Annotated in this window: 105 protein-coding genes, 1 tRNA gene and 6 pseudogenes (1 of these 112 only partly in view); 38 read left to right on the top strand and 74 right to left on the bottom strand. The window is 68.7% G+C overall.

Annotated elements, in window-relative coordinates; translation table 11 throughout:
* The 4 genes from AB0D27_RS02645 to AB0D27_RS02630 form a co-directional block, all read right to left on the bottom strand.
* Positions 1-749: the 5' portion of an ATP-dependent DNA helicase gene (locus AB0D27_RS02645; protein WP_362501222.1), read on the bottom strand. The gene continues 1,480 nt to the left of window position 1, outside the view; the window shows 749 of its 2,229 coding nt (coding positions 1-749); its start codon is at positions 747-749; the stop codon falls past the left edge of the window.
* A gap of 181 nt (positions 750-930) precedes the next feature.
* Positions 931-1,263, bottom strand: coding sequence for a thioredoxin (trxA, locus tag AB0D27_RS02640; protein WP_362501220.1), 333 nt, complete (start codon positions 1,261-1,263; stop codon positions 931-933).
* Positions 1,260-1,688 carry a MerR family transcriptional regulator gene (locus AB0D27_RS02635; RefSeq protein WP_362501218.1) on the bottom strand — a complete coding sequence of 143 codons (429 nt, stop codon included), beginning with the start codon at positions 1,686-1,688 and terminating at the stop codon, positions 1,260-1,262. Before AB0D27_RS02635 ends, trxA begins: the two co-directional genes overlap by 4 nt.
* Positions 1,689-1,749: 61 nt before the next feature.
* On the bottom strand, positions 1,750-2,265 hold the full coding sequence (locus AB0D27_RS02630) for an Lrp/AsnC family transcriptional regulator (RefSeq protein ID WP_362501216.1): 516 nt from the start codon (positions 2,263-2,265) through the stop codon (positions 1,750-1,752).
* 87 nt (positions 2,266-2,352) lie between these two features.
* Between AB0D27_RS02630 and AB0D27_RS02625 the strand changes: the two genes are divergently transcribed.
* Positions 2,353-3,255 carry an NAD-dependent epimerase/dehydratase family protein gene (locus AB0D27_RS02625; RefSeq protein WP_362501214.1) on the top strand — a complete coding sequence of 301 codons (903 nt, stop codon included), beginning with the start codon at positions 2,353-2,355 and terminating at the stop codon, positions 3,253-3,255.
* Between the two features lies 1 nt (position 3,256).
* Positions 3,257-3,436 (top strand): annotated as a pseudogene (locus AB0D27_RS02620) (aldo/keto reductase); the annotation flags it as partial.
* Between the two features lie 68 nt (positions 3,437-3,504).
* Here AB0D27_RS02620 and AB0D27_RS02615 read toward each other — a convergent pair.
* Both AB0D27_RS02615 and AB0D27_RS02610 read right to left on the bottom strand, forming a co-directional pair.
* Positions 3,505-4,278, bottom strand: coding sequence for a DUF2127 domain-containing protein (locus AB0D27_RS02615; protein ID WP_362501212.1), 774 nt, complete (start codon positions 4,276-4,278; stop codon positions 3,505-3,507).
* Between the two features lie 487 nt (positions 4,279-4,765).
* Positions 4,766-6,190 carry a cation:dicarboxylase symporter family transporter gene (locus tag AB0D27_RS02610; RefSeq protein WP_362501210.1) on the bottom strand — a complete coding sequence of 475 codons (1,425 nt, stop codon included), beginning with the start codon at positions 6,188-6,190 and terminating at the stop codon, positions 4,766-4,768.
* A 165-nt stretch (positions 6,191-6,355) separates the two neighbouring features.
* On the opposite strand from AB0D27_RS02610, the pseudogene AB0D27_RS02605 reads away from it, so the two are divergent.
* The 6 genes and pseudogenes from AB0D27_RS02605 to AB0D27_RS02580 form a co-directional block, all read left to right on the top strand.
* Positions 6,356-7,945, top strand: a pseudogene (locus AB0D27_RS02605) (sensor histidine kinase); the annotation flags it as partial.
* Between the two features lie 428 nt (positions 7,946-8,373).
* Positions 8,374-9,057 (top strand): response regulator, encoded by a 684-nt coding sequence (locus tag AB0D27_RS02600; protein WP_362501208.1) that lies wholly within the window; start codon positions 8,374-8,376, stop codon positions 9,055-9,057.
* Positions 9,058-9,418: 361 nt separating this feature from the next.
* A complete protein-coding gene (locus AB0D27_RS02595; protein ID WP_362501206.1) occupies positions 9,419-10,789 on the top strand; it encodes an extracellular solute-binding protein in 1,371 nt (456 codons plus the stop codon).
* 80 nt (positions 10,790-10,869) lie between these two features.
* Positions 10,870-11,715: a sugar ABC transporter permease gene (locus AB0D27_RS02590; protein WP_362501423.1), complete on the top strand. Its 846-nt coding sequence runs from the start codon at positions 10,870-10,872 to the stop codon at positions 11,713-11,715.
* 1 nt (position 11,716) lies between these two features.
* On the top strand, positions 11,717-12,571 hold the full coding sequence (locus AB0D27_RS02585; RefSeq protein ID WP_362501204.1) for a carbohydrate ABC transporter permease: 855 nt from the start codon (positions 11,717-11,719) through the stop codon (positions 12,569-12,571).
* 183 nt (positions 12,572-12,754) lie between these two features.
* Positions 12,755-13,384 (top strand): helix-turn-helix transcriptional regulator, encoded by a 630-nt coding sequence (locus AB0D27_RS02580; protein ID WP_362501421.1) that lies wholly within the window; start codon positions 12,755-12,757, stop codon positions 13,382-13,384.
* Between the two features lie 23 nt (positions 13,385-13,407).
* On the opposite strand, the gene AB0D27_RS02575 is transcribed toward AB0D27_RS02580, so the two are convergent.
* Positions 13,408-14,433, bottom strand: coding sequence for an ATP-dependent 6-phosphofructokinase (locus tag AB0D27_RS02575; protein WP_362501202.1), 1,026 nt, complete (start codon positions 14,431-14,433; stop codon positions 13,408-13,410).
* Between the two features lie 228 nt (positions 14,434-14,661).
* Between AB0D27_RS02575 and pta the strand changes: the two genes are divergently transcribed.
* From pta to pyk, 3 genes are read left to right on the top strand one after another with little or no spacing between them, the layout of a single operon-like run.
* Positions 14,662-16,752 (top strand): phosphate acetyltransferase, encoded by a 2,091-nt coding sequence (gene pta / locus AB0D27_RS02570; protein WP_362501200.1) that lies wholly within the window; start codon positions 14,662-14,664, stop codon positions 16,750-16,752.
* A 26-nt stretch (positions 16,753-16,778) separates the two neighbouring features.
* A complete protein-coding gene (locus AB0D27_RS02565) occupies positions 16,779-18,134 on the top strand; it encodes an acetate kinase (RefSeq protein ID WP_362501419.1) in 1,356 nt (451 codons plus the stop codon).
* 9 nt (positions 18,135-18,143) lie between these two features.
* Entirely contained in the window at positions 18,144-19,574 is a 1,431-nt protein-coding gene (pyk, locus tag AB0D27_RS02560; RefSeq protein WP_362501198.1) for a pyruvate kinase, read from the top strand.
* Between the two features lie 89 nt (positions 19,575-19,663).
* Here the strand turns inward: pyk and AB0D27_RS02555 are convergent, their stop codons facing one another.
* From AB0D27_RS02555 to AB0D27_RS02540, 4 genes are all read right to left on the bottom strand, one after another.
* Positions 19,664-20,971, bottom strand: coding sequence for a hypothetical protein (locus AB0D27_RS02555; protein WP_362501196.1), 1,308 nt, complete (start codon positions 20,969-20,971; stop codon positions 19,664-19,666).
* Positions 20,961-21,506: a DUF6114 domain-containing protein gene (locus AB0D27_RS02550; RefSeq protein WP_362501194.1), complete on the bottom strand. Its 546-nt coding sequence runs from the start codon at positions 21,504-21,506 to the stop codon at positions 20,961-20,963. The genes AB0D27_RS02555 and AB0D27_RS02550 overlap by 11 nt, the downstream gene beginning before the upstream one ends.
* A 117-nt stretch (positions 21,507-21,623) precedes the next feature.
* Positions 21,624-22,256 (bottom strand): DUF6230 family protein, encoded by a 633-nt coding sequence (locus AB0D27_RS02545; protein WP_362501192.1) that lies wholly within the window; start codon positions 22,254-22,256, stop codon positions 21,624-21,626.
* A 620-nt stretch (positions 22,257-22,876) separates the two neighbouring features.
* The gene (locus tag AB0D27_RS02540) at positions 22,877-23,854 is read right to left on the bottom strand and encodes a tetratricopeptide repeat protein (RefSeq protein WP_362501191.1); all 978 of its coding nucleotides are present in this window, start codon (positions 23,852-23,854) and stop codon (positions 22,877-22,879) included.
* A gap of 269 nt (positions 23,855-24,123) precedes the next feature.
* On the opposite strand from AB0D27_RS02540, the gene AB0D27_RS02535 reads away from it, so the two are divergent.
* The gene (locus tag AB0D27_RS02535; RefSeq protein ID WP_362501189.1) at positions 24,124-24,738 is read left to right on the top strand and encodes a TetR/AcrR family transcriptional regulator; all 615 of its coding nucleotides are present in this window, start codon (positions 24,124-24,126) and stop codon (positions 24,736-24,738) included.
* A 176-nt stretch (positions 24,739-24,914) separates the two neighbouring features.
* Here the strand turns inward: AB0D27_RS02535 and AB0D27_RS02530 are convergent, their stop codons facing one another.
* From AB0D27_RS02530 to AB0D27_RS02495, 8 genes are all read right to left on the bottom strand, one after another.
* Positions 24,915-26,615, bottom strand: a complete 1,701-nt coding sequence (locus AB0D27_RS02530; RefSeq protein ID WP_362501187.1) for a methylmalonyl-CoA mutase family protein — start codon at positions 26,613-26,615, stop codon at positions 24,915-24,917.
* Between the two features lie 73 nt (positions 26,616-26,688).
* Positions 26,689-27,027 (bottom strand): DUF3817 domain-containing protein, encoded by a 339-nt coding sequence (locus AB0D27_RS02525; protein ID WP_362501185.1) that lies wholly within the window; start codon positions 27,025-27,027, stop codon positions 26,689-26,691.
* Between the two features lie 62 nt (positions 27,028-27,089).
* Positions 27,090-27,599 (bottom strand): MarR family transcriptional regulator, encoded by a 510-nt coding sequence (locus AB0D27_RS02520; RefSeq protein ID WP_362501184.1) that lies wholly within the window; start codon positions 27,597-27,599, stop codon positions 27,090-27,092.
* Positions 27,600-28,153: 554 nt separating this feature from the next.
* On the bottom strand, positions 28,154-28,792 hold the full coding sequence (locus AB0D27_RS02515) for a helix-turn-helix domain-containing protein (protein ID WP_362501182.1): 639 nt from the start codon (positions 28,790-28,792) through the stop codon (positions 28,154-28,156).
* Positions 28,789-29,469, bottom strand: a complete 681-nt coding sequence (locus AB0D27_RS02510; protein WP_362501180.1) for a DUF4166 domain-containing protein — start codon at positions 29,467-29,469, stop codon at positions 28,789-28,791. Before AB0D27_RS02510 ends, AB0D27_RS02515 begins: the two co-directional genes overlap by 4 nt.
* Positions 29,466-30,227 (bottom strand): hypothetical protein, encoded by a 762-nt coding sequence (locus AB0D27_RS02505; RefSeq protein WP_362501178.1) that lies wholly within the window; start codon positions 30,225-30,227, stop codon positions 29,466-29,468. Before AB0D27_RS02505 ends, AB0D27_RS02510 begins: the two co-directional genes overlap by 4 nt.
* A 140-nt stretch (positions 30,228-30,367) precedes the next feature.
* Positions 30,368-30,661: an MTH1187 family thiamine-binding protein gene (locus AB0D27_RS02500; RefSeq protein ID WP_362501176.1), complete on the bottom strand. Its 294-nt coding sequence runs from the start codon at positions 30,659-30,661 to the stop codon at positions 30,368-30,370.
* A complete protein-coding gene (locus tag AB0D27_RS02495; protein WP_362501174.1) occupies positions 30,658-31,005 on the bottom strand; it encodes a DUF3817 domain-containing protein in 348 nt (115 codons plus the stop codon). Before AB0D27_RS02495 ends, AB0D27_RS02500 begins: the two co-directional genes overlap by 4 nt.
* A 195-nt stretch (positions 31,006-31,200) precedes the next feature.
* Here AB0D27_RS02495 and AB0D27_RS02490 point away from each other — a divergent pair, with 195 nt between their 5' ends.
* The 4 genes from AB0D27_RS02490 (at position 31,201) to AB0D27_RS02475 (ending at position 33,851) form a co-directional block, all read left to right on the top strand.
* Positions 31,201-31,833 (top strand): AIM24 family protein, encoded by a 633-nt coding sequence (locus AB0D27_RS02490; RefSeq protein ID WP_362501417.1) that lies wholly within the window; start codon positions 31,201-31,203, stop codon positions 31,831-31,833.
* Between the two features lies 1 nt (position 31,834).
* Positions 31,835-32,485 (top strand): AIM24 family protein, encoded by a 651-nt coding sequence (locus AB0D27_RS02485; protein WP_362501172.1) that lies wholly within the window; start codon positions 31,835-31,837, stop codon positions 32,483-32,485.
* Between the two features lie 41 nt (positions 32,486-32,526).
* Positions 32,527-33,282, top strand: a complete 756-nt coding sequence (locus AB0D27_RS02480) for an AIM24 family protein (RefSeq protein WP_362501415.1) — start codon at positions 32,527-32,529, stop codon at positions 33,280-33,282.
* A gap of 92 nt (positions 33,283-33,374) precedes the next feature.
* Positions 33,375-33,851 carry a MarR family transcriptional regulator gene (locus tag AB0D27_RS02475; protein ID WP_362501170.1) on the top strand — a complete coding sequence of 159 codons (477 nt, stop codon included), beginning with the start codon at positions 33,375-33,377 and terminating at the stop codon, positions 33,849-33,851.
* Positions 33,852-33,904: 53 nt separating this feature from the next.
* On the opposite strand, the pseudogene AB0D27_RS02470 reads toward AB0D27_RS02475, so the two are convergent.
* From AB0D27_RS02470 to AB0D27_RS02460, 3 genes and pseudogenes are all read right to left on the bottom strand, one after another.
* Positions 33,905-35,152, bottom strand: a pseudogene (locus AB0D27_RS02470) (MFS transporter); the annotation flags it as partial.
* A 296-nt stretch (positions 35,153-35,448) separates the two neighbouring features.
* The gene (meaB, locus tag AB0D27_RS02465) at positions 35,449-36,405 is read right to left on the bottom strand and encodes a methylmalonyl Co-A mutase-associated GTPase MeaB (protein WP_362501413.1); all 957 of its coding nucleotides are present in this window, start codon (positions 36,403-36,405) and stop codon (positions 35,449-35,451) included.
* Positions 36,406-36,444: 39 nt separating this feature from the next.
* The gene (locus tag AB0D27_RS02460) at positions 36,445-37,647 is read right to left on the bottom strand and encodes an acetyl-CoA C-acetyltransferase (protein WP_362501168.1); all 1,203 of its coding nucleotides are present in this window, start codon (positions 37,645-37,647) and stop codon (positions 36,445-36,447) included.
* A gap of 147 nt (positions 37,648-37,794) precedes the next feature.
* On the opposite strand from AB0D27_RS02460, the gene mce reads away from it, so the two are divergent.
* The 5 genes from mce (at position 37,795) to AB0D27_RS02435 (ending at position 45,410) form a co-directional block, all read left to right on the top strand.
* A complete protein-coding gene (gene mce, locus AB0D27_RS02455; protein ID WP_362501166.1) occupies positions 37,795-38,235 on the top strand; it encodes a methylmalonyl-CoA epimerase in 441 nt (146 codons plus the stop codon).
* A 243-nt stretch (positions 38,236-38,478) separates the two neighbouring features.
* On the top strand, positions 38,479-42,327 hold the full coding sequence (scy, locus tag AB0D27_RS02450) for a polarized growth protein Scy (RefSeq protein WP_362501164.1): 3,849 nt from the start codon (positions 38,479-38,481) through the stop codon (positions 42,325-42,327).
* A gap of 183 nt (positions 42,328-42,510) precedes the next feature.
* The gene (locus AB0D27_RS02445; RefSeq protein WP_362501162.1) at positions 42,511-43,446 is read left to right on the top strand and encodes a cellulose-binding protein; all 936 of its coding nucleotides are present in this window, start codon (positions 42,511-42,513) and stop codon (positions 43,444-43,446) included.
* Between the two features lie 240 nt (positions 43,447-43,686).
* Entirely contained in the window at positions 43,687-44,637 is a 951-nt protein-coding gene (locus AB0D27_RS02440) for an ABC transporter ATP-binding protein (protein WP_362501160.1), read from the top strand.
* A gap of 2 nt (positions 44,638-44,639) precedes the next feature.
* Positions 44,640-45,410 (top strand): ABC transporter permease, encoded by a 771-nt coding sequence (locus AB0D27_RS02435; protein ID WP_362501158.1) that lies wholly within the window; start codon positions 44,640-44,642, stop codon positions 45,408-45,410.
* Here the strand turns inward: AB0D27_RS02435 and AB0D27_RS02430 are convergent.
* On the bottom strand, positions 45,391-46,305 hold the full coding sequence (locus AB0D27_RS02430; RefSeq protein ID WP_362501156.1) for a hypothetical protein: 915 nt from the start codon (positions 46,303-46,305) through the stop codon (positions 45,391-45,393). The two genes, AB0D27_RS02435 and AB0D27_RS02430, sit on opposite strands and share 20 nt — an antisense overlap.
* 376 nt (positions 46,306-46,681) lie before the next feature.
* Here AB0D27_RS02430 and AB0D27_RS02425 point away from each other — a divergent pair, with 376 nt between their 5' ends.
* Together AB0D27_RS02425 and AB0D27_RS02420 are read left to right on the top strand one after the other, a co-directional pair.
* Complete coding sequence (locus AB0D27_RS02425; protein ID WP_362501154.1) at positions 46,682-47,932, top strand: ABC transporter ATP-binding protein; 1,251 nt, start codon at positions 46,682-46,684, stop codon at positions 47,930-47,932.
* On the top strand, positions 47,929-48,774 hold the full coding sequence (locus AB0D27_RS02420) for an ABC transporter permease (protein WP_362501153.1): 846 nt from the start codon (positions 47,929-47,931) through the stop codon (positions 48,772-48,774). Before AB0D27_RS02425 ends, AB0D27_RS02420 begins: the two co-directional genes overlap by 4 nt.
* A gap of 15 nt (positions 48,775-48,789) precedes the next feature.
* Here the strand turns inward: AB0D27_RS02420 and AB0D27_RS02415 are convergent, their stop codons facing one another.
* Positions 48,790-49,122, bottom strand: coding sequence for an ATP/GTP-binding protein (locus AB0D27_RS02415; RefSeq protein ID WP_362501151.1), 333 nt, complete (start codon positions 49,120-49,122; stop codon positions 48,790-48,792).
* Positions 49,123-49,344: 222 nt separating this feature from the next.
* On the opposite strand from AB0D27_RS02415, the gene AB0D27_RS02410 reads away from it, so the two are divergent.
* Positions 49,345-50,373, top strand: coding sequence for an LLM class flavin-dependent oxidoreductase (locus AB0D27_RS02410; RefSeq protein ID WP_362501149.1), 1,029 nt, complete (start codon positions 49,345-49,347; stop codon positions 50,371-50,373).
* A gap of 102 nt (positions 50,374-50,475) precedes the next feature.
* Here the strand turns inward: AB0D27_RS02410 and AB0D27_RS02405 are convergent, their stop codons facing one another.
* Positions 50,476-50,868: an SCO5389 family protein gene (locus AB0D27_RS02405; RefSeq protein WP_362501147.1), complete on the bottom strand. Its 393-nt coding sequence runs from the start codon at positions 50,866-50,868 to the stop codon at positions 50,476-50,478.
* A gap of 300 nt (positions 50,869-51,168) precedes the next feature.
* Between AB0D27_RS02405 and nucS the strand changes: the two genes are divergently transcribed.
* Entirely contained in the window at positions 51,169-51,840 is a 672-nt protein-coding gene (nucS, locus tag AB0D27_RS02400; protein WP_362501145.1) for an endonuclease NucS, read from the top strand.
* Between the two features lie 64 nt (positions 51,841-51,904).
* Here the strand turns inward: nucS and AB0D27_RS02395 are convergent, their stop codons facing one another.
* From AB0D27_RS02395 to AB0D27_RS02380, 4 genes and pseudogenes are all read right to left on the bottom strand, one after another.
* The gene (locus AB0D27_RS02395; protein WP_362501143.1) at positions 51,905-54,442 is read right to left on the bottom strand and encodes an ATP-binding protein; all 2,538 of its coding nucleotides are present in this window, start codon (positions 54,440-54,442) and stop codon (positions 51,905-51,907) included.
* Positions 54,443-54,874: 432 nt separating this feature from the next.
* Complete coding sequence (locus AB0D27_RS02390) at positions 54,875-55,198, bottom strand: STAS domain-containing protein (RefSeq protein WP_362501142.1); 324 nt, start codon at positions 55,196-55,198, stop codon at positions 54,875-54,877.
* Between the two features lie 196 nt (positions 55,199-55,394).
* A complete protein-coding gene (locus AB0D27_RS02385; RefSeq protein WP_362501140.1) occupies positions 55,395-56,243 on the bottom strand; it encodes a 3-hydroxyacyl-CoA dehydrogenase family protein in 849 nt (282 codons plus the stop codon).
* 127 nt (positions 56,244-56,370) lie between these two features.
* Positions 56,371-56,928, bottom strand: a pseudogene (locus tag AB0D27_RS02380) (helix-turn-helix domain-containing protein); the annotation flags it as partial.
* Between AB0D27_RS02380 and AB0D27_RS02375 the strand changes: the two are divergent.
* Positions 56,928-57,020: pseudogene (locus AB0D27_RS02375) on the top strand (ABC transporter permease); the annotation flags it as partial. The pseudogenes AB0D27_RS02380 and AB0D27_RS02375 sit on opposite strands and share 1 nt — an antisense overlap.
* 13 nt (positions 57,021-57,033) lie before the next feature.
* The gene (locus tag AB0D27_RS02370; RefSeq protein WP_362501138.1) at positions 57,034-57,606 is read left to right on the top strand and encodes a cob(I)yrinic acid a,c-diamide adenosyltransferase; all 573 of its coding nucleotides are present in this window, start codon (positions 57,034-57,036) and stop codon (positions 57,604-57,606) included.
* Here the strand turns inward: AB0D27_RS02370 and AB0D27_RS02365 are convergent.
* On the bottom strand, positions 57,523-58,137 hold the full coding sequence (locus AB0D27_RS02365) for a hypothetical protein (protein ID WP_362501136.1): 615 nt from the start codon (positions 58,135-58,137) through the stop codon (positions 57,523-57,525). The genes AB0D27_RS02370 and AB0D27_RS02365 overlap by 84 nt on opposite strands.
* A gap of 153 nt (positions 58,138-58,290) precedes the next feature.
* On the opposite strand from AB0D27_RS02365, the gene AB0D27_RS02360 reads away from it, so the two are divergent.
* The 3 genes from AB0D27_RS02360 to AB0D27_RS02350 all read left to right on the top strand — a co-directional run bounded on the left by AB0D27_RS02360 (position 58,291) and on the right by AB0D27_RS02350 (position 62,172).
* Entirely contained in the window at positions 58,291-59,475 is a 1,185-nt protein-coding gene (locus AB0D27_RS02360; RefSeq protein ID WP_362501134.1) for a histidine kinase, read from the top strand.
* Complete coding sequence (locus tag AB0D27_RS02355; protein WP_362501132.1) at positions 59,472-60,113, top strand: response regulator transcription factor; 642 nt, start codon at positions 59,472-59,474, stop codon at positions 60,111-60,113. Before AB0D27_RS02360 ends, AB0D27_RS02355 begins: the two co-directional genes overlap by 4 nt.
* Positions 60,114-60,333: 220 nt before the next feature.
* Positions 60,334-62,172 carry a glycoside hydrolase family 18 chitinase gene (locus tag AB0D27_RS02350; RefSeq protein ID WP_362501130.1) on the top strand — a complete coding sequence of 613 codons (1,839 nt, stop codon included), beginning with the start codon at positions 60,334-60,336 and terminating at the stop codon, positions 62,170-62,172.
* Positions 62,173-62,241: 69 nt separating this feature from the next.
* Here the strand turns inward: AB0D27_RS02350 and AB0D27_RS02345 are convergent, their stop codons facing one another.
* From AB0D27_RS02345 to AB0D27_RS02220, 26 genes are all read right to left on the bottom strand, one after another.
* Positions 62,242-62,688: a DUF2550 domain-containing protein gene (locus AB0D27_RS02345; protein ID WP_362501128.1), complete on the bottom strand. Its 447-nt coding sequence runs from the start codon at positions 62,686-62,688 to the stop codon at positions 62,242-62,244.
* Between the two features lie 129 nt (positions 62,689-62,817).
* Positions 62,818-63,192 carry a F0F1 ATP synthase subunit epsilon gene (locus AB0D27_RS02340; protein WP_168530269.1) on the bottom strand — a complete coding sequence of 125 codons (375 nt, stop codon included), beginning with the start codon at positions 63,190-63,192 and terminating at the stop codon, positions 62,818-62,820.
* Positions 63,193-63,320: 128 nt separating this feature from the next.
* Positions 63,321-64,757 carry a F0F1 ATP synthase subunit beta gene (gene atpD / locus AB0D27_RS02335; RefSeq protein ID WP_362501126.1) on the bottom strand — a complete coding sequence of 479 codons (1,437 nt, stop codon included), beginning with the start codon at positions 64,755-64,757 and terminating at the stop codon, positions 63,321-63,323.
* Positions 64,757-65,671: a F0F1 ATP synthase subunit gamma gene (locus AB0D27_RS02330; RefSeq protein WP_362501124.1), complete on the bottom strand. Its 915-nt coding sequence runs from the start codon at positions 65,669-65,671 to the stop codon at positions 64,757-64,759. Before AB0D27_RS02330 ends, atpD begins: the two co-directional genes overlap by 1 nt.
* Before the next feature lie 21 nt (positions 65,672-65,692).
* The gene (atpA, locus tag AB0D27_RS02325; RefSeq protein ID WP_362501122.1) at positions 65,693-67,282 is read right to left on the bottom strand and encodes a F0F1 ATP synthase subunit alpha; all 1,590 of its coding nucleotides are present in this window, start codon (positions 67,280-67,282) and stop codon (positions 65,693-65,695) included.
* Positions 67,283-67,421: 139 nt separating this feature from the next.
* Positions 67,422-68,237, bottom strand: coding sequence for a F0F1 ATP synthase subunit delta (locus AB0D27_RS02320; protein ID WP_362501120.1), 816 nt, complete (start codon positions 68,235-68,237; stop codon positions 67,422-67,424).
* Positions 68,234-68,776, bottom strand: coding sequence for a F0F1 ATP synthase subunit B (locus AB0D27_RS02315; protein WP_362501118.1), 543 nt, complete (start codon positions 68,774-68,776; stop codon positions 68,234-68,236). The genes AB0D27_RS02320 and AB0D27_RS02315 overlap by 4 nt, the downstream gene beginning before the upstream one ends.
* A gap of 40 nt (positions 68,777-68,816) precedes the next feature.
* Positions 68,817-69,047, bottom strand: coding sequence for an ATP synthase F0 subunit C (atpE, locus tag AB0D27_RS02310; protein ID WP_031039373.1), 231 nt, complete (start codon positions 69,045-69,047; stop codon positions 68,817-68,819).
* A gap of 73 nt (positions 69,048-69,120) precedes the next feature.
* Complete coding sequence (atpB, locus tag AB0D27_RS02305; protein WP_362501116.1) at positions 69,121-69,942, bottom strand: F0F1 ATP synthase subunit A; 822 nt, start codon at positions 69,940-69,942, stop codon at positions 69,121-69,123.
* 225 nt (positions 69,943-70,167) lie between these two features.
* Entirely contained in the window at positions 70,168-70,605 is a 438-nt protein-coding gene (locus AB0D27_RS02300) for a hypothetical protein (protein WP_362501114.1), read from the bottom strand.
* A gap of 296 nt (positions 70,606-70,901) precedes the next feature.
* Positions 70,902-72,251: an MraY family glycosyltransferase gene (locus AB0D27_RS02295; RefSeq protein WP_362501112.1), complete on the bottom strand. Its 1,350-nt coding sequence runs from the start codon at positions 72,249-72,251 to the stop codon at positions 70,902-70,904.
* A gap of 129 nt (positions 72,252-72,380) precedes the next feature.
* Entirely contained in the window at positions 72,381-73,619 is a 1,239-nt protein-coding gene (glyA, locus tag AB0D27_RS02290; protein WP_362501110.1) for a serine hydroxymethyltransferase, read from the bottom strand.
* 71 nt (positions 73,620-73,690) lie between these two features.
* Entirely contained in the window at positions 73,691-74,356 is a 666-nt protein-coding gene (locus AB0D27_RS02285; RefSeq protein ID WP_362501108.1) for a protein-tyrosine-phosphatase, read from the bottom strand.
* Positions 74,353-75,000 (bottom strand): L-threonylcarbamoyladenylate synthase, encoded by a 648-nt coding sequence (locus AB0D27_RS02280; protein WP_362501106.1) that lies wholly within the window; start codon positions 74,998-75,000, stop codon positions 74,353-74,355. Before AB0D27_RS02280 ends, AB0D27_RS02285 begins: the two co-directional genes overlap by 4 nt.
* Positions 75,001-75,053: 53 nt before the next feature.
* A complete protein-coding gene (gene prmC, locus AB0D27_RS02275) occupies positions 75,054-75,899 on the bottom strand; it encodes a peptide chain release factor N(5)-glutamine methyltransferase (RefSeq protein ID WP_362501104.1) in 846 nt (281 codons plus the stop codon).
* A gap of 37 nt (positions 75,900-75,936) precedes the next feature.
* Entirely contained in the window at positions 75,937-77,013 is a 1,077-nt protein-coding gene (gene prfA, locus AB0D27_RS02270) for a peptide chain release factor 1 (RefSeq protein WP_362501102.1), read from the bottom strand.
* Between the two features lie 204 nt (positions 77,014-77,217).
* Positions 77,218-77,439 (bottom strand): 50S ribosomal protein L31, encoded by a 222-nt coding sequence (rpmE, locus tag AB0D27_RS02265; protein WP_010984345.1) that lies wholly within the window; start codon positions 77,437-77,439, stop codon positions 77,218-77,220.
* 181 nt (positions 77,440-77,620) lie between these two features.
* Positions 77,621-78,760, bottom strand: a complete 1,140-nt coding sequence (locus tag AB0D27_RS02260) for an LCP family protein (RefSeq protein ID WP_362501099.1) — start codon at positions 78,758-78,760, stop codon at positions 77,621-77,623.
* Positions 78,761-78,967: 207 nt separating this feature from the next.
* Positions 78,968-80,779, bottom strand: a complete 1,812-nt coding sequence (locus AB0D27_RS02255; RefSeq protein WP_362501097.1) for a trypsin-like serine protease — start codon at positions 80,777-80,779, stop codon at positions 78,968-78,970.
* Between the two features lie 120 nt (positions 80,780-80,899).
* Positions 80,900-82,969: a transcription termination factor Rho gene (rho, locus tag AB0D27_RS02250; RefSeq protein WP_362501095.1), complete on the bottom strand. Its 2,070-nt coding sequence runs from the start codon at positions 82,967-82,969 to the stop codon at positions 80,900-80,902.
* 394 nt (positions 82,970-83,363) lie between these two features.
* On the bottom strand, positions 83,364-84,293 hold the full coding sequence (thrB, locus tag AB0D27_RS02245) for a homoserine kinase (protein ID WP_362501093.1): 930 nt from the start codon (positions 84,291-84,293) through the stop codon (positions 83,364-83,366).
* A 415-nt stretch (positions 84,294-84,708) separates the two neighbouring features.
* Positions 84,709-85,767, bottom strand: coding sequence for a threonine synthase (gene thrC, locus AB0D27_RS02240; RefSeq protein WP_362501091.1), 1,059 nt, complete (start codon positions 85,765-85,767; stop codon positions 84,709-84,711).
* Between the two features lie 6 nt (positions 85,768-85,773).
* Positions 85,774-87,066, bottom strand: coding sequence for a homoserine dehydrogenase (locus AB0D27_RS02235; protein WP_362501089.1), 1,293 nt, complete (start codon positions 87,064-87,066; stop codon positions 85,774-85,776).
* A 151-nt stretch (positions 87,067-87,217) separates the two neighbouring features.
* Positions 87,218-88,609: a diaminopimelate decarboxylase gene (gene lysA / locus AB0D27_RS02230; RefSeq protein ID WP_362501087.1), complete on the bottom strand. Its 1,392-nt coding sequence runs from the start codon at positions 88,607-88,609 to the stop codon at positions 87,218-87,220.
* 7 nt (positions 88,610-88,616) lie between these two features.
* Positions 88,617-89,957 carry an ArgS-related anticodon-binding protein NrtL gene (nrtL, locus tag AB0D27_RS02225; RefSeq protein ID WP_362501085.1) on the bottom strand — a complete coding sequence of 447 codons (1,341 nt, stop codon included), beginning with the start codon at positions 89,955-89,957 and terminating at the stop codon, positions 88,617-88,619.
* Positions 89,958-90,203: 246 nt separating this feature from the next.
* On the bottom strand, positions 90,204-90,707 hold the full coding sequence (locus AB0D27_RS02220) for a response regulator (RefSeq protein WP_362501411.1): 504 nt from the start codon (positions 90,705-90,707) through the stop codon (positions 90,204-90,206).
* A 185-nt stretch (positions 90,708-90,892) separates the two neighbouring features.
* Between AB0D27_RS02220 and AB0D27_RS02215 the strand changes: the two genes are divergently transcribed.
* Positions 90,893-90,964: transfer RNA gene (locus AB0D27_RS02215), tRNA-Arg, on the top strand.
* Between the two features lie 143 nt (positions 90,965-91,107).
* Here the strand turns inward: AB0D27_RS02215 and AB0D27_RS02210 are convergent.
* Complete coding sequence (locus AB0D27_RS02210; protein ID WP_362501083.1) at positions 91,108-91,860, bottom strand: hypothetical protein; 753 nt, start codon at positions 91,858-91,860, stop codon at positions 91,108-91,110.
* Between the two features lie 298 nt (positions 91,861-92,158).
* On the opposite strand from AB0D27_RS02210, the gene AB0D27_RS02205 reads away from it, so the two are divergent.
* Positions 92,159-92,356, top strand: coding sequence for a hypothetical protein (locus AB0D27_RS02205; protein WP_362501081.1), 198 nt, complete (start codon positions 92,159-92,161; stop codon positions 92,354-92,356).
* Between the two features lie 86 nt (positions 92,357-92,442).
* Here the strand turns inward: AB0D27_RS02205 and AB0D27_RS02200 are convergent, their stop codons facing one another.
* The 11 genes from AB0D27_RS02200 to AB0D27_RS02150 all read right to left on the bottom strand — a co-directional run bounded on the left by AB0D27_RS02200 (position 92,443) and on the right by AB0D27_RS02150 (position 102,678).
* Complete coding sequence (locus tag AB0D27_RS02200; RefSeq protein ID WP_362501079.1) at positions 92,443-93,903, bottom strand: tyrosine-type recombinase/integrase; 1,461 nt, start codon at positions 93,901-93,903, stop codon at positions 92,443-92,445.
* Entirely contained in the window at positions 93,900-94,091 is a 192-nt protein-coding gene (locus tag AB0D27_RS02195) for a helix-turn-helix domain-containing protein (RefSeq protein WP_101400676.1), read from the bottom strand. Before AB0D27_RS02195 ends, AB0D27_RS02200 begins: the two co-directional genes overlap by 4 nt.
* Positions 94,092-94,406: 315 nt before the next feature.
* A complete protein-coding gene (locus AB0D27_RS02190; protein ID WP_362501076.1) occupies positions 94,407-95,951 on the bottom strand; it encodes a YfjI family protein in 1,545 nt (514 codons plus the stop codon).
* Positions 95,952-96,108: 157 nt separating this feature from the next.
* Positions 96,109-97,026 carry a bifunctional DNA primase/polymerase gene (locus tag AB0D27_RS02185; protein ID WP_362501074.1) on the bottom strand — a complete coding sequence of 306 codons (918 nt, stop codon included), beginning with the start codon at positions 97,024-97,026 and terminating at the stop codon, positions 96,109-96,111.
* An 84-nt stretch (positions 97,027-97,110) separates the two neighbouring features.
* Positions 97,111-97,590, bottom strand: coding sequence for a hypothetical protein (locus tag AB0D27_RS02180; RefSeq protein ID WP_362501072.1), 480 nt, complete (start codon positions 97,588-97,590; stop codon positions 97,111-97,113).
* 19 nt (positions 97,591-97,609) lie between these two features.
* Positions 97,610-98,077, bottom strand: a complete 468-nt coding sequence (locus AB0D27_RS02175; protein ID WP_362501070.1) for a hypothetical protein — start codon at positions 98,075-98,077, stop codon at positions 97,610-97,612.
* An 11-nt stretch (positions 98,078-98,088) separates the two neighbouring features.
* The gene (locus AB0D27_RS02170; RefSeq protein ID WP_037717778.1) at positions 98,089-98,283 is read right to left on the bottom strand and encodes a hypothetical protein; all 195 of its coding nucleotides are present in this window, start codon (positions 98,281-98,283) and stop codon (positions 98,089-98,091) included.
* Between the two features lie 152 nt (positions 98,284-98,435).
* Positions 98,436-98,687 (bottom strand): hypothetical protein, encoded by a 252-nt coding sequence (locus AB0D27_RS02165; protein WP_280911340.1) that lies wholly within the window; start codon positions 98,685-98,687, stop codon positions 98,436-98,438.
* Positions 98,688-98,827: 140 nt separating this feature from the next.
* Positions 98,828-101,053: a cell division protein FtsK gene (locus tag AB0D27_RS02160; RefSeq protein ID WP_362501067.1), complete on the bottom strand. Its 2,226-nt coding sequence runs from the start codon at positions 101,051-101,053 to the stop codon at positions 98,828-98,830.
* A 255-nt stretch (positions 101,054-101,308) separates the two neighbouring features.
* Complete coding sequence (locus AB0D27_RS02155) at positions 101,309-101,689, bottom strand: RRQRL motif-containing zinc-binding protein (RefSeq protein ID WP_362501065.1); 381 nt, start codon at positions 101,687-101,689, stop codon at positions 101,309-101,311.
* Positions 101,689-102,678 (bottom strand): DUF2637 domain-containing protein, encoded by a 990-nt coding sequence (locus AB0D27_RS02150; protein ID WP_362501063.1) that lies wholly within the window; start codon positions 102,676-102,678, stop codon positions 101,689-101,691. Before AB0D27_RS02150 ends, AB0D27_RS02155 begins: the two co-directional genes overlap by 1 nt.
* A 284-nt stretch (positions 102,679-102,962) precedes the next feature.
* Between AB0D27_RS02150 and AB0D27_RS02145 the strand changes: the two genes are divergently transcribed.
* A complete protein-coding gene (locus AB0D27_RS02145) occupies positions 102,963-103,730 on the top strand; it encodes a helix-turn-helix transcriptional regulator (protein ID WP_362501061.1) in 768 nt (255 codons plus the stop codon).
* On the top strand, positions 103,730-104,203 hold the full coding sequence (locus AB0D27_RS02140; RefSeq protein WP_362501059.1) for an NUDIX domain-containing protein: 474 nt from the start codon (positions 103,730-103,732) through the stop codon (positions 104,201-104,203). Before AB0D27_RS02145 ends, AB0D27_RS02140 begins: the two co-directional genes overlap by 1 nt.
* On the opposite strand, the gene AB0D27_RS02135 is transcribed toward AB0D27_RS02140, so the two are convergent.
* The 4 genes from AB0D27_RS02135 to AB0D27_RS02120 form a co-directional block, all read right to left on the bottom strand.
* Entirely contained in the window at positions 104,191-104,760 is a 570-nt protein-coding gene (locus AB0D27_RS02135; protein ID WP_362501057.1) for an HD domain-containing protein, read from the bottom strand. The two genes, AB0D27_RS02140 and AB0D27_RS02135, sit on opposite strands and share 13 nt — an antisense overlap.
* Before the next feature lie 11 nt (positions 104,761-104,771).
* Positions 104,772-105,218, bottom strand: a complete 447-nt coding sequence (locus tag AB0D27_RS02130) for a GntR family transcriptional regulator (protein ID WP_362501055.1) — start codon at positions 105,216-105,218, stop codon at positions 104,772-104,774.
* Between the two features lie 130 nt (positions 105,219-105,348).
* On the bottom strand, positions 105,349-107,718 hold the full coding sequence (locus tag AB0D27_RS02125; protein ID WP_362501053.1) for a hypothetical protein: 2,370 nt from the start codon (positions 107,716-107,718) through the stop codon (positions 105,349-105,351).
* Complete coding sequence (locus AB0D27_RS02120; RefSeq protein ID WP_362501409.1) at positions 107,715-109,022, bottom strand: alpha/beta fold hydrolase; 1,308 nt, start codon at positions 109,020-109,022, stop codon at positions 107,715-107,717. Before AB0D27_RS02120 ends, AB0D27_RS02125 begins: the two co-directional genes overlap by 4 nt.
* 878 nt (positions 109,023-109,900) lie before the next feature.
* On the opposite strand from AB0D27_RS02120, the gene AB0D27_RS02115 reads away from it, so the two are divergent.
* Both AB0D27_RS02115 and AB0D27_RS02110 read left to right on the top strand, forming a co-directional pair.
* On the top strand, positions 109,901-110,428 hold the full coding sequence (locus AB0D27_RS02115; RefSeq protein ID WP_362501051.1) for a hypothetical protein: 528 nt from the start codon (positions 109,901-109,903) through the stop codon (positions 110,426-110,428).
* A 135-nt stretch (positions 110,429-110,563) separates the two neighbouring features.
* Positions 110,564-111,037, top strand: coding sequence for a hypothetical protein (locus AB0D27_RS02110; RefSeq protein WP_362501049.1), 474 nt, complete (start codon positions 110,564-110,566; stop codon positions 111,035-111,037).
* A 766-nt stretch (positions 111,038-111,803) separates the two neighbouring features.
* Here AB0D27_RS02110 and AB0D27_RS02105 read toward each other — a convergent pair.
* Together AB0D27_RS02105 and AB0D27_RS02100 are read right to left on the bottom strand one after the other, a co-directional pair.
* Positions 111,804-112,013, bottom strand: a complete 210-nt coding sequence (locus AB0D27_RS02105; RefSeq protein WP_362501407.1) for a hypothetical protein — start codon at positions 112,011-112,013, stop codon at positions 111,804-111,806.
* 360 nt (positions 112,014-112,373) lie between these two features.
* A pseudogene (locus AB0D27_RS02100) lies at positions 112,374-112,550 on the bottom strand (DUF2000 family protein); the annotation flags it as partial.
* 454 nt (positions 112,551-113,004) lie between these two features.
* Here AB0D27_RS02100 and AB0D27_RS02095 point away from each other — a divergent pair.
* Together AB0D27_RS02095 and AB0D27_RS02090 are read left to right on the top strand one after the other, a co-directional pair.
* Positions 113,005-113,817 carry an alpha/beta fold hydrolase gene (locus AB0D27_RS02095; RefSeq protein WP_362501047.1) on the top strand — a complete coding sequence of 271 codons (813 nt, stop codon included), beginning with the start codon at positions 113,005-113,007 and terminating at the stop codon, positions 113,815-113,817.
* Positions 113,818-113,901: 84 nt separating this feature from the next.
* On the top strand, positions 113,902-114,255 hold the full coding sequence (locus AB0D27_RS02090) for a transposase (protein ID WP_362501045.1): 354 nt from the start codon (positions 113,902-113,904) through the stop codon (positions 114,253-114,255).
* The last annotated feature ends 385 nt before the right edge of the window (positions 114,256-114,640 follow it).

Raw genomic sequence — 114,640 nt, 5'->3', positions numbered from 1 at the left:
CCCGTCTCGCCGAGCGAGGGCAGCACCTCGCCGATATAGCCGAGGAAAGCCGGGTTGGGGCCGACGATGAGGACGGCGCGCTTGGCGAGCAACTCCCGGTACTCGTAGAGGAGATAGGCGGCCCGGTGCAGGGCGACGGCCGTCTTTCCGGTGCCGGGGCCGCCCTCCACGACCAGCACGCCGCGGTGAGGTGCGCGGATGATCCGGTCCTGCTCGGCCTGGATGGTCTGCACGATGTCGCTCATGCGGCCGGTGCGGGCCGAGTTGATCGCGGCGAGCAGTACGGCGTCGCCGGTCGGGTCCTCGTGCCCGGTGCGCTCGCGGTCGCCGAGGTCGAGGATCTCGTCGTGCAGGTCGGTGACATGCCGGCCGTCGGTGGTGATGTGCCGGCGGCGGCGCAGGCCCATGGGGGTGTGTCCGGTGGCCAGATAGAAGGGACGGGCGACCGGGGCCCGCCAGTCGATGAGGATGGGGGTGTGTTCGGTGTCGTCGGCGCGGACGCCGATGCGGCCGATGTGGTGGCTGACACCGGTGGTGAGGTCGATCCGGCCGAAGCAGAGCGAACCGTCCACGGCGTTCAGCGCGGCGAGCAGGCCGGAGCGCTCGGCGACCAGGACGTCCCGTTCGAGCCGGGCCTGCATGGGCGTGTTGCCCTGCGCGAGCGCGTCCCCGACTGATGCCTCGGTGACACCGCGCAGGGCGTCCACGCGCGCGTACAGCCCGTCGATGAATTCCTGCTCATGCCGCAATTCATCGTCGGGAAATTCTGTGTGTGAGCCCCTGTTTGACAATTCCGCTCCCGCCCGGATATACTCTGCCAAGTGAACTTCTCCGCGACCAATCTCCGTGAAGTCGCGAATCATTGAATATACGCAGAGAAATCCCCCGAGCGCAAGCCGCTCGGGGGATTTCTTGTCTATATCAATGAGGTCAGAGCACGTCGGACAGCTCCTCCAGCAGGCGCCGCTTGGGCCGGGCCCCCACCATCGAGTTCACGGGCTCACCGCCCCGGAACACCATGAGCGTGGGCGTCGAGAGCACCCCGTACGCGATGGTGGTCCGCGGGTTGCGGTCCACGTCCAGCTGGACGATCTTGAGCCGGTCGCCCTCCTCGAACGCGATGTCCCTCAGTACGGGCGCGAGCTGCCGGCACGGCCCGCACCAGTCCGCCGTGAACTGCACGAGCACGGGCAGGTCCGCCCCGATCACCTCCGCCTCGAAGTCCTCGTCCGTCACCTCGGCCACGCCTGCCGCCTTGATCACCGTGTCTGCCCTCCCAGCTCACATACCGGCTCCGGACCCCCCGGAACCCGTGCGTCGGCCGCCAGCTCGTCCCGCGCCCGTTCCGCCCGCGCCAGCTGCTCGCCGACCTCCGCACGTACCGACACCAACTCGTCGATCAGCGCGTCGAGTTCGCCGAGCTTGCGGCGGTAGACCATGAGCGAGGCCGGGCACGAGTCGCCCTCCGGGTGCCCGGCGCGCAGACACTCCACGAAGGGCCGCGTCTCCTCCAGGTCGAACCCGAAGTCCTGCAGTGTCCTGATCTGCCGCAGCAGCCGCAGGTCGTGTTCGTCGTACGTGCGGTACCCGTTCTCGCCCCGCCGCGCGGGCAGCAGCCCCCGCGACTCGTAGTAGCGCAGGGTCCGCGTGGTGGTTCCGGCCCGTGCCGCCAGCTCGCCGATTCGCATGCGTCGACGGTAATCCTTGACGCCGACGTCAAAGCAAGCCGGTCCGCGAGCCGATCCGACGTCACGCCGGCGGCAGCAGCGGCTTCCGTTCCACCGGGGACGACAGCACGATCGAGGTCGTCGTACGCCCCAGCGCGGAGGTCTGCTCGAGGATCTCCTCCAGGTGGATCGTGTCCTGGACGGCGACCTTGAGGATCCAGCAGTCCTCGCCGACGACATGGTGGACCTCGATGACCTCGGGGCGGGACAGCAGCTCCAGGGTCCTGGGGTGCTTCAGGGTGTAGCCGCCGTGCGGGTTGACGCGGATGAAGGCCTGGATGCCGTAGCCGAGGCGGGGCGGCGAGACGTGTGCGCCATAGCCGGTGATGGCGCCCGCCGACTCCAGACGCCGCACGCGCTCCGCGACGGCTGCCGGGCTCAGCCGGACCCGTCGGCCCAGCTCGCTGAGTTTGATCCGGCCGTCGCTCTGCAGCAGGTCCAGGATCTGCCGGTCGAGCGCGTCGAAGGCCACCGACGTTTCGTTGGCGGGGGCGCGCGGATGCCGTGGTTCCTTCGGTGCCGCGGCCGGATCTCCCATGACTCCCCCTTCAGACCTCATCCGTATCTCGGGAGAATTATGAACACAAGGCCGCAGGACATTGAACGGGACGAGGGAGAGGGCGCCATGCGTGAGATATGCGTCATCGGCGGAAACCGGTATTTTGGAAAGCGTCTGACAGCCCGGCTGATGGCCGCGGGAGACCGCGTCACCGTCATCAATCGCGGCTCGTCGAAACCGCCCCCGGGGGCAATTCACCTCATCGCCGACCGCAATGACGAGAAGTCCCTTGAGAAAGCGCTGGATTCGCGGACATTCGACGTCGTCATCGACCAGGTCTGCTATACGCCGAGACAGGCGGAGATCGCGCGACGGGTCTTCGCGGGGCGCACGCGACGGTACGTCATGACATCCACCGTCGAGGTGTACGAGTACGAGGACTCGGCGGCCCTGGTGCGCGAGGACGCCGTGGACCCCCGTACGGTCGCCGTCGATTTCGAGCTCCCTTGGGATGACCCCGAGTTCCTCGACGCCCACTACGGCGAGGGCAAGCGTCAGGCCGAGGCGGTGTTCGCGGCCGCCGCCGCGTTCCCGTACGTGTCCGTGCGCGTCGCCCATGTGCTGGGCGGCGAGGACGACTTCACCGGCCGTCTGGAGCACTACGCCGACCGTATCCGCACGGGCGCACCGATCGCCGTACCCGCCGTGAACCACGCGGCGACGTACATCCACGTGGAGGAAATCGCGGACTTCCTCGCCTGGACGGCGGGCGCGCAATTCACCGGACCCGTGAACGCCGCCTCCCACGGGGTTCTCAGCACCGAGGAGCTGTGCGAGGCGGCGGCCGCGCATGTGCCGGAGGGCAGGACGGTCTTCGAGAGCGTCGAGGTCGGGGAGGTCTCGCCGTTCTCCTTCGCCCGTTCCTACGGGATGGACAACTCCCGGGGCACGCGGCTCGGTTTCCCCTTCGGTGAGGCAAGGAAGTGGCTGCCGCGCGCGGTGGCCGAGACGCTCGGAAAGGACGACTGACATGCGCCACCGCACCCTGGGAGACCTGAGCGTCGGCGCGATCGGTCTCAGCACGATGCCGCTGTCCATCGACACTGTCCATCGAGGGCGCCCGCACGAAGCACAGGCCCTGGCCACGGTGCACGCCGCCCTCGACGCGAGCGTGACCCTCCTGGACACGGCGGACTCGTACCATCCGCCCGGCGCCGAAGAGGGCGAGAGGCGGCTGGGTCTGTCCGGCGGATCAAGGCACCGGGCCGCTGATCGCCTCTACGCGTGCGACGGAAGTACCCCCGCCGACTCCTCGACCTCCAGCAGTGACGCGCTCTGCCGCTCCGCCTCGAACGCCTTGTGGCCGCCGCGCAGTCCGAACAGCCGCTTGGCGAGGGCGATGTAGAGCACGGCGAGGATGTTGAGGACGAGGGTGGCGATCTTCAGCCAGCTCACGTGCTCGGTGAGTTCGTAGATCTCCAGGGGCAGGAACGCGGCGGTGGCGACGACCGTGAGGTACTCCGCCCAGCGCTTGGCGTACCAGAGGCCGCCCGCCTCGACGAGTTCGATCAGCGCGTAGGCGAGGAGCAGCGCGGCCACCAGAAGCAGCGTGGAGTGCTTGTAGCCGAAGGTCTTCTGGATGGAGCCGACCACCGGCGAGTGGTCGAGGTCGTAGTGGAAGTGTCGGAAGACCGGGCGGAGGACGTCGAGGTACTCGTCGAAGAGCCGGCGCACCGAGTCCTGGCTGTTGCTGAACTTCCACACGGCTGCCGCGACCAGCACGATGAACACGCCACGCACGGCCCGCTCGATGGCCAGGAAGCGCAGGATGAACAGGTCGCGCAGCACCTTGCCGCGTGGGACGAGCGGTGCCTCGTCGGCGGGCCCGGAACCGTGTGGGTCGCCGAGCGCGAAGTCGCCGCAGCGCAGACAGCGCCAGGCCTCGCCGAGACCCGTCTCGGCGCGCAGCCGCTCCCGCAGCGCCCGCTCGTCGGGCGCGTACGTCACATGCCCGCGCCGCGCGCAGGTGCGCCGGTCCCAGTCGATCTTCATGCTCCGTGTCCTCCGCAGAACGTGCTGTGCCGTGCCGGTGGGCCCGGCACGGCACGGTAGTGCATGTTCTACGAGACGACGGCCAGAGGGTCACGGTTCCGGGGGCCGCTCAGCGCGTCCCCGCACCGGCGAGTTCGAGTTCCTGGGCCGGAGTCCCGGACGCGTCCGGGGCCTTACGCCGTGGGCGAGTTGGCCGGCCTGCGCCTCGCCGAGACCCGTCTCGGCGCGCAGCCGCTCCCGCAGCGCCCGCTCATCGGGCGCGTACGGAAGAGGCGGGCCGGCCGCCAACCTGAGCGACTCAAGCCGCGCGAGCGGCTGAACCGAGCGGCCGGGCCTACGGGGGATGACCCTGGCCGCTCGGCGTTCTTGGGGGCTTGTGAACCTCGTGAGGAGGGCGCCCCGTCAGGGGCGCGGGGCCGTGACACCATGCGGCTCCGCCGCGTGGGCGCGACCCGCCACGACGGACCCGCAGGTTCGAACGGCGCGCCTAGGCTTTGGCCAGCTCCTTCTCGCCGCCCTGCTCGGGCACCTCCGCCTCCGCCGGGACGGCCGCGTCACCATCGTCGAGAAGCGTCTTCTCGTCGAAGGGCAGCTCGCCGGCGAGAACCCGGTTCACCCGTTCCTTGTCGACCTCACCCGTCCACGTACCGATGAGCAGCGTGGCGACGGCGTTGCCCGCGAAGTTGGTCACGGCACGCGCCTCGCTCATGAAGCGGTCGATGCCGATGATCAGGCCGACACCGTCCACCAGGGCGGGCTTGTGCGACTGCAGACCACTGGCCAGTACGGCGATACCGGAGCCGGAGACCCCCGCCGCGCCCTTCGAGGCGACCATCATGAACAGCAGCAGCCCGATCTGCTGGCCGATGCTCATCGGCTGGTCCATCGCGTCGGCGATGAACAGCGAGGCCATGGTCAGGTAGATCATCGTGCCGTCGAGGTTGAAGGAATAGCCGGTCGGCACCGTGATGCCGACGACCGGGCGGCTGACGCCCAGGTGCTCCATCTTCGCGATGAGCCGCGGCAGCGCGGACTCGGACGACGAGGTGGAGACGATCAGCAGGAACTCCCGGCCGAGGTACTTCAGCAGCTGGAAGACGCTGACCTTGGCGACCAGCTTCGTCAGCGTGCCCAGCACGATCACGATGAACAGGAAACACGTGATGTAGAAGCCGAACATGATCGTGGCCAGCGCCTTCAGCGCGTCCATGCCGGTCTCGCCGATGACGGCGGCCATCGCGCCGAAGGCACCGACGGGCGCGGCCCACATGATCATGCCGAGGATGCGGAAGACCAGCTTCTGAATGTGCTCGACGCCGCGCAGCACCGGCTCACCGGTGCGCCCCATGGCCTGCAGCGCGAAGCCCACGAGCAGCGCGACGAGCAGCGTCTGGAGCACCTGGCCCTCGGTGAAGGCCGACACGAACGTGGTCGGGATGATCCCGAGGAGGAAGTCGACGGGACCCTCGGCGGCGGCCTGGGCCTGGGTGTGTCCGACGCCCTTCACGGCCTCGGTCAGGTGCATCCCGCTGCCGGGGTGGACGATGTTGCCCACGACCAGGCCGATGGCCAGCGCCACGAAGGACATGGCGATGAAGTAGCCGAGCGCGAGCCCGCCGACCTTGCCGACCTTGGCGGCCTTCCGTACGGAGCCGACACCGAGCACGATCGTGCAGAAGATGATCGGCGAGATCATCATCTTGATCAGGCTCACGAAGCCGGTACCGATCGGCTTGAGCTGCACGGCGAAGTCCGGCGCGGCGAACCCGACGGCGATGCCGAGAGCGACGGCGATGATCACCGCTATGTACAGGTAGTGGGTGCGGTCCCGCTTCGCGGCGGGTGCGGCAGGTGCCGTTCGGGGTGTGCTGGCGGCCACGGCTGCCCTCCTTGACGACGTCGTCGGCATCATCCGGCGTGCGGCTCACGTCCGGCGGAACCCGGCGTGCGGCTCACTCCGGGGGATGAGGGGACTATCTCCCGGCCTGTGAGGGCGGTCACCCTTCCGTTCATTTAGTTCACACTTATAAGGATGCTGATCAGAACGAGCCTGGTCAGGAGAGGCACACTGGCAGACATGCGTTTCCCCCGCGTCCCGCGACCCCGCAGCCTGGCCGGCCAGCTGTTCGGCATGCAGGCCGTGCTGATCGCGGTCCTCGTCGCCGGGTACGCGCTCTTCACCTACGTCAGCGACCGCAGCCAGGCCGAGGACGCGGCGGGCCGCCAGGCCACGGCGGTCGCTCGTTCGGTCGCGGACGCCCCGTCGGTGCACGAGGCGATCGGCACCGCGAACCCCTCGAAGGCCCTCCAGCCGTACGCCCTCCAGGTGCAGCGGGACACCGGCGTCGACTTCGTCACGATCATGAACCCGCAGGGCATCCGCTGGACCCACCCGGACAAGGCGCTGATAGGCAAGCATTTCCTCGGTCACATCGGCCCCGCCCTGCAGGGCAAGTCCTTCACGGAGACGTACACGGGCTCCCTCGGCGCGTCCGTACGCGCCGTCACGCCCATCCGGGACAACGGGCGCATCATCGGCCTGGTCAGCGCGGGCATCAAGGTCGAGGCGATCACCAAGCGCGTGCAGGACCAGGTCACGGCCCTCGTGGGCGTGGCAGGGGGCGCCCTGGCCCTCGGCGGCCTCGGCACGTACGTCATCAACGCGCGGCTGCGCCGGTCCACCCACGGCCTGAACGCGACCGAGCTGAGCCGCATGCACGACTACCACCAGGCCGCGCTGCACGCCGTACGTGAGGGCCTGTTGATGCTGGACGGGCAGTTCCGGGTGGCGCTGATGAACGACGGCGGGCGGGAGCTGCTCGGTGTGACCGACAAGGTGGTCGGCCACTCGGTGGCCGAACTCGGGCTGCCCGCGCCGCTGACCGGCGCGCTGCTGTCGGCGGAGCCGCGGGTGGACGAGGTCCATCTGACGGCGTCGCGCGTGCTGGTCGTGAACACCTCCCCGGTCTCCGGCGGTGAACGGCGGGGCACGGTGGTCACCCTGCGCGACGTGACGGAACTCCAGGCGCTGATGGGCGAGTTGGACTCGGAGCGCGGCTTCACTCAGGCGCTGCGCTCACAGGCGCACGAGGCCGCGAACCGCCTCCACACCGTGGTCTCGCTCATCGAGCTGGGCCGCGCGGAGGAGGCCGTCGACTTCGCCACGGCGGAACTGGAGCTGGCGCAGACGCTCACCGACCAGGTCGTCGCGGCGGTCAGCGAACCGGTGCTCGCCGCGCTGCTGCTGGGCAAGGCGGCGCAGGCGAACGAGCGGGGCGTGGAGCTGGTGGTCTCCGACGACAGCGCCATCGACGACGGGCTGCTCCCGGCCTCCCTCTCCGCCCGCGACCTGGTCACCGTGCTGGGCAACCTGATCGACAACGCGGTGGACGCGGCGCAGGGCACGGTGGGCGCGCGGGTCACGGTGACGGCGTTCACGGACGACTCCGTGCTGGTACTGCGGGTCGCCGACACCGGCGCCGGGGTGGACCCGGCCCACGCCGAACAGGTCTTCCAGCGCGGCTGGTCCACCAAACCGGCGGGGCCCGGCGGCCGGGGCCTCGGCCTCGCTCTCGTACGGCAGGCCGTGAGCCGCCATGAAGGCACGCTCACCGTGCGGGAGGCCGCCGAGGGCGGCGCGGAGTTCGAGGTACGGCTGCCCCTGCCTACGGCGTTTTCGGCTCCGGCAGCCGGGGAGGAGACCGTCACCGAGCCCGGGCCTGAGCCCGTCGAGCCCGGGGGCCGAGGAGAGTCCGGGCCGGGTGGCCGACAAGACGCCGAGCCCGAGCCCGTCAGGCCCGGGGGCCGAGGAAACTTCGAGCCAGACGGCCGGCGAGACCTCGAGCCGGGGGGCCGACAAGACGTCGAGCCCAGCGGTCCGCGAAACCCCGACCCCGGCGGACGCCGAAACCCCGAACCCAGCGGTCCACGCAGCCCCGACCCCAGCGGACGCCGAAACCCCGCGCCCGGTAGCTCCCGAAACCCGGCGCCCGGTAGCTCGCGAAACCCCAGGTCCCCTGGCCCACGCGGCTCCGAGCCCGAGCCCGAGTCCGCCCCGTCCGAGCCTGCCCAGCCCGCCTTGCCTGGAGGCGACGTATGACCGATCCCATCCGTGTGCTCGTCGTCGAGGACGACCCGGTCGCGGCCGACGCGCATGTCATGTACGTCGGCCGGGTGCCCGGCTTCACGGCGGTCGGCAAGGCGCACACGGGGGCGGAGGCGCGCCGCGCCCTGGACCGTACGCCGGTGGACCTGCTGCTGCTCGACCTGCACCTGCCGGACGTGCACGGGCTGCAGCTGGCCCGCTCGCTGCGAGCCGCCGGCTATCACGCGGACGTGATCGCGGTGACGTCCGCACGGGATCTCGCGGTCGTACGCGAGGGGGTCTCCCTGGGTGTCGTCCAGTACGTCCTGAAACCCTTCACCTTCGCCACGCTGCGCGACCGTCTCGTCCGCTATGCCGAATTCCACGCGGCGGTGGGCGAGGCGAGCGGCCAGGACGAGGTGGACCGCGCCCTGGCCACGCTGCGCGCCCCCGGCCCGGCCGCGCTCCCCAAGGGCCTGAGCGCCCCGACCCTCGAACGCGTCACCGTCACCCTCCGCGACCGCGCCGAGGGCCTCACTGCGGCGGGCGTCGCGGAGGCGGTCGGCATCTCCCGGATCACGGCCCGGCGCTACCTGGAACACCTGGTCGACGCGGGCCGCGCGGCCCGCGCTCCGCAGTACGGGCAGGTGGGACGGCCGGAGCTGCAGTACCGGTGGGTGAAGGGCCAGCCCTGAGAGACGGACGCCCGACGGCCCGGCAGCCGGGTGAGCGCCACAAACGCCACGAAGGCGACCAGGCCCCCGAGGGCGAGAGCGGGACAGTCGGCCCAGTCCGGGGTCGGAGGGAGCGGAGGTCCCGGCCCGTACGAGCCTGTCGGCGACCCACCCGCCGGCAGCCCGACAGTGAGGGCCGGCCACCGATGTCGCACGCCCGCGCGGACAAGGCAAACAGCGAGCGCGGCAACACCGGCGAATAACAACGTTGTCACGTTGGTGACTTGGGACGTCGCACGGCCATTGACCCTGATCCCGCGCCCCCCTTACGTTCACCGGGCAAACACACTCGGCCACCGACGACGTCGGCCAGTAGGAGGTCGTGCCCGTGCGCCCCACCGCCGCCCCACTTCTCCTCGTCACACTCCTCACCGCCACCACGCTCACCGCCTGCGGATCGGGATCCGGGAGTGATCCGGACACCGTGAAGGTCTCGTTCAAGCAGTCCACGGACAACTCGATCCGGGTGATGGACACGTACCTGGGCGAGATGAAGAAGCAGTTCGAGAAGGCGAATCCGGGGAAGAAAGTCGAGCTGGTGCCGATCAAGGCTCCGGACTCCGAGTACTACACGAAGCTCCAGCAGATGCTGAGGTCGTCCAAGACCGCGCCCGATCTGGTCTACGAGGACACGTTCCTCATCAACTCGGACATCACGAGCGGGTACTTGAAGCCCCTCGACCCGTACCTCGACAAGTGGTCGGACTGGGGCCGGTTCATCGACACCGCCAAGGCGGCGGCCAAGGCGCAGGACGGGAAGACGTACGGCGTCCCGGACGGGACGGACACCCGGGGACTCTGGTTCGACAAGGAGATCTTCAAGAGGGCGGGGCTGCCCGGCGACTGGCAGCCCAAGACGTGGGACGACGTCCTCGCCGCCGCCCGCACCATCAAGAAGAAGGTCCCCGGCGTCACCCCGCTCAACATCTACACCGGCAAACCCGCCGGTGAGGCCGCCACCATGCAGGGCTTCGAGATGCTGTTGTACGGGACGGGCGACGGGAAGACGGATCCCCTGTACGACACCGCCACGAAGAAGTGGATCGCCGGGAGCCAGGGCTTCAAGGACGCCCTCGCTTTCGTGGAGAGGGTCTACAAGGAGAAGCTCGGCCTCGATGTCGCCGACGCCCTCGACCCGAACATCCAGACCAGGATCCGCGGCGAGCTGCTGCCCAAGGGCAAGCTCGGCATCAACCTCGACGGCAGCTGGCTCCCGCAGGACTGGCTGCAGGGCTCAGGGCACGAATGGCCGGAGTGGTCGCGCCGGCTCGGCCTCGCCTACATGCCCACGCAGCACGGGCAGGCCCCCGGCAAGGTGAGCATGTCGGGCGGCTGGACCTGGTCGATCCCCTCCAAGGCGGCCAACCCCGACCTGGCGTTCAAGTTCATCGAGACGCTGCAGACCAAGGCGAACGCGAAGAAGTGGTACATCGCCAACTCGGGGATCGCGGTGCGGGAGGACGTGGCGTCCGATCCCGGGTACGTGAAGGCGCAGCCCGGCATCAAGTTCTTCACGGACCTGGTCGCCAGCACGCACTACCGGCCCGCGTACCCGGCGTACCCGAAGGTCTCGACCGCCATCCAGGAGGCCATGGAGGGCGTGACGACGGGCGACAGCTCGGTCGACAAGGCGGCGAGCGGCTATGACGAGGAGCTGAAGTCGGCCACCGACAACCAAGTGATCAAGAAGTGAGCGTCGGCACGAGGGCGGCGTCCAAGGCCTCTTCCGATACGAGGGCCGCCGCCCCGCGCCGCAGGGGCCTCCTCCGCTCCCTGACCCGCACCGTTCCGCTCGCACCGGCCGTCGTCCTGCTGCTCCTCTTCCTCGCGGGCCCGATCGCCTACTGCGCCTACATCGCCTTCACCGACCTCCAGCTCACCGGCCAGGCCCACTCGTCCTTCGTCGGCCTCGACAACTTCCGTACGGCGTTCCACGACGACGCGTTCCTCAACGCCGTCTGGCTGACGCTGGTGTTCACCGTGCTGTCGTCCCTCGTCGGCCAGAACACCCTGGGCCTGGCCCTCGCCTCGCTCATGCGGCGCGCGTCGAAACCCGTACGCACCCTGGTCGGCGGGATCGTGATCACGGCGTGGGTACTGCCGGAGGTCGTCGCAGGATTTCTCCTGTACGCCTTCTTCCGCCGCGAGGGAACGTTGAACGCACTCCTCGACTGGCTCCATCTCCCCTCCCAGAACTGGATGTTCACGCTGCCGATCCTCGCGGTGTCGTTCGCGAACGTCTGGCGCGGAACGGCCTTCTCCATGCTGGTCTATTCGGCGGCGCTGAATGAGATCCCGCAGGAGGTCGCCGAGGCGGCGGAGGTCGACGGGGCGGGCGGCTGGCGGCGCCTTTGGCACATCACGCTGCCGATGATCCGCCGGTCGATCGGCACCAATCTCATGCTCAACACGCTGCAGACGCTGTCCGTCTTCGGGCTGATCTGGGTGATGACGCGCGGCGGCCCGGGAAATCGCAGCCAGACCCTTCCCCTGTTCATGTACGAACAGGCCTTCCAGAAAAGCATGATCGGATACGGGACGGCGGTGGCGCTGTTGCTTCTGGTGGTCGGCTCGCTGTTCTCGGTGGTCTATATGCGACTGCTGCGAACGGAGGTGTGAGATGGCCGTATTGACCAGAGGTACGACGTTCAGGTCCCGCCGCACGGGGCGACGTCTGGCGGCGGACGTCGGACTGCTCGTCGTGGCCGCCGCGTTCGCGCTGCCGCTCGCCTGGGTGGTCCTGTCGTCGCTGGACGCGCACGCGGACCTGACGGTGAAGGTGCCTGACGGTGTCACCCTCGACAACTTCGACGCCGTTCTGAAACCGGACATCACCTTCACCCCTCTCCTCAACAGCCTGATCCTCTGCGGCGGCGGCACGCTGCTGACGGTGGTGTGCGCGGCCCTTGCGGCGTATCCCCTCTCCCGGTTCCGCTCGCGCCTGAACCGCCCGTTCCTCCTGTCGATCCTCTTCGCCACCAGCCTGCCGATCACGGCGATCATGGTGCCGGTCTACGCCCTGTTCGTGCAGGTGAACCTGATCGACACCCTGCAGGGCACGATCCTGTTCTTCGCGGCCTCTCAACTCCCCTTCGCCATCTGGCTGATGAAGAACTTCATGGACGGCGTACCGAAGGAGCTGGAGGAGGCGGCCTGGACCGACGGAGCGTCCGCCTTTCAGTCACTGATACGGATCGTGCTCCCGCTGATGGGACCAGGGGTGGCCGTGGTGACGGTCTTCTCCTTCGTCATGATGTGGGGCAACTTCTTCGTCCCGTTCATGCTGCTGCTGACCCCGGACCAGATGCCGGCTTCCGTGAGCATCAACGAGTTCTTCGGAAATCGGGGCATGGTGGTGTACGGGCAGCTGGCGGCGTTCTCGGTGATCTATTCGACGCCGGTGTTGGTGCTGTATGTGCTGGTGGCCCGGCGCTTGGGTGGCGGGTTCGCGCTGGGCGGAGCTGTCAAGGGGTAACGGGCGGTAACCCACCACAACGTCCGAAACCGTATGTTCCTACAATCCGTAATTGTGGCCGAACAGACTGTAGTCACCGCTGTCCCGGACCCATACTTTGTCCGCGTGCACCGACCGCAGGCCCAACAGCCCACCCCGCCCTTCAACGCCCAGGCCGCCCGCAAACTGCGGGCGGCGCTCGGAATGGGGCCCGAGCACGTCGCGTACGGGATGCGAGCCTCGTACGGGCTGCCCTATGTCACGCCCGACCTCGTCACCGCCTGGGAGCGCGGGATCACCACCCCGAGCTCACCCGAGCTCACCGCGCTCGCCGGCGTGCTGTGGTGCTCGCCCGGCGAGCTCATCGGCGCACCGCGCACCTTGCGCGAACACCGTGTCGCCCGCGGCCTAGCCGCGGAGGACGTGGCACGCGCCGTCGGCCTCGAGCTCCTCGCCTACCAGCGGATGGAGGAGTCCGGCGCGTGGCGCGGAAACGAGCGGCAGTCGTCCGCCCTCGCCGACGTCCTCGAGCTCTCGCTGCCCGACTTCATCACGGTGACGGGACGCGACGGCAAGCTCGCGGAGCTGCTGCGCAGCGCCGTGACGACGCGCTGGCAGGCGTATGTGCGTCCGCTCGGCAAGATGGTGCCCCTCGACCGGCATCTCCTGGAGGACGTCCTGGAGGAGATGCACACGGACTACCAGGGACAGATGGTCGCCACGCTGAGCTGGGGCGGCGGATCGGCCGCCACCGATTCCAGCGAGTCGGGCCGGGACTTCCTCGACCGGATCGTCGACCACTTCTGGTCGATGGTCGAGGGGGCCACGTACTGAGTCCCGCCCCGGGGAGCATGCCCCTAGAACACCGACTCCGCCTCGTCCATCCGGTCCTTCGGCACGGTCTTCAGCTCGGTGACCGCCTCCGCGAGCGGCACCATCACGACGTCCGTGCCGCGCAGCGCCGTCATCCTGCCGAACTCGGCGCGGTGCGCGGCCTCGACGGCGTGCCAGCCGAAGCGGGTCGCGAGGACGCGGTCGTACGCGGTCGGCGTGCCGCCGCGCTGGATGTGGCCGAGAATGACCGGCTTGGCCTCCTTGCCGAGGCGGCGCTCCAGCTCGTGCGCGAGGGCCGTACCGATGCCCTGGAAGCGCTCGTGGCCGAACTGGTCGATCGCGCCGTGTCCGTAGTCCATGGAGCCCTCGGCGGGGTGGGCGCCCTCGGCGACGCAGACGACCGCGAACCTCTTGCCGCGGGCGAAGCGCTCCTCGACCATCGCCACCAGGTCGGCCGGGTCGAAGGGGCGCTCGGGCAGGCAGATACCGTGCGCGCCGGCCGCCATGCCGGACTCCAGGGCGATCCAGCCGGCGTGCCGGCCCATGACCTCGACGACCATCACGCGCTGGTGGGATTCGGCCGTCGTCTTCAGCCGGTCCATGGCCTCGGTGGCCACGCCCACCGCCGTGTCGAAACCGAACGTACGGTCCGTCGAGGAGATGTCGTTGTCGATCGTCTTCGGGACGCCGACGACCGGCAGACCCGCGTCCGACAGCATGCGGGCGGCGGTCAGGGTGCCCTCGCCGCCGATCGGGATCAGGACGTCGATGCCGAACTCGCGGGCCATGTCCTGTGCGTTGTCGCAGGCCTCGCGGAGCCGGTCGCGCTGCAGCCGGGAGGAGCCGAGGATGGTGCCGCCACGGGCGAGGATGCCACTGACCGCGTCGAGGTCGAGGGTGCGGTAGCGGCCTTCGAGCAGGCCTGCGTAGCCGTCCTCGAAGCCGATGACCTCGTCCCCGAAGTTGGTGACCGCTCGGTGCACGACCGACCGGATCACTGCGTTCAGGCCCGGGCAGTCGCCGCCTGCGGTGAGAACTCCGATGCGCATCGTGCTGTGTCTCCTGCTCGCTGTTGATGCCGGTGAGCCAATCCGATTGTTTCACGGCACGGATGGCACCGCCGCTTCCGCCCACCCCACCAGGACGTTTGTCCTGGCGGGCGCCTTAGCTACCCGCAGAGGTATTGTCAAGAGGGTTCCGCTCACCTCAGTGGGCCATTTTTCCGAGCCCCGAATCAGCCCCGAATCACCCAGCGACGCAACGGATGGAGAGCACGCGTGACGCGCAGCGTGTACGTGACCGGGATCGACCGCGGCGACGGCCGCCAGGTCGTCGAGCTGGGGGTCATGGAGCTCCTGACCCGCCAGGTCGACCGGGTGGGGGTGTTCCGTCCGCTCGTGCACGACGGTCCCGACCGGCTCTTCGAGCTGCTGCGCGCCCGTTACCGGCTGGCCCAGGACCCGGCGACGGTGTACGGCATGGACTACCACGAGGCGTCCGCGCTCCAGGCCGAGCAGGGCACGGACGAGCTGGTCTCCACCCTCGTCGACCGCTTCCACCTGGTCGCGCGCGACTACGACGTCGTCCTCGTCCTCGGCACCGACTTCGCCGACACCCAGCTCCCCGACGAGCTGGCGCTCAACGCCCGTCTGGCCAACGAGTTCGCCGCGTCCGTGATCCCGGTCGTCGGAGGCCGGGGACAGACCGCCGAGTCCGTCCGCGCCGAAGTGCGCAACGCCTACCGGGCATATGACGGGCTGGGCTGCGACGTACTCGCCATGGTCGTGAACCGGGTGGCCCGCGAGGACCGCGCCGCGCTCCACGAGCGGCTCGAATCCCGGCTCCCGGTGCCCTGTTATGTGCTGCCCGACGAGCCGGCGCTCTCCGCGCCCACCGTCGCGCAGATCACCCACGCTCTCGGCGGCAAGGTGCTCCTCGGCGACGACGCGGGGCTCGCCCGTGACGCGCTCGACTTCGTCTTCGGCGGCGCGATGCTGCCGAACTTCCTCAACGCCCTGACCCCGGGCTGTCTCGTGGTGACCCCGGGCGACCGCGCCGATCTGGTCGTCGGCTCGCTCGCCGCGCACAGCGCCGGCACTCCCCCGATAGCCGGCGTGCTGCTCACCCTGAACGAGCGGCCCAGCGACGAGATCCTCACCCTCGCGGCCCGTCTCGCGCCCGGCACGCCGGTCGTCTCGGTGGCCGGGAACTCGTTCCCCACCGCGGCCGAGCTCTTCGCCCTGGAGGGCAAACTGAACGCGGCCACGCCCCGCAAGGCGGAGACCGCGCTCGGTCTGTTCGAGCGGTACGTGCACACCAGCGACCTCCTCAAGCGGGTCTCCGCACCGAGCAGCGACCGGCTCACGCCGATGATGTTCGAGCACAAGCTGCTGGAGCAGGCCCGCTCCGACAAGCGGCGCGTCGTGCTGCCCGAGGGCACCGAGGTGCGCGTCCTGCACGCCGCCGAGGTGCTGCTGCGCCGGAGGGTCTGCGACCTGACACTGCTCGGCCCAGTCGACCAGATCCGCAAGAAGGCCGCCGACCTCGGCATCGACCTGGGCGGCGCGCAGCTCATCGACCCGCAGGCCTCCGAGCTGCGCGACTCCTTCGCCGAGAAGTACGCGAAGCTGCGCGCCCACAAGGGCGTGACCGTGGAGCTGGCGTACGACGTCGTCGCGGACGTGAACTACTTCGGCACGCTGATGGTCCAGGAGGGCCTCGCCGACGGCATGGTGTCGGGGTCGGTCCACTCGACGGCCGCGACCATCCGGCCCGCCTTCGAGATCATCAAGACGCAGCCGGACTCGAAGATCGTCTCGTCCGTCTTCTTCATGTGCCTGGCCGACAAGGTCCTGGTCTACGGCGACTGCGCCGTCAACCCCGACCCGGACGCCGAGCAGCTCTGCGACATCGCCATCCAGTCGGCCGCCACCGCCGAGCAGTTCGGCGTCGAGCCGCGGATCGCGATGCTGTCGTACTCGACGGGCACGTCCGGTTCCGGCGCCGATGTGGACAAGGTGCGCGAGGCCACCGACCTGGTGCGGCTGCGCCGCGGGGATCTCAGGATCGAGGGGCCGATCCAGTACGACGCCGCTGTCGAGCCGACGGTCGCGGCGACCAAGCTGCCGGAGTCGGAGGTCGCCGGGCAGGCGTCCGTGCTGATCTTCCCGGACCTCAACACCGGCAACAACACCTACAAGGCCGTGCAGCGCTCGGCCGGCGCGATCGCCGTCGGCCCGGTTCTGCAGGGCCTGCGCAAGCCCGTCAACGACCTGTCCCGCGGCGCGCTCGTCCAGGACATCGTCAACACCGTCGCCATCACGGCGATCCAGGCCCAGATCCCCGACCAGAAGGCTTCCCAGCAGTGAGCTCCCACCCGTCGTCCATCACGGCCCTGTCCGACGAGCGGCGCTCGGCCCCCCTTGCTTCTCGCGTGCTCGTCCTCAACTCCGGCTCCTCGTCACTGAAGTACCAGCTGCTCGACATGCGTGACAGCAGCCGGCTGGCAGCGGGCCTTGTCGAGCGCATCGGCGAGCAGACGTCCCGGCTCAAGCACACCCCGCTGGCCGGCGGGGAGTCCCGCGACACGACGGGGCCGATCCCCGACCACGACGCCGCTCTGAAGGCCGTCGCCGAGGAGCTGGCCAAGGACGGGCTCGGTCTGGACTCCCCCCAGCTGGCCGCGATCGGTCACCGGGTCGTGCACGGCGGGAAGTTCTTCACCGACCCGACCGTCATCGACGGCGCCGTCCTCGCGGAGATCGAGCGGCTCATCCCGGTCGCCCCGCTGCACAACCCGGCCAACCTCACCGGCATCCGTACCGCCATGGCGCTGCGCCCTGACCTCCCCCAGGTCGCCGTCTTCGACACCGCGTTCCACACCACGATGCCCGAGTCGGCGGCGCGCTACGCGATCGACGTGAAGACCGCCGACGAGCACCGCATCCGGCGCTACGGCTTCCACGGCACCTCGCACGCGTATGTGTCCCGCGCGACCGCGAAGCTCCTGGGCAAGGCACCCGAGGAGGTGAACGTCATCGTGCTGCACCTGGGCAACGGGGCGTCCGCCTCGGCCGTGCGCGGCGGCCGGTGCGTGGACACCTCCATGGGACTCACGCCCTTGGAGGGACTCGTGATGGGTACGCGCTCCGGTGACATGGATCCGGCCGTCATCTTCCATTTGATGCGCGTTGGCGGAATGTCCACGGACGAGATCGACACTCTCCTCAACAAGAAGAGCGGCCTGATCGGTCTGTGCGGGGACAATGACATGCGGGAGATACGCCGCCGCGTCGACGAGGGCGACGAGCAGGCCCGACTCGCCTTCGACATCTACATCCACCGCCTGAAGAAGTACATCGGCGCCTACTACGCGGTCCTCGGCCGGGTGGACGCCATCGCCTTCACCGCCGGAGTCGGCGAGAACGCCGCGCCGGTGCGTGAGGCGGCCGTCGCCGGCCTCGAGGAACTGGGGCTCGCGGTCGACGGTGACCTCAACGCCGTACGCAGTGGGGAGCCACGGCTCATCTCGCCGCGGCAGGCGCGGGTCGCGGTCGCGGTGGTGCCGACGGACGAGGAACTGGAGATCGCCACACAGACGTATGCGCTGGTCGGAGAGAAAGGGACGGGGCTTTCGAAAACGGCGGTATCCGGGCTCGTAAAGCGCTCGGAGAAAGCCACGCCTGAGCACCCGTCCGCCCATTTGTATCTTCCACCAGACGGAATATTCCGTAGCGAAACAAACCGATAGGATCGCCCCATGCGCCGTTCGAAAATCGTCTGTACTCTCGGCCCCGCGGTCGACTCCCACGAAAAGCTGGTCGCGCTGATCGAAGCCGGCATGAATGTGGCCCGCTTCAACTTCAGCCACGGCACGCACCCCGAGCACCAGGCGCGGTACGACCGCGTCCGGGCCGCCTCGGCCGAGACCGGCAAGGCCATCGGTGTCCTCGCCGACTTGCAGGGCCCGAAGATCCGTCTGGAGACCTTCGCCGAGGGTCCCGTCGAGCTGGTGCGCGGTGACGAGTTCACCATCACCACCGAGGACGTCCCCGGCGACAAGCACATCTGCGGCACGACCTACAAGGGCCTGCCCGGTGACGTCTCCAAGGGCGACCAGATCCTCATCAACGACGGCAACGTGGAGCTGCGCGTCGTCGAGGTCGACGGCCAGCGGGTCAAGACGGTCGTCATCGAGGGCGGTGTGATCTCCGACCACAAGGGCATCAACCTGCCCGGCACGGCCGTGAACGTGCCGGCGCTGTCCGAGAAGGACGTCGAGGACCTGCGCTTCGCCCTCAGGATGGGCTGCGACATGGTCGCCCTCTCCTTCGTGCGCGACGCCAACGACGTGACCGACGTCCACAAGGTGATGGACGAGGAGGGCCGCCGGGTCCCTGTCATCGCCAAGGTGGAGAAGCCGCAGGCGGTCGACAACATGGAGGGCGTCGTCGCGGCGTTCGACGCGGTCATGGTGGCCCGTGGTGACCTCGCCGTCGAGTACCCGCTGGAGAAGGTCCCGATGGTGCAGAAGCGCCTCGTGGAGCTGTGCCGCCGCAACGCCAAGCCGGTGATCGTCGCGACCCAGATGATGGAGTCGATGATCACCAACTCCCGCCCGACGCGCGCCGAGGCGTCCGACGTCGCCAACGCGATCCTGGACGGCGCGGACGCGGTCATGCTGTCGGCCGAGTCGAGTGTGGGCGCGTATCCGATCGAGACGGTGAAGACGATGTCGAAGATCGTCATCGCCGCCGAGGAAGAGCTGCTCTCCAAGGGCCTGCAGCCGCTCGTCCCGGGCAAGAAGCCGCGTACGCAGGGTGGTTCGGTGGCCCGCGCGGCCGCCGAGATCGCCGACTTCCTCGGCGGCAAGGGGCTGGTGGCCTTCACCAAGTCCGGTGACACCGCCCGCCGGCTGTCCCGCTACCGCGCCACTCAGCCGATCCTGGCCTTCACCACGGACGAGGGCACCCGCAACCAGCTGACGCTGAGCTGGGGCGTCGAGTCGCATGTCGTGCCGTTCGTGAACAGCACCGACGAGATGGTGGACCTGGTCGACCAGGAGCTGCAGAAGCTCAAGCGGTTCAACGAGGGCGACGTCGTCGTGATGACCGCCGGTTCGCCTCCCGGCGTCCCCGGCACCACCAACATGGTCCGGGTGCACCACCTGGGCGAGGGCGACCGCGCCTGACCCCGGTCCCCGTACGCCGCTGAGGGCGCCCCCTGTGATCAGGGGGCGCCCTCAGTGTGTGCGGCTCCCGGATGGGCTCTGAGGCGCGCTCAGTCGGTCTGGTACGAGTGCAGCCCGGGAACGGTCAGCGTCCCGCCGAACTGTCCCGCCTGAACGACCTTCACGTTGGTGAAGTAGATCAGCGGGATGTTCAGCGGCGGAGGGTTGTCCGGGCTGAACGTGATCGGGATCAGGCCGAGCAGATTGCCGGAGATGCTCTCCGTGTACATGACCGTCTTGCCGTCGCGGATGGTGGACGTCGAGCCGCTGGCCGCCTGCACGTGGTAGGTCTTGCCGGACTGCTTGTCCTTCACCGTCTGGTGCAGATCTCCGATGTCGGTGCCGTCGGAGATGACGTACTTCAGGACCTTCTTGGTCTTGCCGCTGGCCGTCCTCACCTTCACGATGCCCTGGTAGTCGGCGCCCTTGAGCAGCAGTGAGCTGGCGTTCAGGTACCAGGGGTCGTCGGGCAGGGCCACCGGGTTGTCGACGCCGCCCTCGTCGTCGGTCGCGACCGGGCAGTCCGACGCGTCCGTGCTGGAGCTCGCGGAGGGGCTGGGGGACGCGGTGGCCGCGTCGGCCGCCTCCTTGACCTTCGCGGTGGTGTCCGAGGCCGCCTTGGACGCCGTGTCGGTGGTGTCCTTCACGGTGTCCTTGACCGTCTCGGTGACCTTGTCGGTCGTGTCCTTGACGGTGTCGGAGGCGCTGCCGGAGCTGTCCTTGGCCGAGCTCGACGACGAGGGGGAGGCGGACGGCGTGGGGCTGGAGCTCTCGCTCGCGGAGGAGCCGCTCCCGCCCGTGAGGACGCCGGTGATCGCGTCGCCGATGGTGTCGAGAACGTTGCCGCTGCTCGCGGACGCCGAGGGGGTCGGCGTGGAGGCGGCGTGGTCCGAGGACTTCTGCGACGTGCTCGCGGAGGGCGAGGAGGCGGACGGCGTGGGTTCGGCCTTGTCGTCGGAACCTGAATCCGACGAAGAGGACGTGCCCGAGGACGTCGAGGGTGTCGACGTGGCCTTGCCGGAGGACTCGCTCGCGCTCGGTGAGGGGGAGGCTGAAGCGGAAGCGGAGGGCGACGCCGTGTCCGACGCCTTCTCGGAGCCGGTGACGGCCTCGACGCACTTCTGGTACTCGTCGGCCGTGAGGCTCTTCGAGGTCGAGTGGTCGTCGGCCTGGGCGAGCGTGGGGGTGAGCCCCATCCCCATGAGGACCGCCGTCGGCATGGCCGCCAGGGCGATCGCCTTGCCGGCCGGCATGTGGAACCTGGTGAACAGCGGCTTCCTGGGGGCCGCGTGGCGCGGCCCGGTTCTCACACGGGACTCGTCCACATCAGTCCCGTGGATCACCTCGTCAGCCGGCACTGTGCCTCCCGTTCGCCCCGTTGCTCGGGCTCGTTCCTGACAGATCGTTCGGCTCACCCACACCGTTCGCGGCCGCCGCGGGCTCGGGGGCGGCGCTGTCACCCTTGCCGACGGGCTCCTCCTCGGCGGAGTCGGCCGGGGCCCAGGAGACCGCCATGGCGCCGCCGATCATCGCGAACAGGAAGCCAATGAGGAAGCCGCCCAGGTTGGACACCGGGATGGACACCAGCGCGAGGAGGATGGCCGCCACACCCGCGAAGGTCCGTACGTGCTTCTGGAACCAGAGGCTGATGCCCAGGACGACGAGCAGGACACCGATGATCAGGGAGCCCGCGCCCGCGGTGGTGGCCATCGCCAGCGTCAGATGGCCGATCTGGAGGTTCGCGTACGGGAAGTAGGCGATGGGGAAACCGCCGAGCACGACGAACAGTCCGGCCCAGAACGGGCGATCGCCCCTCCAGGTACGGAAGTTCCGCCGGATGACCCGGAGGTAGTGCTCGTTCTGGCCGGGCGCGGCAGGAGTCTCGGCGCTCATGGAAAACAGCTCCCTGGAACGGCTTTGCTGTGAAAAGTACGCGTGACTGCTACGCGTACGGCGAGAAGGGACGGGTGGGCGGGACAGCCGCAGGCTCCCCCGCCCACCCCGGAGTGCCTAGTAGCACTCCTTGACGCCCTTGGACAGCGACATCTTCAGGCCGCTGAGCTTGAACGTGCCGGCGGTGGTCGCCCACGCCGTCTGCTTGACGTCGGTCAGCGTGGCCGAGTCGGCCTGCTGGGCGAACCCGTAGGGGTTGGCCGCGTCACCCTTGCCGATGCCCGGACCCTTGTTGGCGTCCTTGGCCGCAACACCGATGTCGATGTTGTGGAACGTCGCATCGGCGTTGAGGTCCTCGACGTCGATGTACAGGTTCTCGGCCTCGACCGGGGTGTCGCCACCACCGGCCTTCAGGATGAGGCTGACGGAACCGAGCAGCGGGATGTCCGGGGTGACCACGGACTGGCACATGTTCTTGATCGACGCCGACTTGAACGCCGAGACGGCGACGGGGTGAGCCGTCTTCTTGCCGTCCAGGGTGTAGCCCGAGTCAATGGCCCCGTACTGCTCGAAGCCCGTACCGTCGAGTCGGTCCGCCGTCACCTTGAACGACTGACCGGAAACGCTGAACGACGCGGCGAGAGCGCCCTGCGCGAGGGCGACACCTATCGCTGCCGTGGCGGCCACGCTGGGCACCATCACGACCGCGAACCGCTTCCATCTGGTCCCGCCACGCACCTGGGACTCCATATTTCCTCCTTCTCGGACGTACATCTCCTGGCCCTGACTGCCCCATGTCGGCGGCTCAGCCGGGCAGGGATGGGAGAAGTGCTACGTCCTCGGGAAGGAGAGCGCCTGTACTCGGAGGCGCGAAGAGCACCCGAATCACCGGCGATCACCCCCGAGCGACAACCACTGGTCGCGCCTGACACACATCACGCACAACCTGCTGGACAGGCTCTGCCGAACGGCAAAGACCCCCCTGCCCAAGAGCCGGCGAGACTCCGTCGGCTCTACTCGGTGGGGACCCAGAAAACCCCTTGACCCGATTGGTTGTCGGGGTAGGGGTAATGGACCGAGCGTCGCCGATCGTGGTGCATTCTCGCCGCCCGCACAAGGGGGTTCGTTACTGGCTAGTAACGGCCGGATAACCGAACAACGACCCGCCGGTATCGGGCGGCAACGGAGGGTGGCACAGAGGGGGATGACACAACGGTTGATTACTGGACGGAATCCGACAGATCAACGGCCGCGACTTACTCCAAGTAACAGCGGCCGCGTTTACCAAGTTTTGGTAAAGCGCGGCCACGTGTCACTCTGTCAGCCAATCTTTCACCTGGGCATCACAAGCCCCGGCGTTTAGGGACTGGTCAGAACAGGGCCCTGGCCAGCGCCCGGCGCGCCGCGATCACTCGCGGATCGTCGGCCCCAACCACCTCGAAGAGCTCCAGCAGCCGCAGCCGTACGGCGTCGCGGTCGTCGCCCGCCGTGCGCCGCACCGTGTCGATGAGCCGCCCGAACGCGTCTTCGACATGCCCACCGACGAGATCCAGGTCGGCGGCCGCGATCTGTGCCGCAGCGTCACCTGGCCTGTCCGCGGCGTCCTTGCGCACCTGCTGCGGATCGGCGTTCTGCACGCGCTGGAGCAACTCGGCCTGGGCAAGGCCCAGTTTGGCCTCCGTGTTACCCGGGTCGTCGCTCAGTACGTTCTTGTACGCCTGGACGGCACCGCCCAGATCGCCCGCGTCCAGGGCCTGTACGGCGGCCTCGAGGAGCGCGTCGTAGGGGCCGGCCGGCATCTCGGGCGCCGCGGGGGCGCTGCCGGGCTCGGCGTCCGGGTCGACGGTCAGGCCGGTGAGGCCGAAGCGCTGCTCGGCGACCTGGACGAGCTGGTCGAGGGTCTCCCGGATCTGCGCCTCTGCCGCCGCCCCCTGGAAGAGTGGCAGCGCCTGCCCGGCGACCACGGCGAACACAGCCGGAATCCCCTGGATCCCGAACTGCTGCATCAGCATCTGATTGGCGTCGACGTCGATCTTGGCGAGCACGAACCGGCCGTTGTACTCGACGGCCAGCCGCTCGAGCACCGGGCTCAGCTGCTTGCAGGGCTCGCACCACTCGGCCCAGAAGTCGATGACGACGGGCACCTCGGTGGACCGCTGCAGGACGTCGCGCTCAAAACCCGCCTCGTCGACGTCGATGACAAGGCTCGCCGGGGACACCGCCCCGCCTCCGCCGCCCTCGCCGGCCGCTTCGGCGCGCGCCTGCTCCGCCTTCGCCTTGGCCTCCTGGGCCGCCTTCACCGCGGCGAGGTCGACGACTCCGCTCATGGACATGTTCCGTGGCTGCATGAGTACATCCTCCCCCTTCCTCGCGCGTGGATGAAAAGCGTTGTGAAAGCCAGGCTTGTCACGTCGTGCTCGGTGTCGCTGGGCGCCGGGTCCCCACCTGGCGCCAGTGGTTGTCGCGTTCGCTACAGACTTTCGCGATGAGCTTTCGCTACGAGCCGTAGCGTAACTGCCCGGGGACGCCGCTGTGCACCCTCCCCCGGTGATCTCCCTCACGGCTTCACGAAAACGCCTGATACGGCTCCACAGAACGGCCGGATATGGTCACTGACATGCAGAGTCGCACTTCCGCCCCTCGTACGGGGCGCCCGCGCAGCGCCGCCGCGGACGCCGCGATCCTGGACGCGACGCGTGCGGCGCTGGTCGAACTCGGCTGGTCCAAGCTGACGTTGGGAGACGTGGCGACGCGCGCCGGGGTCGCCAAAACGACCCTCTACCGCCGCTGGGCGGGCAAGAACGAGCTCGTCGTCGACGCGGTGGCCGTCCTCTTCGACGAACTCGAGCTCCCCGACCGGGGAAGCCTCGCCGCCGACATCGAGGGCGTGGTGCTGCAGTTCGCGGCGATTCTGGGGCGGCCGGAGGCGAAGACCGCGCTGATGGCGGTGGTGGCCGAATCGACCCGGGACGAGCCCCTGCGCGAGCGGATCCGCACGTCCATCGTCGACCGCCAGAAGCGGCTGGTCCTCCAGGGCCGCGCCCGCGCGCAGGCCCGCGGCGAGCTGCCGCCCGAGGAGGACCCCGAGTCGGCCGCCCGCACCGCGGGCCTGATCTTCGACGTGGTCGCCGGTGCGGTGGTCCATCGCACCCTCGTCAGCGCGGAGCCCGCGGACGAGGAGTGGGTCCGCTCTTTCACCCGGTTGCTGCTCCTGGGGCTGACGGATTTTTAGCCCGTCCGGCATTTGAGGGGCGCGGGTCCGGGGTGGAGCCCTCAGATGCGGTGGGGTCCCCCCTCCCCCCGCTCGAGCGAAGCCGAGAGCGGGGGGAGGGTAGGGGCGCAGGAGGCACAGGGGGCGCAGAAGGCGCAGGGGGCGGGGCGGAGGGGGCGCAGGGGGCGAGAACAGCCTTAGAAGCCCGCCGGCTCCGTGTACACCCCCCACTCCTCCCGGAGGACATCACAGATCTCGCCCAGCGTGGCCTCGGCCCGGACCGCGTCCAGCATGGGGACGATCATGTTCGTCCCGTCCCGCGCGGCGGCGAGCATCGCGTCCAGAGCCGCCCGCACCGCGGCGTCGTCCCGCCCCGCCTTACGACGCGACAGCACCCGCACCTGCTCCCGCTCCACCTCGTGACTGACCCGAAGGATCTCCAGATCCCCCGTCACCGAGCCATGGTGGACATTCACGCCCACCACCCGCTTGTCGCCCTTCTCCAGCGCCCTCTGGTACTGGAACGCCGACTCGGCGATCTCCCCGGTGAACCACCCGTCCTCGATCCCCCGCAGAATCCCGGAGGTGACCGGCCCGATCGGGTGCTGCCCGTCGGGGTGCGCCCGCAGCCCCCGCTCCTTGATCTGCTCGAAGATCTTCTCCGCGTCGGCCTCGATCCTGTCGGTGAGCTGCTCGACGTACCAGGAACCGCCCAGCGGATCGGCCACGTTGGCGACGCCGGTTTCCTCCATCAGCACCTGCTGCGTGCGCAGGGCGATCTCCGCGGCCTGCGCGGACGGCAGCGCGAGGGTCTCGTCCAGCGCGTTGGTGTGCAGCGAGTTCGTGCCGCCGAGGACGGCCGCGAGCGCCTCCACCGCCGTACGGACGACGTTGTTGTACGGCTGCTGGGCGGTCAGCGAGACACCCGCCGTCTGGGTGTGGAAGCGGAGCCACTGCGCCTTGTCGGACGTGGCGCCGTACACGTCCCGCATCCAGCGGGCCCAGATCCGCCGCGCCGCACGGAACTTGGCGATCTCCTCGAAGAAGTCGAGGTGCGCGTCGAAGAAGAAGCTCAAGCCCGGCGCGAAGACGTCCACGTCCATCCCGCGCGAGATTCCGAGCTCCACGTATCCGAAGCCGTCCGCGAGCGTGTACGCGAGCTCCTGCGCGGCCGTCGATCCGGCTTCGCGGATGTGGTAGCCGGAGACGGACAGGGGCTTGTACGCGGGGATCTTCGCGGCGCAGTGCTCCATCAGGTCGCCGATGAGGCGGAGGTGCGGCTCGGGCTGGAAGAGCCACTCCTTCTGCGCGATGTACTCCTTGAAGATGTCGGTCTGGAGCGTGCCGTTGAGGACGGCCGGGTCGACGCCCTGCCGCTCCGCCGCGACCAGGTACATGCAGAAGACCGGTACCGCCGGACCGCTGATCGTCATCGACGTGGTGACGTCACCCAGCGGGATGTCCTTGAACAGGACCTCCATGTCGGCCGCCGAGTCGATGGCGACCCCGCAGTGCCCGACCTCGCCGAGCGAGCGCGGGTCGTCGGAGTCACGGCCCATGAGGGTCGGCATGTCGAAGGCGACGGACAGTCCCCCGCCGCCGTTGGCGAGGATCATCTTGTAGCGCTCGTTGGTCTGCTCGGCGTTGCCGAACCCGGCGAACTGCCGGATGGTCCACGTACGCCCTCGGTAGCCGGTCGGATAGAGCCCTCGGGTGAAGGGGTACTCACCGGGCCAGCCGATCCGCTCGAAGCCCTCATATGTGTCCCCCGGTCGGGGACCGTACACCGGCTCTACGGGGTCTCCGGAGAGCGTGGTGAAGTCGGCCTCGCGCTTGCGGGAGGCGTCGTAGCGGGCCTGCCAGCGTTGGCGGCCCTCCTCGATGGCGTCAGCGTCCATACCCCCGAATTTACTAGGACGTCCAAGTAAATGTCGATGGGGGGCCGCCGCACGTTGTGGTGCGGCGGCGGGATTACGCCTCGGCGACCGCGGGAGCGGGGTCCGTGACCTGGGACTCCAGCTCGCGGGAGATCTTGCGCTCCACGAAGAAGGCGGCCGTGGGGATCGTGCCGGCCAGCAGCACCCACAGCTGCTTGCCGACCGGCCACTTCGCCTTGGAGCCCAGGTCGAAGGCGAAGATCAGGTACACGACGTACAGCCAGCCGTGCGCGATGGCGACGACGCGCGTGAAGTCCACGGCACCGTTGATGTCGAGCACATACTTGGCGATCACGCCGAGGGTCAGCAGGACCAGCAGCACACCGGTGACGTAGGCCATCACGCGGTACCTGGTCAGCACGCTCTTCTTCATGGGTACGAGCGTAACGGCCCCTTTTGCGCGATCTTCGCCGCCCCCCGCCCCCCGCCCCCCGCCTACTCGTCGTCGAAGTCGTGGGCGGCGACCCGCAGCGGGCGCAGCATCGCGAAGATCTCCGCGCACTCCTCGGCGTCATAGGCCCCGAGGCCGAAGTTCATCGCCATCAGGTCATGGGTGGCCGCATCGCAGACCTCGCGGCCCTTGTCGGTGATGGAGGCGAGCGTGCCGCGTCCGTCGTTGGGATTGGGGCGCTTGTCGACGAGGCCGGAGCGGACCAGCCGGTCGACGGTGTTCGTGACGGACGTGGGGTGCACCATCAGCCGCTCGCCGATCTTGGACATCGGCAGCTCGCCCGCCTTGGAGAAGGTGAGCAGCACCAGCGCCTCGTACCGCGCGAAGGTCAGTCCGTACGGCCTGACGATCGCGTCCACCTCGGCGAGCAGGATCTGGTGCGCGCGCATGATCGAGGTGATCGCGGCCATGGACGGCACGGAGCCCCAGCGCTGCTTCCAGTGTTCGTCGGCGCGGGCGATGGGATCGAAGGCAAGGCTGAGCGGCTTCGGCACGCCAAAGACCTTACCGGCCGGTCACATCGTGGTCAGCCCCGTCTCGCCTTTCGGTCTCGGGGCCCTTGCCGCGGGCGGCTGGGACGCCGCGTTCCACCGGGTGGGTGGGTCGGGGCCGCGCCGGTACATCCGCCCGCATCCGAACGGATCAGCCGTGGGCCGGGAAGTGCTGTCTTCCTTGGATCCGTCCGGATGCGGGCATTCGATGTACCGACACGGCCCCTCCCGTGCGTCGGCGACTGCGGCCCGGTGGGGGCGCGCGGCATGACCTCCCCAGCCCCGGCCGACACCATCCAGCCCGCTCGTCATTCAGGGACAAGGCCGCACGGCAGTCTTCAGCCGGGGCCGACAGCACCCAGCCCGTCCGGCCTCCTCCGAGGACAGGACCACAGCATCCCGGGCCCACAGCATCCAGCCCGTCCGGCGTTGAGGACGAGGCCGTTCAGGCCGAAGGGGGGTCTGGGGGCGCAGCCCCCAGGGACGGGAAGGGTAGGGGCGGCGGGGGCGAGAGGCGTCCTTGTTCGGCGGGGGTGCCGGGGGACGATCGGCCGGGGTCAGGCGTGGCGGTTCGTGGTGCGCCGCACGTGGTGGCGGATGGCGCGGTGGGCGAGGGGGCCCAGGGATTCCAGGGCGGCGACGAGGACGGTGAGTTGTTCGAGGGCGGCGAGGGCCGAGAAGGCTCCGGCGGGGTCGACACCCTCGTACAGCTCGATGCCCACGAAGGACGCGGCGACCGCACGGGCGAGCCCCACGGGATCGGTGAATTCGCCCAGTGGGGTGGTGGAGAGGACGCGCGTGAGGACCTTCTCGATCTCCGTGATCCAGAGGTCGAGCCCGGCGGCGGTGGCGGGGCCGAGGCGAGGGTGCGTCTGCGCGCCGGCGAGAAGTTGACCGAGGACGGCGACATGCCCCTCGGCCCGCTCGATCTCGTGCATCTCCCGCCCGAAGGCGAGAAGTTCGGACAGGGACGAGATCCCGGCGAGGCGGTCGCGATAGCGCCCGACCCGCTGCTCCGCCCCGTACCGGCACGCGGCGGCGAGCAACTCGTCGACCGAGCCGAAGTGGTAGAAGACGAGCGCCTGATTGACCCCGGCGGTCGCCGCGATGGTGCGGGCCGAGGTCTTCGCGATCCCCTGCTCGGTGAGCGTCCGCAACGCCCCGTCGAGGAGTTTCGTCTTCGTGTCCTCGCTCACGCCCGCGCCTCCTCGCGCACGGGACGCAGACCGGGTCGTACGCCGCAGGTGGCGATGTCGGTGTACGTCGCCCGGAAGGAGCCCTCGTAGCCGAAGAACGGGCCGAAGTAACGGTTGACCACGCGTACTTGGATGCGGAAGCGGCCGGCCGCGTCGTCGAAGGACTCCCTCACCTCCGCCTCACCGCCGATGAGTTCGGGGACACGGACGTCCACCGGGCCCTCACGGAACCGGTGTTCGCCGGAGCGGATCAGCAGGGAGCCGTCGGGCTCGGCGTGGAAGTACAGGTCGCTGGCGAGGTGCTGATGGGTACCGAGGTAGTCGAGGACGCGGTCGCCCTTGGGGCTGAGCACCATCTGGGCGTCGAAGCGACGGGAGCGGCCGGGCAGGTCGAAGGTGCGCACGAACGTCACCGTCTCACGGCCGAAGCTGTCGGCGTACGGCACGTTCTCGATACGGAAGGGGACCTCCCGGCCCGCGCGCGGGACCAGGATGTTGCGGGTGCCGCCAAGGGCGAGGAAGGGTTTGACGAAGCCCCGGCCGTGCCATACGCGGTCCATCACGCCGTGGCCGGTGCACGCCTCCCCGGTGATCAGGCCCACGGAGAAGCGGCGCTGGAGCTGCGGGTGGAGGCGGTCGAAGTCGGCGCCCATCACCGTGCGGAACATCGAGGTCATGACTGCTGCTCCAGGGTGGTCAGGAGGTGCGGGGCGCGTATCGGGGCGGGCGGCGTGCGCAGGCAGCGGCGGGCCGCCGGGGTGCCCGGCAGCGGAGGCGTGCAGAGGGCCGCCAGAACGGCCAGTACGGCGAGTACCGGCGTCGCGAAGAGGACGAGCGGTGCCAGCGGGCCCGCGGCGTCCATGAGCGCCCCGCACACCAGGCCCGAGCCGGCGGCCAGCAGGGCGAGGGCGCGTACCGCCAGCTCGGCGAGCCAGTTGCGCAGCGCCCGCTCCGGTGTGATGCCCCGTTCCAGCCAGAGCCGGAGGCGATCGAAGGACCAGGCCGTCGCCCAGCCCATGAGCGGGCGGAAGAGCAGCCGGTCGGCCACGACTCCGAGACGGCCCCAGCGCGGGCGGTAGTCGTATCCGGTGAGGAAACGGACTCCGTCGGCGTCGGGGACGTAGCGCCAATAGCCGCTGCCCTCGGCGAGCAGGGAGAGCGGGTGCGGCGAGGCGAAGCGGAGTGCGGAGGTGCGGGTGCCGTCGGGGCGTTCCTTCTCGCCGGCCGAGACGCCGGTGCCGGCGACGGTCAGGAAGGGCAGCACGCGTGTGGCGTACCGGAAGCGCTGCGGCTCGCCCTGCGCGCGCGGGAGGTAGTCGATCTCGGAGAAGCGGAGGTCCCAGCGCTGATGGTGCGAGGGGTCCTGCGTGCGCGCCCACAGTTCGTCGAGATCGCCTCGTATATGCGCCTCTACGTAGAGCCCCGTCAGCCCCATTTCCAAACCCCCGCCTCAATGGCCCTTTTGAGCAACTGCTCAATCAGCTGTCGCGGACACTACAACGGTTTGAGCGATCGCTCAAACCATTGGGCATGAAAAAGCCCCGGTCCTGGGGACCGGGGCTTCTCCCTGGGCGCTCAGGCGGACAGGTGCCGCTCCACCGTCTCCACCTTGGAGGTCAGACCGTCCGTCACATTGGGACGGATGTCCGCCTTCAGAACGACGGAGACACGCGGCGCCCGCTCCTCGACGACGGCGACGGCCCGCTTGACGACGGCCATCACCTCGTCCCACTCCCCCTCGATCGAGGTGAACATCGCGTCGGTGCGGTTCGGCAGACCCGACTCACGGACGACCCGGACGGCGTCGGCGACGTATTCCCCCACGTCCTCGCCGACGCCCAGCGGCGTCACGGAGAAGGCGACGATCATGATGTCTCCACGACTCCCTCGCGGCGGGCGCGGGAGGCGATGACCGCGTCCTCGGCCTCACGTCGCAGCTTGCGCTCCGCGAAGAAGCCGCCGGTAGGCAGAACGGACAGAACGAAGTAGAGCAGTCCGGTCCCGGCGCTCCACTTCGTGCGGTTCCACGCGTCCGCCCAGAAGACCACGTACAGGATGAAGAGAACACCGTGGATGGAGCCCATCACGGGCACCGCGTTGAAGTCCGTGGTCCGCTTCAGCACCGAGCAGATGAGCAGCAGCAGGAAGGACACGGCCTCGGGGGCCGAGACCAGGCGGAGACGTCGGAGGGCGGTGGCGGTCTTTATGTCCACGGGTCACCTTCGGAGGGGGAGAGTCGCTATCGGTGGGATCGCCGCTTTGTGAACGCGAGCACAAGCGCCCACCCATTGTGGCATCCGGGCCGTACGAGGGCCGCCCCCGGGCCCCCTAAGGGTCCGCTCAGGGGTGAGATCCACCCGTGGGCCCTGTCCGCGCCCCCACCCGGCGGCTACCTTCACCACGTGGCGATGTTCCGACTTCAAGGCAGCAAGGTGCTGGCCGTCGACATGACCGGGGACGCCGTGAAGGCGAAGAACGGCTCGATGGTCGCGTACGACGGCCAGATGGCGTTCAAGAAGCTGAGCGGGGGTGGTGAGGGGATAAGGGGGATGGTGACCCGGCGCCTCACAGGTGAGCAGATGACGGTGATGGAGGTGAAGGGGCACGGGACCTGCTGGTTCGCGGACCGGGCCTCCGAAATCAACCTCGTCGGCCTCCAGGGGGACAAGCTGTACGTGGAGTCGAGCAACCTGCTCGCGACGGACGCGGGACTGCGGACGGGCACGACCTTCACCGGTCTGCGCGGCGCCTCCCAGGGCAACGGGCTGTTCACGACCACCGTCGAGGGCCATGGGCAGGCGGCGATCATGTCGGACGGGCCCGCTGTGGTGCTCCGCGTCAGCTCCCAGTACCCGCTGACGGTCGACCCGGGCGCCTATATCGCGCACCAGGGCAATGTGCGCCAGTCCCTCCAGTCCGGTGTGACGTTCCGCACGTTCCTCGGGGAGGGCGGCGGTGAGGCGTTCCAGATCCGCTTCGAGGGCGACGGTCTGGTCTATGTGCAGCCCAGTGAGCGCAACACGATCGCGGGGGACGTGTGACATGCCCTTTCGCGAAGTGAACTCGAAGGTGATCGAGGCCACGGTGATGCCGGGCCAGCGGATGTTCAGCCAGCGCGGCGCGATGCTCGCCTACAAGGGTGAGGTCTCCTTCACGCCCAACATCCAGAGCGGTCAGGGCGGTGTGATGTCGATGATCGGCCGCCGCCTGGCGAACGAGGCCACGCCCCTGATGACCGTCGAGGGCTCCGGCACGGTGCTCTTCGGGCACGGCGGCCACCACATCCAGGTGATCAATCTCACCGGCGACACCTTGTACGTCGAGGCGGACCGCCTGCTCGCCTTCGACGGCACGCTCCAGCAGGGGACGATGTTCCTGGGCTCGCAGGGCGGCGTCATGGGTATGGTCCGCGGCCAGGTAAGCGGGCAGGGCCTGTTCACCACCACCCTCAAAGGCCACGGCGCGGTCGCCGTCATGGCGCACGGCGGCGTCTTCCAGATCCCGATCACCCCGCAGCGCCCGGTCCACGTCGACCCGCAGGCGTACGTGGCGCACCACGGCGACGTCCGCAACAAGCTGTCCACGGCGCTGGGCTGGCGCGACATGGTGGGCCGCGGTTCGGGCGAGGCCTTCCAGCTGGAGCTGAGCGGCAATGGCGCGGTCTACGTCCAGGCCTCGGAGGAGAAGCTGTGAGCGCGTACGGGACTCCGGACGGCCCGACGGTCTACGACCCGATGACGCTTCCGGTCGACGACAACGTCAACAAGTACACCTTCTGCGTGGAGCTCAAGGGCAGCCAGTGGTTCCTGCAGAAGGGCAAGATGATCGCCTACTACGGCTCGATGCAATTCAACGGCATCGGCCACGGCCGGCTCGATCGCCTCATCCGTACGTCATTCCATTCGCCATTGCACGCGAGCGACTGGGTCGTGGCGGAGGGCTCGGGCAAGATGCTGCTCGCCGACCGGGCCTTCGACGTCAATTCGTACGACCTTGACGACGGCAACCTGACCATTCGCTCGGGCAACCTGCTCGCTTTTCAGCCAAGTCTTGCCCTCAAGCAGTCGATCGTGCCGGGCTTTCTGACCCTGATCGGAACCGGCAAGTTCGTGGCCGCATCAAACGGTCCGGTGGTGTTCATGGAACCCCCGATCCGGGTGGACCCGCAGGCCCTGGTCGGCTGGGCCGACTGCCCGTCCCCCTGCCATCACTACGACCACGGGTACATGACAGGCGTAATGGGCGGTCTACGTGCGATGACGGGCCTCGGCGGGGCCTCCGGAGAGGAGCACCAGTTCGAGTTCGTAGGGGCCGGCACGGTGCTGCTCCAGTCCTCGGAAACCCTCATGGCCGAGCAGGCCACGGGAGCCGTCCCGCCCGAGCCCGGCGTACCGGGCGCGGGCGGGGTACACGGCCACCAGGGACAGCAAGCCGGCGCACCGCGCCTTCCCGGACAGCTGGGGGACCTCCAGCGTCGCTTCGGGCTGTGAGCGGTAGTCTGCGGAGTGTGACATCGAACGCGTGCGCGCAGTCACACCACCCTCACTAGTTCGCCTTTCAACATTTTAGGTAGACTTCATTCATGGAGACCGAGACGGCCACGCGCTGGCTGACCGATGCGGAGCAGTGCGCCTGGCGCACCCACCTGGAGGTCAACAGGCTGTTGACGTACCAGCTCGAAAGGGATCTGCAGCCGTTCGGGCTGACGATGAACGACTACGAGATCCTGGTGAACCTCTCCGAGTCGGAGGGCGTACGGATGCGGATGAGTGACCTCGCGTCCGCCACCCTCCAGTCCAAGAGCCGCCTCTCGCACCAGATCACCCGCATGGAGAACGCGGATCTGGTCCGCCGCGAGAACTGCGAGTCCGACCGCCGGGGACTGTACGCCGTCCTCACCGAGCACGGCATGGAGACGATGAAGAAGGTCGCGCCGCATCATGTGGCGTCTGTGCGGAGGCACTTCATCGATCTGCTGTCGCCCGAGGCGCTGGAGGACCTGCACAAGTCATTGCGGCCGATCGCCGAGCATTTGCGGGGGCAGCGGGGTAAACCGTAGCGGTCCCGAAGTCGCCGGCTGTCCCTAGGCCGCGGGCTGTCCTTAGGCCGCGGGCTGTTCCTGGCTGGTCGCACCGTTTCCCGCGCCCCTGAGGGGGCGCGGGGTGGTGCGAACTCCCATACCGAGATCAGCCCCGCCGCGACCGCCACCGCTCCCGAGAGCGCGAAGCACAGGCCCAGGGACAGGTGGCCCACCAGCAGGCCCACCCCCGCCGCGCCGCCCGAATTCCCGGCGTTCACCGCGGTGTTGACCCAGGCACCCGCCTGGGTGCGGTAGCCGGGCGGGGCCGCCTCGTCGGCGATCAGGTAGGACGTGGTCAGGGCCGGGGCGACGAAGAAGCCGGCGCAGGTCACGGCGAGGGTCAGCGTGCCGAGGCCGGGGGCCGGCCCCGCGGCGAGCAGGGCGAGGCCCAGGCCACCGACCTGCAACGGCAGACGCACCCGCGCGGACCTACGCCAGTTGACGGCGCCGTTCAGCAGACCGCCCAGCGCGCTGCCCACCGACAGCGCGGCGAGTACCCAGGCCACCATGTCGTCTCCGTGATGGCGCTGCCGGGCGAAGGCCATTACCAGGAGGTCGATGGCCCCCAGGGACAGTCCTACGCCCGCCGCGACGACCACGGGCTGCACGAGCACGCGTCCGCCACGCGACCGGCTCCCGAAGCGTGCGGACTTCTTCCCCGCGGCCGCTCGTACGCCCGCCACGACCGGCGACAGCACGAACGCGAGCGTTCCGGCCCACACCAGCAGGGCGCTGAGCGCGACCCCGGCGGCCGGGGGCGCGACCTGCACGACCGCACCCACCAGCAACGGCCCCGAGACGAAGAGGATCTCCTCCGCGACCCCGTCCAGGCTGTACGCCCGCTGCAACAGCAGCTTGTCCTCGACGACTTCACCCCATACGGCACGCATCGTGGGACCAAGTGGGGGCGTGCAGGTGCCCGCGGCGACGGCCAGTGCGCCCAGTACCACCGCCGGTGCTCCCGGCCGCCAGGCTGCCGCCGCGAAGGCGGCGAGCAGGGTCGCGTAGAGGGAGGCCATCGGGGTGAGGGCACGGCGGGGGCCGTACCGGTCGATCAGGGCCGCCCTCGCGGGCGACAGGAACACGCTCATCGCGCCGAACAGCGCCATGACCGTGCCGGCCACGGCGTACGACCCGGTCGCGCGGGTCACCGTGAGCATCATGGCCAGGGAGACGAGGCCGTACGACAGCCTGCCGACCACGGAGGCGGTGAAGGTGCGGCGGGTGTGGGGGATGTGGAAGAGGGCGGCGTAGGAGGGCCGCGGGAGGGTCGCAGACATGCGGAAGGTTCCTCGACAGCGAGGCGGACCGGGGGACGCCGGGGTGCCGCGACGACGCAGCACCGAGTGCTGCCGGTCCGTCGCGGGCCTGGGCGGCCCCTATGCCAAGAGGAGGAACATGCGGCCCCAATTATTAGCGGGCGCTCGGAGTTGACCCCTGGTTTTCGACCCTGGGCGCTGCGCCCCTGGACAGGGACGCGGGGAACTGCGCGAACGGGGTCTGCGGCGGAGCCCCAGATCGGGAAGGGTAGGGACGGCGGGGGCGAAAAATACCAACGCCCCGCGTCCACCCCCCATCAGCCCTCCGTCAAGCCCTCCACCAGGGAGTCGGCGGCCCGGTACGGGTCGAGTTGTCCGGCCACGATCCGCTCGGAGAGCGCGCTGAGGCGCCGGTCGCCGTGGAGATCACCGATGCGCTGACGCAGGGCGGTGACGGCGATCGTCTCTACCTCCTGGGACGCACGGGCGAGCCGCCGCTCGGCGAGCACCCCGTGCTCCTCCATCCACGCCCGGTGCTTCTCCAGTGCCTCGACGACCTCGTCGATACCCTCACCGCGGGCGGCGACCGTCTTGACGATGGGGGGCCGCCAGTCACCGGGGCCCCGGGATTCTCCCAGGCCCAGCATGTGGTTGAGCTCGCGGGCGGTCGCGTCCGCGCCGTCCCGGTCGGCCTTGTTGACGACGTACACGTCGCCGATCTCCAGGATTCCGGCCTTGGCCGCCTGGATGCCGTCGCCCATTCCGGGGGCCAGCAGCACCACCGACGTGTCGGCCTGGGACGCGATCTCGACCTCCGACTGGCCGACGCCCACCGTCTCCACCAGGACCACGTCGCAGCCCGCCGCGTCCAGGACGCGGATGGCCTGCGGCGCGGCCCAGGCGAGCCCGCCCAGGTGGCCCCGGGTCGCCATCGAGCGGATGTACACGCCGGGGTCGGAGGCGTGCTCGGACATGCGGACGCGGTCGCCGAGCAGCGCGCCTCCGGAGAAGGGCGACGACGGGTCGACGGCCAGCACTCCGACCCGCTTGCCCTGCCGCCGGTACGCCGTCACCAGCGCCGAGGTCGAGGTGGACTTGCCGACGCCCGGCGACCCCGTGAGCCCGACGACGTACGCGTTGCCGGCCAGCGGGGCCAGCGCCGCCATGACCTCCCGGAGCTGCGGTGCCGCCCCCTCCACCAGGGAGATCAGCCGGGCCACGGCCCGCGGCCGTCCTTCCCTGGCCTGGGCCACCAGCGAGGAGACGTCCTGCATCACAGCTCCGTTCACGAGAGGTCGGTAGGAAAACGCGTGTCAGGCCTTGGATACCCGCACGATCAGCGCGTCACCCTGACCGCCGCCACCGCACAGCGCCGCCGCGCCCACGCCGCCGCCGCGCCGCTTCAGCTCGAGGGCGAGATGCAGGACGAGCCGGGCACCGGACATCCCGATCGGGTGACCGAGGGCAATGGCGCCGCCGTTGACGTTCACCTTTTCCGGGGACACCCCGAGGTCCTTCATTGACTGGACCGCGACGGCCGCGAAGGCCTCGTTGATCTCGATCAGGTCGAGGTCCGAGACGTCCAGGCCCTCCTTCTTCAGGGCATGCAGGATGGCGTTGGAGGGCTGCGACTGGAGGGAGTTGTCCGGCCCGGCCACGTTGCCGTGCGCGCCGATCTCCGCGATCCACTCGAGGCCCAGCTCCAGCGCCTTGGCCTTGCTCATCACGACGACGGCGGCGGCGCCGTCCGAGATCTGCGACGACGTACCGGCGGTGATCGTGCCGTCCCTGGTAAAGGCGGGGCGCAGCTTGCCGAGCGACTCGGCCGTGGTCTCGGCGCGGATGCCCTCGTCCTTGCTGAAGACGACGGGCTCGCCCTTGCGCTGCGGGATCTCGATCGGCGTGATCTCCGCCTCGAAGATGCCGTTCTTCTGGGCGGCGGCGGCGCGCTGGTGGGACTGGGCGGCGATCTCGTCCTGCTCGGGCCGCAGGATGCCCAGTCGCGTGTTGTGCTTCTCCGTCGACTCGCCCATGGCGATGTTCTCGAAGGCGTCGGTCAGACCGTCGTACGCCATGGCGTCGAGCATCTCGATCGCGCCGTACTTGAAGCCCTCGCGGGACTTCGGGAGCAGGTGGGGCGCGTTGGTCATCGACTCCTGGCCGCCCGCGACCACGACGTCGAACTCACCGGCGCGGATCAGCTGGTCGGCGAGCGCGATGGCGTCCAGACCCGACAGACACACCTTGTTGATGGTGAGCGCCGGGACGCTCATCGGGATGCCGGCCTTGACCGCCGCCTGGCGTGCCGGGATCTGCCCTGCCCCGGCCTGGAGCACCTGGCCCATGATCACGTACTGCACCTGGTCGCCGCCGATCCCCGCACGGTCGAGGGCGGCCTTGATCGCGAAGCCTCCGAGGTCGGCTCCGGAGAAGGACTTCAGCGAGCCCAGCAACCGTCCCATGGGCGTACGGGCGCCCGCGACGATCACCGATGTACTGCTGTTCGTTCCAGACATGAGGTGCGATCCCCTTACCGGCTTGCACAGCCGAGGAGTGAACGAGGGTTTACTTGAATGTACTGAGCGGTAGGCCACCCGTCATCCGGGCCGGAGTGTGATCGCGCGCACGTTGCGTAACCACCTCGGGAGCGCTGCACTGACTCCATGCTGACGCGAATCGACCACATCGGGATCGCCTGTTTCGACCTCGACAAGACCGTCGAGTTCTACCGTGCGACGTACGGCTTCGAAGTCTTCCACTCCGAGGTCAATGAGGAGCAGGGCGTACGAGAGGCCATGCTCAAGATCAATGAGACGTCCGACGGCGGCGCCTCCTACCTCCAGCTGCTCGAACCCACCCGCGAGGACTCCGCGGTCGGGAAGTGGCTGGCCAAGAACGGTGAGGGGGTGCACCACATCGCCTTCGGCACCGCGGATGTCGACGCGGACGCCGCCGACATCCGGGGCAAGGGCGTACGGGTGCTCTACGACGAGCCCCGGATCGGGTCCATGGGGTCCCGGATCACCTTCCTCCACCCAAAGGATTGCCATGGTGTCCTGACAGAACTGGTCACTTCGGCGGCTGTTGAGTCACCTGAGCACTGACCTCCGTATATCTGGGCCGGTAGGGTTGGGGGCGGCCGTCGCCTTTGAGGGGGGACGGCCGAGGTCCTGCCGCATTCCAACGAGCAGGATCGAGGGCCGGGGTCCAGGTTTCGGGGGACGAGCGTCGGGGCAGCAGCCCATGCTCCGCCGTTGATCTGACACCATTCCCCGGGGGCCCCGTTCGGCGGATGGACGGAGCTCGTTCGGAAAGACTTGCGACCAGGGGACGGATGGGACCGCGCAGTGCGGGGCTACGAACGCCAGGAGCGAGAGCCGGCGGCTGACGTCGACCACCTCTCTCGGTTCGAGGCCGAGATGGAGCGGCTGAAGACCGAGCGGGAGAAGGCCGTCCAGCACGCCGAGGACCTCGGCTATCAGGTCGAGGTGCTGCGCGCCAAGCTGCACGAGGCGCGGCGCAGTCTGGCGACCCGTCCTGCCTACGACGGCGCCGACATCGGCTATCAGGCCGAGCAGCTGCTTCGTAACGCCCAGATCCAGGCCGACCAGCTGCGTTCGGACGCCGAGCGCGAGCTCAGCCAGGCCCGCGCGCAGACGCAGCGGATCCTCCAGGAGCACGCCGAACAGGCCGCCCGCCTCCAGGCGGAGCTGCACCAGGAGGCGGTCTCCCGTCGCCAGCAGCTCGACCAGGAGCTGGCCGAGCGCCGCCAGACCGTCGAGTCCCACGTCAACGAGAACGTGGCATGGGCCGAGCAGTTGCGCGCCCGCACCGAGTCGCAGGCCCGCCGTCTCCTCGAGGAGTCGCGCGCCGAGGCCGACCAGGCCCTTGCCGCCGCCCGTGCCGAAGCCGAGCGGATCGCCGCCGAGGCCCGCCAGCGGCTCACCGCCGACGCCGAGTCGGCCCGTGCCGAGGCCGAGGCGCTGCTGCGCCGGGCCCGCACGGACGCCGAGCGGCTGCTGAACGCCGCCTCCACGCAGGCCCAGGAGGCCACCGACCACGCCGAGCAGCTGCGCAGCTCCACGGCGACCGAATCGGACACCGCCCGCCGCCAGGCCACCGAGCTGAGCCGGGCCGCCGAGCAGCGCATGTCGGAGGCCGAGACGGCGCTGCGCGAGGCGCGGACCGAGGCGGAAAAGGTTCTCACCGAGGCGAAGGATGCCGCGGCCAAGGCCCTGGCCGGCGCGGAGTCGGCCAACGAGCAGCGCACGCGTACGGCGAAGGAGCAGGTCGCCCGGCTGGTCAGCGAGGCCACCAAGGAGGCCGAGACCACCAAGTCCGACGCCGAGCAGATCGTCGCGGACGCCCGCGCCGAGGCCGAGAACATCATCGCGACGGCCAGCGAGAAGGCCCGCAGCCTCACCGCCGAGGAGACCGCCTCCCAGCTCGCCAAGGCGGCCCGTACCGCCGAGGACGTGCTCAACAAGGCGTCCGAGGACGCCAAGAAGACCACCAAGGCCGCCGCCGACGAGGCCGAGCGGATCCGCTCCGAGGCCGAGGCCGAGGCGGACCGGCTGCGCTCCCAGGCGCACGACATCGCCGAGGAGCTCAAGGGCGCGGCGAAGGACGACACCAAGGAGTACCGCGCCAAGACGGTCGAGTTGCAGGAGGAGGCGCGCCGGCTGCGCGGCGAGGCCGAGACGCTGCGCGCCGACGCGGTCGCCGAGGGCGAGCGCATCCGCTCCGAGGCCCGGCGCGAGGCCGTCCAGCAGATCGAGGAGGCGGCCAAGACCGCCGAGGAGCTGCTGGCCAAGGCGAAGGCGGACGCGGACGAGCTGCGTACGACGGCCACGGCGGACAGCGAGAAGGTCCGCACCGAGGCCATCGAGCGCGCCACCACCTTGCGCCGGCAGGCCGAGGAGACCCTGGAGCGCACCCGCACGGAGGCCGAGCGGCATCGCGCGGAGGCCGTCGAGCAGGCCGAGGCGATCCAGACGGAGGCCGAGCGGGCCGCCGGGCAGCTGCGCGAGGAGACCGAGCGGGCCATAGCCGCTCGCCAGGCCGAGGCGGCCGAGGGCCTGACCCGGCTGCACACGGAGGCCGAGGAGCGCCTCGCCTCTGCCGAGCAGGCGTTGACGGACGCGCGCGCGGAGGCCGAGCGGATCCGCCGGGAGGCCGCCGAGGAGACGGACCGGCTGCGTTCCGAGGCCGCCGAGCGGATTCGTACGCTCCAGGCGCAGGCCGAGGCCGAGGCGGACCGGCTGCGCAACGAGGCCGCGGCGGACGCGTCCACGTCACGCGCCGAGGGCGAGGCCATCGCCGTACGGCTGCGTTCGGAGGCCGCGGCGGAGGCCGAGCGGCTGAAGTCGGAAGCCCAGGACAGCGCCGACCGGGTACGGGCGGAGGCGCAGGCCGCGGCCGAGCGTCTGGCGGCCGAGGGCGCCGAGACGCTGGCCGCCGCGCAGGAGGAGGCCGCCCGGCGCCGCCGCGAGGCCGAGGAACTCCTCGGCTCCGCGCGCCAGGAGGCCGACCAGGAGCGCGAGCGGGCCCGGGAGCAGAGCGAGGAGCTCCTCGCGTCCGCGCGCAAGCGCGTGGACGAGGCCCAGACCGAGGCCGTACGGCTGGTCGAGGAGGCCGACCGGCGCGCGAACGAGATGGTCACCAGCGCCGAGCAGACCGCGCAGCAGGTGCGCGACGCCGTGGCGGGACTGCACGAGCAGGCGCAGGAGGAGATCACCGGTCTGCGCAGCGCCGCCGAGCACGTGGCGGAGCGTACGCGGACCGAGGCGCAGCAGGAGGCGGACCGGGTCCGCTCCGACGCGTACGCCGAGCGGGAGCGGGCGTCCGAGGACGCGAGCCGTATCCGGCGGGAGGCGGCCGAGGAGACGGAGGCCGCCAAGTCCCTCGCGGAGCGCACGGTTTCGGAGGCGATCGCCGAGTCGGACCGGCTGCGTTCGGACGCCGCCGAGCACGCCCAGCGGGTCCGCACCGAAGCGTCGGACGCCATCGCGAACGCCGAACAGGAAGCCGCGCGCGCCCGTGCGGACGCCCGGGAGGACGCCAACCGGATCCGTTCGGACGCGGCCACGCAGGCGGACACCCTCATCACCGAGGCGGCGGCGGAGGCCGAGCGGCTCGCGGCGGAGACGAACGCCGAGGCCGAGCGCGTACGGACGGAATCCGTCGCCAAGGCCGAGAAGCTCATCTCGGACGCGACCGGTGACGCGGAGCGGCTGCGGGCCGAGGCCGCCGAGACGGTCGGCTCCGCACAGCAGCACGCCGAGCGGATCCGCACCGAGGCCGAGCGCGTCAGGACGGAGGCGGCGGCGGAGGCCGAGCGGCTCACCTCGTCGGCGCGCGAGGAGGCCGAGCGCACGCTGGACGAGGCGCGCCAGGAGGCCAACAAGCGGCGTTCCGAGGCGGCCGAGCAGGTCGACACGCTCATCTCGGAGACGGCGGCCGAGGCGGACAAGCTGCTCTCGGAGGCTCAGCAGAGCGCGCAGAAGACCACGGCGGACGCCGAATCGCAGGCCGACACGATGGTCGGCGTGGCGCGGGGCGAGGCCGAGCGCCTGGTCTCCGAGGCGACCGTGGAGGGCAACTCCCTTGTGGAGCGGGCCCGTACGGACGCGGACGAGCTGCTGGTCGGCGCGCGCCGGGACGCGACGGCGATCAGGGAGCGCGCGGAGGAGCTGCGCGACCGGATCACCAGCGAGATCGAGGAACTGCACGAGCGGGCCCGCCGTGAGTCGGCCGAGACGATGAAGACGGCGGGCGAGCGCTGCGACGCGCTGGTGAAGGCCGCCGAGGACCAGCTCGCCGAGGCCGAGGCGAAGGCGAAGGACCTGCTCTCGGAGGCCAACTCCGAGGCGAGCAAGGTGCGTATCGCCGCCGTCAAGAAGGCGGAGGGTCTCCTCAAGGAGGCCGAGCAGAAGAAGACCTCGGTCATCGCCGAGGCCGAGAAGATCAGGTCCGAGGCGATCCGCGAGGCGAAGGCGGCGGTCGAGGAGGGCAAGCGGGACCTGGAGATCCTGGTGCGCCGGCGTGAGGACATCAATGCGGAGATCTCCCGTGTCCAGGACGTGCTGGAGGCGTTGGAGTCCTTTGAGGCCCCGTCCGGAAACAAGGACGGTGGGGTAAAGGCGGGTGCCGCGGCGGGCGCGACTCGTTCGGGTGGCAAGACGTCAGAGGGCTAGCCAGAAGCACAGATTCCATGCCTTGCGAGGACCTTTGGCACGGCACCTGGCAAGCTCTCCGACAGTTAGCCACCCAAAAGGAGTCTCATTCTCCAGATCAAACACGTATCCGCTCGATGACACACCGCTTTGACCCCTAGGATTCCCCCTATCACCTCACCGGTCTCATTCGACAGGAACCCCATGAGCGACACTTCCCCCTACGGCTTCGAGCTTGTGCGGCGTGGGTACGACCGCGCTCAGGTGGACGAACGCATCTCGAAGCTCGTCTCCGACCGTGACAGCGCTCTGGCCCGTATCACTGCTCTGGAAAAGCGCATCGAGGAGCTCCACCTCGAGACGCAGAACGCCCAGGCCCAGGTCAGCGACGCCGAGCCGTCGTACGCGGGTCTCGGCGCGCGCGTCGAGAAGATCCTCCGCCTCGCCGAGGAGGAGGCGAAGGACCTGCGCGAGGAGGCCCGTCGCGCTTCCGAGCAGCACCGTGAGCTCGCCGAGTCGGCGGCCCAGCAGGTGCGCAACGACGCAGAATCGTTCGCTGCGGACCGCAAGTCCAAGGCGGAGGACGAGGGCGTCCGGATCGTCGAGAAGGCCAAGAGCGACGCCTCGCAGCTGCGCCAGGAGGCGCAGAAGGACGCGCAGTCCAAGCGTGAGGAGGCGGACGCCCTCTTCGAGGAGACCCGCGCCAAGGCCGCCCAGGCCGCCGCGGACTTCGAGACGAACCTCGCCAAGCGCCGCGAGCAGTCCGAGCGTGACCTGGCCTCGCGTCAGGCCAAGGCCGAGAAGCGTCTCGCGGAGATCGAGCACCGCGCGGAGCAGCTCCGCCTGGAGGCCGAGAAGCTGCGCACGGACGCCGAGCGCCGCGCCCGCCAGACGGTGGAGACGGCTCAGCGCCAGGCCGAGGACATCGTGGCCGACGCGAACGCCAAGGCCGACCGCATCCGTTCGGAATCCGAGCGCGAGCTGGCCGCCCTCACCAACCGCCGCGACTCGATCAACGCCCAGCTCACGAACGTCCGCGAGATGCTCGCGACGCTCACGGGCGCAGCGGTGGCCGCCGCCGGCACACCGGCCGAGGACGAGCCGATCTCCCGCGGGGTTCCGGCCCAGCAGTCCCGCTAGTTCCTGATCACAGCGAAGGCCCGCACCCCCCGCCGGGGGCGCGGGCCTTCGGCGTGGGCACGAGAGAGGCGCCCCTGGTAGACGGGAGACGCCCCGCAAGGGGCGCGAGGCCGTGACATGTGCGGCTGCGCCGCGTGGGCGCGACAAGCCCCCACGGCGCAGCAGTCAGCCACGGCGAACAAGCGGCACCCCCTCCCCGTCCAAGTGGCACCGCCAACCCGCCCGACTTAGCGTGGCCGCATGATCGAGCTCGAGGCGCTGACCAAGCGGTACGGCGAGAAGGTGGCGGTCAACAACCTCACGTTCGCCGTCAGACCGGGCATCGTGACAGGCTTCCTCGGTCCCAACGGTGCCGGGAAGTCCACGACGATGCGGATGATGCTCGGGCTCGACCGGCCCACCGCCGGCGACGTACGGATCGACGGTCGGCACTACGACCACCTCAAGGACCCGCTGAAGTACATCGGCGCCCTGCTGGACGCGAAGGCCATGCACGGCGGGCGCAGCGCCTTCAACCACCTCCTCTGTCTCGCGCAGAGCAACGGCATCCCCAAGGCGCGGGTGCACGAGGTCCTCGACACGGTGGGGCTCACCGCGGTGGCGCGGAAGAAGGCGAAGGGCTTCTCGATGGGGATGGGCCAGCGGCTCGGCATCGCGGGCGCGCTGCTCGGCGACCCGCGCATCCTGATGTTCGACGAGCCGGTCAACGGGCTCGACCCCGAGGGCATCCACTGGATCCGCAACCTGATGAAGTCACTGGCGGCGCAGGGCCGTACGGTCTTCGTCTCCTCCCATCTGATGAGCGAGATGGCGCTGACCGCCGACCACCTCGTCGTCATCGGCCAGGGCAGACTCCTCGCCGACACCTCCATGGCCGACTTCATCCAGCGGAACTCGCGCTCGTACGTCCGTATCCGCTCCCCCCAGCGCGAGCGGCTGCTCGACGTGCTGCACGGCGCGGGCATCACCGTCGTCGAGAGGGGCGGCGGCACGTTGGAGGTGGACGGCGGCAAACCGGAACTCATCGGTGAGCTGGCCGCGCAGCACCAGCTCGTGCTGCACGAGCTCAGCCCCCAGCAGGCCTCGCTGGAGGAGGCGTTCATGCGGCTGACCGCCGAGTCGGTGGAGTACCACGCGCACACCGAGGCCCCGCCCCAGGAGTGGGGCGGCGGCTGGAACAAGGAGACCTGAGCATGGCGGCGACCCAGGTCCTCAAGTCCGAGTGGACCAAGATCCGGTCCGTGTCGTCCACCGTGTGGACGCTCAGTCTCGCCGCGGTCGTGACCATCGCTCTCGGCGTCCTGATCTCGCTGCTGTCCAAGAACGAGTTCGACAGGATGAGCGTGAGGGAGAGGCTTTCGTTCGATCCGACGTTCATCAGCTTCGCGGGCATGACCCTCGGTCAGCTCGCGATGATCGTGTTCGGGGTGCTCGTCGTCGGCAACGAGTACAGCACCGGCATGATCCGCGCCTCGCTCGCCGCGGTCCCGCAGCGCGGCACGTTCCTCTTCAGCAAGATCGCGGTGGCGACCGGCCTCGCCCTCGTCGTCGGCATGATCACCAGCTTCGTCGCCTTCTTCCTGGGGCAGGCGATGCTCGGCACCCACAAGGCACAGATCGGCGACACCGGCGTGCTGCGCGCGGTGATCGGCGGCGGCCTCTACATGACGCTCATCGCCGTCTTCTCGATGGGTGTCGCCGCGATGCTGCGCAGCCCGATGCTCTCGCTCGGCATCCTGATGCCGTTCTTCTTCCTGATCTCCAACATCCTCGGCGCGGTCTCCGCGACCAAGAAGGTCGGCCGCTATCTCCCCGACCAGGCCGGCAGCAAGATCATGCGAGTCGTGACCCCGATCGGCGACGACACTCCGTACGGTCCCTGGGGCGGCCTCGCGATCATGGTGCTGTGGGTGGCCGTGGCGCTCATCGGGGGCTACGCGCTGCTCAAGAAGCGGGACGCGTAGGTTCCGCGGGACGAAGAGCGTCGAACTCCCGCCAGCCCTCCCAGGCGTTCACCGGAAGGTCGAGGTCCGGCTTCACGGGCACGAACTGGCCCAGCTCCAGGCTCTCGTCGTCCAGGCTGAACCAGCGTTCGTCGCTCAACTCCGTGCCGGTGCCCACCGCCCGCGCGCTGAAGCGCACCAGGATGCGTACACCGCGCAGGCCGCGCAGATCCTTGCCCTGGAGCGAGGTGAGCGGGAGCGAGTCCACGGCGGAGCCGACCGGTATCCACAGCGTGAAGGGCGCCGTCTGCTCCACCACGCACCACACCCGCTCATCGCACAGCGCGCCGTCCTCCCCGACCACCTTGAGCCGCTGCTTGTACAGGGCCAACAGACCGTCGCGACGCGGCGACTCCTCGAGGAAACGCAAGTGAGCCTCGGCGCGCGCGTCCTTGATGTCCACGTTGAGGAGGTGCTGGTAGAAGCGCACCGCGATCACCGCGAGCTCGCCCTCCCGGTGCGCCTGCGCGAAAACCGGCGAATGCGACATCGTGGCGAGCGAGACGCTCGCCTTGCCGCGCCACACCAGCGGCCGGACCGTGAACATCTTGATCAGTACGATGCCCAGCAGCACCGCGGGCACCAGCGATCCGGTGACCGAGGCGAGCGTGGCCAGCAGCTGATGCGGCGTACTGTCCGGCTCCGGCTGGAGGTTGTCCGTGCCGACGCAGGCCCGCAGCACGGTGAGGCTGAGGTCGAGGAGCTGCTCCTTGTCCGAGAACCGCTCCCCGACGGACCGCGGCGAGGACTCGCTCAGCGTCCACACGGCAGCGATGGCGACGGCGAGCCCCGCGAGTGCGCCGAGGGTCATCAGCAGCAGGGCATGGACCGTGCGCCCGGCGATCCACCAGCGCACGGAAGTGCGAAAGCGGGGATGCGTCCGGCCCCGCGCCATCCGGTCCCACCACCCCGGTCCGCTCAAGTCGCCAACCCCGCAACCAGGTTCATCGCATTCGTTGTCCCGGAGGGCGATTCTTCCCGGTGGCCGTGACGCCCAACCCACGCCCCGCGGGACGGCCGGGCGGGACGGCCCGCTTCCGGAAAGCGTCCCGGCGGCCCTGCGGGACGTCTGACCAGGGACGACCCGTACCTGACAAGAGTGAGCGCGCGTTGCGCCCGTGACCTGCGTACTTTTACTTTCTCTTGAGCGGAACCGTCAGCGCCCCGATATCCTCCTAACCCTTACGGGGGCGTGCGCCCCGACGTCCTGAACCTTTCGATGGGTGCGGAGCATGATCGAGGCAGTCGGCCTGACGAAGCGCTATGGCGCCAAGACGGCCGTGTACAACCTTTCCTTCCAGGTGCGGCCGGGTGCCGTCACCGGCTTCCTCGGGCCCAACGGCTCGGGCAAGTCGACGACGATGCGGATGATTCTCGGCCTCGACAACCCCAGCGCCGGGCAGGTGACGATCGGCGGCTTCCCGTACCGCAAGCTGCCGAACGCGCCCCGCCAGGTCGGTGCGCTCCTCGACGCCAAGGCCGTGCACGGTGGCCGGCACGCCCGCAACCACCTGCTGTGCCTCGCCCAGCTGTCGGGCATCCCGGCCCGCCGGGTGGACGAGGTGCTCGGGGTCGTCGGCCTCCAGGACGTGGCCAAGAAGCGCTCCAAGGGCTTCTCGCTCGGCATGGGCCAGCGGCTCGGCATCGCGGCGGCGCTCCTCGGCGACCCGCAGGTGCTGCTCTTCGACGAGCCGGTCAACGGCCTCGACCCCGAGGGCATCCTCTGGGTGCGCAACCTGATGAAGTCGCTCGCGGCGGAGGGCCGTACGGTCTTCGTCTCCTCGCACCTGATGAGCGAGATGGCGCTCACCGCCGACCACCTGATCGTGATCGGGCGCGGCCAGCTGCTCGCCGACATGACCATCAAGGACTTCATCTCGCACAACTCGGCCGACTTCGCCCGGGTCCGCACCCCGGACACGGAGCCGCAGCAGCGCGAGAAGCTCACCGCCGCGCTCACCGAGGCGGGCGGCCAGGTGCTGCCCGAGCAGGACGGCGCCCTCCGTGTCACCGGTCTGCCGCTGCCCCGTATCAGCGACCTCGCGCACTCCGCCGACGTACGCCTGTGGGAGCTGTCGCCGCACCAGGCCTCGCTGGAGGAGGCGTACATGCGGATGACGCAGGGCGCCGTCGACTACCGCTCGACCATCGACCAGAAGGCCGGGCTCCAGCAGGAGCTGCCGCCGGGCGCGATGCCGCCGCCGCAGATGCCGGTGCCTGGCCAGGGCCAGCCGGGCTGGTACGCCCCGCCGCCGCCCCAGCAGGGCGGCCAGCCGTTCGCGATGCCGCAGGGCCAGCATGGTCCGTACGGCGGTGCTCCGGTCGCCAGCCGGCCGGGTCCGTACGGCGCTCCGGGCGCCCCCACGGCTCCGGACGCCGCGGCCGCCAACCCGTACGCCCAGTCCGCGCCCCAGGCCCCCGCGCAGCCGCCCGCCGCGCCCGCCGCCGCCCCCGACCTGACCAAGCCCGAGGACGCCCGATGAGCACGCCCCAGCACCCGATGCCGCAGCAGGCCGCCGCTGCCCCCCACTGGCAGGCGGCGCCCGGCAGCTCGTACACCTCGCCGATCCCGATCACCCGCACCCACCTCGGTCACGCGCTCACCTCCGAGTGGACGAAGATCAAGTCGGTGCGCTCCACGATGTGGACGCTCGGCACCTTCCTGCTTCTGGTGATCGGCATCGGCTTCCTGGTCGCCGCGCAGACCACCAACGCCGACTTCGGCGATGTGCCGTACACGATCCCGGCCTTCTTCGGCCTGATGCTCGGGCAGATCTGCCTGATCACGCTGGGCGTCCTGGTGGTCTCGTCCGAGTACGGCACGGGCATGATCCGTACGACGTTCACGGCCTCGCCGCAGCGCTACCGGGTGCTCGCCGCGAAGCTGATCATCTTCTTCGTGGTGGCGTTCGCCGTCTCGGCCTTCGCGATCGGCTTGGTCGGTCTGATCACTTCGGGGATGCACGGCGGCTCGTCCACGGTCTCGTGGGGCGGGACGGTGATCATGGGCGCGCTGTACGTCTCGCTGCTCGGTGTCCTCGCGCTCGCCGTGGGCTCGATGCTGCGTCACTCGGCGGGCGCGATCACCACGATGCTCGGTGTCGTGCTGGTGCCGGCGATCATGCCCGCGTTCCTGATGATGTCCGAGAGCATGCGCACGATCGGCGAGAAGATGCAGGAGTACAACGCTCCGAACGCGCTTGCCAGGATCTTCCGGCTGGACAGCGAGAGCGGCCACGGCGGCGCGCAACTGGGCCTGCTCGCGGGGGTCACGGCGGCAGCGATCGCCGGCGCGTTCGTCCTGCTGGAGCGCCGTGACGTGTGACCTGGAGGAACGGCCCTAAAATCTGGGCGCGTTACGGGACCGCTGCACCCGAGAGGTGCGGCGGTCCTTCGCGTTCCAGCAGGCCTTGTGCCAGTGACGCCGCTCGTCGACGCCCGAGTGCTCCGGCCAGGCCACCACGTGCGGGACGCCGGAGGCGATCATCTGGTCGCAGCCGGGGCAACGGTAGGTCTTGCCCTCCGCGCTCGCCCCCGCCACATGGCGCACGCTCCACTCCTCGCCCTGCCAACTCTCCGTGGACTGCCAGCCGCCGTAGCGGCCCGAGCGGTCCTCCTCCGCGCTCTGACCGGACGGTCCGGCGCCCTTCGGACGGTTGCGACGCGGGGACACGGGACACCTCACGGAGCTATACAGGGAGTAGGAGCCATGTCCAGCCTACGCGGCACGCACAGGGGTACGCGTACTCCGCCAACCCGCCCGGATCCCCCTCCGGACGGCTCATTTCGCAGACAATCCGCCAATCTCTCCGCCAGGCCGTGACTTCGGCACGTGTCACACGGTTATGCCGGGTGGGGGAGCTCCCGAGTCGGAGCCGAGGAAGCAGGAAGTGCGATGCACGTAGGAAGTTTTGTACTGGCCGCCCAGTTCCCGGGACAGGGCCAGGGGGAGGCCCTGCACCGCGCGGTGCGGACGGCCGAGGTCGCCGAGGGGGCGGGGCTCGACTCGGTCTGGCTGGCCGAGCACCACTTCGTGCCGTACGGGACCTGTCCGTCGGCCGTCACTCTCGCCGCGTTCCTGCTCGGCCGCACCAGCCGGATCCGCATCGGCACGGCGGTCAGTGTGCTGCCCACTGTCCACCCCGTGGCACTCGGCGAGCAGGCCGCGCTGCTGCACCTCACGTCCGGCGGGCGGTTCTCGCTGGGCGTCGGGCGCGGCGGCCCCTGGGTCGACCTGGAGGTCTTCGGTTCGGGACTCGAGGCGTACGAAGAGGGATTCCCGGAATCACTCGATCTGCTGCTGCGCTGGCTGCGCGAGCCGTCCGTCGCGGGCACCTCGGAGCGGTTCGCCTTCCGGGAAGTCCCCGTCGTCCCCCGGCCGTCGGAGGCGCTCAGCGGCACTCCGGGTCCCGAGGTCGTCGTCGCCTGCACCTCGCCGGTCAGCGTGCGGCGCGCGGCCGAGCGCGGGCTGCCGATGCTCCTCGGGATGCATGTCGGGGACGAGGAGAAGGCCGAAATGGTCGCGCTGTGGCGGCAGTCGGCGCGCGCCGCGGGCCATCCGGAGGAAGAGATCCGCACGGCGGCCCATGTGTCGGCCGGCGTCTGCCAGATCGCGGACCGCCGCACGGACGCGGTGGAGGCGCTCACCAAGGCCATGCCGGGCTGGCTGAAGCAGGGTCTGGACGCCCACGTGACGGTCGACGGCCGCGCCCGTTCGATGCGCGACCCCCTGGCGTACACCGAGCTGCTCTGCGGGCTGCACCCGGTGGGCACCCCTCGGCTGTGCGCCGACCGGCTCGCGGCGACCTCGGAGCGGACGGGAATCTCCCGCTTCGCCCTGCTCGTCGAGGGCTCGGGGGATCTGGCGGCCACGGAGGAGAACGTACGGCGCCTCGGGGCCGAAGTGCTGCCCCACCTCCGGTGACGGACGCCACCTGTCCAACGGGCCGGGAACGCGGGGAGCTTGCCGCCCCAGTACCAATGCACCTCCCGCGTACGGGGCGGCAAGCTGTGCGACGTCACCGCGTCAGCAGTCCCTGAACTCCGGGGACTGGTTCAGCAGCTGACTGCGGACCGAGGTGAAGCGTGCCAGCGTTTCGTCCACTGAGGTGTCCAGCGGGAACACCGCCACCCGGTGGCAGTTCTGAAAGGCCAGCCGCACTCCGAAGTGCCGCTGCAGCGCGCCGCGTATCGCGTCACTCGCGAGCGCACGCAGCAGCTGGCCACGTGCCTGCTCGTCCGGCGGAGGCGTCTGGTTGTCGGCGAAGTTGCCGCCGTCCACCTTCAGCTGGGCCACCAGGGAGCTGATCATCTCCCACGCATAGGGCAGGGAGGTCCGGACGCAGTCGACGAAGTCAGCTTCGTCGACCTCGCCTCGCTCGGCCTGTTCGAGTAGGGCCGGTGAGACGTCGAGCGACATGGGTTCTCCTCTCGCACCCCCAGACCTCGGGGGTTGCCGGACAGGGCCAGGGGTTCGCGATATCGAACACGGTGAGTACACGCATCGCGACCTCCCGTTTATACGGTAAGCAACGGGCGGTGACGGCACCAGGAGAATGCGCACATAGCGAACTCCCAGTAGGCACACAATCGGCCACGAACGAACAGGAGATTTCCGGGAAGAAAGGGGCGGGACAGCAGGGTCCTCTGTTGAGGGTGGTGGTGGGAGACGGGCGGGCGAATCGCGTGTACAGGGGCCCGTCGAGTAGCGTTGCCGACCATGCGTCTCGTCATTGCCCGATGCTCCGTGGACTACGCGGGCCGGCTCACCGCCCATCTTCCCTCGGCCCCCCGCCTCATCCTTGTGAAGGCGGACGGCAGCGTCTCGATCCACGCGGATGACCGGGCCTACAAGCCCCTCAACTGGATGTCGCCGCCCTGCACGCTGAAGGAGGGTTCCGGCGACGAGCAAGGCACCTGGACCGTCATCAACAAGGCGGGCGAGAAGCTCATCATCACGATGGAGGAGATCCTCCACGACTCCTCGCACGAACTCGGCGTCGACCCGGGCCTGATCAAGGACGGCGTGGAAGCACACCTTCAGGAGCTCCTCGCCGACCGCATCGAGACGCTCGGCGAGGGCTACTCGCTGATTCGCCGCGAGTACATGACGGCCATCGGCCCGGTCGACATCCTGTGCCGGGACGCCGAGGGCCAGACCGTCGCCGTGGAGATCAAGCGGCGCGGTGAGATCGACGGCGTGGAGCAACTCACGCGCTATCTCGAGCTCTTGAACCGCGACCCGCACCTCGCGCCGGTCCGCGGCGTCTTCGCCGCCCAGGAGATCAAGCCGCAGGCCCGCGTCCTCGCCACCGACCGCGGTATCGGCTGCGCGGTCCTGGACTACAACGCGATGCGCGGCATCGAGGACGACAAGCTGCGGTTGTTCTGACCGCGCCGATGACAACGCGAGAGGGCCGGGTCCGCCGTGGACCCGGCCCTCTCGCTTCGTACCGTCAGATCACCGCGCCGCTCGGCGACCCGGCACCAGTGCCGCTCGCCGGAGCGCTGGTGGCGCTGCTCTGCGGCGCGCTGGCCGTGGTGCTCGCCGGGGCGCTGCTCGACGCGGGGCCGCTCGCGGTGTCCGAGGTGGACGGCGGCGTCGACGGGGTGGGCGTGCTGGACGGCGACGTCGGCGTCTCGGAAGGCGTCGGCGACGTCGAGGTGGGCGAAGGCTTCGGTGTCGAGGACGGCGGCTTCGTCGTCGGCGACTTCGACGGGCTCTTGGACGGCGACTTCGACGGCGTACTCGACCCCTTCGTCCCGCTCGGATCGTCGGAGGGCTCAGTGCGGCCGCCCGTGCCCGTCGGCGTCGGATCGTCCGAGGTGCCGTACGTGCCGTCCGGGCCCGGATCGGTGGGCGTGGCCGCGACGCCAGTGCTGGAGTCGCTGCCCTTCTTGGCCTTGTCGGCGCCCAGGCTGTCGTCTTCGCTGCCCTGGCTGGCCGACGGGTTCACGCCGACCTTCTCGGACGGGGGGTCGTTGTCGTGGTTCGAGGTCGCGCCGAGCGTCACCACGGTGCCGAGCACGGCGACGAGGAGCGCGCCCGCACCCGCGGCCACCAGGTTGCGCCGGGTGCCGCTGACCAGGCGGCCCGCGACGCCGGCGCGCTTAGGCGCCGGGGTGTGGGGGCCTGCCCGGTGGGTGACCAGCGTCGTGGGTTCGGCGGGCGGTTCGGCCAGGGCGAAGGCGGCCGGTACACCACCGGGGGGCGACGCCGACTCCTCGTACCGCGCGCCGGACACCTCCTCCCCCGCGGTGGATCCGAGGCCGGGCGTGTCCCCGGAGCGGTCGGCCACCAGCGCGAGAGCGCGGCGGCCGGCGACGGTGCCGCGCTTGTCGGCGAGGGCGCCGCGCAGCCCGATGGAGGCCTCCAACTCGGCGCGAGCCCGGTCCAGCTGGCCGCCGCAGAGCGCGAGGACGCCCAACTCATGGTGGAAATAGGCTTGTTCGGCTACGTCGCCGAAGAGCCGGGAGGCCTCGGCGCCGGAGCGCAGCGCGCGTTCCCAGGCGCTCCAGTGCAGGCCCGCCGCGAACGCGGGCGCGGCCGTGCGGGCCAGTTGTACGGCGGCGCTGTCGTCCTGCTCGTCGAGCGGTGCGGTGCTGAGCGGCACCAGCACGGTGATCGCGGCGAGCAGGGCGTCGGCCTCGGCACAGACCCGCTCCGGGGTGACCGAGGGATGCCCGGCCCACCAGGTGTAGTGCTGCGCCGCGGTGAGCGCCTGTTCTTCGAGACCCTCGGCGTATCCGGCGGCCTCCAGCTGGGCCTGCACTCCGGCGGCGAGCCGGTAGCGCGAGCCGACCGGGGAGACCAGGGCGCAGCCCGCGAGTTCGGCGAGTGCGGCGTCGGCGTGGGTGTCGCCCACGAGCGCGGGCAGGTGCGCCTGGTGCGGCACCTCGCCGCCGAGCGCGACCGCGAACCGCAGGGTGGCGCGCGCCGACTCGCTCAGCCGGGAGGCGAGCAGTGCGGCGGGCGCGGCCCCTTCGGCGAGCGACGGCAGCGGTACGTCATGGCGGTCGCCGGAGTCGAAGGGCGCGTCGACCGGGGCGTCCTCGAAGACGCCGTACTCGTCGACGGCGTTCTCGCCGGCCTGCAACTGGTCGCGCTGCCGCAGCAGCGCCCCGGCCTGCATGAAGCGCAGGGGCAGGCCCTCGGACTCGAACCAGAGGTCGCCCGCCCAGTTCGCCTCGTCCTCGGTCAGCACGCGTCCGACGGCCCGCTCGAGCAGCTCCAGGCCGCCACTGCGGTCGAGGCCGCCGAGGAACACCTCTTCGAGGAGTGAGTCGGCGGACGGCGCGGGGACGTCGGGTGTCGCGGCGATCAGGAAGGCGCACTCGGGGGTGGCGTCGAGCAGTTCGTCGAGCGCGCTGCCGCCGATCTCCACGTCGTCGAGGACGACGACCGCGCCGATCTCGTGGACGAGCCGGAGCAGTTCGTCCCGTTCCGGACGGTACAGCGGTGCGTCGTGGACGGCGGCGAAGAGGTCGTACAGCAGGTCGCTCGCCGTGCGCCGGTAGCCGGAGAGGCGTACGACGCCGTCGGGCGCGAGGTCCGCGCAGTCGTCGGCGACGGCGGCGAGCAGGCTGGTGCGGCCCGATCCGGCGGGCCCGGTGAGCCGTACGGAGCGCCCGCGCGCGAGGAGGCGTACGAGCCGCTCGCGCTCCTCCTGGCGCTCCAGAAGCGGCAGCCGGGGCTGCGCCGGACCCGGCGGCACCGGCGGCTGGGCCGCTCGGGCCAGCTCGGCGCGTTCGGCGACGCCGAACTTCGCCGGCGGCTGCGGCCGCTCGTGCGGCGGGCAGTTCTCTATCTCGCTGCCGTCGACGGGGTTGACGGTGAGCAGGAAGTCGCCCGAGACGAGCTGGACCGTGCGGGCGAGCGCGGGTGAGTGCTGGCCCAGGTCAGCTGTGAGCGGGTCGCGTGGCGGGCGCGAGCGAGGCGCCTGGCCGTCGTCGTCATGGCCGTACTCTTCGGGTCCCCGGTTGTTCGGGTCCATGTTCCAAGCCCCCCAAAAGCGTCGTGTGCGTGTGGGTCCTGTCGTCAGCCTCCCGCCGTCCGCCCCGGAGGGCGGGCCGCGCGGCGTCCGGTGCGTGCGATCGCAAGGCGCCGGAAGGGCCTCGTAGCGCAGCTACCAGGGCCTTTCGGCAACGCGGCGAGCGTGCGTGCCATGCGTCGCGCAGCAGACGGGAGGTTGACGACAGGGCCCAAGGCCCCCCTCCCGGCCTTGCTGCACATCGCGCTGTCGCTTCTGGTCCGGTGCCCGCTCGTAGGGTTTCGGGCGGCGGGCAGCCGAACCCTAAACCTTCGCACAGTATCTACGAACAGCCGGGGTACCGCGCCGTCCGAGACGTCACAGCTTCGTGAGGATTGTGCGTGTGTGCGTGTAGTGCGTTTCGTTTCGTACGCCGGTCAAGCCGAGTACGAGAGCTCACACCCGGGGCAGGGATTCGACCCCGATGCCGCCCTCGATCGCCAGGATCCGGTGCAACCGGGTGGCGACCAGCAGGCGTTGCATCTGCGGTGGTACGCCGCGCAGTACGAGCCGTCGGCCGCACCGCCCGGCCCGTCGGTGGGCCCCCATGATGACACCGAGTCCGGTGGCGTCCCAGGAGTCCAGATCGGACAGGTCCAGCACCAGGTCGCCGACTCCGTCGTCGACGGCCGAGTGCAGGACCGTACGGGCGTCCGCCGCGCTGCGTACGTCGAGGCGGCCCCCGACGACCAGCTCGGCGTGGTCGCCCCTGATGTACATATGCGCTCCCCGAGAGTGCGTCTCGTACGCTGCGTCAGCCTGCGTTCTGTGTGTGCACCGTCTGACTGCCCCGAGGGCAGACTGGTTGCTGTTCGTAAGCGAACCGATACCGAATTCACCTCATGGAGTGATGCCCCAGAGGCGCGTGCGGTTTCCGTGCCAACTGCGGCGCCGGATTCCGGCGCCGCTTGATCATTCAGTGCTTGTAGAAGCCCTGCCCGCTCTTGCGGCCGATGTCACCGGCGTCAACCATCCGGCGCATCAGCTCGGGCGGCGCGAACTTCTCGTCCTGGGTCTCGGTGTAGATGTTGCTGGTGGCGTGCAGGAGGATGTCGACGCCGGTCAGGTCGGCCGTGGCCAGGGGTCCCATGGCGTGGCCGAAGCCCAGCTTGCAGGCGAGGTCGATGTCCTCGGCGGTGGCCACGCCGGACTCGTACAACTTGGTCGCCTCGACGACGAGCGCGGAGATGAGGCGGGTGGTCACGAATCCCGCCACATCGCGGTTGACGACGATGCAGGTCTTGCCGACGGACTCGGCGAACTCCCGTGCGGTGGCGAGGGTTTCGTCGCTCGTCTTGTAGCCGCGGACCAGCTCGACGAGCTGCATCATCGGCACCGGCGAGAAGAAGTGCACGCCGACGACCCGCTCGGGGTGCTCGGTGGCCGCTGCGATCTTGGTGATCGGGATGGCGGAGGTGTTGGACGCCAGTACCGCGTCGTCGCGGACGATCTTGTCGAGCGTCCGGAAGATCTCGTGCTTGACCTCGAGCTTCTCGAAGACGGCCTCGACGACGATGTCCGCGTCGGCGGCCGCGTCCAGGTCGGTGGTGGCGGTGATGCGCGCGAGCGCCGCGTCCGCGTCCGCGCCTTCGAGCCTGCCCTTGCTCACGAACTTGTCGTACGAGGCCTTGATGCCGTCGACGCCCCGGGTCAGCGCCTCGTCGGTGACATCGCGCAGGACGACGTCCCAGCCCGCCTGCGCGGAGACCTGGGCAATACCGGACCCCATGAGTCCGGCTCCGATGACGGCGAGCTTCCGTGCCACTCCGACTCCCCTTAACACGCTGTTTAAGTTGCCTCTCCGGCGGACCCTAGCGCCCGTGAGGGGCTGTGTGACCGGTAAGTAATGCGCGTCACGTCTCAGATGACGGACGTCACACCGGCGCGGGTCATTACACCGCCCGTACGGCGTAGTTGAGGACCTTCTCACTCAAAAGGTCCTCCATGTCGTCGAGTAGCACGAGCACCTCGCGTGACACCTCGCCCGGAGGGCGGCCGGCCATCATCTCCCGGCCGATGACGGACATGACGGTCTGATGCACCCAATTGATCTGGCCCGCGATCAGACCGGGCAGCGGGTCGGCGGCGGACGCGCCGGTCTCCTCGCGCAGCGCCTCCTCCAGAGTGACGAGGACTTCCTGGCCGATCGCCCACAACCGCGAGCGGAGTGCGGGGGCTTCATGGATGACCTGCATGAAGCGGGCATATCCCGTCATCAGGCCGAGCCGGGGCGAAACCGCTTCGACCTCGTCGCGCAGTTCGCGCAGCACGGCGGCGGCGGCCGACTCACCCTTCTCCCGGCCGCGCACCCAGCGGGCGAGGCGGTCGACGACTCCCTTGGAGCGGTCGAGGAAGAGGTCTTCCTTGGCCGGGAAGTAGTTGTAGACGGTGTTCACGGAGACGTTCGCCGCGTCCGCGACCTCCGCGACCGTCACCGCGTCGAACCCGCGCCCCCATGCTGTACGGCGTCCTGGTCGCCCTCGCCTTCGCCGCGCTCGCCGTGACGGTGGGCACACGTGTCTTCCGGAAGGCCGGAGCCTAACTACGCTGGCCTCATGGTCAATCTGACGCGCATCTACACCAGGACCGGCGACCAGGGCACCACCGCCCTCGGTGACATGAGCCGGGTCGCCAAGACCGATCTGCGGATCTCGGCATACGCGGACGCCAACGAGGCGAACGCGGTGATCGGGACGGCGATCGCGCTCGGCGGCCTGGACGAGGAGATCGTCAAGGTCCTCACCCGGGTGCAGAACGACCTGTTCGACGTGGGCGCGGACCTGTCGACGCCCGTGGTGGAGAAGCCCGAGTTCCCGCCGCTGCGGGTGGAGCAGTTCTACATCGACAAGCTGGAGGCGGACTGCGACCGCTTCAACGAACGGCTGGAGAAGCTGCGCTCCTTCATCCTGCCGGGAGGTACCCCGGGCGCGGCCCTGCTGCACCAGGCGTGCACGGTCGTACGCCGCGCGGAACGGTCGACGTGGGCGGCGACGGAAGTCCACGGGGACGTGATGAACCCGCTCACCGCGACCTACCTCAACCGGCTATCGGACCTGCTCTTCATCCTTGCCAGGACGGCGAACATCGAGGTCGGGGACGTGCTCTGGGTCCCGGGCGGCGAGCGCTGAGGCGGGCGCCCTCTTCGGCCAGAGCGCGTAGGTGAGGGCGATCAGGCCGTGGATCACGGCCGCCCGCAGCGCCACCCACTGGAAGGCCCGCAGGGACTCCGTGCCGCCGTCGCCGACGTACCGGATCGCGGCCTGGAGGAGGACGCAGGCGACGGCGGCCGCCAGCACGGTGCGCAGCCATAGCTTTGCCTCGTGCCTCGCCCGGGCCATCCCGTATCGGGGCGGCTTGGGCGGGGCCGGCGCGCCCGCGAGGCGGTGGGCGGCATGGCCGTCGAGCCGGCGGATCGTGTAGTGGCCGTACGCCACCGTGAAGCCGATGTACACCGCCGCGAGGCCGTGCTCCCAGCTCGGCTCCGCCCCGCGTTTCAGGTCGATCACCGTCACCACGAACAGCACGACTTCGAGCAGTGGCTCGCCCAGCAGCAGGGCCACGCCGGTGCGGCGCATCCTCAGCAGATAGCGGACCGCGAGGCCCGCCCCCAGCAGCACCCAGAAGCCGGCCTCACAGGCGATGATCAGTCCGACGATCACGGTTCGCTCCCTTCGCTCACCTTTCCAGGCTCACGTCCGCGCGGACGCGATACGTCGTCGGTGCTGACGAGGTCGGACTGCATCCTTCGATGTACTTCCACGTCACCCACGACGGGGACGCCGAGGCCGACGCCTGCGTGTTGGATGGGGGCCATGGCCCTGCGACTCCCCCGCCCGCACCGCGACGACGTGCGCATCGCGGCCCTGGGCCTCGTGGGCGGGCTGGTCCTGTGGGGCGTCGGTCTCTACAGCCGTACGCCGGACGACCCGGTGTCCCGTGTCGACCACGGCTGGGTGGTGCTCCTGCCGCTCGGCGTGACCGCCGGGTGCGAGCTGATGCGGCGTACGCGGCCCCGCACCGCCCTGCTCATCGGCACGGCCGCGCTCGTCGCCGACCTGGTCACCCGGGGCAACCTGGCCACCGTCGTGATGTTCACGGACCTCGTCTACGCGGCCGTGCTCTACGGGTCACCCGGCGCCGCCCGTCGCATCCCCTGGATCACCGGGCTGATCACGGTGGCCGCCGGTGTGGTGCCCGTCGTGCTCTGGCGCGTACCGCAGGCCCTGCTGATCGGCGTCGGCACGGGCCTGGCGACCGTCGTGCCCGCGGCCACCGGCTGGGTCGTGCGCAACCACCGTGACACGGCGGACGCGGAACGCCTGCGCGCCGAACAGACCGCCCTGCTCGCCGGGATCGACCGCACCCACGCGGTCGCCGCCGAACGGGCCCGCATGGCAAGGGAGTTGCACGACATGGTCGCCAACCATCTGTCCGCGATCGCCATCCACTCCACGGCCGCGCTCTCCCTCGACGACCCGAAGACGTCCAAGGACGCCCTCGCCGTCATCCGCGAGAACAGCGTCGAGGGTCTTGCCGAGATGCGACGGCTGATCGGGATCCTGCGGGACGACAGCGGTGAGCGCGAACCTTCGGCGGCGCCCACGCTCGACGGGCTCGGTGCGCTGGTGAGGGGCGCCGGCGTCAACGGCCTCGACGTCACGCTCACCGCGGACCACGGCAAGGTCCCCGCGCCGGTCGAACTCGCCGCGTACCGCATCGTCCAGGAGTCCCTGACCAACGCCCTCAAGCATGCCTCCCCGGGCCGGGTCACCGTCACGCTCGCCCAGCGGGACGGCTCGCTCGCGGTGCGGGTGAGCAGTCCGTACGGCGACCGGGACGGACCGCGTGCTCCGGGTTCGGGGGCCGGTCTGGTGGGCATGCGGGAGCGGGTCGCCCTGCTGCACGGTGTCTTCGAGGCCGGGCCCGAGGACTCCCCCGCCGGCAAGGTCTGGGCCGTACGCGCCACCCTGCCCCTGACCCAAGGAGAACCCCAATGATCCGCGTGCTCGTCGCCGAGGACCAGTCCGCCGTACGCGCCGGGCTGGTCCTCATCCTGCGCAGCGCGCCGGACATCGAGGTGGTCGGCGAGGCGGCGGACGGCGAGCGGGCGGTCGCGCTGGCCCGTGAACTCAGGCCGGATCTGGTCCTGATGGATGTCCAGATGCCCCGCTTGGACGGGGTGTCCGCCACTCGGCAGGTCGTCGCCGAGCAGCTCGCCGACGTACTGGTGCTCACCACCTTCGATCTCGACGAGTACGTCTTCGGGGCGCTGCGCGCGGGCGCCTCGGGGTTCCTGCTGAAGAACACCGAGGCCCGGGATCTGCTGGAGGCGGTACGGACGGTGGCGGGCGGGGAGGGACTCATCGCCCCGGCCGTGACGCGCCGGCTGATCGCCGAGTTCGCGGCCAAGCCCGTACGGGAGCCGACCGCCGATCCGTCCGTCCTCGACGCCCTCACCCGACGCGAGCGCGAGGTGCTGTCCCGCCTCGGGCAGGGACTGTCGAACGCGGAGATCGCGGGCCGTCTCGACATGGCGGAGGCGACGGTGAAGACCCACGTCAGCCGACTGCTGGGGAAGCTGGAGCTGCGCAGCCGGGTGCAAGCTGCTGTACTCGCCCGGGAGTTGGGGATCTGAGCCGACACCTCGGCGCACTGGTCCAGACCTATTGACCTATGGTCCAGACCTTTCTATTCTCACCGCACTGCGCTTAGCCATGCCCACGACACCCCCGGCCGAAAGGGCGCGCCGGGGCGAGAGCGCGAGCGCGCGGAGGCCCGAAGGGCTGAGCACGGTCGCGCTCTCGCCACCGGCTGTAGCGCCCCGGAGTGCGAACAGACAAAAGAGGAGAGGCATCATGCGCTTCAGGCAGAGAGCCAGACGCAAAACCGTGGCAGGGCTCACCACCCTGCTCCTCCCGCTCGCCGCGCTGGTCGGCCTCGCGAGCCCCGCCCACGCGGCCGGCACGGCCACGGCCACGTACACCAAGACCCAGGACTGGGGTACGGGCTTCGAGGGCAAGTGGACCGTCAAGAACACCGGGACCACCAGCATCAGTTCCTGGACGATCGCATGGGACTTCCCCTCCGGCACGTCGGTGACGTCGGCGTGGGACGCGGACGTGACGTCCTCCGGCACCCACTGGACCGCCAAGAACAAGTCCTACAACGGCACCCTCGCCGCGGGCGCCTCGGTCTCCTTCGGCTTCAACGGCGCCGGTTCCGGCTCCCCCTCCAACTGCACGCTGAACGGCGGCAGTTGTGACGGCGGCAGCACCGTTCCCGGCGACAATCCGCCGACCGCGCCCGGCACCCCGACCACGTCCTCCCTCACCGACACCTCGGTGAAGCTCTCCTGGAGCGCGGCCACCGACGACAACGGCATCAAGAACTACGACGTCCTGCGCGGCGGCACCAAGGTCGCGACCGTGACGACGACGTCGTACACGGACACCGGTCTGAGCGCCGGCACCGACTACTCGTACACCGTTCAGGCCCGCGACACCGCCGACCAGACCGGTCCGGTCAGTGGCGCGGTCGCCGTGCACACCACCGGCGGCACCACCACTCCCCCGCCCTCCGGCTCCGCCGTCAAGCTCGGCTACTTCACCGAGTGGGGCATCTACGGCCGCAACTACAACGTCAAGAACCTGGTGACGTCCGGCTCCGCGTCGAAGATCACGCACATCAACTACGCCTTCGGCAACGTGACCGGCGGCAAGTGCGCGATCGGCGACTCCTACGCCGACTACGACAAGGCCTTCACCGCCGACCAGTCGGTCAGCGGCGTCGCCGACACCTGGGACCAGCCGCTGCGCGGCAACTTCAACCAGCTGCGCGAGCTGAAGGCCAAGTACCCGAACCTCAAGGTCCTGTGGTCCTTCGGCGGGTGGACCTGGTCCGGCGGCTTCGCCGAGGCCGCCGCCAACCCGGCCGCCTTCGCCCAGTCCTGCTACGACCTGGTCGAGGACCCGCGCTGGGCGGACGTCTTCGACGGCATCGACATCGACTGGGAGTACCCCAACGCCTGCGGTCTCAGCTGTGACACCAGCGGGGCCGCCGCCTACAAGAACCTGATGGGAGCCCTGCGCGCCAAGTTCGGCAGCGCCAACCTCGTCACCGGCGCCGTCACCGCTGACGGCTCCTCCGGCGGCAAGATCGACGCCGCGGACTACGCGGGCGCGGCCCAGTACGTCGACTGGTACAACGTGATGACGTACGACTTCTTCGGCGCCTGGGACGCCCAGGGCCCGACCGCTCCGCACTCCCCGCTCACCTCGTACACCGGCATCCCGAAGGCCGGCTTCACCACGGCCGACGCGATGGCGAAGTTCAAGGCGAAGGGCGTACCCGCGAGCAAGCTGCTGATCGGCATCGGCTTCTACGGTCGCGGCTGGACCGGCGTCACACAGGACGCGCCGGGCGGCACGGCCACGGGGCCGGCGGCAGGAACGTACGAGCAGGGCATCGAGGACTACAAGGTCCTCAAGACGTCCTGCCCGGCCACCGGCACCATCGCCGGTACGGCGTACGCCCACTGCGGCAGCAACTGGTGGAGCTACGACACCCCGGCCACCATCGGTACGAAGATGGCGTGGGCCAAGACCCAGGGGCTGGGCGGCGCGTTCTTCTGGGAGTTCAGCGGCGACACCAGCAATGGCGAGCTGGTGAGCGCCATCAACAGCGGCCTGAGTTAAGGGTTACCCCAGATTGACGCTCCCCCAGACTCCGTCCGGGGGCCCCACACAGCGAGTAAATGTGGCCTTTCAGGCCACATTTACTCGCTGTCCGGGTGGGGCCGCTTCCAGCCACGCGAGGAATCCGGTCAGCGCGTCTTCGCTCATCGCCAGCTCGAGCCGTGTCCCGCGATGGAGACAGGCGAGAATGATCGCGTCGGAGAGCAGCGCCATCTCCTCCTCGCCGTCCGGGGCGCGGCGCCCCGCCACCTCGATGGCTGAGCGCTCCAGGACGCGGCGCGGGCGGGGGGCGTAGGAGAAGACCCGGTACCACTCGATGCGGTCGCCGTTGTAGCGGGCGACTCCATAGCTCCAGCCCTTGCCACCGGGGTCGCCCTTCTCGGCGACGTCCCAGCGCAGGCTGCAGTCGAAGGTGCCGCCGGAGCGCTGGATCAGCCGGCGGCGGAGGCCGAAGACGAACAGCCCCACCACCACGAGTGCCACTACCAACCCGCACACAGTCAGAGCGAGGACCATCGACACCGACCTCCTCGTCTCCTAGGTAACGGAAAAGAAAAAACTTCCGGATTCGCCTCAGCCGCGGCTGGGACCGGAGTCAACCGGTCCCAGCCGCGGCTGAGGCAAAGCTTCACACGATGCGCTGGTTCAGCGTGCCGACACCGCACGCAGGCGGACGTCCGCGCGGCGCTCGGCGGAGGCGTCGCCCTCTGCCTTCGCGCGCTCGAGCTCCCGCTCCACGCGCTGGACATCGATCTCGTCCGACAGCTCGGCGATCTCTGCCAGCAGCGACAGCTTGTTGTCCGCGAACGAGATGAAACCGCCGTGCACCGCGGCGACGACCGTTCCACCATCACTCGTACGGATGGTCACCGGGCCCGACTCCAGCACACCGAGCAGCGGCTGGTGACCGGGCATGACGCCGATGTCGCCGGACGTGGTACGCGCGACGACCAGGGTGGCCTCGCCGGACCAGACACTGCGGTCCGCGGCGACGAGCTCGACATGCAGCTCAGCAGCCAAGGTGGGCTCCTCGGGTCACCACCCGGCGTTGCTGCCGGGTGTTGGGTCAAAGTCTAGTAGGCGTGTGGAGGGGGGCGGGACACACCCCGCGAGGTGCGACCCCGCCCCCCTCACTCAGAACACGAGGTTCAGGAGACGCCGAGCTCCTTGGCGTTGGCCTTGAGGTCCTCAATGCCACCGCACATGAAGAACGCCTGCTCCGGGAAGTGGTCGTACTCGCCGTCGATGATCGAGTTGAAGGCCGCGATCGACTCGTCCAGCGGGACGTCCGACCCGTCGACGCCGGTGAACTGCTTGGCGACGTGGGTGTTCTGGGACAGGAAGCGCTCCACGCGACGGGCACGGTGGACGGTGAGCTTGTCCTCTTCGCCCAGCTCGTCGATACCGAGGATCGCGATGATGTCCTGGAGGTCCTTGTACTTCTGCAGAACCGACTTCACCCGCATGGCGGCGGTGTAGTGGTCCGCGGCGATGTAGCGCGGGTCCAGGATGCGGGACGTGGAGTCCAGCGGGTCCACGGCCGGGTAGATGCCCTTCTCGGAGATCGGACGGGACAGAACCGTCGTCGCGTCGAGGTGGGCGAAGGTGGTGGCCGGGGCCGGGTCGGTCAGGTCGTCCGCGGGGACGTAGATCGCCTGCATCGAGGTGATCGAGTGACCACGGGTCGAGGTGATGCGCTCCTGGAGGAGACCCATCTCGTCGGCCAGGTTCGGCTGGTAGCCCACCGCGGAGGGCATACGGCCGAGCAGGGTCGAGACCTCGGAACCGGCCTGCGTGAAGCGGAAGATGTTGTCGATGAAGAACAGCACGTCCTGCTTCTGCACATCGCGGAAGTACTCCGCCATGGTCAGACCGGCCAGGGCCACGCGCAGACGGGTGCCCGGGGGCTCGTCCATCTGACCGAAGACAAGGGCGGTCTTGTCGATGACGCCCGAGTCCGACATCTCCTCGATGAGGTCGTTGCCCTCACGGGTGCGCTCGCCGACACCGGCGAACACGGAGACACCGTCGTGGTTGTTGGCGACGCGGTAGATCATCTCCTGGATGAGCACCGTCTTGCCGACACCGGCACCACCGAACAGACCGATCTTTCCACCCTTGACGTACGGGGTGAGAAGGTCGATGACCTTGACGCCGGTCTCGAACATCTCGGTCTTCGACTCGAGCTCGTCGAAGCGCGGGGCCTTGCGGTGGATGGACCAGCGCTCGCCCTCGTACTTCTCGTCGACGTTCAGCACCTCACCGAGGGTGTTGAACACCTTGCCCTTGGTGAAGTCGCCGACCGGGACGGTGATGCCCGTACCGGTGTCGGTGACCGCGGCCTGGCGGACCAGACCGTCGGTGGGCTGCATCGAGATCGTGCGGACCAGGCCGTCACCCAGGTGCTGGGCGACTTCCAGGGTCAGGATCTTCTTCTCGCCGGCGTTGGCCGGGTCGGCCACCTCGACGTGAAGGGCGTTGTAGATCTCCGGCATCGCGTCGACGGGGAACTCCACGTCGACGACCGGGCCGATGACCCGGGCGACGCGGCCCGTGGCAACGGCCGTCTCAACAGTGGTCGTCATTACTTGTCACTCCCCGCGGTCGCGTCGGCCAGGGCGCTGGCGCCACCGACGATCTCGCTGATTTCCTGGGTGATTTCGGCCTGGCGGGCCGCGTTGGCAAGTCGGGAGAGCGTCTGGATCAGCTCGCCCGCGTTGTCGGTCGCCGACTTCATCGCGCGGCGCGTGGCGGCGTGCTTGGAGGCAGCCGACTGGAGCAGCGCGTTGTAGATACGGCTCTCGACGTAGCGCGGCAGCAGGGCGTCAAGGACGTCCTCCGCCGACGGCTCGAACTCGTACAGCGGAAGGATCTCGCCCTTGGGCGCCTCCTCCGCGACCTCTTCGAGGCGAAGCGGCAGCAGGCGGCCGTCGATGGCCGTCTGCGTCATCATCGAGACGAACTCGGTGTAGACGATGTGGAGTTCGTCCACGCCGCCGTCCGCCGTCTCCTTCTCGATGGCCTCGATCAGCGGACCCGCGACCTTCTTCGCGTCCGCGTAGGTGGGCTCGTCGGTGAAGCCCGTCCACTGCTCCGCGATCTTGCGCTCACGGAAGTTGTAGTGGGCGACGCCGCGGCGGCCGACGATGTACGTGTCGACCTGCTTGCCCTCCGCCTCCAGGCGCGCCGTCAGCTGCTCGGCGGCCTTGATGGCGTTGGAGTTGAAGGCGCCGGCCAGTCCGCGGTCGCTCGTGAGGAGCAGCACCGCGCTGCGGGTCGGCGACTCCGCCTCCGTGGTCAGCGGGTGCTTGGTGTTCGAACCGGTACCGACCGCGGTGACCGCGCGGGTGAGCTCGGTCGCGTACGGCGTGGAGGCCGCCACCTTGCGCTGCGCCTTGACGACGCGCGAGGCGGCGATCATCTCCATCGCCTTGGTGATCTTCTTGGTCGCGGTGACGGATCGGATGCGACGCTTGTAGACCCGGAGCTGGGCTCCCATGAGTCAGGTCCCTTCCTTACGTCACTTGGCCGTGGCCGGAACGTCTTCGCCGAGAAGCTTGCCGTCCGAGGTCTCGAACTGCTTCTTGAAGTCCGCGATGGCGTCCGCGATGGCGGTGAGGGTGTCGTCCGACATCTTCGCGCCCTCCTTGATGGAGGTCATGAGGCCCTGCTCCTTGCGGTGCAGGTACTCCAGGAGCTCCTTCTCGAAGCGGCGGATGTCGGCGACCGGTACGTCGTCCATACGACCGGTGGTACCGGCCCACACGGAGACGACCTGGTCCTCGGTCGGCATCGGCTGGTACTGCGGCTGCTTGAGCAGCTCGACCATCCGCTGACCGCGCTCCAGCTGGGCCTTCGACGCGGCGTCCAGGTCGGAACCGAAGGCGGCGAACGCCTCCAGCTCACGGAACTGGGCGAGGTCCACGCGGAGACGGCCGGAAACCTGGCGCATCGCCTTGTGCTGGGCGGAGCCACCGACACGGGAGACCGAGATACCGACGTTCAGGGCCGGACGCTGGCCGGCGTTGAACAGGTCGGACTCCAGGAAGCACTGGCCGTCGGTGATGGAGATGACGTTGGTCGGGATGAACGCCGACACGTCGTTCGCCTTGGTCTCGACGATCGGCAGACCCGTCATGGAACCGGCGCCCATGTCGTCGGAGAGCTTCGCGCAGCGCTCCAGCAGACGGGAGTGCAGGTAGAAGACGTCACCCGGGTAGGCCTCGCGCCCCGGCGGGCGGCGCAGCAGCAGGGACACGGCGCGGTAGGCGTCGGCCTGCTTCGAGAGGTCGTCGAAGATGATGAGGACGTGCTTGCCCTCGTACATCCACTGCTGGCCGATGGCCGAACCGGTGTACGGCGCAAGGTACTTGAAGCCGGCCGGGTCGGACGCGGGGGCGGCGACGATGGTCGTGTACTCCAGCGCGCCGGCCTCTTCGAGGGCACCGCGCACCGAGGCGATGGTGGAACCCTTCTGACCGATGGCGACGTAGATGCAGCGGACCTGCTTCTTCGGGTCGCCGGTGCGCCAGTTGTCGCGCTGGTTGATGATCGTGTCGACGGCCAGGGCGGTCTTGCCGGTCTGGCGGTCGCCGATGATCAGCTGACGCTGGCCACGGCCGATCGGGGTCATCGCGTCGACGGCCTTGTAGCCCGTCTCCATCGGCTCGTGCACCGACTTGCGGTCCATGACCGTGGGGGCCTGCAGCTCGAGGGCGCGGCGTCCGGACGTCTCGATCTCACCGAGGCCGTCGATCGGGTTGCCGAGCGGGTCGACGACGCGGCCGAGGTAGCCCTCGCCCACGGCGACGGACAGCACCTCACCGGTGCGCTGCACCGGCTGGCCCTCCTCGATACCGCTGAACTCGCCGAGGACGACCGCACCGATCTCGCGCTCTTCCAGGTTCAGCGCGAGGCCGAGGGTGCCGTCCTCGAACTTCAGCAGTTCGTTCGCCATGGCCGAGGGAAGGCCCTCGATCTTGGCGATACCGTCGCCGGCGACGGTGACCGTGCCGACCTCCTCGCGCGAGGCCGCGTCCGGCTTGTACGACTGGACAAAGTTCTCCAGCGCGTCCCGGATCTCCTCCGGCCGGATCGTGAGCTCCGCCATCTGGGTTCCCTGCTCTCCTTGTTGGGCCCGAAGTTTCACTTTGGGGGGATGGGGACTCCCCCCTGAATGAGGTGAATCCTCTGCACGGCCCAACCAGGGCCGTAAGTAGGTACTGCTACTGCTACTGCTTATGAAGTTGCTAGCTCGCCATGCGGCGGTCGGCGTCCTCGAGACGGTCCGCGATGGAGCCGTTGATGACCTCGTCGCCGACCTGCACCCGGATCCCGCCGAGGACGCCGGGGTCCACGTCGAGGTTGAGGTGCATCTGACGGCCGTAGAGCTTCGCCAGAGCGGCACCGAGGCGCTGCTTCTGTCCGTCGCTCAGCGGAACCGCCGAGGTGACCACGGCGACCATGCGATTGCGGCGCTCGGCGGCAAGCCTGGACAGGGACTCGAGTCCCGCTTCCAGGCTACGTCCACGCGGCGCGGTCACAAGGCGCGTCACCAGACGCTCGGTCGTCACGTTGGCCCGGCCGCCGAGCAGGCTGCGCAGCAGCTCGCTCTTGGCCGCCTTCGAGGCGGCGCGGTCGGTCAGCGCGGCACGCAGCGCGGTGTTCGAAGCGACGATCCGGCCGAAGCGGAACAGCTCGTCCTCGACGTCGTCGAGCGCGCCGGACCGCTGCGCCGCCGTGAGATCGGCGGTGGCGGTCAGCTCCTCGAGGGCGTCCACCAGGTCGCGGGGCTGCGACCAGCGGGAGCGCACCAGGCCGGACACCAGGTCCACGGTGGTGCCGCTCACCTGACCGCCCAGCAGGCGCTGGGCCAGTTCGGCCTTGGCCTCGCCGGGCTGCGCCGGGTCGGTGATGACCCGACGCAGCGACACCTCGCGGTCGAGCAGCGCGGTGACGGCGGCCAGCTCGTCGGCGAGCGAAGCCGCGTCCACGGACGTCGAGTCCGTCAGCGCGTCCAGACGCTCACGTGCGGCTGCCAGGGCCTCGCGGCTCGCTCCGTTCATCGCGCCGCCTCGGCCTTCTCCTCAAGTTCGGAGAGGAAGCGGTCGATGACGCGGCTCTGCCGGGCGTGGTCCTCGAGGGACTCGCCGACGAGCTTGCCGGCCAGGTCGGTGGCCAGGTGGCCGACGTCCTGGCGCAGCGCCTGAGCCGCGGCCTTGCGGTCTGCCTCGATCTGCGCGTGACCGGCGGCGATGATCTCCTCACGCTGCCGCTGGCCTTCCGCGCGCATCTCGGCGATGAGCGTGGCGCCCTGCTCCTGTGCCTCCTGGCGCAGTCGCGCGGCCTCGTGCCGGGCCTCGGCGAGCTGAGCCTTGTACTGCTCAAGGACGCTCTGGGCCTCGGTCTGAGCGGCCTCGGCCTTCTCGATACCGCCCTCGATGGCCTCTCGACGCTGCTCCAGAACCTTGTTGATGTTCGGGAGGAGCTTCTTGGCGAGGAAGCCGAAGACGATGACGAAGGCGATCAGGCCGATGACAAGCTCGGGGATCGGCGGGATGAGAGGGTTTTCCTTCTCGGCCGCCAGAATGAGCAGCTGGCTCATATCAGTGCCTTCCGTCTAGTGGGCTGTCGTGGATCCGACGTCACACGCCGTAGACGAACGGCATAACCAGACCGATGAGGGCGAGCGCCTCACAGAAGGCGAAGCCGAGAATCTGGTTGGCGCGGATCAGACCGGCGGCCTCAGGCTGGCGGGCGAGCGCCTGGGTGCCGTTACCGAAGATGATGCCGACGCCGACGCCGGGGCCGATGGCCGCGAGGCCGTAACCGATCGAGCCGAGCGAGCCGGAGACAGCGGCAAGGGTCTGGGACATGCCAGTTCTTCCTTTTCTTTACGGACCGGTGGGGGTTGGCCACCGGACGACTGCGGGGTCGAGAGGGAGGCGCTCAGTGGTGCTCGGCCAGCGCGCCCTGGATGAAGGAGCAGGTCAGGAGCACGAACACATACGCCTGCAGGGCCTGAATGAACAGCTCGAAGGCCGTCATGATGATCACCATGATGAACGAGACGCCCGCGTAGGCGATCCCGATGCCGTTGAGCAGGTACCAGCTGGCGATCGTGAAGAGCAGCAGCAGCGTGTGGCCCGCGAACATGTTCGCGAAGAGTCGCACGGCGTGCGTGAAGGGCCGGACGATCAGGTTCGAGAAGAACTCGATCAGCATGGCCAGCGGCAGCACCGGGCCGAGCGACTTGTCGTATCCCGTGAAGTTCTTGAACGCACCGACGAAGCCGTGGCGCTTGAAGGTCAGCGAGACCCACAGGACGTAGACGATCAGCGCGAGCCCCACGGGGTACGAGATGATCGCCGTGACCGGGAACTGGGCGACCGGCACGATCGACCAGAGGTTCATCATCCAGATGAAGAAGAAGAGCGAGACGACGAGCGGTACGTACTTCTCGCCCTCCTTCTTGCCGATGGTCTCGTAGACGACGCCGCGGCGGACGAAGTCGTAGCCGGCCTCGGCGACCATCTGGAGCTTGCCCGGAACGACCTTCGGCTTACGGAAGGCGGCCCAGAAGAAGCCGACGATGATGATCGAGCCCAGCAGCGCCAGCAGCATCGTCTTGTTGAAGTACAAGTTGCTGTCCCCGTTGCCCCAGATGGGCTTGAACAGGAACGAGTGCAGGCCGGGAGCCGGGAAGCCACAGCCGTCGAAGATGTGGCAGTCGGTCTCGAAGGCGAGCACCTGCGTCGGGTCAGCACTCACCGCGGGCTCCTTCAGCGTGGCGCATAGGTACGGCAACCTCGTTGTGTCGGCGCGGCGCGCAGCCGCGGTTCGGCACTGGACTGGTGTTACGGATGTGGGGGCGGCTGTGGGGCATCAAGCCTCGCGATTGAGCAGGCGTCAGCTCAGATGCCCGCGCCCGCGATGCCGCAGTTGGCACCGGACGATAGCAGGATCTCTTACCCGCACTTATCCCGGCCCTACCCCTCACGACGAGTGCCCCGTCTTTTCGGGCTTGTCGCCCTTCGACGAGTCCGGCTCGACGTAGAAGATCTTGGCCTTCATATGGGCCCGCGCCTGTGCGCCGATCCACGCGAGCGTGGTGGCGACGAGCGTGAGCGCGAAGGCCTTGGGGTTGAACAGTGATGTGTTCTTGAACGCCGCGACGAAGATGAACAGCAGCAGGATCTGCGCCGTGTAGAGCATCAGGCCCATCGCCTGGAACAGGTGCGGAAGCGATTTGGCGGTGCGCTGCAGAACGTAGAGCCCGAGCCCCATGAAGAGAATGACGACCAGCGTCGCGACGAGCGCCCCGGTGGCTCCTTTGCCGCCGGCGACCACACCACTGACGACGGCGGCAATCGCGCCGACGGCAGCTGTGGGTACAGCGGCCTGAAGGAGAATCCGGACGTCATTGGACGGCATGGCGGCAGCTCCGCTTGCTAAGGGGGGCAGGGTGTCGTCATGGACGAGCGTAGTCCCGGGCCGAGAGGGATCCTCACGCCAAGGGACCGTCGCACTAGGGTCCTTCGGCTCTATCCCGGGTTCTCGTGAACCGTATCACAAACTATTTGATGCGGTCTTTACCTAGAAGGTGTGCTCGCTGTCACACATGAGAGTGAACCTGCGCGTCTGTGCACCCAGGTGGCCAACTTGTCTGGTATTGGGGCGCTTTATATCCCCACGAGTTGGTCACGTGTTAGTCAGATTCTTACCTTGCGTCAGCGCGACGATCCGGCCTTGCGCCGATCCAGGAAGCGCGAACGGGGCCCAATTGCCGTCGCACCGTTGACTCCTGAGACTCCGGCGGCGACCGGCGCACGGTGCTCGCGGGCCTCCTCCGGCTCCTCGTTCTCCGCCGTCGCGTGGGTGACGGACACGGCGTCCTCGGCGGCGTAGGCCCTGCGGCGCCGGTAGCGCGGCGGCACGAGGTGCTCGGCCCAGCGCGGGGCGCGCGGGGTGAAGCGGGGCAGCAGCAGCAGGACGAGACCGACCGCGCTGAGCATGGCGACGCCGAGCACGCTCCACATGGCCCCGGAGTTGACCGAGTACGCGAGGGCGCCGAAGGCGATCAGCGCACACCAGAAGTACATGATCAGGACGGCCCGGCTGTGCGAGTGCCCGACCTCCAGCAGACGGTGGTGCAGGTGTCCGCGGTCGGCGGCGAACGGCGACTGTCCGCGCCAGGTACGCCGCACGATGGCGAGCACCAGGTCGGCGGCCGGGATCGCGATGATCGTCAGCGGCAGCAGCAGCGGGATGTAGACGGGCACCATCTGGTGCACGGTGTTGCGCTCCGAACCGGAGAACAGGTTCATCGCGTCGGGGTCGACCTGCCCGGTGATGGAGATCGCGCCCGCGGCGAGCACAAGACCGATGAGCATCGAGCCGGAGTCACCCATGAAGATCCGCGCGGGGTGCATGTTGTGCGGCAGGAAGCCCAGGCACATGCCCATGAGGATCGCCGCGAAGAGGGTCGCCGGGGCGGCGGCCTCGATGCCGTAGCTGTACCAGATGCGGTACGCGTACAGGAACGACGCGGCGGAGGCGATGCACACCATGCCGGCGGCGAGTCCGTCGAGGCCGTCCACGAAGTTGACGGCGTTGATCGTGATGACGACGAGCGCCACCGTCAGCAGCGTGCCCTGCCACTGGGTCAGCGCGACAAGGCCGACACCGGGGATCGGCAGCCACAGGATCGTCAGACCCTGCATGACCATCACACCCGCGGCGATCATCTGGCCGCCCAGCTTGATCAGCGCGTCGATCTCGAACTTGTCGTCGAGGACACCGATCAGCCAGATCAGCGCCGCCCCGGAGAGCAGGGCGCGCGGTTCGTTGGAGTTCGAGAAGACCGCGTTGAGGTTCTTCAGGTGGTCGGCGACCAGCAGTCCCGCGCACAGCCCGAAGAACATCGCGATGCCGCCGAGCCGCGGAGTGGGTTCCCGGTGCACATCGCGCGCACGGATCTCCGGCATGGCTCCGGCCACGATCGCGAACTTCCGTACCGGCCCTGTCAGCAGATACGTCACCGCGGCCGTGACGCAGAGCGTCAGCAGGTATTCACGCACGGGCTTCCCCACAGGTCTCGCTGGCCATCTCAGCCCCACACCCTAGCGATGCGCGCATACGGTTGGGGACTTCCGGGTAGCGACGATGGTTGCACGAGTGGCTGTGCACAGGTGTGCGCCTACCCAGGGTCAGCCCGGATAGGGCGGAAATCTTCCGGTCAGCTCCCGCACTTCTTCACGCGCCCGCTTGCCGTCGATGCCGTCCCGCAGCACGCCCGCGAACAGGACGGCGATCCGCGCCATCTCGGCCTCGCCCATCCCCTGCGTGGTGAGCGCCGCCGTGCCGAGCCGCAGGCCACGGGTGTCTCCGTGCGGCAGCGCGCAGGTGTCGAGGACCATTCCGGCGGCGGCGAGGCGGCCGCGCGCGGTGCGTCCGTCGAGGCCGAGCGGGGCGGGATCGGCGGTCAGCAGATGGGTGTCGGTGCCGTCCGTGGTGAGGGCGAGCCCCTCCCTGGCGAGCCCCTCGGCCAGCGCTCGGGCATTGGCGACCACCTGATGGGCGTACGCCGTGAAGGCCGGAGTTGCCGCCTCGCCGAACGCGACGGCCTTGGCGGCGATGGTGTGCATCTGCGCGCCGCCCTGGGTGAACGGGAACACGGCCCGGTCGACGCGCTCGGCCAGCTCGGCGCCGCACAGGATCATGCCGCCGCGGGGCCCGCGCAGCACCTTGTGCGTCGTCGCGCAGACGACATCGGCGTACGGCACCGGGTTGGGCGCGGCGCCTCCCGCGACGAGGCCGATGGGGTGGGCGGCGTCCGCGATGAGATAGGCGCCCACCTCGTCGGCGATCTCCCGGAAGGCGGCGTAGTCGATGTGCCGGGGGTAGGAGATCGATCCGCAGACGACGGCTTTGGGGCGGTGCGCGTGGGCGAGCGCGCGGACCTGCTCGTAGTCGATGAGCCCTGACTCCGCATCGACGCCGTAGCCGACGAAGTCGAACCAGCGGCCGGAGAAGTTGGCGGGCGAGCCGTGCGTGAGGTGCCCGCCGAACGGCAGCCCCATGGCCAGGACCGTGTCACCGGGCCGCAGCAGGGCGGCGTACGCGGCGAGGACGGCCGAAGACCCCGAATGCGACTGCACGTTGGCGTGGTCCGCGCCGAAGAGGGACCTGGCCCGGTCCACGGCGACCCGCTCCGCGACATCGACGATCTCGCAGCCGCCGTGATGCCGGGCGCCGGGATATCCCTCGGCGTACTTGTTCGCCAGCGGCGACCCGAGCGCGGCCAGCACGGCCGGCGAGGTGAAGTTCTCGGCGGCGATCAACTGCAGTGTGGTCGACTGCCGGTCCAGCTCCCCGAGCAGGATCTCGGCGAGCTCAGGATCCTGTCGACGCAGGACATCCGCTTCAAGCGTTTGTGTGACCGGCATGCTGGACTCCGGACCTCGGCGGGGGACGCGCTACGTCCAATGTAGAACCGAGACCGGCGGGACGCCCGGTGTTACGCCCGCGCGGGTACCCCCGTCAGCGCGGTCACCACAGGATCCAGCGCCTCGTTGATCTCGTCGCCGATCGAGCGGAAGAAGGGCAGCGGCGCCCCGTAAGGGTCGTACACCTCGTCCGCTTCCGCGGTCGGGGCGAGGAGCCAGCCGCGCAGGGCCGCGGCGGCCCGTACGAGGGCGCGGGCGCGTTCGACGACGCCGTCCTCCAGCGGAGGGAGTGTCGCCGGGTCTATGGCCCGTACGAGACGGGTGAACTCCTTCAGGGTGAAGGTGCGCAGGCCCGCCGAGTGGCCCATGGAGATGACCTGGGCCCGGTGGTCGCGGGTCGCCGTGAGCACCAGGTCGGCGCGGATGACGTGGTCGTCGAGGAGTTCGCGGCCCACGAAGCCGGAGGCGTCCGCGCCGAAGTCCGCGAGGACCGCCTCGGCGTTGGCCTCCATCGGCGCGCCCTCGTGGCCCCAGGTCCCCGCGCTCTCCACGATCAGGCCGCCCCACAGGGGGTCGCCGAGCCGGTCCGCCAGGGCATGCCGGGTCAGCCGCTCGGTGATCGGCGAGCGGCACACGTTGCCGGTGCTGACGTGGAGGATGCGGAAGGACCCCCTCGGGAACCCGTTGGTCCCCGTGATCCCCGTGCCTATGCCACGCCCCGCGTCAGGGGCTGTCAATTCGCCACCTCGAGGTCGGGTACGACCTTCCGCAGCTCCTCCGCCGACAGGGCGCCCTGGCGCAGCAGCACGGGCACCTTGCCGGTCACGTCGACGATGGAGGAGGGCACGTTGGCCGGGGTCGGACCGCCGTCCAGGTAGACCGAGACGGAGTCGCCGAGCATCTCCTGCGCGGCGTCACAGTCCTCCGGCGCCGGGTGGCCCGTGAGATTGGCGGAGGAGACGGCCATCGGGCCGACCTCCGTGAGGAGTTCGATGGCGACGGGGTGCAGCGGCATCCGGATGGCCACCGTGCCCCGGGTGTCCCCGAGGTCCCACTGCAGGGACGGCTGGTGCTTGGCGACGAGGGTGAGCGCGCCCGGCCAGAACGCGTCGACCAGTTCCCAGGCCATCTCGGAGAAGTCGGTGACGAGGCCGTGCAGCGTGTTCGGGGAACCGATGAGGACGGGGGTGGGCATGTTGCGGCCCCGGCCCTTGGCGTCGAGGAGGTCGGCGACGGCCTCCGAGGAGAACGCGTCGGCGCCGATGCCGTACACGGTGTCGGTCGGGAGGACGACCAGCTCGCCACGGCGGACGGCGGACGCGGCCTCACGCAGACCGGTGGTGCGGTCGGTCGCGTCGTTGGTGTCGTATCGCCGTGCCATTTAGCGGGCCTCCTCGTACACGTACTGCTGGCTGGGGAACGCGATGCGCGTACTCACGGCATCGCCTTGCGGGCGGTCGCGAACCGCGGCCGGTTGTTGAGGTCCGGGTGGTCGGCCGCGTCGGCCCAGCCCCGCTCCTCGGTGAAGATCCACGGCACCTGGCCGCCCTGGGTGTCGGCGTGCTCGATGACGACGACGCCGCCGGGGCGCAGCAGCCGGTGCGCGGTGCGCTCGATGCCGCGGATGAGGTCGAGTCCGTCCTCCCCCGAGAACAGGGCGAGTTCGGGATCGTAGTCCCGGGCCTCCGGTGCGACGTACTCCCATTCCGTGAGCGGGATGTACGGCGGGTTGGAGATGACGAGGTCGACCTGGCCGTCGAGGTCGTGGAAGGCGTCCAGGGCGTCTCCCTGGCGCAGATCGACCCGCGATCCCTCGACGTTCTTGCGGGTCCACTGGAGGGCGTCCTCGGACAGCTCCACGGCGTGTACGCGGGAGCGCGGGACCTCCTGGGCGAGGGCGAGCGCGATGGCGCCCGAGCCGGTGCACAGGTCGACGATCAGCGGCTCGACGACATCCATCGCGCGTACCGCGTCTATGGCCCAGCCGACGACGGACTCGGTCTCCGGGCGCGGGACGAACACCCCTGGTCCCACCTGGAGTTCGAGGTAGCGGAAGTAGGCGCGTCCGGTGATGTGCTGGAGCGGCTCGCGGGCCTCGCGACGGGCGATGACCTCCCAGTACCGGGCGTCGAAGTCCGAGTCCTTCACGGAGTGCAACTCGCCCCGCTTCACGCCGTGCACGAAGGCGGCGAGCTCCTCCGCGTCGTTGCGCGGCGAGGGCACGCCGGCGTCGGCCAGCCGCTGGGTGGCCTGGGCCACTTCCGCGAGCAGCAGGTTCACGCTGGTCCTCCGGGGGCTGAGCTGTTGTCGTTTGCTGTTATGCAGCGGCGAGCTTCGCGGCTGAGTCCGCGTCGACGCAGGCCTGGATCATCGCGTCGAGATCCCCGTCGAGCACCTGGTCCAAGTTGTACGCCTTGAAGCCGACGCGGTGGTCCGAGATGCGATTCTCCGGGAAGTTGTACGTACGGATCTTCTCGGAGCGGTCGACGGTACGGACCTGGCTGCGGCGGGCGTCCGCGGCCTCCCGCTCCGCTGCCTCCTGCGCCGCCGCGAGGAGCCTGGAGCGCAGGATACGCATCGCCTGCTCCTTGTTCTGCAGCTGGCTCTTCTCGTTCTGGCAGGAGGCGACGACTCCGGTGGGAATGTGCGTGATGCGCACCGCGGAGTCGGTGGTGTTGACGGACTGACCGCCGGGTCCTGAGGAACGGTAGACGTCGATGCGCAGATCGTTGGCGTGGATCTCGACGTCGACCTCCTCGGCCTCGGGCGTGACCAGCACACCTGCGGCGGAGGTGTGGATGCGACCCTGCGACTCGGTCGACGGCACACGCTGCACGCGGTGCACACCGCCCTCGTACTTGAGCCGCGCCCAGACGCCCTGGCCGGGCTCGGTGGCGCCGTTGCCGCCCTTGGTCTTCACGGCGACCTGGACGTCCTTGTAACCGCCGAGCTCGGACTCGGTGGAGTCGATGATCTCGGTCTTCCAGCCGACGCGCTCGGCGTAGCGCAGGTACATGCGCAGCAGGTCGCCGGCGAAGAGGGCGGACTCGTCGCCGCCGGCGCCCGCCTTGATCTCGAGGATGACGTCCTTGTCGTCGCTGGGGTCGCGCGGGACGAGCAGCAGCCGGAGCTTCTCGGTGAGCTCCTCGCGCTGCTTCTCCAGGTCCTTGACCTCGGCGGCGAAGTCGGGGTCGTCGGCGGCGAACTCCTTCGCCGTCTCGATGTCGTCCCCGGATCGCTTCCAGGAGCGGTACGTCGCGACGATCGGGGTCAGCTCGGCGTAGCGCTTGTTGAGCTTGCGCGCGTTGGCCTGGTCGGCGTGGACCGACGGGTCAGCGAGCTTCTTCTCCAGATCGGCGTGCTCGCCGATGAGTTCCTCGACCGCCTCGAACATCTCCGGCTCCAATGGGCTGTCCCCAGCTCCAGTGTGGCTTGGGGACGTAGGTACGGCATGGGGGTCCCCCCTGCTCCGGGGGTCCCTCCCAGGCCCTTGAGGCACTGGGGGAGAAGTCGAGAGCTTGGGGGAAGGGGCTGCACCGCAAAGCGCCGGTCCCGATGCCCCTGTGCGGGGGCACCGAAGACCGGCGCTGGGGGCTCGCTACTTCTTGGCAGCGGCAGCCTTGCCGAAGCGGGCCTCGAAGCGGGCCACACGGCCACCGGTGTCGAGGATCTTCTGCTTGCCCGTGTAGAACGGGTGGCACTCGGAGCAGACCTCGGCGCGGACGGTGCCGCTGGAGATCGTGCTACGGGTGGTGAACGACGCGCCACAGGTGCAGCTGACCTGCGTCTCGACGTACTCGGGGTGGATGTCGCGCTTCAAGGTGTCTCCTAGGTTCGGGAGGGCGCCGGGTCGCCGCCGCGGATTGCGGGGGCGTGAACCGGAGCCGACGTACCAGTCTGCCAGGACTGGCGCCATCCCCAAAACCGGGGGCCGGCGCTGTCTATTCCCTGCGGGCCGGCTGTGGCTGCTCGCGCGGTTCCCCGCGCCCCTACGGGCGCTCCTACGGGGCGCTCACCACGCCCTTGGCAGTACCCGTCGCCGTGCCGTGGGTGGCGGCCTTCGGGATCGGCTGGTCGTTCTTCAGCGCCTTCCAGACCAGCTCCGCCTTGGCCTTGTCGACGAGGACACGGTTGGCGTTCGCGCTGTCGTACTGGACGGGCATCGTCACCATGGTCATGTTCGAGGAGCTGATGCCCTTGAGGCCGTTGGCGAAGGACGCGAGGTCGGTGACCGAGCCGATGTCGGAGTCGGTGGTGACGGCCTTGGTCGCGGTGTCGGCGAGGTCGTACAGCTTCTTGGGGTTGGACAGGACGCCGACGTGCTTGACCTGGTTGACGAGGGCCTTGATGAACGCCTGCTGGAGCTGGATGCGGCCGAGGTCGGAACCGTCGCCGACACCGTGCCGGGTGCGCACCAGGCCGAGCGCCTGCTTGCCGTTGAGCGTGTGCGTGCCGGCCTTCAGGTTCAGATGACTGTCCGAGTCGGAGATGTCCTTGGTGGTGGTGATCCGCACGCCACCCAGGTCGTCGATGAGCTTCTGGAAGCCGCTGAAGTCGACCTCGACGTAGTGGTCCATGCGGACACCGCTCATCGACTCGACGGTCTTCACCGCACAGGCGGCGCCGCCGGTGGAGTACGCGGAGTTGAACATCACGCCGGAGGTGGCGTCGTGTGTGACGCCCTTGGTGTCGGTGCAGGAGGGGCGGTCGACGAGGGTGTCGCGGGGTACGGAGACCACGCTGGCCTTCTTGTGGCCCTTGTACACGTGCACGATCATCGCCGTGTCGGAGCGGGCGCTGCCGTCGTCGGCGCCGCCGCCCAGCTTCTTGTTGCTGCCGGAGCGGGTGTCGGAGCCCAGGACCAGGATGTTCTCGGAGCCGTTGTCGACCTTCGTCGGGCGGTCGCTGCCCAGCGCCTGGTTGATGTCGACGCTCTTGAGGTTGCTGTTGAGCTTGAAGTACAGGATCCCGGCGCCGGTCCCGCCCAGCACGACGATGCCCGCCGCGGTCCATGCCGTGATCAGCAGGGCCTTGCTGCGTGTGCTGCGGGTCTTGCGGCGGCGGCCCTTCACGCGGTGGCGCGGGGCGCTCGTACCGGATACTCCGGGTATGCCGGGCTCCGGCGTGCTCTCGGCAGGCATGTGCTCCTCAGTCCTCGTGCGCTTCGGTTACCCCCTGCTTTCAGGGTCAGACCCCGTCCGGTCGTGACGTGTACCGCCCATGGTCACTCCGTACGGTCAGACGGGGAAGCTCGGGAAAGGGTTGCACAACGCACTGTGCCCACCGCGTGCGGCGGTGGGCACAGTGCGTGACGAGTAAGTCGGGCGAAACCCGGCTCACCTGCGATTTCAGCCGAAGATGTCGTACTGCTTGAAATCGGTACCGACCGAGATTCTTGTGGCGAAGATCTCGCTGGTGGCCTTGCCGGTGCCCGGGTAAAGGTAGAGCGTGCCGCCGGGCGTGCGGGCCAGGAAGTCGGCCTTGCCGTCGCCGGTCACGTCACCGGGGGCGTCGAAGGCGTTGTAGCCGTCCCAGGTGCGCACCTTGATACGGCTCGAGAAGGCTCCCGTTCCGGACTTGCCGGTGCCCTTGTACAGGTAGATGTACGAGCCGGTCTTGCTGCGCGCGATCAGGTCGGCCTTGCCGTCGCCGGTGAAGTCGCCGTGCCCGCGCAGGGAGTTGTACTGGTTCCAGCCGGTGCCGACCTCGACCCGCGCCGAGAAGGTGCCGTTGCCCTTGCCCGGGTAGATCCACAGGACGCCGCCGGAGTCGACGGAGAGCAGGTCGGGCAGGTAGTCGCCGGTGACATCGCCGGGCGCGACGATGCGGGTGCGGGTCTTCCAGCCGGTGAAGATCTTGTCGGTGGACCAGCTCTGGCTCGCCCACACGTAGTGGGACCAGTAGACGTCACCGGTGGCGCTGTCGCGCACCACGAGGTCCTGGACGCCGTCCCGGTTCAGGTCGGTCTGCAGCACGACGTTGACGCCGTCCCAGTTGCCCCACGACTGGCGCGCGGCGAACGAGGTGCCGGTGGAGTCCTTCTCGTAACCCGTCTTGGTGGAGGAGTTGCGCACCCAGAGGTCGGCCTTGTGGTCACGGCTGAGGTTGGTGTCGTCCACCCGCGGGTACGCCGCGCCCACATAAGTGCTGACCTTCGAGAAGACGCTGTACGCGCCCTGCGCGACGCAGTCCTGGACACCCCAGGAGACGACGCCGACGATGCGGCCGCCGACGATCAGCGGGCCTCCGGAGTCGCCGTTGCACGCCGTGGTCGTGCCGGTGTCGCTGCCAGTGGCCGGGGTGCCCGCGCAGACCATGTGGCCCTTGATGAAGTCGCTGCCGTAGGCACCGGAGCAGGTGCTGTCGGAGTTGATGGGCAGCGTGGCCGTCTTCAGCGTCTGGGAGATGTCCTGGGTGGTGGAACTGGTGCGGCCCCAGCCGTACAGCGTCGCCTTGGTGCCGGAAGCGTACGAGGCCGTGTCACCGGACGTCGTCATGCGGATCGGCTTGGCGGTGACGGGGGTGTCCAGCGTGACGACCGCGATGTCGTTGTCGATGGTCGTCGAGCTGTACGACGGGTGGTTCCACTGCCGCAGGGGCAGGGAGACGGTGCCGCCGTGCAGGTCGGTGTTGCCGGAGCTGTCGGAGGTGGGCAGCTGGGCGGTGCCGGTGACGACCGCGCCGTACTTGAACCAGTTGTAGCCCTTGACGCAGTGCGCGGCGGTGAGGATCTTCGTCGGCGACACGACGGAGCCGCCGCAGAAGAAGCCGAGGTCGTCGCTCTCGTCGGTGGTGCCCTTGTCGTCGTAGTACCAGAGCTGGGCCATCCACGGGGCCGTACTGATGGTGGTCTCGCTGCCGCCGATGATCTTCGGGTCGACGCTCGACGTGTTCGTACTGGCGCTCAGCGACGACTTCTTGGTCGTCTGACCCGCGGTGTCGTCACCGGCGAGGGCACCCGCGACGCGCTTCTCCAGCTCGGCCAGGGACGGCGCGGAGGTGCTGGGCTTGACGGTCGGCGTGGGCAGCGCGGTGGCCGCGTTCGCGGACGACATCAACAGCGCTCCGGCGACCGCGGCCGCCAGGCCCGCCGCCGCGACGGGTACGGCTATGCGTATCCGGCGTCTGTGACGACCACTGCCAGATATGGATGTATCCACTCAAGTCCCCCCTGAGACAGGTGATTTCGGAGATGACTGAAAGAAGCGCGATCGTACACGTGTCCCAGGCAGCACAAAGGGCCGCCCCCGTCACGGGGGCGGCCCTCAGCTGTGGAGACCTCAGTCGTTGCCGTTGCCCGGCGACGGCGTCGTCTTCTGGATCTGCAGCAGGAACTCGGCGTTCGACTTCGTCTGCTTCATCTTGTCGAGCAGCAGCTCGATCGCCTGCTGCTGGTCGAGCGCGTGCAGCACGCGACGCAGCTTCCAGGTGATGGCGAGCTCGTCGCTGCCGAGCAGGAGCTCTTCCTTGCGGGTGCCGGACGCGTCGACGTCCACCGCCGGGAAGACACGCTTGTCGGCGAGCTTCCGGTCGAGCTTGAGCTCGGCGTTGCCGGTGCCCTTGAACTCCTCGAAGATGACCTCGTCCATGCGGGACCCGGTGTCGACGAGCGCGGTCGCGAGGATGGTCAGCGAGCCGCCGTCCTCGATGTTGCGCGCGGCACCGAAGAAGCGCTTGGGCGGGTACAGCGCGGTCGAGTCGACACCACCGGACAGGATGCGGCCGGAGGCCGGGGCGGCGAGGTTGTACGCACGGCCCAGACGCGTGATCGAGTCCAGCAGTACGACGACGTCGTGGCCCAGCTCCACCAGACGCTTGGCGCGCTCGATGGCGAGCTCGGCGACCGTGGTGTGGTCCTCGGCCGGACGGTCGAAGGTCGAGGAGATGACCTCGCCCTTGACCGACCGCTGCATGTCGGTGACCTCTTCCGGACGCTCGTCGACCAGGACGACCATCAGGTGGCACTCGGGGTTGTTGTGCGTGATCGCGTTGGCGATCGCCTGCATGATCATGGTCTTGCCGGTCTTCGGCGGGGCCACGATCAGACCGCGCTGGCCCTTACCGATCGGCGCGACGAGGTCGATGATGCGGGTGGTCAGCACGCCCGGGTCGGTCTCCAGACGGAGCCGGTCCTGCGGGTAAAGGGGCGTCAGCTTGTTGAACTCCGGTCGCCCGCGCCCGGAGTCGGGGGCCATGCCGTTGGTCGAGTCCAGGCGCACGAGCGCGTTGAACTTCTCGCGGCGCTCGCCGTCCTTGGGCTGACGGACCGCACCCGTGACGTGGTCGCCCTTGCGCAGGCCGTTCTTGCGGACCTGGGCGAGGGAGACGTACACGTCGTTGGGACCCGGGAGGTAGCCCGACGTACGGATGAAGGCGTAGTTGTCGAGGATGTCCAGGATGCCCGCGACGGGGATCAGGACGTCGTCGTCGGCGACCTGCGGCTCGGCGATCTCGTCGCGGCCACGACGGCCACGACGGTCCCGGTAGCGGCCGCGGCGGCCGCGGCGGCTGCCGTCGAAGTCGTCGTCGTCCTGCGGCCCGTTGTCCCGCTGCTGGCGGTCCTGGCGGTCCTGCCGGCCGCCGCCCTGCTGCTGGCGGTCGGGGCGGTCACGGTCGGGGCGGTCACGGTCAGGGCGGTCACGGTCCTGGCGGTCCGGACGCTGCTGGCCGCCACCCTGGCCGCTCTGCTGCTCGTCACCCTTGCCACCGCGGCGGTCGCGGTCACGGCCGCCACGGTCGCGCTCGCGCCGGTCACGGCGGCCCTGACGGCCGTCGGCACCGTCGGCGGTGTCGCCCTTGGCGTCGCCCTGCGCCTCGGCCTTCGGCTCGTTCTGCGCCTCGGCAGCGACCGTCTCGGGGCTGCCGGCCTCGGCGGTGGCACGGCGGCGGCGACGCTCAGCGGGGGCGTCGTCTCCCCCACGCTCGGCTTCGCTCGCGCGGGACGGGCCCCCAGCGGGCTGGCCGGGGATCTCGATCTGCTGCTGGGCCACGGCCTTCTCGGCGGCGGCCTTCTTCTCGGCCGGGGCGGCGTCCTCGCCGGTACGGGCCTTGGAAGTGGTCCGGCGCTTCGGCTTGGTCTCGGCGGCGGCCTCGTCGGCCTTGGCCGGGGCACCCCCGGCCTGCGCCTCCTTGATGACCTCGATCAGCTGGCTCTTGCGCATCCGCGCGGTGCCCCTGATACCGAGGCCGGACGCGACCTGCTGCAGCTCGGCCAGCACCATGCCCTCGAGGCCGGTACCGCGGCGCCGCCGGGAGCCTGCACCGGAGGCAGGCGCGGCTGAGGCGTCCGTGGCGGGCGCGGCAGCGGTCTCCTCGACACGTGCGCCCATCAGATCGGTGGTGTCGCTCACGAAGGGTCCTTCCCTGGAGCGGACGTCGGCCTGTCTGGCTCGGCGACCGGTTGTGCTGTCCGGCTTTGGTCCTTGCTGTGTGGACCGTGCCGGGGCGGTGGTCCGCCAAAGCGGCGGAAGACATATCTGGTGATGACGATTCCGGAGCCGTGGCACTGAATTTCGGTGTCATCGGCTCGGTCACGCCGGTTCCGGAGCGTGCTCAACACTGCTCAGCGCATAGCACCCAATGCACATGCATGGCACAAAGCAGTTTGGGAGGCTCCCGGAAGAATGGTTGTCCCGGACGGGGACGCGAAGCACCTCGCCATGGTGGGGTCGGGTGCAGACTTGAGGTTAACACTACCGGATCCAACAAACATTCCCCCTCTCCAAATCCGGCAACCGTGCACGTTCAATTGACCCCGACAGGTGCGAGCGGCAGCACGCTCGCCCCCTCGGCGTCGAGGTCCAGCCGGTTGGCGGCCCAGCCCTGACCTGCGAGATCGGCGACCTTGTCGGCCGAAGCCCGGTCCGCAAGGGCGAGGACTGTGGGGCCCGCTCCGGAGATCACCGCGGGGATGCCGTCGGCGCGCAGGCGCTCCACGAGGGCGGCGCTCTCCGGCATGGCCGGGGCGCGGTACTCCTGGTGCAGCCGGTCCTCGGTGGCGGGCAGCAGCAGCTCGGGGCGCCGGGTCAGTGCCTCGACGAGCAGTGCGGCGCGGCCCGCGTTGGCGGCGGCGTCGACGTGCGGCACGGTGCGCGGCAGCAGTCCGCGCGCGGTCTCGGTGAGGACCGGCTTCCCGGGTACGAAAACCACCGGAACGATGGAATCGGCGGGATCCATCCTGATCGCCCGCGCGGCGCCGGACTCCATCCAGGAGAGCGTGAAACCACCGAGCAGACAGGCCGCGACGTTGTCGGGGTGTCCCTCGATCTCGGTGGCGAGCTCCAGGAGCGCGGTGTCGTCGAGCTTGCTGTCACCGCCTATGGTCACGGCGCGGGCGGCGACGATGCCGGCGCAGATGGCGGCCGAGGAGGAGCCGAGGCCCCGTCCGTGCGGGATGCGGTTGGCGCAGACGATCTCGAGGCCGCGCGGCTGTCCGCCCAGCAGATCGAAGGCGGTGCGCAGGGAACGTACGAGGAGATGACTCTCGTCACGCGGCAGCGTCTCGCTGCCCTCCCCCGCGATGTCGATGTGCAGCCCTGAGTCGGCCACCCGGACGACCACGTCGTCGTACAGACCCAGTGACAGGCCGAGGGCGTCGAAGCCCGGGCCGAGGTTGGCACTGGTGGCGGGGACGCGCACCCGTACGGCGGCGGCGCGGAATGCTGGACCGGCCATCGCTCGATGACTCTCCTTGAGCTGCGTGATGTGCGAGATTTTTCGATGAACTGCGATGAACTTCGATGAACTGCGATTCGGTGAACTTCGATACGTACGAAGACCCGGAGGCCGCAGGGACGGCGCGGCACCGCGGCATATGCGGCGGGCGGGTTCGGTACAGCCTATCGAAGGAAGGTTCTGTGGCGACATAGGGCGCACAGGAGGCGCACGATGCGTGTCGTAAGCCCCCTGTGCACCCCCTGTCGGACTGCGGTAGGGGTGGCCCCGGCGGCGGACGTTTTCCGCCCGCTTCTGGCGGTTTCCGTTCGCCTTCGGCGAGGAGTTGCCTCATCTGGCGGGTTTACGCCAGGCGGCTTCCCGCCAGACCGGGACCGTACGCCGCTGACGTCGGCCCCGGTGCTGATGGGTGGCCCTACGCCAGACCGAGCCGCTCCGCCGCCGTCGCCGCGTCGACCGGGACCGTGACCGGCTGCGGGGCGCCCGCGACGGCCCAGTCGGGGTCCTTGAGGCCGTTTCCGGTGACCGTGCAGACGATCCTCTGTCCCGGGTCCACCTTGCCCTGCTCGGCGGCCTTCAGCAGACCGGCGACGGACGCGGCGGACGCGGGCTCGACGAAGACACCCTCCTGCGCGGCCAACAGCCGGTAGGCGCGCAGGATCTCACGGTCCGTCACCTCGTCGATGAAACCGCCCGACTCGTCCCGCGCGGCCAGCGCGAACTTCCACGAGGCCGGGTTGCCGATCCGGATCGCGGTGGCGATGGTCGACGGGTCCTTGACCACCTCGCCGCGCACGATCGGCGCGGAGCCGGACGCCTGGAAGCCCCACATGCGGGGTGTCCGCTTGGCGATGCCGTCGGCGGCGTACTCCGTGTACCCCTTCCAGTACGCGGTGATGTTGCCCGCGTTGCCCACCGGCAGGACGTGGATGTCGGGCGCGTCGCCCAGCATGTCCACGATCTCGAAGGCGGCCGTCTTCTGGCCCTCGATCCGCACCGGGTTGACCGAATTGACCAGCGACACCGGGTAGTTGTCGGCCAGGTCGCGCGCGAGGGTGAGGCAGTCGTCGAAGTTGCCGTCGACCTGGAGGATCTTGGCGCCGTGCACGAGGGCCTGGCCCATCTTGCCGATCGCGATCTTGCCCTGGGGGACGAGTACGGCACAGACCATCCCGGCGCGTACGGCATAGGCGGCGGCGGAGGCCGACGTATTGCCGGTGGACGCGCAGATGACGGCCTTGGCGCCCTCTTCCTTCGCCCGCGTGATCGCCATGGTCATACCGCGGTCCTTGAAGGACCCGGTCGGGTTGGCGCCCTCCACCTTGAGGTGGACCTCGCAGCCCGTGCGCTCGGAGAGCACCTGCGCGGGCACGAGCGGCGTACCGCCCTCACGGAGCGTCACGACCTGCGTGCTGTCGGATACCGGCAGCCGGTCCCGGTACTCCTCGATGATTCCGCGCCACTGGTGGGTCATTGCTGGTTACTCTCCTTCAACCCGCATGATGCTGGCGACACCCCGCACGGTGTCGAGGCTGCGCAGCGCCTCGACGGTCCCGTTCAAGGACGCGTCGGACGCACGGTGGGTGACGACGACGAGAGAGGCCTCGCCGTCCTTCCCCTGCTGGCGCACGGTATCGATCGAGACACCGTGCTCGGCGAAGACGGTGGCCACCTGGGCGAGAACACCCGGTTTGTCGGCCACGTCGAGGCTGATGTGGTAGCGCGTGACGACCTCGCCCATGGACGAGACGGGCAGCTGGGTGTACGCGGAGTCGCCGGGCCCGGTCGCACCGCTGAGCTTGTTGCGGCAGACGGCGACGAGGTCACCGAGGACGGCGGAGGCGGTCGGCGCGCCGCCCGCGCCCGGCCCGTAGAACATGAGCTGCCCGGCGGCGTCCGACTCGACGAACACGGCGTTGTACGCGCCGCGCACGGAGGCGAGGGGGTGGCTCAGCGGAATCATGGCGGGATGCACGCGCGCCGTCACGGATCCCCCGTCGGCGGCCCGCTCGCAGATGGCGAGCAGCTTGATGGTGCAGCCCATCTCCTTCGCCGAGGCGAAGTCGGCGGCGGTGACTTCGGCCATGCCCTCGCGGTAGACGTCGTCGAGGCGCACGCGCGTGTGGAAGGCGATTCCGGCGAGGATGGCGGCCTTGGCCGCGGCGTCGAAGCCCTCGACGTCGGCGGTCGGGTCGGCCTCGGCGTACCCGAGCGCGGTGGCCTCGTCGAGGGCCTCCTGATATCCGGCGCCCGTGGAGTCCATCTTGTCGAGGATGAAGTTGGTGGTCCCGTTGACGATGCCCATCACGCGGTTGATCTTGTCGCCGGCGAGGGACTCGCGCAGCGGCCGGATCAGCGGGATGGCACCGGCGACGGCGGCCTCGTAATAGAGGTCCCTGCCCTGCTCCTCGGCGACGGCGTGCAGCGCGGCCCCGTCCTGGGCGAGCAGCGCCTTGTTGGCGGAGACCACGGAGGCGCCGTGCTCGAAGGCGGTGGTGATGAGCGTACGGGCGGGCTCGATACCGCCGATGACCTCGACGACGACGTCGATGTCCCCGCGTTTGACGAGCGCGGTGGCGTCGGTGGTGACGAGGCCGGGATCGATGCCCTCCCTGACCTTGGAGGGCCGCCGGACCGCGACGCCCGCCAGCTCCACCGGCGCCCCGATCCTGGCGGCGAGGTCGTCGGCGTGCGTCGTCATGATGCGCGCCACCTCTGAGCCGACAACCCCACAGCCCAGCAGCGCCACCTTCAGCGGACGCGTACGCATCATCCGACCTCGTTTCCTCATACCGTCTTCGTGGGACCAGTCTCACTCACCGGACGGGAGTTTCTATCCCTCGTCCGGATCGTGAGACGTCTATTTCATTTTTCTGGCAGGTGGACGCAGGAGATCTTTCTCCCCTCGTCCGGCATCGCGTGCGTCATCCGACGTCGAGGCGCAGCAGGTCCTCCTCCGTCTCGCGCCGGACGATCACCCGGGCCTCGCCGTCGTTCACGGCGACGACCGGCGGGCGCAGTGCGTGGTTGTAGTTGCTGGCCATGGACCGGCAGTAGGCACCGGTCGCGGGGACGGCGATGAGGTCACCGGGCGCGAGGTCGGCCGGCAGGAAGGCGTCCTTCACGACGATGTCACCGCTCTCGCAGTGCTTGCCGACGACGCGGACGAGCATCGGCTCGGCGTCGGAGGTACGCGAGACAAGGGCCACGCTGTACTCGGCGTCGTACAGAGCCGTCCGAATGTTGTCGGACATGCCCCCGTCCACGGAGACGTACGTCCGCAGTCCCTCCAGCGGCTTGATGGTGCCGACCTCATAGAGGGTGAAGGCGGTCGGGCCGACGATGGCGCGCCCGGGCTCCACGGAAATCCGAGGCGTCCGCAACTTCGCGGCCTCGCACTCCCTCGTCACGATCTCGCCCAGCGCCTTGGCGATCTCGTGCGGCTCTCGGGGGTCGTCCTCGCTGGTGTACGCGATGCCGAGGCCGCCGCCGAGGTCGATCTCCGGCAGCTCGACGCCGTGCTCGTCGCGGACTGCGGCAAGGAGCGACACGACCCGTCGCGCGGCGACCTCGAAGCCGGCCATGTCGAAGATCTGCGACCCGATGTGCGAGTGAATCCCGACGAGTTCGAGCCCGTCGAGGGTGAGCGCCCGCCGTACGGCCTCTGCGGCCTGCCCGTCGGCGAGCGCGATCCCGAACTTCTGGTCCTCGTGCGCGGTGGCGATGAACTCGTGGGTGTGCGCCTCCACGCCGACCGTCACCCGGATCTGCACGCGCTGCCGCTTGCCGAGGGACTGGGCGATATGGGCGACGCGCACGATCTCCTGGAAGGAGTCGAGGACGATCCGCCCGACACCGGCCTCGACAGCCGTACGGATCTCACCCTCGGACTTGTTGTTGCCATGGAAGGCGATGCGGTCGGCGGGCATACCGGCGGAGAGCGCGGTGGCGAGCTCACCACCGGAGCAGACATCGAGATTGAGGCCCTCCTCGTGCAGCCAGCGCACGACGGCCCGCGACAGGAACGCCTTCCCGGCGTAGAAGACATCCGCGTCGTGCCCGAAGGCCGTACGCCAGGCACGCGCCCGCGCCCGGAAGTCGGCCTCGTCGAGGAAATAGGCGGGAGTGCCGAACTCCTCGGCGAGCCGGGTGACTTCGATCCCACCGACGCTGACGACACCGTCGCTCGTACGGGTCACGGTCTGGGCCCAGACCTTCGGGTCGAGGGCGTTGAGGTCGGCGGGCGGGGCGCTGTAGTGGCCCTCGGGGAGGACGTCGGCGTGACGGGGCCCGGCGGGGTGTGCGGAACGGCTCATTCTTCTCTCACAGATAGTCAGGGGCACTGATGCCGAGCAGGGACAGGCCGCCGGCCAGCACCGTCCCGGCGGCTTCGGCGAGCGCGAGCCGGGCGCGGTGGGCGGCCGAGGGTTTCTCGTCGCCGAGCGGCAGCACGCCGTGCAGGAAGGCGAGAAGGGCGTCGGCGACGACGACGAGGTGCCGGGCGAGCCGGTCGGGCGTGCGGTGAGTCGCGGCGAGGCGCAGGACATGGGGGTATTCGGCGAGGGCGCCAAGCAGCTCCCCCTCCTCCTGGCATACGTCACCGGGGTCACTGACGTACCCCAGCGCCGCGGCGTTGCGACTGAGGGCCCGGGTGCGGGCGTAGGCGTACCGCACCCGGAAGAGCGGGTTGCTCTCGCGCTGGACGAGGTGGTCGGCGCTGATCCGGGGCCGGTCGTGGGGCGCGGGGTGGAGCAGGGCCCAGCGGGCGGCGTCGGGGCCTAGGGGGGCGGGGTCTTCGAGGGCGGGGGTGGGGCGGAGGGTTAGGGGGGCGGGGGGGAGGGTTACGGGGGCGGGTGCCTTGGCCGGGTCTTGCGGGGCCGGTACCGGCCGGAGGGTGGCGGGTCGCGCCTCGGCCGGGTCTTCCGGTGCCGGTACCGGCCGGGGGGTGGCGGGTCGCGCCTCGGCCGGGTCTTCCGGTGCCGGTACCGGCCGGGGGGTGGCGGGTCGCGCCTCGGCTGGGTCTTGCGGGGCCGGTACCGGCCGGAGGGTGGCGGGTCCGGCGTGCGGCCGCTCGGGCGGGGCCTTTGACGCCGGTACCGGCCTGGGGGTCGCGGGTCGCGCCTCGGCCGAGTTCTGCGGCACCGGTACCGGCGTCATCGGCCTGGCGTGCCGCAGCTCGGCCCGATCCTCCGGGGGGCCGGCGTGCCGCACCTCGGCGCGACCGCCCTGGGTGGCGACGATGCGTACGAGGGTGTCGGCGACGACCTCGGCACGAATGTCGTACGGCACACACAGCTCGACGACCTGCCCGGCGAGAGCGTCACCGTGCCCGTAGCCCGCGCCCCGCTCCAGGATGTCCCGCACCAGGGCGGCGGACGCCCCGCCTCCGAGGCTGATGTTCAAAAACCCGGGCCCGGTGATCGCCACCTCGGCCACCCCGGCCGCGCCGCTGAGATGCGGCCGCAGGATCTCGGCCACCTGCAGGGGCGGCCGCCCGGCCGCCCGCGCCAGCTGAAGAGCGATGTTCGTGGCGTAATCCCCACAGCCACCGGGCCCCGGCACCGTAACCACGGCCCGCGCCGGCACCGCGACACTCAGCTCCCCCTCATCGACAGCACGACGCACCGCGCGCAGCACGGTACGGGAGAGCTCGACGGGGGTCACGGGACCAGCGTAGGGGAGGAGGGGGGTGGGTAGGCGACTCGGTTTCGGGGAGGGTCCGGGATGTGGACGGGGGTGGAGGGTGACCGGCCGGCGCCGGTTGCTGGCGGGGCCGGCGCACTCGGCGTCATGGCTGGCGCGTCCGGCACGTCCGGCGCGCTCAGCGTCAGCGACTGGCGGCGGGCGCGGTCGACGTCAGCGTCGGGCACGGTCGGCGTCGGTGACTAACGGCGTCCGGCGCGCTCGGCGTCAGTGACCGCCACGTCCGGCACGCTCGGTTTCATCAAGCCCTCCGCCTGCCCCTGCGCCCGCCCCTGCCCCGAAGGCACCCTCGAACGACGGCGAGCCGCCGTCACCACCCCCCGGACCACTTTCCCGCTCCCGCCCCCGCTCCGACCCCCGCCGCTCCATCAACTGCCGCACGAGCCGCACGAGTTCGGCAGGCTCGAACGGCTTGGCGAGAAAGGCGTCGACACCCACGTCCAGCCCGCTCTCGACCTCGTACTGGGTGCACGCGCTCACGATGGCGAGGGGAAGATTCCGCGTCCGGGGGTCAGCACGCAGTCGAGCGGCGGTGCGCAACCCGTCGAGCCGGGGCATGACGACATCGAGGGTCACCACATCGGGCCGCACCTGATGGACGACGTCCAGACACTCGGCACCGTCGGCCGCGGTCACCACCTCGAGACCCTCCAGTTCGAGGTTGACCCTGATCAGCTGCCGGATGACCTTGTTGTCGTCCACAACAAGCACCCGACCGGACGCGCCTGGCACAACTCGAGAGTAGGTCCGCGCCCACCACCCCGTCCGGGTTTTCCCCACTTCCACCCCGCGCGAGACCCCCGCCGCCCGCCCCCACGCCCACCAAAACCTGTGGCAATCACCCCCGAAAGAGCTGGTAGGGTTCTACCCGTCGCCGCACACACCGCGCCCGACACGCCCCCGTAGCTCAGGGGATAGAGCAACGGCCTCCGGAGCCGTGTGCGCAGGTTCGAATCCTGCCGGGGGCACTCGCCGATAACCAGCACAGATCATGCGCTGACCAGGGCGAATGCCATGAATGAAGAGCCGGACTCAGTCCCACTGAGTCCGGCTCTTTGTCGTTGCTACGTACTGATCGCGATAGAGCTGCGATAGGGCAGCGCCCGGGGGGTCACCACCAGTTGGGCGGGGAGTCCAGTCGTTCGAGGTCAAGCTGGTAGGCGTTTCGCAACCGCATGAAGTCGTAGAAGTCACCCTGCGGCTCCCGCTTTACGACGAGCAAGCTGCGGGCCTCCAGCTCCTTGCGGGCCTTCGTCCAGGTGTCGGGAGACAGGCCGTAACGCTGACGTCTGGTCGTTGGGATGTACCTCGCCTCGGAGTGCCCTCCCAGCACTTCGATGAGTGCAAGCAGGACGGCTGTCGCCGTCGGCGACAAGCACAGAAGCCACCCATGAATCCAGAACCCCAGCGGCACCCCAACGTATCGCTTCCCGTCCCCCCTCGGCTGGCTGTACTCCTTGCCGTCCCCAGTTGCGCTTAGCAACGTGATCGCAGACGGGCGGCCCCACTGTGCCTCAAGACGAATGAACCCGTTGTCGCCCAGCCACTTCAAGTTGCTGGCAACCCTTCGCGGTCCCTTCTGCGGATCCAAGGCAAGCATCCGCGTCCAGCCATGCGGGCTTGGCGGCGTCCTCAAGTCGTATGGCTTTCCCGTGGCCATCATCGTGATGCACATATACAGCTTCAGCCGCACTTCACCGCCGCGCCCGCCCTGGATCAACCTGGCGAGCGGAGGTTCCTGCTTCTCCCCCTCAGCAGCTATGACGAAGGCCGGCGGGAACGGAACACGCCCAGTCCTCTTCACCTTGTCGGCCGCACTCTTCAGCAGGCGGACCGCCTCGGCACGCTGCTCGCCGCTCGACACGACTTTTACCTTCCTGCAGGAGAACCCGGGATCCGGGAGTACTCAGCTATACAAGGGAGTTCATGGCTCTTCTACAGATTCCGCCACGACAGTAGGGGCACGACTGTAAGAGCGGCATCACGCTACAGCACAAACGTAGATGTCCACTGCACTGCCGTATCCTTTCCCCTTCAGGAAGGTAAATCAGGCCTTTTGACCTGCGGTTTTCCCCCTGCCAGCATCGGTGGCGCGGTCGAGGACAGGCTGGCTACAGTCCTCGACGCGGCCATGAGTCCATCGGTGAGGGGATTGATACACGTTGTCCAACAATGATCAAGCGCTGCGAAGCCTGTGGGCAGCGGTCATCATGCTCGGCGCGCTGGTCGCTGCGATGCTCTGCACGGCCGCTCTCTGGATGACCGGAGCACCTGTCTACGCCTCGCTGGCGTCAGGGGGCGCGGCCTTCATCGGCGCGGCAACTCTTGGCTTCACGCTCAGGAAGTTCATGACTGAGTAAGGGCCGGGCCGGCCGCGCTACCCGAATCCGAAGCGGGGCAAGAATTCCTGGGGGCGGGTACGGGTGATACCCGCCCCGCCCACGGCTCACGAATCCGCGGAACCGTCCTGCGGCCAGTCCAGCTCTCGCTCGATCTTCCTGTTCATCACCTCTTCCTGACCGTAGATGCATCCCTCGTAAACGCGGTGAATCACTTCGGGCGAGTTGCCGACCCTCCGAGCGACCTCAGCAACGGGCACGCCGGCATTCAGCCACGTAGTGATGCAGGTATGCCGCAGGTCGTACGGCCGCCCCCCGAGGATGGACGCCTGAAGGTCCGGCGAGAGCGCGTACTCCCGAGCGTCCCGCCACACGCGCCAATAGGTGCTACTGCCCACGAGACCGCCCCGTTCGTTCGTGAAGAGCCGCCCGTCCTTGGCTGTGCCGAACTCCTTCAGGTGGGCGCGGAGCATGGCCACGAGCGGCGGGGGGATCGGGACTGGCCGGTCTTCCTTGGCCTCCCTCGACTTCAGGCCGCGCTTGTCGTGGCGCTCTCCGCTGTCTGTCCACTGCTTGCCCGACACGGGGTGCGTGTCGTGCAGCGTCAGAACGCCCCACCCCTTCTCCGGGAGGAAGCAATCAGCCTTGCTGAGGCCCACTGCCTCACTCGGGCGGAGTCCCGCGAAGTACATGACCGCGAAGAAGCCCACAAGGCGCCGGCCCTTCTTGCGGTCCCACGTTCCAACGTATGAGACAGAGGCGAGGAGTTGAGCAGCCTGCATCTTGTTCACGAGCACACGGGGATCCACACGGTCCGATGAGGAGCTCTTCACCTTCTTGAGGGCCACGAGTGGGTTCTCCGTCAGAAGCTTGCGCTCGATAGCGTATTCAACCGCCGTGTTAAGCGCACGCCGCCTGCGGCGGGAGGTCTCCCCCGCCGCAGGCGTGCCGTCCAACTTGAAGGAGATCCGATACTGAACATCGCGAAGGATCTTCGGGTTTTCCAGCGAGGAGACAAGAAGCGACTTCTTGGAAATCCACCAGTAGGCGCCTTCAATTTCCTCGGGCGGGTCAAGTTCGGCGTTCCTGGGAATCACCGCCCATCGGAAGGCGAGACGCAACTCTTCCGGTGGCGGCATTTTCTCTTCCTGCTCCACCAGAGCCAGCGTCACCGCGGCGAGCCCGTCGGCGATGCCCTCACGGGTCTTGGCCGCGGCGGTTGGCCAACGCATCGCCATGTACTCACGGCAGAACGCGAACCAGGGAAGTTCCTCCCGGACTTGCTTCGCGGCGGTCTCGACCCGCACCTCGGATTCAGGCAGTCCGTCGGTGATGCGGAATGCCTCGCCACGGCGCATTGCCTGCCAAAGTTCAGATCTACGACTCTCCGCGAGAGCCACCGTGGCGAATGTGGCACTACTGACCTTTCCTCCAACTTTCCAACGGAGCTGGTAGGGACGTGTGTTGCTCTGCGCCTTGGACACCTTCCACAGACGCACGTCGAGCGAAAACCCGTCCGGGGCCGAGCCGTTGTTCTGCTCGGCCCCACTGTCGGTTTCCTGCGTCACGCGCTCTCCTCCAGCGTCTGGAGCCACCGGCTCAGTTCGGATCGCCGGATTCGCACCGCGCCGTTCGGGAGCTTGATGGACTTCGGGCCCTTCTTGTACTGCCGCCAGCGGTAGAACGTCGCTCGCGGTACGCCTATCTCTTCGATCACTTCGGGGATGGTCAGCATCTCGTCGCGGGGCTTGGCCACGACTCCTCCTCGGGCGAGAGAGTCAAGGGAAGGTGGTGGGACCAGCCGAGAGCCGCCACAGAAACCACGAAATACACAGAAACCCGGGATCTGCGGGTTGACCTGCGGCGATGCCGCGCGGTGGGTGCTGCCACAGAAATCGCCCGAGGTTCCACAGAAATAGGTGCCCGGACCGGCGGGGCCGGGGCCGGTCTATTTCTGTGGCTTCTCGGCAAGTTTCTGTGGCAGTGCACCGGGAGCCCCTGACGTGACGGTCTGCGCAGGTCAGGGGCTCGCCGGTTTGTTTCTGTGGTTCTGTGGTTTCTGTGGGCGGTCTCAGGCGGTCGGGTGGGTCAGGCGGGGATGGACCAGGTAGCGAGGGGAAGGTGGCCGGCCGCGGCCTCCGCTGCGGGCCACAGGTTGGGCGCGCACGTATCCGTGGTCTTCCAACAGGCTCAGCACCGGGTCCAGGTCCGCAGCGGTGGCGAACTCGGACCGCGAGAGCTTGACCATCAAGTCGCGCTTGCTGACCTCGCTCCACTTGTGGGTGCGCAGTGTTTCCAGCACGGTGCGTGCCCGTTCGGTGGTGGGGTCGGCGCCCATCTGGTCGAATGCGGCCAGTCCATGGCTGGTGAAGTAGTCGGCTAGCGCGATCGCGTCACGCATGGTCGCTTCTGCCACCGGGATGGTGTGCCCCTTGGTGAGGTGCTGCGCGAGGTGGAGCAGCGCGGCGATGCGCGCAGTGGCGCCGGCGAGTTTCCCGGCCCAGTCCGCGATGTGGCCCAGCGAGCCGCCGCGTGCGGCCAACTTGGGTTCCACTCGCTCCTGGAAGGCGAGCAGGGCGGCATCGGCCTCGGGGGTGAGCTGGACGACGGCGGGGTCGGTCCACTCCGCGAGGAACACGGTCAGGTCGATGACGTGGCGCCGGTAGGTGTCTTTGACCTGGTCCGGGATCGGGTCGGGGCTGAGCCTGCGGCGGCCGACCAGCGATTCGGGTACGGAGTAGAGGAACCTGCCGAGCAGGCCGCGGCCCTTGAAGCCCTCCTGTCGTCCGATCTCGTCCAACACCTGCGGTTGAACGCACAAGCCCATGGTGAGCGCGGGGTGTTCGATGTACTCCTTCCGCGTCTGACGGTCCACCCTCAGCCGGTCTCCGGCGTGGCCTTTGAGGAAGACACCCATGTTGGGCTTGCCCGAGTAGCGGCCGGCGATGATGTCGAAGATGTCACCCTCGGCGGACATGACCGCGATTCGGCCGCCCTGCTCCGACATACGCGAAGTGACCGTCTCGGCGGTCGCGTCGTCGGCGAGCAACTGCGGTTCGGCCGGCACGGTGACGGTCTCCGCGGTCTGCGCGAGCGCGATGGCCGTGGACACGAGGTCGTCGCGCTCGTCCGCGCTCGCGGATGCTGCCTTGGCCGCGGCCTTGTCGGCTGCTTCCTTGGCAAGACGTGCGGTCATCTGGGCTTCCACGATGGCCGGTTGCTGCACGGTGCGGAGCTGTGCCTCCGCGTCGTACAGCGGGTCGGTCAGCAGGGCGAACACGGCGGACTTCCGGTTCGCTGGCGGAAGCGCGACAACCACGAACAGGTTGGTCGGCTCTCGCCAGTGCCCGCGCACCTGCACCACCGCCCTGCCGCCCGCCGCCGTGGCGAGCACCGACAGCGCGATGCAGCCAGCGAGGTCGACGGGTGTCTGTGTCTCCTCGGCAACCGCAGCCACGAACTCCCGCAGCCACCCCGGGAGGGAGGCAATGGGGAACGGGGTGAGCTGGCGGGGTCCGGCGAGGGGAACGGGGTCCTCCCACACGGAGGCGGGAGGGTCGTCGAGAACGGGCAGTCCGGCCCACAGGTCGGGACTGTCCACAGGCTGTGTGGTCATGAGGCTGCCCTCCCTTCGGTGGGGTGGCCGGTCTGCGGGTCAGAGCCAAGAGCAGTGCGGACGCCTTCGGCGACGTCCTTTCGGCCGCCTACGGCGCTCCGTGGTGCCGCTTGTGTGGCGTTCTGAGGCTCTTTCCGAGAGTTGTGGGGCTTGTAGGTCATGCGGCACCCCTCTCGGTCGCCCTCAGACCGTTGGTGACCGCGCGGCGGGCATAGGGCTCGGGGACTCCCACGGAGACGGCTGCGGCAACGATCTGCCAACCGAGGGCGTCCAGTTCGCAGGGTCCGGGGCACTGCGCGTGCTGGACGGCCAGGAAGCGGGCCACGCCGAACGCTTGTGATCCGGCGCCGGATTCGGTGTGGCTGCGGACTAGGGCGAGACCGCGTTCAAGGCCGGCGCGTACGTAGCCCTCGGTGTGCCTGCATCCGGTGCCGACGGTCCGGTCCCAGTCGACGCGCTCGGGGACGGAAGAGACCACCCTCCCCGGGGCGGGGGTGGTCTCTTTCTTCACGACTAGGGCGCGGACGGCCGTCGGCAGGTTCGCCATGCGGCCGGTGCCGGCACCGAGCCACCGGGCGTAGACCATGAGCGACTTGACGTCCACACCAGGCCGGACCCCGTTGGACGACCGCATGGCGCCCCGGTAGAGCCAATGCTCCCCGCGCGTCGTCAGCACGGTTCGGGTGGCTGGCAGGTTCTCGCGTGCCCATTCGACGGCCGCCGCGCTGTCGAGGTCTACGACGGTCAGCCCCATTCCTCCGGGGTGATAGCCGATGGCAGCGGCCTGCCGCCATGCGGGGGCCCACGCTCCGGAGGTGATGACGCGAGTGTCAGTGGTGGCTGCGGCCCACGCGTGGCACGTGTCGGGGCAGTGGCAGGGGCCCGCAACCTTCATGTTTGGCCGTCCGCCGCAGGCATTCTTGGCACACGTGCGGCAGTTCCCGAATGGCACCTTGCCCTGCCGCAGCGGCAGCACGGGCACTCCGGCCGCCGCCAACTCCAACGCAGTGCGCAGGTGGTCATCGTCCAGGTGGTTCGTGGCGCGGGGGCGCGAGGTCATTCGGTCAGGTGTCATGCTGAAGGTCTCCTGTTTCTGTCGAAGGGACGGAGAACCGGGGCGGTCGCGGTCTTTGGCGAGAGGCGACCGCCCCAGCCACAGCTACTGCTCGGCGGCGAGCGAGTGCGCGTACTGCTGGCGGACGTAGGTGCGCGGTTCGCAGAACGGGCCCGGCTGGTCCATGTCCAGCAGGAACACGGCCGCCGCGTCGGCGGCCGCGGTGGCATCGCCGTACGGGATGTCGGGCTCGTCCAAGAGCGCGATGCGGTCCAGCAGGGCTGCCTTGCGCAGGTAGAAGTCACGCCCCAGCTCGGTGAAGCACTCGGTGGCGGCGAGGGTGCGTGCCGCCCAGCCGATCTCGCTGTTGATGCTGGGGGCGTTGGCGTACGCCTGCTCGGCGGTGAGCGAGGACTTGGCCGGCTCGGCGTCGGTGGGCTTGGACTCGGCGCGGGCGTAGAGGCGGTTCCGCTTGCGGTCGCGGGTGGGGTAGACGCTCACGGTGCCGACCGTGAAGGTGCGGTCCAGCGCGGCGACGATCGGTTCGGTTTCGGCGGGGTCGCAGATGACACGGATCTCGAACACGGTTCTCCCATCGGGGTGTTCAGCCGTTGAAGTGGTTGCGCTTGAAGACGGCCTTGCGGATGTGGAAGGTGTTGCCACCGCGGTGGCCGCTCGCGCTGAAGACCTGCACGGCGATCCAGCCGCCGAAGATGACGGCGGCGAGAATGATGAGCTGGTGAATCAGCGCGGCGAGCGCGGCGATGAACGTGGTCAGCAGGAACAGCCCGCCGCACACGGCGCCGAACCCGACGCCTCCGAGGGCGATGTTCACCGCCGTACGCGAGACGGCCGGCTTGGTGGCGACCGGTTCGGGCTTGGCGGGCTCGATGGCGTAGCCGGTGACGACGCGGCCGTCCGGCAAGACGACGCTCGCCACGGCCGCGATGCTGCCGGCCTGCACGACCGCGAGCGGCGCCGTGCGGGCGGCGGGGGTGATGGGGGTGGGGACGTGGACTTCCACGGCCGCGGGCGAGTGCCTGTTGCGGCCGTGGGTGGTGGGTTCGTTCACGGGCTGTCTCCCTAGTTCCCGAGGGCGGACAGGGCGTCGGCGGACGCCTGCACGAGGTTGTGGATGGGCTCGTACGCGCCGGTCCCGGCGGCGAAGAACCCGAAGAGGAAGAGCACGATGGCCGAACCGCCCCCGGCGGACTTGGTCTTGACGGCGAGGGCGGACGCGGCACCGAACAGCAGGACGGCGGAGATGCTGAGGATCACGGGGACACTCGCTTTCGGGCGAGGTGGATGGGTGGATACGCTCCACAGGCCCCGGGTGCTGGCAAGTTCGGGGCATTGACCGGCGACCGCGCCCACCTAGCTCCTGCTCGGAGCGGGGTCCGTCTCATGGCGGGCGGTCGTCTGTCTTCTCCTCAGCCGGTGCCGGAGCGGTAGATGCGGGCCCAGCGGTTGTAGAGCCAGCGGCCGACGCGTATGCGCTTGCCGGTGGCCTTGCAGCGGCGGCAGTCCTTGCCGCGCTTCTGGCGGCCCTTGCGGTCGGTCTTCATCTGGAAGCCCCAGCCGTTGCACTTGCGGCAGTTGCCGAACGGCGAGGCAGCACACACCGCGACGTAACACAGCGTTACGCCGAGCAGGAGTGTGATAGCGAGCAGGGCAGGGGTCATGACGGGCCCTCCGGGGCGGTTTTCAGGGTTTCCGCAGGTGGGCCGCTATGCGCTAGCGACCTGATCAGGGCTGGTTTGGGGCGCTAAGCGAGCCGCTAACGCTAGCGGGGGGTGCCGCTAGCGCTAGCGGCCCGCAGCGGTCAGCCCGCGTCCCGCTTTCCGTCACGCTCCGCCATCGCTGCGGTGATGTGGGAGCGGTCGACACCGCGCCGGTTGACGACCTTGCCGTCCACCCGGCGGCCCACCTGGATCGTGGACAGACCCCGCGGCTTCAGCGCTGCGGCGAGGGTCTCGGGCTCCCATCCGTCGTAGACCTCGGGGCGCAGTTCGGCGAGCCGTGCGACGACGGTCTCGGACCACACCTTGGTCTCCTTGACGGGGATCACGGCGAGGATGTCGGCGAGCAGGTCGTACGCGCTCGCCACGGTCTCCGGCTCTTCCCCGAGCGCGTGCCCGGACAGCAGTCCGGCCTTCTCGCGCGCCGTGCGGGCACGGGCGGCGATGCTGTCGGCACCGGGTCCGTCGACGTAGACCGAGCCGACGATCCGGGCATCGGAGCCTTCACCGATGAAGTAGTGAATGCCCTTGTCACCCCAGCTGAACATGGTCGCCCGCACGCCCCGCTTGTAGGCGGACGTACCGAGGACCATGTCGTTCTCCAGCTGGCCCATGACCTTCAGGCACCAGCGGGCCGACGCGTTCGCGGAAATCCCGGTGGGCAGCGCCTTCGCGTCCGGCCGCTGCGTGGCGAGCAGGAGCACGATGCCGGTGGCCGGACCGCGCTTGACCAGGTCAGTTGCGATCTCCTCGAACTCGTCCTTGTGCTTGGGGTGCTCGAACAGCACCTGGCACTCGTCCACCCCGATCACGATGGGGTGCAGGCCCAGCGAGCGCTTGTCGGCGAGTTCGCTGGTCACCTTCGACTCCGGGCAGATGTCCCGCGGAAGCGAGCGGATCACCTTGGTACGCCGGCGCAGTTCCTCGCGCAGCGCCCGGAAGTCGTTGAGCGCGTACTCGATGGCGTCGTCATCGTCGCCCGCGGCGTGCCGGTGCGAGACGGCGTTGCCGACCGGGTCCAGGTCGCCGGTGCCCTTCATGTCGTAGGTGTGCAGTTCCGCCCGCGGGTCCAGCGCGGCGATGAGCAGGAGCAGGCGGAGCAGGAAAGTCTTGCCCATGCGCGGGATGGCGCCGATGATGCCCGCGATGTACATCAGGGTGACTTCAACCCAGCGTCCGCGCTGGTCGGTGCCGTAGGCGACGGGCTTGAACAGGTTGACCGAACCACCGGTCAGCAACGGCCACTTGGGCTTGCGGGAGGTCGACATGTCCTGATCGCCGACCCACAGCACCAGGTGCCCGGTGTGCTCGCTCGGCACTGCCTCGGGCCATACGCAGCCCAGCGGCCGGCGCAGACCGGAGGCGAGCCGGTCGCGCCGCTCGATGACGTCCGTGACCGTGACGCCGTAGGGGAGGTTTCCCTCCGCACGCCATCCGGGACCGTCGCGGGTGATGGGGGCGGTGAACTCGAACCCGTCGCGGCCCTTGCCCTGTGCCTGGTTGATGGCGGGGATGCCGAGCGAGCCGAGCGCGCGCAGCACGATGTCACTGGTGAGCTTGACGGCCTTGGGGAGCTCCACTGCGCGGTGGATGACCGGGTCGTCCGCCTTGCGGCCGGCGGCCCCGAGCGCCATGACGACCGCACCGACCGACAGGGCCTGAAGCCAGTCGGGGGCGAGGACGTAGATGGCGAGCGCGGAGCCGAGCCCGATGAACATCGCGAGCACCGCGACCAGCGTCCGGAGTCGGACGCGTCCGTCGCGCTGCCTTGAGAGCTTCAGGTACTCGGCTGCGTCCTCGCGCCGGACCGCGGCGAGTCGGACCGGTTCGCCCTCGCGGTCGGCCATCCACCGCATGGTGGCGCCCACGAACTTCGCGGCACCGGACGGCGCCTGAAGCGTGAGCCGGGCGGCGTAGACCGGAGAGCGAAGCGCGTGGTAGCCGACGGAGTGGGCGTAGTGGCGGGCCACCCATCCGGTGGCGGTCTTCAGTTCCGCAACTGACTTCAGCCACAGCGGAACGACCGGACGGCGCTGAGCGGCGAGCAGCCGACCGAGGTAGCCCGGACCGGTCGCCTTGGCGGTCGGAAGGTCGACCAACCGGCGGGCGGTCGGATCGCCCGACTCGTCATCCGACCGACCGTTGTTGGGGTCGGCCGACGGGTCGGAGTCGGGTCGGGCGGTCGGGTCGGCCGACTCGCTGCGGGCCGACCGTGCCTTGTCGAGGTCGACTACCTCGCCGCCGGAGTCGGCGGCCATGTCGGCTTCGAGGCGGTGGAAGAGTTCATTCTCACCGTCGGGGTGCTTCACTGAAGGTTCCTTCCAATGGGAGGCAGGGCGGGGTCCGGCCGACGCTGTAGGTGGTGGGCGGACGGACCCCGCACGGCAGTGCTACGGGGGGTGGCATGGGGAAATCTGAGGTCACGACGCGGCAGTGCGAGTGGTGCGGCAAGCCGGTACAGCAGCCAGAAAGCCGCTGGCGAAGGCGGCGTTTTTGCAGCAAGGAACACCGCCGCAGGAACCGCATCATGGAGGCTGTCTGGGAGTTCCTGGACATCTGGTAGGTCAAGCGGCGCGCTGTTCCTCGGGGTAGGCGCAGGGCACGCACATGCCGAGCGAGGTGGGGATGACGTATCCCGCATCCGTGCGGCAGACCGCGCAGGTACGGCGGGCGCGCATCGCTTTGGCGAGCGCGGCCCGCTTGCCGGGCGTCATCGGCCGCACGGGCTTGGCGCGGTCGATGCGGTAGAGGTAGGCGACCAGCGGACCGCGCCGGTAGCGCGGGCGCAGCACCTGCGCCGCGATCGGCTGACCGCCCGGGCGTAAGCCGCGGGCGCGCAGTTGGCGGCGCGTGGCGAGCCCGTCGGGGGCGTGGCGCCACGGGTAGGTGGGGATGCCGTACTGGCTGCCGGTCGGGTCGTAGCACTTGCCGAATGCCGCGGGCATCAGGCGGCCTCAGCCTCGGACTCCTCGCCCTCCGCGTCGTCGACGAACTGCAGCGGGCGGCCCTCGGCGCGCTCGGACTTCAACGCGTCGCGCAGCGTGCGGGCGTTGGTTGCCGAGCAGTGCACTTCGGTGCGGATGCGGTCCGCAGTCAACTCGACGTCCGACCACTGTCCGGTGACCGCGCGCGCCTCGGTCAGCAGCTCCTCGAAGGTGCGCTGTGCCTTGACCTTTCCCTTGGCAGGGGTCCGGCGGCGCGGACGCGGCTTGGCGTCGGCCGGGGGCGCCGGCGTGTCCACCGGGGGCGGGGCGAGGGTGGTCTCTTCGGTGGCGGGGGCAAGGTCGCCCATGCGCAGCATCACGCGTTCGCGGCGCGGGGTCTTGGACCGCCACTTGCGGCCGTACTGCTCGCGCAGATCCGCGCGAGCCAACTGCCGCTCCTTCTCCCGCGCCAATGCCTCGCTGTAGGAGGTGACTTCCCACAGCGTCATGCGGCGCCACAGCGCGAAGGTGGAGGGGAAGGCGAGCAGCCAGCGGGAGAACCGGATCTTCTCCATACGGCGGCCGGTGGCTGCGCCGATGCGCACGGCGTAGATGTGCGCGCCGATCTCGGAAAAGACCACCCACAGCAGCGGCATGGTGCCGTGCGCGACCTTGGCCGACAGGGAGTGTCCGGCCGCGATGTTCAACCCGCACGTGATCAGCGTGAGCGCCCAGGGCACGAACCGCACCCACGCGAGCGCCATATCCATGCGGATCAGCAGCAGGTTGGCGACGGTGAACACCGGGATGGCCACGTCGATACCGACCGGCAGCATCCACGGCGAGGCAAAGCCCCAACTCGCCGCGGCAGCAGAGACCGCGTCGAAGGAGGAGATCAGTCCCAGCGCACCGACCGCGGCGGCGGCGAGCGCGCCGATTCCGGCGAGTCCCAGTTCCGGGCGGGTCAGCGGCGGCACTCCGGACGCGGGTGTCTCGGGGGTGGTGGTCATGCTGCTGCCTCCATCCGGCTGGACGTGCCGGGGCGACCGGCGCGGCGGTTGTTGACGGTCCCTGCCTGTACGAGAGGAACATGTATTACGTGTTCCTCATCTTGCAGAGGGAGGTTCGCCCCGTCAAGCCCTTCGGCTGATGGAGGTCTGCGAGACCCTCGCGCTCGATGTACCTACAGACTGGCGTCGGCAGCCACGACGTTCGACTTCGCGGTTGCGCGGCTCAAGTCGTTCTTAGCTACCGTGAAGTCGAACCAAGTCGTCCCAGGAAGTCGGAGGTTGGCATGGCGAACGAGCGACTGCGCGGCGCGATAGTGGACTTGGGACTGACGCTCGATGAGGTCGCCGAACGACTCGGGGTCGCGGCCAAGACGGTTGAGCGATGGATCAACGAACCTGAGCGCAAGCCATACCGCCGCTTCCAGTTCGCAACAGCATCGCTGTTGAGGTGCGAGGTGTCGTACCTGTGGCCCGACGAGCGCACGTCAGCTGAGGTCGCGGCCGCTGGCAACGCGGAGTTGGTCAGGCTCTATCCGCACCGGTCCGTCGTGATGCAAAACCTCTGGACGAACCTCTACTCCAAGGCGACCCGTCAGTTTGACCTGTTGGTGTACTCCGGGTTCTGGCTCACGGAAGACGCGTCGTTCCACCGCATCGTGAAAGAGAAGTCAGCCGACGGAGTGCCCATCCGCTTCATCCTGGGAGAGCCCACGTCGCCGGCCGTGGCGGTGCGCGGCGAGGACGAAGGGATCGGCGGGGCGATGGCAGGCAAGATCCGGAACGCCCTCATCAACTACGGCCCGCTCTTCGGTCTCCCCGGGGTGGAGTTCCGGTTGCACAGTACGACCCTCTACAACTCCATCTACCGGGCCTATGACGAGATGCTGGCCAACGGGCACCTCTACGGCGTCGGCGCCTACATGGCCCCCGTGCTGCACCTGCAACGCGTGCCCGGCGGTGAACTCTTCGACGCCTACGCTGAGAGCGTTGAGAAGGTCTGGGAATCAGCCCGCCCGATCTCTTCACCTGCCGATTGGGAAGGCACTGCCTGATGAGCCGCATCGACTACTTCCGCGACCCGAACGCTCCTCACGCCAACTCGGTGGTGCCCTCGGTCACCGCGGTCGTCCGAGACGACGCGGGGCGGTTGCTGCTCATCCACAAGACGGACAACGATCTGTGGGCACTGCCCGGCGGTGGCCACGACATCGGCGAGCTCATCGGTGACACCGTCGTCCGTGAGGTCGCGGAAGAGACCGGCATTGACGTTGAGGTAGACAACATCGTGGGGCTCTACACCGACCCTGAACACGTGCTGGCGTACGACGACGGAGAGGTCCGGCAACAGTTCTCCATCTGCTTCCGAGCCCACCCCATAGGGGGTTCCTTGCGTACGAGCAGCGAGTCAAAAGAGGTCCGCTGGGTTGACCCAGCGGACCTTGACGGACTGGCCATCCATCCGTCGATGATGCTGCGCATCCGCCACGGTCTCGACGACTCGCGGCGAGAGCCCTACATCGGCTGATCCTCGGCAGAGACCTGCGCCAACCGGCCCTCAACACGCTTCGCCGCTGCGTGGATCTCGGGGGCCGCACGCTGAATGAACCGCCCGACGATCGTGTCCGGACCGTACCGCTGCACGATCTCGTCCAGCCGCTCGGCCGACGTGGTCTGCGTCCCGTCGGGTGTCGTCGTCATGTCGCAGTACAGCAGGGCGTCGACCAGGTCCGGACGCTCTAGCTCGAACTCCCCCTCTAGCTCATCCCTCAGTCCGCGCTCCTCGGCTTCCAGCAGGGCGCAGGAGTGGTGAGCCACGAGACGAACGACCCGCTCATCTGCCTTTTCCTGGTCTCGGAGGAACCGCGCACCGTCCAGCGGGTGAAAGCCGGTGGTCGCGATCGCCGGCGCGTACCCGATGTCATGCAGCACCGCGGCAGCTTCCAGCGACTCAACATCATCGCCCATGATCGGGGCCAAGGAGCGAGCCCGCTTGGCAACCCCCAACGAGTGCGCCCACCGACGCGGGAGCGGATCGGATAGCAACGATTCAGAGAGCGAGTACGCCCACTCAGTCAGTCCCATGGCGGCCAAGACTACGGCCCGGCGGTGCGGGTCGGGAGAGCGCGCACGGTTCGCCCCTTGCCGTGAACGGTGGCGAGCAGGCCGTTTCCCTCCATCTGGGCAAGGACACGTCGCACCGCGGTCCGGGACGCAGCGAACCGCTCGCAAAGCTTGGCTTCAGACGGGTACGTGTCGCCCACTGAGAGCGAGTCTTCTGCGATCAAGTCAGTCATACGCTCGCCGAGGGAACGCCGATCGCCGCCTCGGGCGACGCGCCATCCGATACCTGGGGCCGACTCAACAACACCATCGGCTTCCAATACCTTCAGGGCACGCCGGATGGTGTTACGGGCGACTCCATGAGAGCGCATGAGAGCAGCTTCCGACGGCAAAGTGTCGCGGACGTCACCCGAGTCGATCTGCCGGAGCAGTGATTCAGAGACTTGCAAGTACGTACCCCGCGGATTGGCCTGTGGCACGCGCCTTCTCCTTCTCCCTCACCTACGGTTTCCCGTGCTTCTATCGAGCTTCCTGATGTGGCGTTCGTCGGACGCTTCCGACCAACACTGTGTGGTATCTGCACGAGCAGGTGAGCATCCGCATTACTTGTTACTGCACACTCATCAACCATTCGTTTGCCGCCTCCCGAACCTGACGGGACGGGTGTTCCCCAACCAATACACGAACGGCTTCCATCACTGTCGGAGGTAGGCCACTCAAGTCTTGCAATTCGCGTAGCACGTAGAAAGGCACGAGCAAACCGTCTTCGTCCTGCAAGAGAGCTACAAGACGGTTTACAGCTACCTTACTTAGTTCGCCAGCGGCAATCGTAATTCGCGCTAGCGCCCGCGCGGCGTGAGCCTTAATGGAGATCTCAGAATCATGGCTCATCTGCAATGCGAAGGGGAGGAGCCAGTCTGTAGCATCTCGCGCCGCCAAAGTGACCAGGCTGCGAGCAGCCTGACGGCGAGCATCTGAGGTACTGCTCCCGCTCATCTCAGCCATGCTGGCAAGCATGCTCGGCTCATCAAGCAAGCCATATGAGACTAGGAACCTAAATGCCGATGGATACGGGATCAGGTCCTCGTCCCAGGGTCCGAGGTAAGTCGACGACCTCAGCAGACGGGCCGCCTCGTCTCCAAAGTGGCGGCGAACCGCCGACGGCATATTAGGCCGCTCACGGGCCAACCGCTCAAAGGCGGGGGTCCGATCTGTTCGAAGCACCCTCTCATCAGTCAGGAAGGGAGCCAAATCTTCCCACACGCTTTGAGCATCGTCCCGTTCGCTAAGCAGCAGGGCCGCAATATCCGCCGCCGAGCGCGCACCAACGGCGAAGGAACCGGTCGCGGCTGAGGCACGTTTTGCGCGAAGTTCCTTTCCCACAGCGGAAACTGCCTGAGCAACCTCATCAGCCGACAGAGGTGTACCTGCCTCCCCGAGAGACGCGTTGAGGCGGACAGCGATGTCGTTAAGCCCTTGGAGAGGGGAAGTCAAAGGGAGTGGGATGGCGAGTGCCATGGAAGCAGCCTCTGCTGAATGGCTATACTGCCGACTCTCCTCCCGAGCAAGCCAGCGCTCCCAGGAACCCTTTACATCAGCACGAACATATTTCCACGGCAAGGCATCAATCGCCTTGGCCACGTTCTGATCACGTAGTTCATCGTACGGATTGGACGCGTTAACCTCCGACAACAGCAACTCTGCAAGATCTTCCCCTTGGCCACAAGAGTTAGAAAGTGCAGCTGCTGCTAGCCAAGCGGCTCCCATTCGCTGAGCCGCGTGCTGCCATGAGCCAGCCGAATTCGGCGGTCCGCCAGCCTTGATAGAGGACAAGACGGCGGCCAGCGCTTGTTCAGCTTCTGCAGGTGCCAATAGATCCGAAGAAGCCTTCAGGACCATCAATTCTGGCACACGAAGCAGATCTCTTTCAGTTCGTCGAAGGAGAATTTGCCTTGCGTCCCAACTGAGTACCGAAAGCGGACCAGCCGCCCGGAACCGCTCAAGAGCGAGATTAAGCTCTTTGGTAGCGCCGGCGTGCCTTAGGAGTCGCAGACTGTCTTGAATCTCAATTGAAGCGACGCCTTGCGTATGCTGGACCAAACGCAGTAGCGCCAATTCCTTCCGCGCCGCGTAGACCTCAGAGTGCCCCAGAAGCTCGACGGCAAGAGTCTGGTGAAATAGGTCGATTGGGCTTGCACCTACAATGATGTTTTGAGAGTTTTCGAACAACCCTCTAAAATTCTGAGCCACATACCGATCCTGCACAGAAGCCCTGTCCGCGGCGATACGCAGCAGGCGACTGGAGATCGGCTTCTTGACCCGATCCATGTAAGACGGGAAGGAGGCGAACGGAAGATCTCGATCCTGATCATGAGGAACAAGGCTCCACGATGCCCGCTTGAGTGCGTAAATGATCGATGACATAGTATCCGACGATGCTTTATCGACCCCGGGGCTCAGGCGAAACGCAGGAAATTCCTCCGCCTTCAAATCTTCCAGAAGGCGTGCCGCTTCGAAGACATCGCCAACAAAGTCGCGACCAGCATCTCGCCGCCTGAGGCCACGTTGCTGGAGAAGAACTGCCTTTACCAGACGCCCCGACGCAGATACATCCGTGGTCTTCAGCAGGGCTGAAAGTACAGATTCACATGCGTCATAGTCCTCCATTTCGGCAGCAGAACAACTCGCCAAGAGAGCCAAGGCCGCCGAGCGCGCCACATCTTTCTTGGAGCCCGCTAGGGCTTGCCGGAGTAGTCCACCTGTCCCCTCCCTGATGGTTTCGGAATGAAGGCTCTTCTCGGCAAACTCAAGGGCCGCGTCCGACCACTCACCGCGCCCAGCAATCCGCCCCCAGTCACCACCAATTACCAATGCAGCCAGTTGGCCAGCAGGCTCACCGGCGTATGCATCGTCTGAAAAGTTGGGATGCGGGGCTACATCGTGAGGCTGAAGTACGGCGGCAATCCACGCCAAGTTCATACAAAATCACGCCCTTCCGTACCGTAAGAGTGCCCCAAGCGAACTCGGGGCCATCGCACCGGATCCCGTCCGAACACGACATCAATCCACTGAGCAACGAGGCCCGTAAAGTCGTCTAGAGTTGCCGCACCCTCGACACTTACAGAGCGGTGTGGGGGTGCGGGTAGCCAGGATTGCACAATGCGTACCGCCTCTTCCGAGTCGGCGCCTACAGGAACGACTAGGAGAGTAAGGTTCTTTTGAGTTTGGTAATCATGGAATGCACCTTCAACGACCAACTTGCATTGCGGGCTTCCCTCAATAATTCTCGTGGCGTCATGAACGGAGATCAGCAGGTCCGTTGGCATATCCGCCACAACAATCGCATTACGTCGATCAATGACTTGCACATCAGGAAGATCCGAAGACCAACAACTTTTATTGTAGGCCTGCTCGTAAGCGCCAGTCGGGTTGTCGCTTCGCAATTCTGTTACTAGAAAGGACGACCTCAGCGAATCTCCTGAGCCAGGCCCCTGCCGCGCAAACCGCAACTCGTGAAGGTTTTGTCGACGCCACGCCCTGCGAATATCGCCGGATGTGCGCACAATCTTCAGCAGTCTGCGATGCTGCTCCTGATTCTCATCATCAGGCTTAACGATTGAGCGATGATTACCGCTGAGTCGCAGACGCTGCTTCTCGGGGACGCCGAAGAGTCCACTCATCTTTGAAACAAGCCTATCGCCTCCGGCAATCGCAGAATAGCGCGGAATCAAGAAGTCGTAGTATCCAGCAGAGGCCGCCGTTCCCAGGCTTTCTACATGGCTTTGCATGTAGGACTCAGCATCCATCGCCTGCTGCGAATTTTTACGCAGCCACTCAACCTCTGGGATGAGTTGTCTGAAGGGTCCGAGAGCAAGGCCAGCCCCCAAACGAGGAGACGCCAGCAGGTAGATAGCACCGATAGCTGTGGCCCCTGGGGCTCCCGTACCGAGGGAGGTCAGGTACTTTTGTGCCGCAGATTCCGCAACCAGGCCCCCAAGGCTGTGCGCAACTAGGTAGATGTCTTGATAATCATGGTCTTCCTCCAAAGACCGGATCCAATCAGCTAGCTGAGAGGCAATGAAGGGAAGGTTAGCCCCAAGTTGCCGCCGCCGCCAGGATTTCGAAAAGCTCTCATATCTATATGTGACGACATCCAGAGGCTCGATCGATGTCTGCTCGAATACGAGCTCAGGCCACTTACCCCAGGTCTCATATCCATCACCACCGAGTCCGTGGACGAATAGGACAGCAGCTCGGGCTTGTCGACCACGCTTAGCATGCACGTTCAGGCTACTGTGGTCGAAAGGAACGACCTCAAATTCGTCTTGTGGGATAATGCGCGGCAATTGCTCCCCCGGCTGCGCGTAAGCGCAGATTCAGAATCAGAGCCCGCCGCCCGCTCCTGTCACCGCAGATACCGAGTGCGGACGATAGCTGGTGTCGTTCCTTCCTGTCAGGCCGCATTCTATGCGAGCAGGGAAGTGGCGTACTAGTCGCGCAAACTGTACGGACAGTGACATACCTCCGCGCCGCTGTCTCAGCTACCCGCGTCATGGAGTGCCTTACAAACTGGGGCCAGGAGGCCACGGTGCAGTCCGGCCGACTACAAGCCAGCCCTCCCTACATGGACCTCCGCAGCAGCGACGATTCGAGGGGCGGCGCACGGTATGCGATAGAGATGGACGTGGCGAGCCGCCTCAGCTGAGGAAGCCGCAGGCCAACGCACACATATCGCAACTTCGAGGCATGCCCTCCGGAGCCGTGTGCGCAGGTTCGAATCCTGCCGGGGGCACCCCTTATGAGGTGTCCAAAGACCCCGTCACCAGCGGAAACGCTGAGCCGGGGTCTTCGCGTATCTACAGCCGTGCGCAGCAAAACCAGGTCCCGCGCCCCGTGAATACGACCGTCCACCGCGCCGGCGGTCTCGGCTCCCTTCGTCGCGTACTTGGCGATGTAGCCGGCGACAGCCGCCGAGGTCAGCCGCTCCCCGGCTCCGAAAGCGGTGCACCAACGCGACCGCGTCGCTCTTCTTGCTCACTACCTGGAACTGCTTCCTCCGGGACCCATCCGTCCCAGTGTCAGGCTGTCCAGCTCAGCGGGGGAACTTCAGGGATCGCTGATCAACCGAGCCTTCGAGCAACCCGAAGTAATCCTCGATGTCATGACACTGACGTCGGAATTCCTGGCTGCGCACATCAAGGTTCAGGCAGAACGAATCCGGGCCGGAGAGATAGCCCCACAGCACATCGCCATTCGCATGGTGCTGCCCGGCGCATCGGTCAACCTCCTATACCGGCGGTCCGAGAACGCCCCGGATCACGAGGCCCTGAGGAAGTGGGCTCAGCGCATCACGTCTCAGCACACCGCTCTGCTACACACAGTACTGAGCGACCTGGAGATCACGAGGCTAGTGCCCTCAGTTGACTTCGAGGCCCGCCCGCTCCAAATGGTACCGACCTGCAAGCTCTATCTAATCAACAGAGTGGAGGCGGTGCTCGGCCTATACAAGGTGGTCCAGCGTCCCGTTGAGCGGGACGATGGCCATGAGACCGAGGTTATTGACGTCCCGGGTCTCGGTAACGGACTCGTTCACTACGTCAAGGATGACGATCCCTACCCTCAGGGAACGAGGTTCGTGGAAACCGTGCAGGAGTGGTTCGATTCCGCCTGGTGTTCCTGTGCTCGTTAGCTCGTACCGCAGCTCATCGCCCGACGTAGTGGTGTCACCACTGGGCCACGGTCACGTCTGCTCGTGTCGGCGGAGAGCACGGCTACTCGGCTAGGCGCCCTACCGTGCGGCGCCCCAGGCTCATAGCGTGGCTTCATGGGATGGCTGACGCTGATCAGTACCTTGAGCGGCGGCGTGCTCGGCGTTGGCTCAACGCTGGTCGTCGAATCAGTACGTACGAAGCGAGACCAACGACTCCGGCATGCAGACCTACGCCGGACCGCGTACGTCCGATACCTCACCGCGCTGACTGAGACTGAGACAGCGTTACAAACAGTCGCGTTGAGTCACGCAACGCCGATCGCGAGTAGCGATGTGGTAGCTGCTTTTCGCTCGACCGGCGTGATTGCGGCGAGGTACGAGTTGTTTCTAATGGCACCAGCCGGCGTCTACGACGCCGCCCGTGAGGCCTACGACCTCCTGAGAGCGATGCGAGTTGCCATCGCGACGACCGCCGTCGTGGTAAGTGATGACTCAGTCGAGTGGCAGGCGCTGCACACACCGTACGACTCCGCCTTGCGCACGCTCCGTGCTGCCATGCGGGACTCACTGGGCCCCGCCTTCGACTAGGTCTGACAGCAAGGTCGTGCCAGATCCGTGCCAGATCGTGCGGGGAACCACGGGGAACACCGGGGAACTGGTCGACCGCCCGCCGAGCGGCAACACCACTCAGTCGCAGGTGATCACCTCAGCTTCCTAAGCTGATGGCTCCGTAGGTTGGGACTGAGTGGCTCTCGTGGGCAGTTGCGTCAGTTGGCACATCCAGTCGCGCAGCTCCTGCCAGACTTCATTCTGGGGCGTTGCGCTGGTGCGACACGGAGGGGGCGAGCGTGCGGAAACCCGGCCGGGCGAAACGGTTACTGCCATCTGCATGGCGGTGGTGGCCTGCGAAGTGGGAGCGTCAATGCCCGTCCTCCTCGCCGCCGTTCGCGCATACCGGCCAATCCGGAGCCGCAACCGCAGGGAAGGCGGCGAGGTTGGCTTTGGCGGCTGCGGTGGCTCTTCACGAGCTGGTTCGAGGCACTGCGTAACGCTATAGGCCGGCGCACGTGATGGTGTTGGCTGGGCTGTCCCTGGGCCGTCCGAGGCCACTCGACAGTGGCCAACGATGACCAATGACATCCGCTCAGGCGCGGCGCAACGGCGCCCTTACCTGTGAAAGCCCAGCTCCCCAACATCCCCGACAAGACCCAGGGCAAGAAGAAGCAACCCCTAACGATCAAGCCCCCTACCAGCGAAGATCCGCGGGTAGGGGGCTTGTCGCTGTGGACGCCGATCGGCTGTCAGGCTGCCGGTATCAGCGATCCCGCGATTAGGAAGTCCCGCGAACCGACGATCAGAAGGACGCGGTGACGCCGACCTGGTGGTACTGGCCGACCGTGTCCAGGACCTCGTCCTTGACCGCGCCGAACTGAGCCGCGAGGTCCGAGCTGCTGATCGCCGTGGGGCCGGCGGCGATGCCAACCTGCGGGCTCAGGCCGCCAGAGACGGTGTCGAGCTCGGCGTCAGAGATTTCAAGGGTCTGAACCTGGGGAGCGGAGTTCATGATGAAACTGCCCTTCGTATGGATGTTCCACAAGGGGGAGCGGCCAAGCTGGGGATAGACGGTGGGCCGCGACCGCAGGCGCGAGCCATCCGTTTCCGGACGCCTTGGCGCGATCCCGGCGGCGCGAAGGATCAAATCACGGAGTGTGCCCGGCATCCAGTCGGTCGCTGCTCCCAGCAGGGCAGTTGAAACGATCGGCTTCTCATCCATGCACGCATGCACACGAATTGAGGGCAGCTTCTCTACATGTAGCCCCGCATAGGAAACCGACAGCTATTGCCACGGCAGCTCCGACCAGGACAACTCGGCACCAACAGAACGCACCCATGCCGCAGTTGCACATTCGCTGTGCAGATTCCGTCACGTATGCATCCGCGCGCCCTTCAGCACCTTGTCCACCGCATTCTGCGGCTCGTACACCGCCAGCCCCATCAGGTCCAGCCCCTCCATCGGCACGGCCCCGGACGGCGCGGTTGTCGCGGTCGTTGCCGGTCGCGAAGAGGTCGGGGTGAAGACGGCACGGGGCAGGGTACGGCTACGGATCAGAAGGTGCCCGTGCCCCATCCGCTGCCCAGTCCATCAGGGTCCATGGTCCGCATACGGTGTGGCCCAGCGCAAGGAGAGGGAAGCCAAGGATCGGCGAACCTGAACAGAGGTGAGCCCCATCCGTGCACCACGGCTGAGGTATCTGGGACAAGCACCGTCCCCCGACCAGAACCCCGACAGCAGAGAGCCAGCGGGCTACCGCCTGCCGAATAACTGCTGAGGCCGCCTCGGAGCTCAAGCCAGTGAGCGTGCCACAGCCGTGCCAAATGCAGGGGTCGGCCCCGGTCAACAAGGGTGCTTGGCAGGACCCCGGCCAAAGTCGTTCCGTAAGTTGTTTGGCGGTCCGGAAGAGTGCTCGGCTTTCGACGTTCTGGCGGGGTTGTGAGGTTCTCTCCGTCGGGTGGTCTGCTCCTGGTGGATGCGGTGGTGTGATCGAATCGGGGGTATGACGACCGAGTTGATCCCCGTCGCCGGCGGAAGCCACATCTGGGCCGAGAAGGCCGGGGACGGCCCCCCGCTCGTCCTGCTCCACGGATCGGTCCACGACAGCCGCCTGTGGAACGGTGTCTTCGCCGTGCTGGCACGGCACCACACCGCGGTTCGTTACGACGCCAGGGGTCATGGATGCTCGACGCTTGCGACCGCGCCGTTCCGCTATGAGGACGACCTGCTGGCGGTCCTGGACCGATTCGGCTTACAGACCGCGGGTCTCGTTGGCTTGAGCATGGGAGGCGAGGTCGCGCTCGACTTCACCCTGGAACACCCCGAGCGGGTCCGGTCGCTGACGCTGATCGCGGCCTCTGCCAGCGGGCACGAGTGGCCCCAGAGCCCTGAGATGGATGCGTACGTCGCGGCGCATCGTGGATCGGACGGCTGCCGCATCGCCGAGCTGGAGCTCACGCTCTGGGCGAGCTTGGGCGACCGGGCCCCAGGTTTCGAGGTCATCGAGCCCATGGTGCGGGAGAACGCCGAAGCCGGAGCCTCCGCCGAGAAGGGACACGCGCTCGACCCAGCCGAGGGCGCTGTCGACCGTCTGGACCGGATCGAGGTTCCGACGATGGTCGTCATCGGCGATCACGACCACCCAGAGATCGGCGTCATCGCCGGGCGTCTCGCCGACGGCATCCCCGGCGCGCGGCTGGAGGTGGTCGCCGATGCCGATCACTACCTGCCACTGCGGGCTCCCGGGCGACTTCTCGAACTCCTCCTCGCTGCCGACGGTTTCGTTGATCGTCGTGGGGGTCGCTCGGACAGGTGATGGGGGACTGATCTGGCGGCACGGGGCCGGGCAGCGGACAAGCATCGGCGGTGCTTGCGTCACCTGCTGTGAGGGGACCCGCCGATGCTCCCGGGCTCGACCGTACCCGCTTCGCTGTCGGCGGTGCTGACGTTCCTGCAAGGCTGCTTCACCACACCGACCTTCACCACCTTCACCGCGCTGGTCACGGGCCTGATCGCGCAGACCGGCCGGGGCACAGTGACCGGCATGCTCACCGGCGCGGGGTTGACACGCACCTGGTCCCACGACCGCGCCCACGCGTTCTTCTCCCGCGCGAGCTGGAACCCCGATCTACTGGGCATCTCCCTGTCCCACCCGATCGTGCGCCAACTCCTCCCCGAGAGTGCGGTGTTGATGGCGACGGTGGATGACACGCTCTTCAGGCGGCGCGGGAAGAAGGTCTTCGGTGCGGCCTGACAACACGACGGCGCGGCCACCGGCCCCAGGGGTGTCGGGCGCGGGACCTGCTTCGTGGTGCTCGGCCTGGTCATCGAACTGCCCTTCCCGGCCGGTGTGCCTGCCGGTGATGGCCCGGCTGTGGCGTCCCGGGCAGGAGGTGAGCAAGGTCGACATCGCCGCATCCATGATCCGCCTCCTGGCTGCCTGCCACCACGGCCGACGCATCCATGTCGTCGCGGACGCCGCGTACCACGGCAAAGCGCTGCGCGACCTGCCCAACCTGCACCTTCACCACCCGGCTGCCCGCATCCTCGGTGCTGTTCGCGCTCGCCCCGCCCAGGACCGGCAAACGCGGGCGTCCCGCGCTCAAGGGCGCGCGATTGGGCACGCCCGCCCAACTCGG

It is taken from the genome of Streptomyces sp. NPDC048415, assembly GCF_040651675.1.
Taxonomy (GTDB): domain Bacteria; phylum Actinomycetota; class Actinomycetes; order Streptomycetales; family Streptomycetaceae; genus Streptomyces.
Note: the sequence above shows the minus strand (reverse complement) of the source record. Positions and strands in the feature narration are given on the sequence as shown.

Coding starts and splice junctions, on each gene's coding strand:
- AB0D27_RS02350 (WP_362501130.1), top strand. CDS start 60,334: ATGCGCTTCAGGCAGAGAGCCAGACGCAAAACCGTGGCAGGGCTCACC.
- atpE (WP_031039373.1), bottom strand. CDS start 69,047: ATGTCCCAGACCCTTGCCGCTGTCTCCGGCTCGCTCGGCTCGATCGGT.
- AB0D27_RS02145 (WP_362501061.1), top strand. CDS start 102,963: ATGGCGAACGAGCGACTGCGCGGCGCGATAGTGGACTTGGGACTGACG.
- atpA (WP_362501122.1), bottom strand. CDS start 67,282: ATGGCGGAGCTCACGATCCGGCCGGAGGAGATCCGGGACGCGCTGGAG.
- AB0D27_RS02625 (WP_362501214.1), top strand. CDS start 2,353: ATGCGTGAGATATGCGTCATCGGCGGAAACCGGTATTTTGGAAAGCGT.
- AB0D27_RS02550 (WP_362501194.1), bottom strand. CDS start 21,506: ATGAGCGCCGAGACTCCTGCCGCGCCCGGCCAGAACGAGCACTACCTC.
- AB0D27_RS02360 (WP_362501134.1), top strand. CDS start 58,291: ATGGCCCTGCGACTCCCCCGCCCGCACCGCGACGACGTGCGCATCGCG.
- AB0D27_RS02125 (WP_362501053.1), bottom strand. CDS start 107,718: ATGAACTTGGCGTGGATTGCCGCCGTACTTCAGCCTCACGATGTAGCC.
- AB0D27_RS02115 (WP_362501051.1), top strand. CDS start 109,901: ATGACACTGACGTCGGAATTCCTGGCTGCGCACATCAAGGTTCAGGCA.
- AB0D27_RS02490 (WP_362501417.1), top strand. CDS start 31,201: ATGTTCCGACTTCAAGGCAGCAAGGTGCTGGCCGTCGACATGACCGGG.
- AB0D27_RS02105 (WP_362501407.1), bottom strand. CDS start 112,013: ATGAACTCCGCTCCCCAGGTTCAGACCCTTGAAATCTCTGACGCCGAG.
- meaB (WP_362501413.1), bottom strand. CDS start 36,405: ATGCAGGACGTCTCCTCGCTGGTGGCCCAGGCCAGGGAAGGACGGCCG.
- AB0D27_RS02135 (WP_362501057.1), bottom strand. CDS start 104,760: ATGGGACTGACTGAGTGGGCGTACTCGCTCTCTGAATCGTTGCTATCC.
- AB0D27_RS02580 (WP_362501421.1), top strand. CDS start 12,755: ATGGGGCCCGAGCACGTCGCGTACGGGATGCGAGCCTCGTACGGGCTG.
- lysA (WP_362501087.1), bottom strand. CDS start 88,609: ATGAGCCGTTCCGCACACCCCGCCGGGCCCCGTCACGCCGACGTCCTC.
- AB0D27_RS02355 (WP_362501132.1), top strand. CDS start 59,472: ATGATCCGCGTGCTCGTCGCCGAGGACCAGTCCGCCGTACGCGCCGGG.
- AB0D27_RS02525 (WP_362501185.1), bottom strand. CDS start 27,027: ATGAAGAAGAGCGTGCTGACCAGGTACCGCGTGATGGCCTACGTCACC.
- thrB (WP_362501093.1), bottom strand. CDS start 84,293: ATGGCCGGTCCAGCATTCCGCGCCGCCGCCGTACGGGTGCGCGTCCCC.
- AB0D27_RS02155 (WP_362501065.1), bottom strand. CDS start 101,689: ATGCCCGCGGCATTCGGCAAGTGCTACGACCCGACCGGCAGCCAGTAC.
- mce (WP_362501166.1), top strand. CDS start 37,795: ATGCTGACGCGAATCGACCACATCGGGATCGCCTGTTTCGACCTCGAC.
- prfA (WP_362501102.1), bottom strand. CDS start 77,013: ATGTTCGAGGCGGTCGAGGAACTCATCGGCGAGCACGCCGATCTGGAG.
- glyA (WP_362501110.1), bottom strand. CDS start 73,619: ATGCCGGTCACACAAACGCTTGAAGCGGATGTCCTGCGTCGACAGGAT.
- AB0D27_RS02300 (WP_362501114.1), bottom strand. CDS start 70,605: ATGCCGTCCAATGACGTCCGGATTCTCCTTCAGGCCGCTGTACCCACA.
- AB0D27_RS02575 (WP_362501202.1), bottom strand. CDS start 14,433: ATGCGCATCGGAGTTCTCACCGCAGGCGGCGACTGCCCGGGCCTGAAC.
- AB0D27_RS02460 (WP_362501168.1), bottom strand. CDS start 37,647: ATGTCTGGAACGAACAGCAGTACATCGGTGATCGTCGCGGGCGCCCGT.
- AB0D27_RS02475 (WP_362501170.1), top strand. CDS start 33,375: ATGGAGACCGAGACGGCCACGCGCTGGCTGACCGATGCGGAGCAGTGC.
- AB0D27_RS02480 (WP_362501415.1), top strand. CDS start 32,527: ATGACGCTTCCGGTCGACGACAACGTCAACAAGTACACCTTCTGCGTG.
- AB0D27_RS02510 (WP_362501180.1), bottom strand. CDS start 29,469: ATGACCTCGATGTTCCGCACGGTGATGGGCGCCGACTTCGACCGCCTC.
- AB0D27_RS02530 (WP_362501187.1), bottom strand. CDS start 26,615: ATGGACGCTGACGCCATCGAGGAGGGCCGCCAACGCTGGCAGGCCCGC.
- AB0D27_RS02635 (WP_362501218.1), bottom strand. CDS start 1,688: ATGCGAATCGGCGAGCTGGCGGCACGGGCCGGAACCACCACGCGGACC.
- AB0D27_RS02390 (WP_362501142.1), bottom strand. CDS start 55,198: ATGTACATCAGGGGCGACCACGCCGAGCTGGTCGTCGGGGGCCGCCTC.
- AB0D27_RS02610 (WP_362501210.1), bottom strand. CDS start 6,190: ATGATGCCGACGACGTCGTCAAGGAGGGCAGCCGTGGCCGCCAGCACA.
- AB0D27_RS02435 (WP_362501158.1), top strand. CDS start 44,640: ATGGCGGCGACCCAGGTCCTCAAGTCCGAGTGGACCAAGATCCGGTCC.
- AB0D27_RS02410 (WP_362501149.1), top strand. CDS start 49,345: ATGCACGTAGGAAGTTTTGTACTGGCCGCCCAGTTCCCGGGACAGGGC.
- AB0D27_RS02345 (WP_362501128.1), bottom strand. CDS start 62,688: ATGGTCCTCGCTCTGACTGTGTGCGGGTTGGTAGTGGCACTCGTGGTG.
- AB0D27_RS02235 (WP_362501089.1), bottom strand. CDS start 87,066: ATGATGCGTACGCGTCCGCTGAAGGTGGCGCTGCTGGGCTGTGGGGTT.
- nucS (WP_362501145.1), top strand. CDS start 51,169: ATGCGTCTCGTCATTGCCCGATGCTCCGTGGACTACGCGGGCCGGCTC.
- AB0D27_RS02320 (WP_362501120.1), bottom strand. CDS start 68,237: ATGAACGGAGCGAGCCGCGAGGCCCTGGCAGCCGCACGTGAGCGTCTG.
- AB0D27_RS02190 (WP_362501076.1), bottom strand. CDS start 95,951: ATGACCACACAGCCTGTGGACAGTCCCGACCTGTGGGCCGGACTGCCC.
- AB0D27_RS02140 (WP_362501059.1), top strand. CDS start 103,730: ATGAGCCGCATCGACTACTTCCGCGACCCGAACGCTCCTCACGCCAAC.
- AB0D27_RS02505 (WP_362501178.1), bottom strand. CDS start 30,227: ATGGGGCTGACGGGGCTCTACGTAGAGGCGCATATACGAGGCGATCTC.
- AB0D27_RS02370 (WP_362501138.1), top strand. CDS start 57,034: ATGGTCAATCTGACGCGCATCTACACCAGGACCGGCGACCAGGGCACC.
- AB0D27_RS02260 (WP_362501099.1), bottom strand. CDS start 78,760: ATGCCTGCCGAGAGCACGCCGGAGCCCGGCATACCCGGAGTATCCGGT.
- AB0D27_RS02545 (WP_362501192.1), bottom strand. CDS start 22,256: ATGGAGTCCCAGGTGCGTGGCGGGACCAGATGGAAGCGGTTCGCGGTC.
- AB0D27_RS02330 (WP_362501124.1), bottom strand. CDS start 65,671: ATGGGAGCCCAGCTCCGGGTCTACAAGCGTCGCATCCGATCCGTCACC.
- pyk (WP_362501198.1), top strand. CDS start 18,144: ATGCGCCGTTCGAAAATCGTCTGTACTCTCGGCCCCGCGGTCGACTCC.
- thrC (WP_362501091.1), bottom strand. CDS start 85,767: ATGACCCACCAGTGGCGCGGAATCATCGAGGAGTACCGGGACCGGCTG.
- AB0D27_RS02425 (WP_362501154.1), top strand. CDS start 46,682: ATGATCGAGGCAGTCGGCCTGACGAAGCGCTATGGCGCCAAGACGGCC.
- AB0D27_RS02405 (WP_362501147.1), bottom strand. CDS start 50,868: ATGTCGCTCGACGTCTCACCGGCCCTACTCGAACAGGCCGAGCGAGGC.
- AB0D27_RS02165 (WP_280911340.1), bottom strand. CDS start 98,687: ATGACCCCTGCCCTGCTCGCTATCACACTCCTGCTCGGCGTAACGCTG.
- AB0D27_RS02090 (WP_362501045.1), top strand. CDS start 113,902: ATGCTCCCGGGCTCGACCGTACCCGCTTCGCTGTCGGCGGTGCTGACG.
- AB0D27_RS02600 (WP_362501208.1), top strand. CDS start 8,374: ATGACCGATCCCATCCGTGTGCTCGTCGTCGAGGACGACCCGGTCGCG.
- AB0D27_RS02315 (WP_362501118.1), bottom strand. CDS start 68,776: ATGAGCCAGCTGCTCATTCTGGCGGCCGAGAAGGAAAACCCTCTCATC.
- AB0D27_RS02540 (WP_362501191.1), bottom strand. CDS start 23,854: ATGCAGCCACGGAACATGTCCATGAGCGGAGTCGTCGACCTCGCCGCG.
- AB0D27_RS02420 (WP_362501153.1), top strand. CDS start 47,929: ATGAGCACGCCCCAGCACCCGATGCCGCAGCAGGCCGCCGCTGCCCCC.
- AB0D27_RS02095 (WP_362501047.1), top strand. CDS start 113,005: ATGACGACCGAGTTGATCCCCGTCGCCGGCGGAAGCCACATCTGGGCC.
- AB0D27_RS02440 (WP_362501160.1), top strand. CDS start 43,687: ATGATCGAGCTCGAGGCGCTGACCAAGCGGTACGGCGAGAAGGTGGCG.
- atpD (WP_362501126.1), bottom strand. CDS start 64,757: ATGACGACCACTGTTGAGACGGCCGTTGCCACGGGCCGCGTCGCCCGG.
- AB0D27_RS02615 (WP_362501212.1), bottom strand. CDS start 4,278: ATGAAGATCGACTGGGACCGGCGCACCTGCGCGCGGCGCGGGCATGTG.
- AB0D27_RS02535 (WP_362501189.1), top strand. CDS start 24,124: ATGCAGAGTCGCACTTCCGCCCCTCGTACGGGGCGCCCGCGCAGCGCC.
- AB0D27_RS02485 (WP_362501172.1), top strand. CDS start 31,835: ATGCCCTTTCGCGAAGTGAACTCGAAGGTGATCGAGGCCACGGTGATG.
- AB0D27_RS02585 (WP_362501204.1), top strand. CDS start 11,717: ATGGCCGTATTGACCAGAGGTACGACGTTCAGGTCCCGCCGCACGGGG.
- AB0D27_RS02395 (WP_362501143.1), bottom strand. CDS start 54,442: ATGGACCCGAACAACCGGGGACCCGAAGAGTACGGCCATGACGACGAC.
- AB0D27_RS02500 (WP_362501176.1), bottom strand. CDS start 30,661: ATGATCGTCGCCTTCTCCGTGACGCCGCTGGGCGTCGGCGAGGACGTG.
- AB0D27_RS02185 (WP_362501074.1), bottom strand. CDS start 97,026: ATGACACCTGACCGAATGACCTCGCGCCCCCGCGCCACGAACCACCTG.
- AB0D27_RS02280 (WP_362501106.1), bottom strand. CDS start 75,000: ATGGCACGGCGATACGACACCAACGACGCGACCGACCGCACCACCGGT.
- AB0D27_RS02445 (WP_362501162.1), top strand. CDS start 42,511: ATGAGCGACACTTCCCCCTACGGCTTCGAGCTTGTGCGGCGTGGGTAC.
- AB0D27_RS02630 (WP_362501216.1), bottom strand. CDS start 2,265: ATGGGAGATCCGGCCGCGGCACCGAAGGAACCACGGCATCCGCGCGCC.
- AB0D27_RS02110 (WP_362501049.1), top strand. CDS start 110,564: ATGGGATGGCTGACGCTGATCAGTACCTTGAGCGGCGGCGTGCTCGGC.
- AB0D27_RS02150 (WP_362501063.1), bottom strand. CDS start 102,678: ATGACCACCACCCCCGAGACACCCGCGTCCGGAGTGCCGCCGCTGACC.